This is a genomic window from Vibrio sp. RC586 (assembly GCF_000176715.1).
In the GTDB taxonomy this organism is placed as follows: domain Bacteria; phylum Pseudomonadota; class Gammaproteobacteria; order Enterobacterales; family Vibrionaceae; genus Vibrio.
In genome coordinates this window covers 1-115,343 of the sequence record NZ_ADBD01000010.1, presented here as the reverse complement: position 1 = coordinate 115,343, position 115,343 = coordinate 1, and the positions used below count along the sequence as shown (strand labels likewise).

Annotated in this window: 124 protein-coding genes and 14 pseudogenes (1 of these 138 running past the window's edge); 26 read left to right on the top strand and 112 right to left on the bottom strand. The window is 42.7% G+C overall.

Going from position 1 to position 115,343, the window contains the following annotated elements:
- From VOA_RS0118225 to VOA_RS0118205, 10 genes and pseudogenes are all read right to left on the bottom strand, one after another.
- On the bottom strand, positions 1-373 hold the 5' portion of the coding sequence (locus tag VOA_RS0118225; RefSeq protein ID WP_000422935.1) for a GNAT family N-acetyltransferase. It extends 110 nt beyond the left edge of the window; 373 of the gene's 483 nt are visible here — the first part of the coding sequence; it begins with the start codon at positions 371-373; the stop codon falls past the left edge of the window.
- Positions 374-521: 148 nt separating this feature from the next.
- The gene (locus VOA_RS20240) at positions 522-644 is read right to left on the bottom strand and encodes a cell shape-determining protein MreC (RefSeq protein WP_232202793.1); all 123 of its coding nucleotides are present in this window, start codon (positions 642-644) and stop codon (positions 522-524) included.
- A pseudogene (locus tag VOA_RS0118220) lies at positions 631-792 on the bottom strand (DUF645 family protein); the annotation flags it as partial. The pseudogene VOA_RS0118220 and the gene VOA_RS20240, both read right to left, overlap by 14 nt.
- Before the next feature lie 341 nt (positions 793-1,133).
- Complete coding sequence (locus VOA_RS0118215; protein WP_000996042.1) at positions 1,134-1,460, bottom strand: hypothetical protein; 327 nt, start codon at positions 1,458-1,460, stop codon at positions 1,134-1,136.
- A gap of 180 nt (positions 1,461-1,640) precedes the next feature.
- On the bottom strand, positions 1,641-1,982 hold the full coding sequence (locus tag VOA_RS20415; RefSeq protein WP_081017935.1) for a GFA family protein: 342 nt from the start codon (positions 1,980-1,982) through the stop codon (positions 1,641-1,643).
- A 660-nt stretch (positions 1,983-2,642) separates the two neighbouring features.
- A complete protein-coding gene (locus VOA_RS07430; protein ID WP_001201524.1) occupies positions 2,643-3,158 on the bottom strand; it encodes a lipocalin family protein in 516 nt (171 codons plus the stop codon).
- A 139-nt stretch (positions 3,159-3,297) separates the two neighbouring features.
- Positions 3,298-3,945: a GIY-YIG nuclease family protein gene (locus VOA_RS07435; RefSeq protein ID WP_000376693.1), complete on the bottom strand. Its 648-nt coding sequence runs from the start codon at positions 3,943-3,945 to the stop codon at positions 3,298-3,300.
- A gap of 199 nt (positions 3,946-4,144) precedes the next feature.
- Positions 4,145-4,327: a DUF645 family protein gene (locus VOA_RS19430; protein WP_198006595.1), complete on the bottom strand. Its 183-nt coding sequence runs from the start codon at positions 4,325-4,327 to the stop codon at positions 4,145-4,147.
- Positions 4,328-4,631: 304 nt separating this feature from the next.
- On the bottom strand, positions 4,632-5,021 hold the full coding sequence (locus VOA_RS0118210; RefSeq protein ID WP_000491266.1) for a VOC family protein: 390 nt from the start codon (positions 5,019-5,021) through the stop codon (positions 4,632-4,634).
- A 205-nt stretch (positions 5,022-5,226) separates the two neighbouring features.
- Positions 5,227-5,652 (bottom strand): GNAT family N-acetyltransferase, encoded by a 426-nt coding sequence (locus VOA_RS0118205; RefSeq protein WP_000403007.1) that lies wholly within the window; start codon positions 5,650-5,652, stop codon positions 5,227-5,229.
- 219 nt (positions 5,653-5,871) lie between these two features.
- On the opposite strand from VOA_RS0118205, the gene parS reads away from it, so the two are divergent.
- Positions 5,872-6,324: a type II RES/Xre toxin-antitoxin system antitoxin gene (gene parS / locus VOA_RS0118200; protein ID WP_000024295.1), complete on the top strand. Its 453-nt coding sequence runs from the start codon at positions 5,872-5,874 to the stop codon at positions 6,322-6,324.
- Positions 6,324-6,794, top strand: coding sequence for an RES family NAD+ phosphorylase (locus VOA_RS0118195; RefSeq protein WP_000784954.1), 471 nt, complete (start codon positions 6,324-6,326; stop codon positions 6,792-6,794). The genes parS and VOA_RS0118195 overlap by 1 nt, the downstream gene beginning before the upstream one ends.
- 276 nt (positions 6,795-7,070) lie before the next feature.
- Here VOA_RS0118195 and VOA_RS19410 read toward each other — a convergent pair.
- From VOA_RS19410 to VOA_RS20190, 36 genes and pseudogenes are all read right to left on the bottom strand, one after another.
- Positions 7,071-7,277, bottom strand: a pseudogene (locus VOA_RS19410) (DUF3709 domain-containing protein).
- A 285-nt stretch (positions 7,278-7,562) separates the two neighbouring features.
- Positions 7,563-7,964: a hypothetical protein gene (locus VOA_RS19850; protein WP_001185671.1), complete on the bottom strand. Its 402-nt coding sequence runs from the start codon at positions 7,962-7,964 to the stop codon at positions 7,563-7,565.
- Positions 7,965-8,102: 138 nt separating this feature from the next.
- Entirely contained in the window at positions 8,103-9,917 is a 1,815-nt protein-coding gene (locus tag VOA_RS07445; protein WP_000430102.1) for a hypothetical protein, read from the bottom strand.
- 285 nt (positions 9,918-10,202) lie between these two features.
- Entirely contained in the window at positions 10,203-10,682 is a 480-nt protein-coding gene (locus VOA_RS0118185) for a hypothetical protein (RefSeq protein ID WP_000791822.1), read from the bottom strand.
- A gap of 186 nt (positions 10,683-10,868) precedes the next feature.
- Positions 10,869-11,327 (bottom strand): hypothetical protein, encoded by a 459-nt coding sequence (locus VOA_RS07450; RefSeq protein ID WP_000559647.1) that lies wholly within the window; start codon positions 11,325-11,327, stop codon positions 10,869-10,871.
- A 201-nt stretch (positions 11,328-11,528) separates the two neighbouring features.
- Positions 11,529-11,645 carry a hypothetical protein gene (locus tag VOA_RS20235; RefSeq protein ID WP_001952129.1) on the bottom strand — a complete coding sequence of 39 codons (117 nt, stop codon included), beginning with the start codon at positions 11,643-11,645 and terminating at the stop codon, positions 11,529-11,531.
- Positions 11,611-11,736 (bottom strand): annotated as a pseudogene (locus VOA_RS0118180) (DUF645 family protein); the annotation flags it as partial. The gene VOA_RS20235 and the pseudogene VOA_RS0118180, both read right to left, overlap by 35 nt.
- A gap of 306 nt (positions 11,737-12,042) precedes the next feature.
- A complete protein-coding gene (locus VOA_RS07455; protein WP_000527985.1) occupies positions 12,043-13,197 on the bottom strand; it encodes a YaaC family protein in 1,155 nt (384 codons plus the stop codon).
- A 269-nt stretch (positions 13,198-13,466) separates the two neighbouring features.
- Complete coding sequence (locus VOA_RS0118170) at positions 13,467-13,745, bottom strand: DUF3709 domain-containing protein (protein ID WP_000280312.1); 279 nt, start codon at positions 13,743-13,745, stop codon at positions 13,467-13,469.
- Positions 13,746-13,982: 237 nt separating this feature from the next.
- Positions 13,983-14,396, bottom strand: coding sequence for a VOC family protein (locus tag VOA_RS07460; protein WP_000049411.1), 414 nt, complete (start codon positions 14,394-14,396; stop codon positions 13,983-13,985).
- Positions 14,397-14,580: 184 nt separating this feature from the next.
- Positions 14,581-15,297: a GIY-YIG nuclease family protein gene (locus VOA_RS07465; RefSeq protein WP_000555615.1), complete on the bottom strand. Its 717-nt coding sequence runs from the start codon at positions 15,295-15,297 to the stop codon at positions 14,581-14,583.
- A gap of 160 nt (positions 15,298-15,457) precedes the next feature.
- Entirely contained in the window at positions 15,458-15,745 is a 288-nt protein-coding gene (locus tag VOA_RS07470; protein ID WP_000869992.1) for a type II toxin-antitoxin system RelE/ParE family toxin, read from the bottom strand.
- The gene (locus VOA_RS07475) at positions 15,742-16,023 is read right to left on the bottom strand and encodes a type II toxin-antitoxin system Phd/YefM family antitoxin (RefSeq protein ID WP_000086649.1); all 282 of its coding nucleotides are present in this window, start codon (positions 16,021-16,023) and stop codon (positions 15,742-15,744) included. The genes VOA_RS07470 and VOA_RS07475 overlap by 4 nt, the downstream gene beginning before the upstream one ends.
- Before the next feature lie 259 nt (positions 16,024-16,282).
- Positions 16,283-16,465, bottom strand: coding sequence for a DUF645 family protein (locus tag VOA_RS07480; protein ID WP_009355997.1), 183 nt, complete (start codon positions 16,463-16,465; stop codon positions 16,283-16,285).
- 297 nt (positions 16,466-16,762) lie between these two features.
- Positions 16,763-17,515: a hypothetical protein gene (locus VOA_RS07485; RefSeq protein ID WP_001041990.1), complete on the bottom strand. Its 753-nt coding sequence runs from the start codon at positions 17,513-17,515 to the stop codon at positions 16,763-16,765.
- 233 nt (positions 17,516-17,748) lie between these two features.
- A pseudogene (locus VOA_RS19830) lies at positions 17,749-17,895 on the bottom strand (DUF645 family protein).
- Between the two features lie 292 nt (positions 17,896-18,187).
- A complete protein-coding gene (locus VOA_RS0118160; RefSeq protein WP_000933409.1) occupies positions 18,188-18,535 on the bottom strand; it encodes a hypothetical protein in 348 nt (115 codons plus the stop codon).
- A 256-nt stretch (positions 18,536-18,791) separates the two neighbouring features.
- Positions 18,792-19,052 (bottom strand): DUF3709 domain-containing protein, encoded by a 261-nt coding sequence (locus tag VOA_RS19355; RefSeq protein WP_161803469.1) that lies wholly within the window; start codon positions 19,050-19,052, stop codon positions 18,792-18,794.
- 253 nt (positions 19,053-19,305) lie between these two features.
- Positions 19,306-19,890 (bottom strand): HNH endonuclease, encoded by a 585-nt coding sequence (locus VOA_RS0118155; protein WP_232202792.1) that lies wholly within the window; start codon positions 19,888-19,890, stop codon positions 19,306-19,308.
- The gene (locus VOA_RS07490; protein WP_000273667.1) at positions 19,871-21,127 is read right to left on the bottom strand and encodes an AAA family ATPase; all 1,257 of its coding nucleotides are present in this window, start codon (positions 21,125-21,127) and stop codon (positions 19,871-19,873) included. Before VOA_RS07490 ends, VOA_RS0118155 begins: the two co-directional genes overlap by 20 nt.
- A 162-nt stretch (positions 21,128-21,289) precedes the next feature.
- A complete protein-coding gene (locus tag VOA_RS07495) occupies positions 21,290-22,183 on the bottom strand; it encodes an SIR2 family protein (protein WP_001206117.1) in 894 nt (297 codons plus the stop codon).
- Between the two features lie 194 nt (positions 22,184-22,377).
- Positions 22,378-22,560: a DUF645 family protein gene (locus VOA_RS07500; RefSeq protein WP_000923336.1), complete on the bottom strand. Its 183-nt coding sequence runs from the start codon at positions 22,558-22,560 to the stop codon at positions 22,378-22,380.
- Between the two features lie 293 nt (positions 22,561-22,853).
- Entirely contained in the window at positions 22,854-23,273 is a 420-nt protein-coding gene (locus VOA_RS19820) for a hypothetical protein (protein ID WP_000660946.1), read from the bottom strand.
- A 159-nt stretch (positions 23,274-23,432) separates the two neighbouring features.
- Positions 23,433-23,702, bottom strand: a complete 270-nt coding sequence (locus VOA_RS07505; RefSeq protein WP_000146943.1) for a hypothetical protein — start codon at positions 23,700-23,702, stop codon at positions 23,433-23,435.
- A gap of 146 nt (positions 23,703-23,848) precedes the next feature.
- A complete protein-coding gene (locus VOA_RS07510) occupies positions 23,849-24,562 on the bottom strand; it encodes an FMN-binding negative transcriptional regulator (protein WP_000338181.1) in 714 nt (237 codons plus the stop codon).
- 71 nt (positions 24,563-24,633) lie between these two features.
- Positions 24,634-24,879 (bottom strand): type II toxin-antitoxin system BrnA family antitoxin, encoded by a 246-nt coding sequence (gene brnA, locus VOA_RS0118140; protein WP_000643598.1) that lies wholly within the window; start codon positions 24,877-24,879, stop codon positions 24,634-24,636.
- Positions 24,866-25,132, bottom strand: coding sequence for a BrnT family toxin (locus tag VOA_RS0118135; protein ID WP_000589156.1), 267 nt, complete (start codon positions 25,130-25,132; stop codon positions 24,866-24,868). Before VOA_RS0118135 ends, brnA begins: the two co-directional genes overlap by 14 nt.
- A gap of 173 nt (positions 25,133-25,305) precedes the next feature.
- Positions 25,306-25,620, bottom strand: coding sequence for a helix-turn-helix domain-containing protein (locus VOA_RS07515; RefSeq protein ID WP_000071008.1), 315 nt, complete (start codon positions 25,618-25,620; stop codon positions 25,306-25,308).
- A complete protein-coding gene (locus VOA_RS0118130; RefSeq protein ID WP_000843587.1) occupies positions 25,607-25,939 on the bottom strand; it encodes a type II toxin-antitoxin system RelE family toxin in 333 nt (110 codons plus the stop codon). Before VOA_RS0118130 ends, VOA_RS07515 begins: the two co-directional genes overlap by 14 nt.
- 237 nt (positions 25,940-26,176) lie before the next feature.
- Positions 26,177-26,329: a DUF645 family protein gene (locus VOA_RS07520; protein ID WP_198006594.1), complete on the bottom strand. Its 153-nt coding sequence runs from the start codon at positions 26,327-26,329 to the stop codon at positions 26,177-26,179.
- Between the two features lie 322 nt (positions 26,330-26,651).
- Positions 26,652-27,386 (bottom strand): HNH endonuclease, encoded by a 735-nt coding sequence (locus VOA_RS07525; protein WP_000704590.1) that lies wholly within the window; start codon positions 27,384-27,386, stop codon positions 26,652-26,654.
- Between the two features lie 142 nt (positions 27,387-27,528).
- Complete coding sequence (locus VOA_RS19815) at positions 27,529-28,719, bottom strand: HEPN-associated N-terminal domain-containing protein (protein ID WP_156794473.1); 1,191 nt, start codon at positions 28,717-28,719, stop codon at positions 27,529-27,531.
- A gap of 160 nt (positions 28,720-28,879) precedes the next feature.
- A complete protein-coding gene (locus tag VOA_RS07535) occupies positions 28,880-29,584 on the bottom strand; it encodes an HNH endonuclease (protein ID WP_000087611.1) in 705 nt (234 codons plus the stop codon).
- 291 nt (positions 29,585-29,875) lie between these two features.
- On the bottom strand, positions 29,876-30,046 hold the full coding sequence (locus tag VOA_RS19325; RefSeq protein WP_232202804.1) for a DUF3709 domain-containing protein: 171 nt from the start codon (positions 30,044-30,046) through the stop codon (positions 29,876-29,878).
- 202 nt (positions 30,047-30,248) lie between these two features.
- A pseudogene (locus VOA_RS20195) lies at positions 30,249-30,350 on the bottom strand (Tfp pilus assembly protein).
- A pseudogene (locus VOA_RS20190) lies at positions 30,337-30,393 on the bottom strand (DUF645 family protein); the annotation flags it as partial. The pseudogenes VOA_RS20195 and VOA_RS20190, both read right to left, overlap by 14 nt.
- 488 nt (positions 30,394-30,881) lie before the next feature.
- Between VOA_RS20190 and VOA_RS07540 the strand changes: the two are divergent.
- Positions 30,882-32,249 carry a Fic family protein gene (locus VOA_RS07540; RefSeq protein ID WP_001036024.1) on the top strand — a complete coding sequence of 456 codons (1,368 nt, stop codon included), beginning with the start codon at positions 30,882-30,884 and terminating at the stop codon, positions 32,247-32,249.
- Between the two features lie 158 nt (positions 32,250-32,407).
- Here VOA_RS07540 and VOA_RS07545 read toward each other — a convergent pair whose 3' ends face one another.
- Positions 32,408-33,046, bottom strand: a complete 639-nt coding sequence (locus tag VOA_RS07545; protein WP_000230115.1) for an HD domain-containing protein — start codon at positions 33,044-33,046, stop codon at positions 32,408-32,410.
- 244 nt (positions 33,047-33,290) lie between these two features.
- On the opposite strand from VOA_RS07545, the gene VOA_RS07550 reads away from it, so the two are divergent.
- Together VOA_RS07550 and VOA_RS0118120 are read left to right on the top strand one after the other, a co-directional pair.
- Positions 33,291-33,533 (top strand): type II toxin-antitoxin system Phd/YefM family antitoxin, encoded by a 243-nt coding sequence (locus tag VOA_RS07550; protein WP_000557295.1) that lies wholly within the window; start codon positions 33,291-33,293, stop codon positions 33,531-33,533.
- 6 nt (positions 33,534-33,539) lie between these two features.
- Positions 33,540-33,836 carry a type II toxin-antitoxin system RelE/ParE family toxin gene (locus tag VOA_RS0118120; protein ID WP_001171366.1) on the top strand — a complete coding sequence of 99 codons (297 nt, stop codon included), beginning with the start codon at positions 33,540-33,542 and terminating at the stop codon, positions 33,834-33,836.
- A 295-nt stretch (positions 33,837-34,131) separates the two neighbouring features.
- Here VOA_RS0118120 and VOA_RS20180 read toward each other — a convergent pair.
- From VOA_RS20180 to VOA_RS07610, 31 genes and pseudogenes are all read right to left on the bottom strand, one after another.
- Positions 34,132-34,179: pseudogene (locus VOA_RS20180) on the bottom strand (DUF645 family protein); the annotation flags it as partial.
- A gap of 288 nt (positions 34,180-34,467) precedes the next feature.
- Entirely contained in the window at positions 34,468-35,166 is a 699-nt protein-coding gene (locus tag VOA_RS0118115; RefSeq protein WP_001061234.1) for a DUF5710 domain-containing protein, read from the bottom strand.
- 147 nt (positions 35,167-35,313) lie between these two features.
- Positions 35,314-35,904, bottom strand: coding sequence for a hypothetical protein (locus VOA_RS0118110; protein WP_000624164.1), 591 nt, complete (start codon positions 35,902-35,904; stop codon positions 35,314-35,316).
- A gap of 176 nt (positions 35,905-36,080) precedes the next feature.
- Positions 36,081-36,182 (bottom strand): annotated as a pseudogene (locus VOA_RS20175) (Tfp pilus assembly protein).
- Positions 36,169-36,225: pseudogene (locus VOA_RS20170) on the bottom strand (DUF645 family protein); the annotation flags it as partial. The pseudogenes VOA_RS20175 and VOA_RS20170, both read right to left, overlap by 14 nt.
- Positions 36,226-36,590: 365 nt before the next feature.
- Positions 36,591-37,169: a hypothetical protein gene (locus tag VOA_RS0118105; protein WP_000864968.1), complete on the bottom strand. Its 579-nt coding sequence runs from the start codon at positions 37,167-37,169 to the stop codon at positions 36,591-36,593.
- A 130-nt stretch (positions 37,170-37,299) separates the two neighbouring features.
- On the bottom strand, positions 37,300-37,704 hold the full coding sequence (locus tag VOA_RS0118100; RefSeq protein WP_001174437.1) for a hypothetical protein: 405 nt from the start codon (positions 37,702-37,704) through the stop codon (positions 37,300-37,302).
- Entirely contained in the window at positions 37,682-38,059 is a 378-nt protein-coding gene (locus tag VOA_RS0118095; RefSeq protein ID WP_000029900.1) for a polymorphic toxin type 44 domain-containing protein, read from the bottom strand. Before VOA_RS0118095 ends, VOA_RS0118100 begins: the two co-directional genes overlap by 23 nt.
- A gap of 271 nt (positions 38,060-38,330) precedes the next feature.
- Positions 38,331-38,609, bottom strand: coding sequence for a DUF3709 domain-containing protein (locus VOA_RS0118090; protein WP_000280312.1), 279 nt, complete (start codon positions 38,607-38,609; stop codon positions 38,331-38,333).
- 346 nt (positions 38,610-38,955) lie between these two features.
- Positions 38,956-39,075: pseudogene (locus VOA_RS20050) on the bottom strand (DUF645 family protein); the annotation flags it as partial.
- Between the two features lie 356 nt (positions 39,076-39,431).
- A complete protein-coding gene (locus VOA_RS19810; RefSeq protein WP_095461443.1) occupies positions 39,432-39,578 on the bottom strand; it encodes a DUF645 family protein in 147 nt (48 codons plus the stop codon).
- A 327-nt stretch (positions 39,579-39,905) separates the two neighbouring features.
- A complete protein-coding gene (locus VOA_RS0118080) occupies positions 39,906-40,523 on the bottom strand; it encodes a hypothetical protein (protein ID WP_000676400.1) in 618 nt (205 codons plus the stop codon).
- 160 nt (positions 40,524-40,683) lie between these two features.
- A complete protein-coding gene (locus VOA_RS0118075; protein ID WP_138040526.1) occupies positions 40,684-40,977 on the bottom strand; it encodes a hypothetical protein in 294 nt (97 codons plus the stop codon).
- A 160-nt stretch (positions 40,978-41,137) separates the two neighbouring features.
- Positions 41,138-41,563, bottom strand: a complete 426-nt coding sequence (locus VOA_RS07555) for a hypothetical protein (RefSeq protein ID WP_009355989.1) — start codon at positions 41,561-41,563, stop codon at positions 41,138-41,140.
- Between the two features lie 227 nt (positions 41,564-41,790).
- The gene (locus VOA_RS07560; protein WP_000542253.1) at positions 41,791-42,684 is read right to left on the bottom strand and encodes a CBS domain-containing protein; all 894 of its coding nucleotides are present in this window, start codon (positions 42,682-42,684) and stop codon (positions 41,791-41,793) included.
- 201 nt (positions 42,685-42,885) lie between these two features.
- Positions 42,886-43,024: pseudogene (locus VOA_RS19245) on the bottom strand (DUF645 family protein).
- Positions 43,024-44,052: a trypsin-like serine protease gene (locus tag VOA_RS07565; RefSeq protein ID WP_001269350.1), complete on the bottom strand. Its 1,029-nt coding sequence runs from the start codon at positions 44,050-44,052 to the stop codon at positions 43,024-43,026. The pseudogene VOA_RS19245 and the gene VOA_RS07565 overlap by 1 nt, the downstream one beginning before the upstream one ends.
- Positions 44,053-44,559: 507 nt before the next feature.
- Complete coding sequence (locus VOA_RS19235) at positions 44,560-44,820, bottom strand: DUF3709 domain-containing protein (protein ID WP_001886440.1); 261 nt, start codon at positions 44,818-44,820, stop codon at positions 44,560-44,562.
- Positions 44,821-45,065: 245 nt separating this feature from the next.
- On the bottom strand, positions 45,066-45,452 hold the full coding sequence (locus tag VOA_RS07570; RefSeq protein ID WP_001015088.1) for an MmcQ/YjbR family DNA-binding protein: 387 nt from the start codon (positions 45,450-45,452) through the stop codon (positions 45,066-45,068).
- Positions 45,453-45,602: 150 nt separating this feature from the next.
- The gene (locus VOA_RS07575) at positions 45,603-46,265 is read right to left on the bottom strand and encodes a hypothetical protein (protein ID WP_000701382.1); all 663 of its coding nucleotides are present in this window, start codon (positions 46,263-46,265) and stop codon (positions 45,603-45,605) included.
- 293 nt (positions 46,266-46,558) lie between these two features.
- A complete protein-coding gene (locus VOA_RS19230) occupies positions 46,559-46,807 on the bottom strand; it encodes a DUF3709 domain-containing protein (RefSeq protein ID WP_001886430.1) in 249 nt (82 codons plus the stop codon).
- Between the two features lie 251 nt (positions 46,808-47,058).
- Positions 47,059-47,922 carry a DUF2971 domain-containing protein gene (locus VOA_RS07580; RefSeq protein WP_000655294.1) on the bottom strand — a complete coding sequence of 288 codons (864 nt, stop codon included), beginning with the start codon at positions 47,920-47,922 and terminating at the stop codon, positions 47,059-47,061.
- 174 nt (positions 47,923-48,096) lie between these two features.
- Positions 48,097-48,240 (bottom strand): hypothetical protein, encoded by a 144-nt coding sequence (locus VOA_RS19795; protein WP_156794471.1) that lies wholly within the window; start codon positions 48,238-48,240, stop codon positions 48,097-48,099.
- Positions 48,233-48,970 (bottom strand): hypothetical protein, encoded by a 738-nt coding sequence (locus VOA_RS07585; RefSeq protein ID WP_001155793.1) that lies wholly within the window; start codon positions 48,968-48,970, stop codon positions 48,233-48,235. The genes VOA_RS19795 and VOA_RS07585 overlap by 8 nt, the downstream gene beginning before the upstream one ends.
- 593 nt (positions 48,971-49,563) lie before the next feature.
- A complete protein-coding gene (locus VOA_RS07590) occupies positions 49,564-50,496 on the bottom strand; it encodes a DUF4238 domain-containing protein (protein WP_000460237.1) in 933 nt (310 codons plus the stop codon).
- 583 nt (positions 50,497-51,079) lie between these two features.
- Entirely contained in the window at positions 51,080-51,784 is a 705-nt protein-coding gene (locus VOA_RS07595; protein WP_000087609.1) for an HNH endonuclease, read from the bottom strand.
- A 147-nt stretch (positions 51,785-51,931) separates the two neighbouring features.
- Positions 51,932-52,414, bottom strand: coding sequence for a GNAT family N-acetyltransferase (locus tag VOA_RS0118065; protein WP_000422935.1), 483 nt, complete (start codon positions 52,412-52,414; stop codon positions 51,932-51,934).
- A 195-nt stretch (positions 52,415-52,609) separates the two neighbouring features.
- Entirely contained in the window at positions 52,610-52,792 is a 183-nt protein-coding gene (locus VOA_RS19205) for a DUF645 family protein (protein WP_083806530.1), read from the bottom strand.
- Positions 52,793-53,097: 305 nt separating this feature from the next.
- A complete protein-coding gene (locus tag VOA_RS07600; RefSeq protein ID WP_000540561.1) occupies positions 53,098-53,412 on the bottom strand; it encodes a hypothetical protein in 315 nt (104 codons plus the stop codon).
- A 211-nt stretch (positions 53,413-53,623) separates the two neighbouring features.
- Entirely contained in the window at positions 53,624-54,715 is a 1,092-nt protein-coding gene (locus VOA_RS07605) for a DUF4238 domain-containing protein (RefSeq protein WP_000157875.1), read from the bottom strand.
- A 154-nt stretch (positions 54,716-54,869) separates the two neighbouring features.
- A complete protein-coding gene (locus tag VOA_RS07610) occupies positions 54,870-56,090 on the bottom strand; it encodes a hypothetical protein (RefSeq protein ID WP_001123630.1) in 1,221 nt (406 codons plus the stop codon).
- Positions 56,091-56,389: 299 nt separating this feature from the next.
- Here VOA_RS07610 and VOA_RS0118060 point away from each other — a divergent pair, with 299 nt between their 5' ends.
- A complete protein-coding gene (locus VOA_RS0118060) occupies positions 56,390-56,680 on the top strand; it encodes a hypothetical protein (RefSeq protein WP_001276349.1) in 291 nt (96 codons plus the stop codon).
- Between the two features lie 5 nt (positions 56,681-56,685).
- Positions 56,686-57,051 (top strand): hypothetical protein, encoded by a 366-nt coding sequence (locus tag VOA_RS0118055; protein ID WP_156794470.1) that lies wholly within the window; start codon positions 56,686-56,688, stop codon positions 57,049-57,051.
- A 135-nt stretch (positions 57,052-57,186) separates the two neighbouring features.
- Here the strand turns inward: VOA_RS0118055 and VOA_RS07615 are convergent, their stop codons facing one another.
- The 9 genes from VOA_RS07615 to VOA_RS07630 form a co-directional block, all read right to left on the bottom strand.
- Positions 57,187-58,014, bottom strand: a complete 828-nt coding sequence (locus VOA_RS07615) for a hypothetical protein (protein WP_000681390.1) — start codon at positions 58,012-58,014, stop codon at positions 57,187-57,189.
- Between the two features lie 3 nt (positions 58,015-58,017).
- Positions 58,018-58,584, bottom strand: a complete 567-nt coding sequence (locus VOA_RS0118050; protein ID WP_001100489.1) for a hypothetical protein — start codon at positions 58,582-58,584, stop codon at positions 58,018-58,020.
- A 317-nt stretch (positions 58,585-58,901) separates the two neighbouring features.
- The gene (locus tag VOA_RS0118045; protein ID WP_076008619.1) at positions 58,902-59,138 is read right to left on the bottom strand and encodes a DUF3709 domain-containing protein; all 237 of its coding nucleotides are present in this window, start codon (positions 59,136-59,138) and stop codon (positions 58,902-58,904) included.
- A gap of 286 nt (positions 59,139-59,424) precedes the next feature.
- Positions 59,425-59,802 (bottom strand): Rap1a/Tai family immunity protein, encoded by a 378-nt coding sequence (locus VOA_RS0118040; protein ID WP_000737637.1) that lies wholly within the window; start codon positions 59,800-59,802, stop codon positions 59,425-59,427.
- A 154-nt stretch (positions 59,803-59,956) separates the two neighbouring features.
- Positions 59,957-60,295, bottom strand: a complete 339-nt coding sequence (locus tag VOA_RS0118035) for a hypothetical protein (protein WP_000612321.1) — start codon at positions 60,293-60,295, stop codon at positions 59,957-59,959.
- A gap of 50 nt (positions 60,296-60,345) precedes the next feature.
- Positions 60,346-60,705, bottom strand: coding sequence for a hypothetical protein (locus tag VOA_RS0118030; protein ID WP_001001002.1), 360 nt, complete (start codon positions 60,703-60,705; stop codon positions 60,346-60,348).
- Between the two features lie 149 nt (positions 60,706-60,854).
- Positions 60,855-61,973 carry a hypothetical protein gene (locus tag VOA_RS07620; protein WP_001233056.1) on the bottom strand — a complete coding sequence of 373 codons (1,119 nt, stop codon included), beginning with the start codon at positions 61,971-61,973 and terminating at the stop codon, positions 60,855-60,857.
- A gap of 155 nt (positions 61,974-62,128) precedes the next feature.
- A complete protein-coding gene (locus VOA_RS07625; RefSeq protein ID WP_001933740.1) occupies positions 62,129-62,332 on the bottom strand; it encodes a hypothetical protein in 204 nt (67 codons plus the stop codon).
- 261 nt (positions 62,333-62,593) lie between these two features.
- On the bottom strand, positions 62,594-63,412 hold the full coding sequence (locus tag VOA_RS07630; RefSeq protein ID WP_000065247.1) for a hypothetical protein: 819 nt from the start codon (positions 63,410-63,412) through the stop codon (positions 62,594-62,596).
- A 717-nt stretch (positions 63,413-64,129) separates the two neighbouring features.
- Between VOA_RS07630 and intIA the strand changes: the two genes are divergently transcribed.
- Positions 64,130-65,092, top strand: a complete 963-nt coding sequence (gene intIA / locus VOA_RS07635; protein WP_000841989.1) for an integron integrase IntIA — start codon at positions 64,130-64,132, stop codon at positions 65,090-65,092.
- A gap of 80 nt (positions 65,093-65,172) precedes the next feature.
- On the opposite strand, the gene rplT is transcribed toward intIA, so the two are convergent.
- The 6 genes from rplT to VOA_RS07665 form a co-directional block, all read right to left on the bottom strand.
- On the bottom strand, positions 65,173-65,526 hold the full coding sequence (gene rplT, locus VOA_RS07640) for a 50S ribosomal protein L20 (protein WP_001138366.1): 354 nt from the start codon (positions 65,524-65,526) through the stop codon (positions 65,173-65,175).
- A 41-nt stretch (positions 65,527-65,567) separates the two neighbouring features.
- Positions 65,568-65,762, bottom strand: a complete 195-nt coding sequence (gene rpmI, locus VOA_RS07645) for a 50S ribosomal protein L35 (protein ID WP_001885060.1) — start codon at positions 65,760-65,762, stop codon at positions 65,568-65,570.
- A gap of 105 nt (positions 65,763-65,867) precedes the next feature.
- Entirely contained in the window at positions 65,868-66,419 is a 552-nt protein-coding gene (gene infC, locus VOA_RS07650; RefSeq protein WP_080478870.1) for a translation initiation factor IF-3, read from the bottom strand.
- Positions 66,420-66,422: 3 nt separating this feature from the next.
- Complete coding sequence (thrS, locus tag VOA_RS07655; protein WP_001121777.1) at positions 66,423-68,351, bottom strand: threonine--tRNA ligase; 1,929 nt, start codon at positions 68,349-68,351, stop codon at positions 66,423-66,425.
- 293 nt (positions 68,352-68,644) lie between these two features.
- Positions 68,645-69,775: a glycine cleavage system aminomethyltransferase GcvT gene (gene gcvT, locus VOA_RS07660; protein ID WP_000139221.1), complete on the bottom strand. Its 1,131-nt coding sequence runs from the start codon at positions 69,773-69,775 to the stop codon at positions 68,645-68,647.
- Positions 69,776-70,018: 243 nt separating this feature from the next.
- Positions 70,019-70,642, bottom strand: coding sequence for a helix-turn-helix domain-containing protein (locus VOA_RS07665; RefSeq protein WP_001287805.1), 624 nt, complete (start codon positions 70,640-70,642; stop codon positions 70,019-70,021).
- A gap of 516 nt (positions 70,643-71,158) precedes the next feature.
- Between VOA_RS07665 and VOA_RS07670 the strand changes: the two genes are divergently transcribed.
- The 3 genes from VOA_RS07670 to gcvP all read left to right on the top strand — a co-directional run bounded on the left by VOA_RS07670 (position 71,159) and on the right by gcvP (position 75,891).
- Complete coding sequence (locus VOA_RS07670) at positions 71,159-72,466, top strand: serine hydroxymethyltransferase (RefSeq protein ID WP_000993289.1); 1,308 nt, start codon at positions 71,159-71,161, stop codon at positions 72,464-72,466.
- A 36-nt stretch (positions 72,467-72,502) separates the two neighbouring features.
- Positions 72,503-72,883 carry a glycine cleavage system protein GcvH gene (gene gcvH, locus VOA_RS07675; protein ID WP_000361813.1) on the top strand — a complete coding sequence of 127 codons (381 nt, stop codon included), beginning with the start codon at positions 72,503-72,505 and terminating at the stop codon, positions 72,881-72,883.
- 143 nt (positions 72,884-73,026) lie between these two features.
- Positions 73,027-75,891, top strand: a complete 2,865-nt coding sequence (gcvP, locus tag VOA_RS07680; protein WP_000137688.1) for an aminomethyl-transferring glycine dehydrogenase — start codon at positions 73,027-73,029, stop codon at positions 75,889-75,891.
- A gap of 71 nt (positions 75,892-75,962) precedes the next feature.
- On the opposite strand, the gene VOA_RS07685 is transcribed toward gcvP, so the two are convergent.
- Positions 75,963-77,036: an SGNH/GDSL hydrolase family protein gene (locus tag VOA_RS07685; protein ID WP_000476634.1), complete on the bottom strand. Its 1,074-nt coding sequence runs from the start codon at positions 77,034-77,036 to the stop codon at positions 75,963-75,965.
- A gap of 504 nt (positions 77,037-77,540) precedes the next feature.
- Here VOA_RS07685 and VOA_RS07690 point away from each other — a divergent pair.
- On the top strand, positions 77,541-77,975 hold the full coding sequence (locus VOA_RS07690; protein ID WP_000439040.1) for a hypothetical protein: 435 nt from the start codon (positions 77,541-77,543) through the stop codon (positions 77,973-77,975).
- Positions 77,976-78,061: 86 nt separating this feature from the next.
- Here the strand turns inward: VOA_RS07690 and VOA_RS07695 are convergent, their stop codons facing one another.
- From VOA_RS07695 to VOA_RS07710, 4 genes are all read right to left on the bottom strand, one after another.
- A complete protein-coding gene (locus tag VOA_RS07695; RefSeq protein ID WP_000422465.1) occupies positions 78,062-78,409 on the bottom strand; it encodes a helix-turn-helix domain-containing protein in 348 nt (115 codons plus the stop codon).
- Positions 78,410-78,580: 171 nt separating this feature from the next.
- Entirely contained in the window at positions 78,581-79,750 is a 1,170-nt protein-coding gene (locus VOA_RS07700) for a D-alanyl-D-alanine carboxypeptidase family protein (protein ID WP_000185609.1), read from the bottom strand.
- A gap of 121 nt (positions 79,751-79,871) precedes the next feature.
- On the bottom strand, positions 79,872-81,545 hold the full coding sequence (locus VOA_RS07705) for a pyridoxal phosphate-dependent decarboxylase family protein (RefSeq protein ID WP_000017534.1): 1,674 nt from the start codon (positions 81,543-81,545) through the stop codon (positions 79,872-79,874).
- A 14-nt stretch (positions 81,546-81,559) separates the two neighbouring features.
- Positions 81,560-83,470: a methyl-accepting chemotaxis protein gene (locus VOA_RS07710; protein ID WP_000172110.1), complete on the bottom strand. Its 1,911-nt coding sequence runs from the start codon at positions 83,468-83,470 to the stop codon at positions 81,560-81,562.
- A 538-nt stretch (positions 83,471-84,008) separates the two neighbouring features.
- Between VOA_RS07710 and VOA_RS07715 the strand changes: the two genes are divergently transcribed.
- The gene (locus tag VOA_RS07715) at positions 84,009-86,129 is read left to right on the top strand and encodes a GGDEF domain-containing protein (RefSeq protein WP_001125636.1); all 2,121 of its coding nucleotides are present in this window, start codon (positions 84,009-84,011) and stop codon (positions 86,127-86,129) included.
- Between the two features lie 67 nt (positions 86,130-86,196).
- Here the strand turns inward: VOA_RS07715 and speB are convergent, their stop codons facing one another.
- The 3 genes from speB to VOA_RS07730 all read right to left on the bottom strand — a co-directional run bounded on the left by speB (position 86,197) and on the right by VOA_RS07730 (position 90,248).
- A complete protein-coding gene (speB, locus tag VOA_RS07720; protein WP_000998711.1) occupies positions 86,197-87,126 on the bottom strand; it encodes an agmatinase in 930 nt (309 codons plus the stop codon).
- A complete protein-coding gene (gene speA, locus VOA_RS07725; RefSeq protein ID WP_032468325.1) occupies positions 87,127-89,037 on the bottom strand; it encodes an arginine decarboxylase in 1,911 nt (636 codons plus the stop codon). It abuts the gene before it with no gap.
- 218 nt (positions 89,038-89,255) lie between these two features.
- Entirely contained in the window at positions 89,256-90,248 is a 993-nt protein-coding gene (locus VOA_RS07730; RefSeq protein WP_000273801.1) for an AraC family transcriptional regulator, read from the bottom strand.
- A 126-nt stretch (positions 90,249-90,374) separates the two neighbouring features.
- Here VOA_RS07730 and VOA_RS07735 point away from each other — a divergent pair, with 126 nt between their 5' ends.
- From VOA_RS07735 to VOA_RS07750, 4 genes and pseudogenes are all read left to right on the top strand, one after another.
- Positions 90,375-90,728 carry a hypothetical protein gene (locus VOA_RS07735; protein WP_000051921.1) on the top strand — a complete coding sequence of 118 codons (354 nt, stop codon included), beginning with the start codon at positions 90,375-90,377 and terminating at the stop codon, positions 90,726-90,728.
- Positions 90,725-91,947, top strand: a pseudogene (locus VOA_RS07740) (HlyD family secretion protein). The gene VOA_RS07735 and the pseudogene VOA_RS07740 overlap by 4 nt, the downstream one beginning before the upstream one ends.
- Before the next feature lie 142 nt (positions 91,948-92,089).
- Positions 92,090-92,650 (top strand): mechanosensitive ion channel domain-containing protein, encoded by a 561-nt coding sequence (locus tag VOA_RS07745; protein WP_000385039.1) that lies wholly within the window; start codon positions 92,090-92,092, stop codon positions 92,648-92,650.
- A 2-nt stretch (positions 92,651-92,652) separates the two neighbouring features.
- Positions 92,653-93,999 (top strand): magnesium transporter, encoded by a 1,347-nt coding sequence (locus tag VOA_RS07750; RefSeq protein WP_000141578.1) that lies wholly within the window; start codon positions 92,653-92,655, stop codon positions 93,997-93,999.
- A 379-nt stretch (positions 94,000-94,378) separates the two neighbouring features.
- Here VOA_RS07750 and VOA_RS07755 read toward each other — a convergent pair whose 3' ends face one another.
- Entirely contained in the window at positions 94,379-95,227 is an 849-nt protein-coding gene (locus VOA_RS07755) for an AraC family transcriptional regulator (RefSeq protein ID WP_009355979.1), read from the bottom strand.
- Positions 95,228-95,323: 96 nt separating this feature from the next.
- Between VOA_RS07755 and VOA_RS07760 the strand changes: the two genes are divergently transcribed.
- Positions 95,324-96,712 (top strand): MATE family efflux transporter, encoded by a 1,389-nt coding sequence (locus tag VOA_RS07760; RefSeq protein ID WP_000635280.1) that lies wholly within the window; start codon positions 95,324-95,326, stop codon positions 96,710-96,712.
- A gap of 78 nt (positions 96,713-96,790) precedes the next feature.
- On the opposite strand, the gene VOA_RS07765 is transcribed toward VOA_RS07760, so the two are convergent.
- From VOA_RS07765 to phhA, 3 genes are all read right to left on the bottom strand, one after another.
- Positions 96,791-97,324: an Ail/Lom family outer membrane beta-barrel protein gene (locus VOA_RS07765; RefSeq protein ID WP_000750822.1), complete on the bottom strand. Its 534-nt coding sequence runs from the start codon at positions 97,322-97,324 to the stop codon at positions 96,791-96,793.
- A gap of 236 nt (positions 97,325-97,560) precedes the next feature.
- A complete protein-coding gene (locus VOA_RS07770; protein WP_000883447.1) occupies positions 97,561-97,893 on the bottom strand; it encodes a 4a-hydroxytetrahydrobiopterin dehydratase in 333 nt (110 codons plus the stop codon).
- Positions 97,883-98,677: a phenylalanine 4-monooxygenase gene (gene phhA, locus VOA_RS07775; protein WP_000084922.1), complete on the bottom strand. Its 795-nt coding sequence runs from the start codon at positions 98,675-98,677 to the stop codon at positions 97,883-97,885. The genes VOA_RS07770 and phhA overlap by 11 nt, the downstream gene beginning before the upstream one ends.
- Positions 98,678-98,909: 232 nt before the next feature.
- Here phhA and VOA_RS07780 point away from each other — a divergent pair, with 232 nt between their 5' ends.
- From VOA_RS07780 to VOA_RS0118025, 3 genes and pseudogenes are all read left to right on the top strand, one after another.
- Complete coding sequence (locus VOA_RS07780; protein ID WP_001141359.1) at positions 98,910-100,889, top strand: acetoacetate--CoA ligase; 1,980 nt, start codon at positions 98,910-98,912, stop codon at positions 100,887-100,889.
- 109 nt (positions 100,890-100,998) lie between these two features.
- On the top strand, positions 100,999-101,916 hold the full coding sequence (locus VOA_RS07785) for a LysR family transcriptional regulator (protein WP_000384539.1): 918 nt from the start codon (positions 100,999-101,001) through the stop codon (positions 101,914-101,916).
- Positions 101,913-102,108 (top strand): annotated as a pseudogene (locus tag VOA_RS0118025) (hypothetical protein). The gene VOA_RS07785 and the pseudogene VOA_RS0118025 overlap by 4 nt, the downstream one beginning before the upstream one ends.
- Positions 102,109-102,314: 206 nt before the next feature.
- Here the strand turns inward: VOA_RS0118025 and VOA_RS07790 are convergent.
- From VOA_RS07790 to VOA_RS07810, 5 genes are all read right to left on the bottom strand, one after another.
- The gene (locus VOA_RS07790; RefSeq protein ID WP_000929776.1) at positions 102,315-102,899 is read right to left on the bottom strand and encodes a class I SAM-dependent DNA methyltransferase; all 585 of its coding nucleotides are present in this window, start codon (positions 102,897-102,899) and stop codon (positions 102,315-102,317) included.
- 238 nt (positions 102,900-103,137) lie between these two features.
- On the bottom strand, positions 103,138-104,079 hold the full coding sequence (gene yddG, locus VOA_RS07795) for an aromatic amino acid DMT transporter YddG (RefSeq protein WP_000813484.1): 942 nt from the start codon (positions 104,077-104,079) through the stop codon (positions 103,138-103,140).
- 35 nt (positions 104,080-104,114) lie between these two features.
- Complete coding sequence (locus VOA_RS07800) at positions 104,115-104,672, bottom strand: sugar O-acetyltransferase (RefSeq protein ID WP_001292103.1); 558 nt, start codon at positions 104,670-104,672, stop codon at positions 104,115-104,117.
- A gap of 85 nt (positions 104,673-104,757) precedes the next feature.
- Positions 104,758-106,080: a hemolysin family protein gene (locus tag VOA_RS07805; protein WP_000007483.1), complete on the bottom strand. Its 1,323-nt coding sequence runs from the start codon at positions 106,078-106,080 to the stop codon at positions 104,758-104,760.
- A gap of 182 nt (positions 106,081-106,262) precedes the next feature.
- On the bottom strand, positions 106,263-106,667 hold the full coding sequence (locus tag VOA_RS07810; protein ID WP_001148884.1) for an OsmC family protein: 405 nt from the start codon (positions 106,665-106,667) through the stop codon (positions 106,263-106,265).
- A gap of 885 nt (positions 106,668-107,552) precedes the next feature.
- On the opposite strand from VOA_RS07810, the gene VOA_RS07815 reads away from it, so the two are divergent.
- The 4 genes from VOA_RS07815 to VOA_RS07830 all read left to right on the top strand — a co-directional run bounded on the left by VOA_RS07815 (position 107,553) and on the right by VOA_RS07830 (position 112,609).
- Complete coding sequence (locus VOA_RS07815) at positions 107,553-108,035, top strand: dCMP deaminase family protein (RefSeq protein ID WP_000624156.1); 483 nt, start codon at positions 107,553-107,555, stop codon at positions 108,033-108,035.
- Between the two features lie 182 nt (positions 108,036-108,217).
- Positions 108,218-110,002, top strand: coding sequence for a putative bifunctional diguanylate cyclase/phosphodiesterase (locus tag VOA_RS07820; RefSeq protein ID WP_000202383.1), 1,785 nt, complete (start codon positions 108,218-108,220; stop codon positions 110,000-110,002).
- 633 nt (positions 110,003-110,635) lie between these two features.
- Positions 110,636-112,072, top strand: a complete 1,437-nt coding sequence (locus tag VOA_RS07825; RefSeq protein ID WP_000074413.1) for a glyceraldehyde-3-phosphate dehydrogenase — start codon at positions 110,636-110,638, stop codon at positions 112,070-112,072.
- 312 nt (positions 112,073-112,384) lie between these two features.
- Entirely contained in the window at positions 112,385-112,609 is a 225-nt protein-coding gene (locus VOA_RS07830) for a hypothetical protein (protein ID WP_001079009.1), read from the top strand.
- A gap of 51 nt (positions 112,610-112,660) precedes the next feature.
- Here the strand turns inward: VOA_RS07830 and VOA_RS07835 are convergent, their stop codons facing one another.
- Positions 112,661-113,275: a LysE family translocator gene (locus VOA_RS07835; protein ID WP_000176952.1), complete on the bottom strand. Its 615-nt coding sequence runs from the start codon at positions 113,273-113,275 to the stop codon at positions 112,661-112,663.
- A 186-nt stretch (positions 113,276-113,461) separates the two neighbouring features.
- Between VOA_RS07835 and yjeH the strand changes: the two genes are divergently transcribed.
- Positions 113,462-114,706: an L-methionine/branched-chain amino acid transporter gene (yjeH, locus tag VOA_RS07840; RefSeq protein WP_009355978.1), complete on the top strand. Its 1,245-nt coding sequence runs from the start codon at positions 113,462-113,464 to the stop codon at positions 114,704-114,706.
- 12 nt (positions 114,707-114,718) lie between these two features.
- On the opposite strand, the pseudogene VOA_RS07845 reads toward yjeH, so the two are convergent.
- A pseudogene (locus tag VOA_RS07845) lies at positions 114,719-115,018 on the bottom strand (GGDEF domain-containing protein); the annotation flags it as partial.
- Positions 115,019-115,343 lie beyond the last annotated feature (325 nt).

Sequence of the window (115,343 nt, the reverse complement as noted above, 5' to 3'; positions counted from 1 at the left end):
CGAGGTTCGCCGATGAAATCAAAGCCACAACACTTTCAATTGAATCCACATTAAACGCTAACTGACAAAGTTGATTGACTGCCAATTTTGCAAATCCTCGACCTTGTTTATAAGGCGAAACGTTGTATCCAATTTCAACTTCACTATCTTGAGGTTCATCTTTGAAGCCACAAAAACCAACGACATTATTGTCCACTGACATCATGTAAGGTAATGACCAAATTTCAGCTTTTGAGTTTTGGATATGCTTATAAGAACGAATAAGAACATGCCTTGGTGGCACAGCCCCTTCACAAAACGTCAATTCTGAGTCCAGGCAAACATGCTCGAGCAAGCATTTAAGATGGTGCTGATTTAACTGTTGTAGTTCCAATTTTCCACCCTGTGCCTAACGCTCGCCTAAGGGGATGGCAACGCATACCACTAAACCCAAACACAACAACTGCAACCACCGCGGCTCAATGGGACTGGAAACGCCGCGCGTTGACAGTCCCTCTTGAGGCGTTTGTTAGCTTCGTAGCCTATTGTTTCAAAATGACTTTTAACCACTTTTGCTTGAAATGCATTTTACGCAAAAGCATCACACAAACACACGTCCAGAGCCAAAAGCTGTGAAGTTGGCGGCCAAAACTCAAAACGATCAAGGTTTAGTTGACCACGGTTAAGAGTCCGCGACAAAGAAAAAACACTTTCAGCGATGATGTGGCCTTTGTGAAACCAAACTTTCCGAGTTGAGCATCCAACAACATTGAAGCATCGAGGTTTGATGGTTTTCAGCGACTTTGAAACCACTGAACTTTCAACACGTTCGACCAAATCAGCATCAGGCAAAACTAAAAAGCCAAATAGTGCTACTTGAACGCTTAAAGCTGAATTTTCACAACAAATGAGCTTAGATTTTGATGATTCTAGCCTTTAAGAAGCTAACGCCCGCCTAAGGGGCTGGCAACGCATAACACTAAACTCAAACACAACAACCGTAACCACCGTGGCTCATTAGGACTGGAAACGCTACGCGTTGACAGTCCCTCTTGAGGCGTTTGTTATGTGCGTCGCCGGCCAATAACAGCTCTCAGTATAACAACCATTTGTACATCAAATTTCTTCAAGTACTTTCAAAAAATTATCAGTTATCAACGGGAATCAACTCTATAATCAGCTGCAGAACTACGATAAAAAGCCCGAGTCAACTTATGGTATTTATTTGCTTTATATATGGAAAAAGTTGCTACCCCCATTAAACAAGCAACAATCCAATAACCACCTGATAGCATAAAGTTAATTAACACAAACCCTAACCAGCGAAATCCGAGTAGCCAGAGAAGCCCAGAAATAGTTCCAACTCCAATAATAAAAATAAATAGAATCATGCTCCAAAAACCAATTGCGAAGTAAATCATACCTTTCGTTCGAGCATGATTAACAATCCGCTGTAGAGCTTCACGTTTAGCATCGTTCATTTGTTTAACCTACAACCCCAAGTTACTTGTACTTATTTTCGCCTAGCACATAACGCCCGCCTAAGGGGCTGGCAACGCATTAACACTAAACTCAAACACAACAACCGAAACCACCGCGGCTCAATGGGACTGGAAACGCCACGCGTTGACAGTCCCTCTTGAGGCGTTTGTTGGGCAATTTTAATACGCTGCGCCATTGATTTTTCTAACTGGAATGGCAGAAAGAACTTCATTTTCTGCCATCCGCATATTCACCGCGAATATTCTTGAATCACATTTAGGCGTTGTTATGTAGTGCGTCACGCAACCACATATGTTACATCGATGGAATTCAACGTCTTTGTCTCCCCAACAGTAAAACTTCGAGTTTTCTTTGGTATACGTTACTAAAACTTGCTCGGGAGTGTAATAAGCCCACATTGCTGCATAACGTCGGCAAATCGAACAATTACATTCACCCACTTCTTTTGGCAGCTGAGCCAGTTTTAAGTGGATATTTCCACAATGACATGTCACGTCCATATGATGCCTCAATAAAATTGCCTAACGCCGCATTAAGGGGTGAACAACGCATTCCACCCAAACTAAACCATTGTGCCGTAAACACTAAAGCCAATTAAAATCAAAACTGCCAAGCGTTGTGAATCCCTCTTAAATGCTTTGTTATAACTCAGTTTCGTCAATGTACTCTATCTGCTTACTCACAGAAACTGCTAAAGCTATTGCGAAAATAATAGCAATAGAGATTCTAAGAAATGTAGATGGAATAAGAGATTGTGTAGAAATGACAAATGGGCCAGCAAAACCGCCGGATATAGCTCCTAGATAAGTTCGCCTCCTACTCCATTTCATCAGCGAACCACATTCAATACAACGATACTTCGTCCAATGAGAACTAAAGAAAAACCAGCTAAGTGCAACATTTTTCCGGCACTTGGGACATTGTCTAGACTTCATAATAGCCTCGTAAAATTAAACCAAGGCTGATATGAAACTACCCGGCCAAAGAAACATCAAATATACTGGCTAAACTTTCGAGCAAGTTCATGAGTTATAACGCCCGCCTAAGGGGCTGACAACGCATCACCACTAAACTCAAACACAGCAACTGCAACCACCGCGGCTCATTGGGACTGGAAACGCCGCGCGTTGACAGTCCCTCTTGAGGCGTTTGTTAGGTATTTATTGCTGCTGAACGTAAATGAGCCGATTTGTATCAAAACCACGCTCTTTCGACATTTCTATGAACTTGTCCAGAATGCCTCGTTCTACAGTCGGCGTTCTTGAAAGTAACCACAGATATTCTGTATTCGGCCCTGACACAAAAGCATAACTGTAGTTTTCACGGTCTAACTCAAACACTACGTAGGAGCCATAAAACGGACCCAAAAATGAAACTTTCATATAGCCGTCTGTTGAGCCATTCACAAAGTAAGCTTTGCCTTCGGCTTCCTTCCACTCACCTTTCTCTTCAGAATAACCACGATTAAGAACCGAAATACCACCATCATTTCGAACACGGTATTCCGCTGTAACCTGACTTAAACCTTTTTCAAAGGAGTGATCGAGTCGAGCGACTTCGTACCATTTACCTAAATAGTTGTTCAGTTCAAAATCCGACACTGGTTTTACTGATTCGGGCATGCCCAAGCAGCCATTCAATAAAACAGAGCAAAGAATCAAAAAGATAGCTCTCATGATATCTCCAAATACCTAACGCCCGCTTAAGGGGCAGCCAACGCTACTACCAAGCTTCCGCATAACACCATAATCACAAAAACCAACGCATAGTAAAAATGCCACGCGTTGGCTGTCCCTCTTGAAGCGTTTGTTAGCACTATTTTCCTGATTTGGCTAAAGAACTATAAACCAGATCTACAAAGAATGAACCGTGCCAGTCCTCTTCTAACGAAGGATTCACTGTATCTGGGGCTTTCCCGAGAATTTCTCTAACTTTTCGATAGGCAATTGAACGTTCACAAAGCATCAGAACTTTTTGTTGATGCTCTGGAGGCAACATTTTGTATTTTTTCCAAGTATCAAACATATGCTCAGCCAAAGATTGACTACACGAAAACCACTCGCCTTGACGACGTAAACTAGCAAATTGCTTATGAAGCTCAGCTTCTCTTTCACTACCTCCAGGTTCAAGGGCGTGAATAACCAAATCGCCATAAGTGCCCGTCTGTAAGTTTTTAAGACGTTGAATAACATTTTTAGAGCGACCAATTTTAACAAACAAGCCATGATATGGATGAGCGTCAACAGCTGGTCCAGCCCATGTGTCAGGAACTTGAATAATATAGTAAATGCTATCGACACCACCGTCGGCGACTCGGTTAGCCCAATTACACCAATCTTCAGCCCACTGCTCTGCTTTGGGTCGATAATCAAAATGTTCTGTCGTGAAGTAAAAGTCACCATCATCATGGTAAATATCTGCTACGAAACGACCACATTTACATTTTCGTACTTCTGAATCCATTTACTATCTCCGAATAGTGCTAACGCCCGCCTAAGGGGCTGGCAACGCATAACAACCAAACTCAAACACCACAACCGTAACCACCGCAGCTCAATGGGACTGGAAACGCCACGCGTTGACAGTCCCTCTTGAGGCGTTTGTTAGTTTCGTAGCCCATTGTTTAACAAAGATATTTAAAAACATTTCCTTGAAAGTCATTTTACGCAAAAGTATCAAGCAAACACACGTCCAACGCCAAAAGCTGTGAAGTTGGCTGCCAAAACTCAAAGCATTCAAGGTTAAGTTGGCCACGGTTAAGAGTCCGCGACAAAGAGAGCACACTTTCAGCGATGATGAAGCCATTTGTGAAACCAAACCTTCCGTGTGGAACATCCAACAATATTGAAGCATCGAGGCTTGTTGGCTTTCAGCAACTTTGAAATAGCTGAGCTTTCAACACTTTCTACCAAGTCAGAATCCGACAAACTCGAAAGCCAACTTGTGCAAGTTGAACGCTAAAAGCTGATTTTTCAGAACGATTGAGTTTGGATTTTGATGATTCCAGCCTTTAAGAAGCTAACGCCCGCTTAAGGGGCAGACAACGCTACTACTCACTTTCCGCATAACACCTTAATCACAAAAACCAACGCATAGTAAAAATACCACGCGTTGGCTGTCCCTCTTGAAGCGTTTGTTATAGCGGTGCTTTAGTTGCCCATAGAAATATGATGCGTTGCACACAGTTTATTTCCTGCTGGATCGCGTAAATAAGCTAGATACATTTTTCTTTCTCCGCTTACCCTGAGACCTGGAGGATCTTCGCAAGCTACACCGCCATTAGCTAAGCCTGCCGCATGCCATGAATCCACTAACTCTGGGCTACTGACTTTTAAGCCAATTGTCATTCCATTACCATGAGTCGCCATCTCTCCATTTATTGGCTTCGTAATTCCAAGCACACCATCTTTGTTTATGTAAAGACAGCGCCCTTTAGCATCGATAACACCCGATGGATAACCTAAAACAGACAATATGGCGTCATAAAAAACCTTAGATTTTTCAATATCATTGGAGCCAATCATAATATGACTAAACATACTTGTTCCTTTTGTTGAGCAAAAATCGGGATTTACTTTGAAGCATCGATTGAGCAATGTCTAGGTTGAAATGTGAGATAAGCTATAACGCCCGCCTAAGGGGCTGGCAACGCACTACCACAAAACTCAAACACAACAACCGAAACCACCGCGGCTCAATAGGACTGGAAACGCCGCGCGTTGACAGTCCCTCTTGAGGCGTTTGTTAGGTTTGTGCGCTGAAGCTCATGTAGTAATAACCACCCAATTCATCATCCACTTGCGACATAATTTCAAAAACTTGCGACAAATAAAAGTTGAGTGCTTTTTGATTTTGAACCATGCACTTAAGGCTTAAGTTGCCATATTTCATTTTTGCGCCGTTAAGCAGCATCGAGCCCACACCTTGCCCCTGATATTCAGTTGCGACATAGAGATGATGAATAAAATTGTCAGGCTCCCAAATGGAAATGAAGCCGGCAACATTCCCTAAAACCTCAGACAACCAAATTCGTTCACCTTGACTATCGCGGTCGAAGTCTTCTATCCGAAAACTATCCGCCTTGAGCCATGGGAAACTATCTCGTCTAGAGTCCAAGTAGAGCTTTCTCAACGATTCGAGATTACAGGCACTAAACTCTTTGATTTCCATGAACAACCTTAAACCTAACGCCCGCCTAAGGGGCTGACAACGCATTACCACTAAACTCCAACACAACAACCGAAACCACCGCGGCTCAATGGGACTGGAAACGCTACGCGTTGACAGTCCCTCTTGAGGCGTTTGTTAGGGCGCAAATTCTTTAAAGTTGACCCAAAGGACCAATTGAGCCAATATGTATAGACCATATGAACCAAAAGGATCACTATTATGGCTAATACTACACTCAAAAGCTTTAAGCCTAAGCCATCTTACCAACCTAACTTTTGGTATACACTTGGCATTGAAGATGAAGACACATCAAAGAATACCGCTATACATCAAGGTTTTAAGCCCATTGTCTATCGCAATATTGTTGAGAAAGCCAAATTGTCTCAGAGCGAGTTTCATAACGTTACTCTTATCCCAATAAGCACAATAAAGCGTAGACTCAAGAATGAAGAGCGGTTCAGCACTCAAGAGAGTGATGTTATGTATCGCCTTGCCATGCTTATCAAACTTGCCACTGACCTTTTTGGTAATGAACAGCGCGCATTAGAATGGATGCGTGAGAATGTCTATGGTCTTAACGGAAAGCGTCCACTAGATATGATTGCAACAACTGTCGACTTCGAAACCGTTAAAGAGCTCATTGGTCGTGTTGAGCATGGAGTCTTCTCTTAATGAAGATGTACAGGCTCACTCAGAAGAAATTTGCAGACACGCCTTTTAATCCCATGGGAGCAAAGCTATTCGGAGGACGATGGAATTCAAAAGGGATTGAAGCGCTTTATTTTGCTGAGTCGGAATCGTTGTGTGTTCTTGAGGTGTTTGTTCACATAAACAACGATCCGGAACTCATTCATAAATATGACCTTTATCGAATTGATGTGCCTGATGAGCTGATTGTGCAACTAGAAAATGAGGATCTACCAAACAACTGGAGAGCAATACCCGCCAGTGAACAAACCCAAGAGATTGGAGACCAGTTTTTAAAGGCAGAAAACCCTGAATTTGCAGCACTTCAAGTTCCATCAACGATCTCCCCCAGAGACCGCAACTATGTCGTTAATCCAAATCATCCACTTATGCCCGAGATATTTAACAAAGCCGAGAAACTGGATTTCAGCTTTGATCAACGGATCTTCAAGTAGAAGATTTGAGCCCTAACGCCCGCCTAAGGGGCTGGCAACGCAAACAACTAAACTCAAACACAACAACTGCAACCACCGCTGCTCATTGGGACTGGAAACGCCACGCGTTGACAGTCCCTCTTGAGGCGTTTGTTATGCTTAAGCTTCAACACTTTACATTTGAACCCAGTCAAGAATAACCCACTGAAATCATTCGACAAACCACAGTGTCGCTCAAATCGGAACTTACTCAAACTTTACCTGTGAACTAACCAATGCAGAGCTTCATCCTACAAATTAGCCAATGTGGAAACCCTCTCCGACAAACCCAGTCACCACACATGGGCACAACAACTCAATGAGGCAATGACACTAAAATTTACAGCGATAGAAACATTGCCGTCTCATTAGGCAGCGCTAAACAATGCTCAATTGCCGACTGACTTTCGGCCTGAAAATAAAGGCACCAAACCGCTCAAAGCGACTTGAGAGAGCAAAACTCACCTCGCGTGGACTAAAAAACCCAATGAGGCAATCACTCAGAATTTACAGCGCCAGATACATTGCCGCTTCATTAGGCAGCGAAAAACAATATTGAATTGCCGACAAAACCTGAACGAAATGCCTAAGAAATCGATAACACAACCAACTGATTTTTATGGATTAAGCATAACGCCCGCCTAAGGGGCTGGCAACGCATAACACTAAACCCAAACACAACAACTGCAACCACCGCGGCTCAATGGGACTGGAAACGCCACGCGTTGACAGTCCCTCTTGAGGCGTTTGTTATAAATCAAGCCAATAGATTCGCGCATTATCTTTGTCAACTTTCTTTAGCTCATAGCTAAAGAACTTTTCAACAATGTCATTCTCGGATCTAAACTGAATTTTAATACCACTTTTTTCACGAGCTTTTGCATCCTCAACTCGCTCAACACAAAATGATAGATTCAAAATATTTGAAGTGGCGGTTACTAAGGTAAATGGTGAGTTCATATTGTTTGCCCTACCTTTTTCAGCAGGAAACAACTCTGCTCTGAAATTTCGACTCTTTGAGCTTAAATTTTTACAAATAAGCCAAAATAAAGCCAACTCTTCCTCAGTTACTTTGCCACCTATTTTGTGAGTGTTTTGCTCAGAAACTGTCGACAACAAAGACGACAATGATTGCAGATCTAATAATGCCATATTCAGACACCCCTGATTTATAACGCCGCGTTAAGGGGTGAATGCCGCATAAACCAACCCTCCGCAGACCACTTTCACCACCAAAAATCACCGCAAACTAAAAATGCTACGCGGCATGAATCCCTCTTGAATGCTTTGTTATATTTTGTCGGCTAAGCCTATGATGTGAAAATCAGCGCCAGAGGATCTAATTGCATTCTCAGCACTTACCAACAATACATCTAGCTGAGTTTTGATTTTGCTGCCTACACTATTTCTATAAACACTTTCCTGAGTGTGAGGCTGAACGACTACAACACGAGTTTTAACATGCTTGTTGTCTTTTAAGCCCATAAGCGCATTAAAAAAGTCTTCAGCTTTTGCCATTTTCCCATTATGCCAACAACCCTTATGAGCTGCATTGTCATATCTTGCTTTAAGGTCTTCGACAAGGACTTTTCTGGCTGTATACCTGAGATTCTTAACCGCTTGGTTAAGCACAACATCGTGAGCACCTACAGATATTTTTCTTGATGTCTCACTAGACTTCGATGCTTTTACATGAATCAACGATATTAAATGAAGTGAACCATGCTGAACATAATGAATGAAGTCTGCTTTTTCGCCTGCACCATCATCACAATAAAGCCATCCTTTTGGCTTTTCTGTCGTATTAAACTCACTTGGTGTTAACCAATTTCCACTCCAACATTTTTGTACCCAACAAAATAATGACTTTTCTTTACCAATATCTTTCAATGAAGGCTTCTGTGCATTTAACCCCGGTTTTTCCTTAGTAATATCGTACTTTTCAAAGTCAGCCCATAAAAACTTATTATATTCCACATCTTGATAACCAGTTCTGAATACCATCCCATTTACAACGGCATGTCCTGATTCAAACCAACACTTAACAAGTTCAGGGTAGACAAATACTCGCTTATATAAATCGAAGTGTTTTTTAGTAATAGGTGTTTCGCTTTTCACTATAAATGTGACTTTATAGTCGTCGACTTTTACTTCAACGCATATATGCCCTACCTTTTTCCCTGAATAGAAAATGTCGAGTGAAATGTCACTTTCAATGAAGCTGTTCACCAGCTCAACATGAAAGTCATACTGCAGTTTTTTTAGCAGTTCTTTACGATGCTGCCCATCTTCCTCAGGCAAAAAGTCGTAATCTACGAGAGAAAAGTCATATGGAGTTTTTAAGTCATCAGGCTTAGATATTGGATAAGACAATATCCCTATAGGAGTCTCTGATTCGACACTATTGACAGACAGAATGTCTAAAATTTCTAGTACTCTGTTCTCGAAAGTCTTCCAATCTTTGCAAGGCCCACGCCATATTGACGATTTAAATGGATTAATTCCGACAGAACTTTTTGCCTTGGAACCCCAAACTTCAGTGCGTACTGCAGACATCATATACGATTGATCAATCAGAGGATCGAGGGTATCCGCCACACTCTTACCGCCTAAAACTTTAGAGTCTGCTTTAAAGTTATCTCGACCATGTATACCCGACAACCATAGCATTTTAATTTCATCTTCATTAATGAAATTACCGTTCAACTTGCTTATTGGAATTGGAAATAGATTTGGTAAGCGTTTTTTCCCAAAAAACTCTCGGATGGTGTCTTTCTTGCCTTTTTCAGAGAAATAAAAAGCCAAGTGATCTCTAACATTAAAGCTAACGAAAACATGGTGCTCTAAATCCTTCAGTTCCAACCCTTTAGCCCAACTAGGATTCTTTGAGATTGTATATGAAGTAATTTTTACTGTTCCTAGCTCTCCAACCTCATCATTGACAGTTGAGCCTACATTCATTTCATCTGAAGACTCTTCCTGTAATAGCTGGAGGATAACTTCGTGAACTGAGCACGATTCTTCTTTAGTTGATTTTGCTCCCAATAAAACAGACAAGTAGGGAGCAACATTATGCTTCTCAACTGTAATAGTATTATTTTCCACACAACCTCCTTATTACAGCAATGACTAACAAAGAAACGTATAAAGCGTGATTACTTATTTGGTTATTATGTCTACCACAAAGACCATGTTTTGGTTAAGAGAATTGAGCACAACGCTCAAAGATATGAATCAAGTCACATTTAAAGCAATGAATCTGAGGAAAATATAACGCCCGCCTAAGGGGCTGGCAACGCAATCCACTAAACTCAAACACAACAGCCATAACCACCGCTGCTCAATGGGACTGGAAACGCCACGCGTTGACAGTCCCTCTTGAGGCGTTTGTTATGTTCGTTCTATAAGTTCGATCCCTGCTAATTTATATCGACCAAATTTATCCTTATATAAGGGATCATCTGGAAGGTAATAACCTTTAGGCATTGAACTGTTCAATTTTAACGCTCTTAATTTTGCGTCCTCTTCCTTGGTTATCGTTGCAAAAAGCAAATTATCATCGATATATTTTTGAATCGAATCCAAAGAGACTTCTGCTTCAATAGCTAACTGTTTTAATTCTTGGACAATGACTTTCAGAGGAATAATGTGTTCTTTAGTAACCCTTTTTCTATCTTTTTCAATCATTGCAGCTTTAGAAACATGTCCATTCCATAGACATTTTTCCCAACTAGCTTTCCCTGTTGATGTAACAAAATTGTGTTTATAACAGTAATATTGATCGATAAAGTGCCTCATATGTTGAGATCTTTGATTATTAAGCTCTAATTGGATATGTAACAACTCAAGTCGTGCGTTTTTATTTTTCATTTAAAATCAATAAGCTAAGAAAAGTAGTCATTATAATTATATAGTGAATCTCAAGCACCGAGAACATAACGCCCGCCTAAGGGGCTGACAACGCATTACAACTAAACTCAAACACAACAACCGAAACCACTGCGGCTCATTGGGACTGGAAACGCCGCGCGTTGACAGTCCCTCTTGAGGCGTTTGTTATGTGATGATTTCAAACACAGTTCGTGCTTCAGATTTTACCTTTTTACTCACCGAGATATTCCATGCTTCCATACGACTATGCCATTTTTTATGAGTTAAGAATTGTTCCCATGTTAACTCATAAATTGCACGCACTTGGTAAGTGTCAGAAAACAAAACTACGAGTAAATAGTCGAATAATTTTTCTGGTATTTCTAATGAATCTTTATGCGGTAAGCCATAGAAAACACCCGTAAGGTTTCCTGTGATTGATTTAATCGCATATTTATTACCAAACTCACCTAAAGCATCGATGCTTTTTGTACTGGTTGGAGCATCATATAAAGACTCTAAACTAGGATTTTGTGTATAAAAATCAATAGCAAAACGTTCACCTAGATCACCGACAACATTCTTAGTACGGATAATCTCTCGTCTCTTTAACTCTGTGATCAAATCACCATACGCTGCTATCAAATCTGAGTCTTTTAATTCACTAAAGTTGATAATTCCACCTCATCACATAACGCCAGCCTAAGGGGCTGACAACGCATTACCACTAAACTCAAACACAACAGCCATAACCACCGCGGCTCAATGGGACTGGAAACGCCGCGCGTTGACAGTCCCTCTTGAGGCGCTTGTTAGCTTCGTAGCCTATTGTTTCACAATGGCTTTTTAACACATTTGCTTGAAAGGCATTTTACGCAAAAGCATCACACAAACACACGTCCAACGCCAAAAGCTGTGAGGTTGGCTACCAAAACTCAAAACGATCAAGGTTAAGTTGGCCACGGTTAAGAGTCCGCGACAAAGAAAACCAGATCACAGCGATGATGCAGCCTTTTATGAAACCAAACTTTCTGTGTGGAACATCCAACAACATTGAAGCATCGAGGTTTGATGATTTTCAGCGACTTTGAAACCATTGAACTTTCAACACGTTCGACCAAATCAGTATCAAGAAAATACGCAAAAGCCAACTTGTGCAATTTGAATGCTAAAAGCTGATTTTTCAGAACGATTGAGTTTGGATTTTGATGATTCCAGCCTTTAAGAAGCTAACGCCGCATTAAGGTGTGAGCAACGCTACCACCTAACCAAAACCATTGCACCGTAAACACAAAACCTAACCTTGAACTGAAAATGCCAAGCGTTGCGAATCACTCTTAAATGCTTTGTTATAAAACCGTTACACCAAACTCTGCATTGAGCCCGGTTGTGCTGTTCTATGTTTTTTTCCGGTGATTCGATCGAGCATCAATAACGGGATAACTTCTTCAAATGTCGTCAAATAATACTCGATCAGAGAACCGATATTATCATAAGAGCCCGCCTTAATTTCATGCCATACATCAGGTGTATACCTGACTAAAATGCTTAAGCCATAAAGCAAAAAGAAGTGGCGAACTACAATATCGTTTACTTTTCCAAACATTGGTTCAATGAACATAGAACCAGTAAAACTTGATTTATAGTGTTCAATCGCTGACCACCAAAGCTGGCCTGTTTCATGATTAAGTTTACCGTTAAAGATAGATCGCTCAGAACTGTCCTCATTCGTCTCCAGACGAATATCGTCTAGCGGAATCTTAGTATCAAGAATAAGCTCCAAGTTAATTGGGTTGTCCAAGTTTTCGTAAATACTTACAAATGTAAAGTCACGTTTAGGAAGAGAAAAGTTGAAGTTACCTTCCTCTCTATTTTTTCTACGGATTTCGTCTTCATATCGATGATTTTCAGATGAGTGTCCGATATGCAAACACTTAGATGGCTCTTGGATGAAGGAGTAGAGAACAGGCTCCAGTTCAGGAATGTGTTGAAACAAATCTTTTATAGAAACACTAGGGTGCATTTCTAGCTCAGAAATGTCTTTTGCACGTCTGTCTGCAGCCCACTCTTTTGGCTCAAGGCCTAAATACTTAGCATAGGAATAGAAATGCCCACCTTTCAACCCGTAAATATTGTAGTCCAAAGGACTATCAATGCCTTTTAGCCAAATAGCCAGTCCGTGACCTTGCTCGGTATGTTTTTGAATTGAAGCCAAGTCGCTCTGATTGTTTGGACTAGAAACCTGTTCAGCAATAGTTAACTGTAATAAAGCGTAATACCGAGAAAGAACCCAAGAATTAAGAGATGACGGTTTTTCTTGCCAGTACCCTAACGCTGAATCTATGGCAGAAGCTAGACCTATAGACTTTCGGTCAATAGTTTCTTCAGGTAATGAAAGGCTTTGTCTAGTGCACTTGTCTTTAATTAAATTTCTGCAAACCTCAACACTTGTTAGCTGCTTTAACCTTAACCAAACGAGTTTGTTTGGATCATTTGCTATTATTGGATTTCCCATGTCTCTCCCTTGGTTTTATAACGCCCGCCTAAGGGGCTGGCAACGCATAACACCAAACTCAAACACAACAACCGTAACCACCGCGGCTCAATGGGACTGGAAACGCTACGCGTTGACAGTCCCTCTTGAGGCGTTTGTTATGCTTAAGCTTCAACACTTTACATTTGAATCAAATCAATGATAACTAACTGAAATCATTGGCCAAACTCCGAGTTTCCTTGAATTAGAACTGGCTCAACTTTTACCTATGAACTGACCAATGCAGGCTTTCATTTAGCAACTAGGCCAATGTGGAAACCCTCTCCGACAAACTCACTCACCACGCATGGGCGCGACAACTCAATGAGGCAATAACACTGAAATTTACAGCGACAGACACATTGCTGTTTCATTAGACAGCGCAAAACAATATTCAATTGCCGACAGACTTTAAGCCTGTAAGTAAAGGCACCAAACGGCTCAAAGCGACTTGAGCCAACAACACTAACATCGCGCAGACTCAACAACACAATGAGGCAATCACCGCGATTTTTCAGCGCCAGATACACTGCTGCTTCATTAGGCAGCGAAAAACAATATTGAATTGCCGACAAAACCTGAACGAAATGCCAAGGGAATCGACAAACACAACCTACTGATTTTTATGGATTAAGCATAACGCCCGCCTAAGGGGCTGACAACGCATACCACCAAACTCAAACACAACAACTGCAACCACCGCGGCTCATTGGGACTGGAAACGCCACGCGTTGACAGTCCCTCTTGAGGCGTTTGTTATGTGCGTGCTATTGATGAGCCTTGTTCAGCTGCAATAAATCCCATTTGTTTCCATAAAGATCTTGGAACACAACCACTGTCCCATACTCTTCAACTCGTGGTTCTTCGTTGAAAACAACACCATTGGCCTTCATTAACTCATAATCTCGCCAGAAGTCATTCGTTTGTAGAAACAGAAAAACACGACCTCCAGTCTGATTACCTACGAATTGAGTTTGTTCTTCGTTACTTGCTTGAGCAAGAAGTAGATTCGTTCCATTCGAGTTTGGCGGCGAAACTTGAACCCAACGCTTACCACCACCTAAATCTGTATCTTCAACCAAACTGAACTGCAACTTTTTTGTATAGAACTCAATAGCATCATCGTAGTTTTCTACGACAAGTGCGATATTGCCGATTTGCTGTTGAACGACTTTAGACATACTGACTTCTCAAGATTTCAAAAACCGAATTCTACACTACTTCAAGATTTTTCGAGAAAGCACATAACGCCCGCCTAAGGGGCTGGCAACGCATTACTACTAAACTCAAACACAACAACCGAAACCACCGCGGCTCAATGGGACTGGAAACGCCACGCGTTGACAGTCCCTCTTGAGGCGTTTGTTATATGTTTTGGCTTGGTTCAGGTACAGAAAAATTCTTTTCTATTAAGTTAATAACTTCTGCAATGGTTGCTGTATCGACATTTAATACTTTTGTGTGCTCTTTATGGCTTTGTTCAACATCATATCCGTGGGACTCTAAGAACTCACTGAGCTCCTTATAGAAACCTTTACTGCGTCCTATTGCCAAATAATGCCTACCTGACTTTCGTGCATTCACATAATACGTTAGTGATTTATCCTCACTGAAGAACGTCGGGCCAGAAATTCTAGAACTAGAGCGTAAAGGGCTATCCAATAAGTTCGATATCTCACCAAGTAAAATATGGTCTGATTGTAACTTAGCCTCTTCCTCCCTTTTTAAAGCGCTGACTGTATATGAATCATTACTTTCTTCTAAGGCTATTACTTTCGCACCTAGCAACTCCATTAATGGTTGCATCCGTTCAACTAGGCTATCTTCTTTGTCCAAAAACCACTCACCTTCGATACGACTCTCCTGCATAAAATTATGTATAGCAGATTCGACTGATCGAGCATCTGCATGCTCCCACGCGGCAATACACTGAGCTTTGATCGGTGACTTGGTATTGCTTATCTGCTGTAACCTTTTGCTGAGAGTTGCATTTCCAGCACCAGTGATACCAACTTTCTTATATGGGATATCGATATGTCCACCTACATCAATATGACGCATCACGTAAATAATCGAATGCATGTTCTTTCCTTACTGTAAATTAAAAGCATATAACGCCCGCTTAAGGGGCAGCCAACGCCACTACCAACTTATTGCATAACACCGTAACCACAAAAACCAACGCATAGCAAAAATGCCACGCGTTGGCTGTCCCTCTTGAAGCGTTTGTTATAACACAGTTTCACACATCATGTTCCGTGAGCAATTGGCGACAGTTACGGAATGTTAGAACTCGTATTTCGAGGCCCAAACTATAAATAATGCGGTAATGACCAAAAATTATTTCACGGTAGTTTGTATGAGGCATTTCAGGAACCATGCGGCCCATTTCTGGCATTGAGCCGAGCAATTCCGTTTTATCGAACACATCATTCACCCACTTTTCTGCAGCTGATGGGTTATCCAAAGCAATAAACTCTGCGGCATCACCCAGTTTTTGTAACGCTAGAGGTGACCAAACTACTTTCATTTGATGATGCGCCCCAGAACTTGTGAACGAGCATCTTCGTTTGATATACCTAAACCTGCAGCCAATTGAGCTTCTGCAGTACGCATTTCTTCGAGTAATTCGATTTTCTCTTGCATTGCTTCATACTCCGCAACGTCAAGAACAACTGCTACACCTTTACCTCGTTGTGTAATAACCAATGGTCGACGAGTCTCATTGATCTGTTTGATAAATGATGCAACGCCAGCACGGAACTCAGACAAAGGCTGAATATCTTGATCAAGGTGAATACGGCTCATAATGAACTCCATTTAGTACAATTTAATGTACAAATAGTAGTTCAATTGAGATTTACGAGCAAGGAATTGATTCTGTGTTATAACGCCCGCCTAAGGGGCTGGCAACGCATTACCACTAAACTCAAACACAACAGCTGCAACCACCGCGGCTCATTGGGACTGGAAACGCCACGCGTTGACAGTCCCTCTTGAGGCGTTTGTTAGCTTCGTAGCCTATTGTTTAGCAATGATTTTTAAACACATTTGCTTGAAATGCATTTTACGCAAAAGCATCACACAAACACACGTCCAACGCCAAAAGCTGTGATGTTGGCTGCCAAAACTCAAAACGATCAAGGTTAAGTTGACCACGATTAAGAGTCCGCGACAAAGAAAGCACAATTTCAGCGATGGTGAAGCTATTTGTGAAACCAAACTTTGAGTGTTGAACATCCAACAACATTGAAGCATCGAAGTTTGATGGTTTTCAGCAACTTTGAAACTGCTGAAAATTCGACACTTTCTACCAAGTCAGCATCAGAAAAACTCGAAAGCCAAGTTGTGAAACTTGAACGCTAAAAGCTGAATTTTCACAGCAAATGAGTTGGGATTTTGATGATTCTAACCTTTAAGAAGCTAACGCCCTGTTAAGGTGTGAGCAACGCAATACCAATGCTCCCGCATACCACCTTAAACACCAAACACAACGCATACTAAAAATGCCACGCGTTGCGAATCACTCTTAAACAGATTGTTAGTTTTATTGCATACGCCAAACTTCACTTTCGTCTACATACTGCAAAACATCAATATCATTAGACTCAAAGTAGCTTTGAGTATTTACCAATACTCTGTCGGTAACTTTTTCAATAAAGCTTAATGGATATACCAGCTCAACTCTATGACCAGAAACTAGTTGTTCCTCTGAATTAGAGGCGATATTGACAACTTTATATCCGGGTTCATGGTAGATACCGTAACTTGCACCAGAACAGTTTTGGAAACTATGAATCAAATTATTTCGGAGCTCATATAACAAACTAAAGTGAGAAAATTGGTCTATGTACGCTTTATGTAACTTACCATTATCACTAGCATATTTATTCCATAAACTGATGATCTCATCAGACTTTTTATCGACTTGTGAGATAGCGGTAAAACCGGATACCGCTAGCGTTTTATCTGTCGGAAATAACCTATTTTTGACGAAGATAGACATTTCTTCAGTTGCTAAACACTTAAGCTCATCAATGTCTTTTACATCAGAGTGAATGAACGCATTGAGTTGTTGGATGCTAATTAACCCTCCATCCGTCCAATCACTGAACTTCTTCAGGGTGCTAATAAAGCGATTTCTATTTTGCTTTTCACTCGGCACTGAGAAGTTAGAAATACCATCAATCAGACACAGGTAAAGCGTAATTTTGTACTTATCATCACATTCCAATTTTTTGATATTGATGAAGTCATTTCTAAATGAACCAAAAACACATTCTATCGCTCGCTTGTTCATTTACACTCTCCATAAAACTAACGCCCGCCTAAGGGGCTGGCAACGCATAACACTAAACCCAATCACAACAACTGCAACCACCGCGGCTCAATGGGACTGGAAACGCCGCGCGTTGACAGTCCCTCTTGAGGCGCTTGTTAGTTTCGTAGCCCATTGTTTAACAATAACTTTTTAAACACATTTGCTTGAAAGTCATTTTACGCGAAAGCATCAAGCAAGCGCACGTCCAACGCCTAAAGCTGTGAGGTTGGCAGCCAAAACTTAAAACGATCAAGGTTAAGTTGACCACGGTTAAGAGTCCGCTACAAAGAAAGCCAGATCACAGCGATGATGCAGCCTTTTATGAAACCAAACTGACCGTGTTGAACAACCAAAAGCATTGAGGCATTGAGACTTGTTGGCTTTCAGCAACTTTGAAATAGCTGAACTTTCAACACTTTCTACCAAATCAGCATCAGGCAAAACTCAAAAGCCAAATAGTTCGACTTGAACGCTTAAAGCTGATTTTTCAGAGCGTTGAACCTGAGCTTTATGATTTTTCTAGATAGAAACTAACGCCCGCCTAAGGGGCTGGCAACGCATTACCACTAAACTCAAACACAACAACCGAAACCACCGCAGCTCATTGGGACTGGAAACGCTACGCGTTGACAGTCCCTCTTGAGGCGTTTGTTATGTTGCGGTGCTAACTATTATGCATGTTAGAAATGCAGGTAACCCTGAAACAAAAAGTTTGATACAAAGCATCGTGTTTGATGAAAAACGCTCACTGTCAATTTCATTAGCCACCGAACTATCCACCATTGAACCCGCTACACTTTCTGCTCTATCACCACCAAAACCGCCTTCTGGTGGGTACATAAAAAATAAGGCTGCTAACCCCCAAAGGATCACCACAACAAAGAATGCATAATCGGGCCAAGACCTCAGGCCAAAGAAACCCGTAGATTTCTCAAACATGACCACAACTGCTGATGCAGTGAGATTGCTTATGAGAAAAAACCTCAATAAATTTAGCATCTTATTCCAACGTCCATCCTTAGCAACATAACGCCCGCCTAAGGGGCTGGCAACGCATTACACCAAACTCAATCACAACAACCGAAACCACCGCGGCTCATTGGGACTGGAAACGCCACGCGTTGACAGTCCCTCTTGAGGCGTTTGTTATGCTTAAGCTTCAACACTTTACATTTGAACCAAACCAAGAATAACCCACTGAAATCATTGACCAAACTTCGAGTTTTCTTGAATTAGAACTGACCAATGCAGGCTTTCATTTAGCAACTCGGCCAATGTGGAAACCCTCTCCGACAAACCAACTCACCACGAATGGGCAAAATAACTCAATGAGGCAATCACGCCGAAACTTAAAGCGACAGACACATTGCTGTTTCATTAGGCAGCGCAAAACAATGCTCAATTGCCGACAAACTTTTAGCCTGTAAGTAAAGGCACCAGACTGCTCAAAGCGACTTGAGAAAGCCGTACTCACCTCGCGCAGACTCAAAAACCCAATGAGGCAATCACTCAGAATTTACAGCGCCAGATACATTGCTGCTTCGTTAGGCAGCGAAAAACAATATTGAATTGCCGACAAAACCTGAACGAAATGCCAAAGAAATCGACAACCACAACCTACTGATTTTTATGGATTAAGCATAACGCCCGCTTAAGGGGCAGCCAACGCTACTACCAACTTTCCGCATAACATCGTAATCACAAAAAACAACGCATGGTAAAAATGCCGCGCGTTGGCTGTCCCTCTTGAAGCGTTTGTTATGTCGTTTTTACGTTGCATGAGCGGCAATTAATGCTTTAACAAAAAATGAATATTCTTTATCTGACTCTGCTTCTCTTGTTAGCTCCTGCAACGCCTTGTCGCGCAGTGCTTTACTTCTTGTGCGAAAACAAGCTGTAATTGCATTTTGTATCTCAGTGACTTTTTCTAGTCGTTTCTCAAGTAATTCTGGTCTATTTAATTCAATATCTCTAATGGTTAAATCTGCTCTCTCAGAACCTTGTTTTACAAATAGCCAAGTACCATGTGCTAAAAAATATTCAGATGGTTCTTCTGAATATGGATCTATGTATGGGAAGTCTTCGTGAAATTTATCAGACTTATTGTTATTACACTTTGGACACGCGTAGCCAAGGTTCGTCCACTCAAACTCTAGTTCAGGGTATTTATCCTTAGCTTTTGGCTTAAAATGTTCAACGTGAGCAAAATCAATATGAGATATTTTACTTTCACAATACATACATTTATCAAAGTTAGCTTTTTTTAGCGCTTCTTTATTTAAATGGTGTTTGTAATTTCCATTATCTAGAGCGACTGGATGTGGGCAATCTGGTCTAGTTAGCTTGATCATCATATCGCTCCATAATACCTTGAATTGCGACAGGAACCATTCGCTCTAAACCCAATTCAGACAGCCTATTGCGCAAAGCAGTAAAATCTATTTGAGAAATACTTTTAGAACTAAATTCTTCAACAATATCAACCAGTTGATTTTCCACCCAAATTGGCATTGTGAAGGATACTCCTAGGACTTCATCAAGTATTTCCGTCGCCGTTTTGGCTTCATTCAATAAATCTAATTTTCTTGACTCTACTTTATTACTATCATTATAGGTTAAAGCATAAACACTGGAATTTTTGACTGATCCAACTACCAACGGGCTATGTGTTGACACTATAAATTTAGCGGTAGGAAATGCATCTAATAAATCGGGAAGAATTCTACGCTGCATAGTAGGATGAAGATGGTTTTCTATTTCATCTATTATTACAGTGTAACTTGGGTTATCTTGTGTCGCGTACATATAAATCTGCCACGCAATATCAATAAGCGCACTTATTCCGCCAGAGGCAGTTTCTAATAAAAACTCATCTTCTCCACCATTACATATGAAAACAATCTCCATATTCCTAATTTCGAATTCTTCAAATCCAATTGTCTTAGGAAGAACCTTTCTTAAAACATTTTGAAAACCCTCGTAATATGAAATCTGTTCTTTGTCTTGAGGCATTATAGTTTTTTGGTTATTAGTCACTCCATAACCATTTATAGCCCAGCCAATTAATGTCGCTTTCATTAAGTAACTTGCTGGTTGACCTCGATAATTACCTTCGTGAGTTTGTTTTTTTAAATTAAAAACTTCATCAAATGCAGATTGCTTATCTTTCTTTGCTGTAGGAATATTTCCTAGCGCAGCGTATCTAAATGTAGTCCGATGAGACGGAATGTAAAAACTTTTTACTGCTTGCTGCCCTTGGATTTGAACATGGTAGTTAGCAGCTTGAGTTTGCTGAACAAGTAATTGGCTAGAGGTATTGTTTGAATAATCAATAGAGCCAACATTATTGCCATATTCTTCACTTTTACCTTTAAAAAAGCGTTGGACAAATTTAATCGCTCCTGTTTTCTTGTCTTTCTTAGGGGTAGAGAGTGAAACTTGAACCCACCCACAATGTCTTGCCAATAAACTCAATAGCGTAGTTTTACCACAACCATTTGACCCTGTGACAATAGTTATACGATCGTGTAGATCAATCTCGATTTCTTCAAACTGTTGCCATTTGCTTATTTTCAATTTTTTAAAATACACAATACTTCCTTATAGTTAGCTTCGTAATTGACGCTGATATCGACATAACGCCCGCTTAAGGGGCTGACAACGCGACTACCAAGTTTCCGCATAACACTGAAACCACCGAAATCAACGCATAATGAAAATGCTACGCGTTGGAAGTCCCTCTTGAAGCGTTTGTTAAGTGTATTTTGCGGAGATCTGATCTATTGCGCGGTTATAGTAACCAAGCTTATCTAGTTGGCTGTTGTCTATTTCTACGACCTGTACACCTACACTTTTGAGTAGATCCAATTTACTCTTCGAGCGATCAACGTAGGTTTTGGGGATATAGTAGTAAACTTGATTAAATATCAATAAACGCTTGGTGTGCATAGACTTTTGTCTGAAAGTAAGCAACCACCATAAGTCATTTTCGTTAAAATCCAAAGATAGACCAAGAATATGGACGTCTTTAGTGAAGAACATATCAACCCATGATAAGTGCTCAACTTTATCCTCTTTGAACCGTTTAGTTAGAGGCGAAAAAGAGCGACTTTTGTAAGTATCTTTAGTGCCAGTAACAACATAACTGCGCATATGCTGCAAATATCCACTGTAGTGCTCATAGCCTAATGTTATAGATTGATAAGCATTGGCAGAACCATGAATATGCCATATTTTTTTATGCCCAACTTCATGATAACGAAACAAATTATAAAGTGACTCTTTGATGTAACCATTATTTTTGAGTGACTTGGTGTTAGAGGACACGACAGACTCAAGGGACAAATCATAGTTAGTTGTGAGAATATTTTCACAGCTTAATTCCATTAAACGTTTATGGATAGTGCTTGATTGAATATCACTGACATGGCTAGCTACAAATTTTTTAACTACACGTTCGTCAAATGAACCACTAGTCCCTAAACCCTTGAAGTAGATTTCTTCATAAGCTAGGGGAAAAGGCTTATCTTTTGGAAAATCCACCGAAATTAACAGATGTTCTGTAAGGTCTTTAAGAAGATCCTCCCATGATTTTCCGGCAACAATATTATTGATATCATTACCAACTAGTACAACATAATCTCTCATACTTCCTCTATACACTTAACGCCCGCCTAAGGGGCTGGCAACGCATAACACTAAACTCAAACACAACAGCCGAAACCACCGCGGCTCAATGGGACTGGAAACGCCACGCGTTGACAGTCCCTCTTGAGGCGTTTGTTAGCTTCGTAGCCTATTGTTTAACAATGATTTTTTAACATGTTTTCGTGAAAGGTATTTTACGCAAAAGCATCACACAAACACACGTCCAACGCCAAAAGCTGTGAAGTTAGCGGCCAAAACTTAAAACGATCTAGGCTAAGTTGGCCACGATTAAGAGTCCGCGACAAAGAAAGCAAGATCACAGCGATGATGCAGCCTTTTGTGAAACTAAGTTGACCGTGTTGAACATCCAACAACATTGAAGCACCGAGACATGTTGGTTTTCAGCGGCTTTTAAACTACGGAACTTTCAACTTTTTCTACCAAGTCAGCATCAGAAAAACTCGAAAGCCAAGTTGTGGAATTTGAACGCTAAAAGCTGATTTTTTACAACAAATGGGCTTAGATTTTGATGATTCTAACCTTTTAGAAGCTAACGCCCGCCTAAGGGGCTGGCAACGCATAACACTAAACTCAACCACAACAACCGTAACCACCGCGACTCAGTGGGACTGGAAACGCCACGCGTTGACAGTCCCTCTTGAGGCGTTTGTTAGGTAGTTTTTTGGGGACCACTGACAAAAATCAACCAATAAACCCAAAGAATTAGTAGTCCGATGCAAAATATTAGGGCTACAACGACCAACTCTATGAAACTATTTGGTGTAGACATAGTAAATAGTGAAACTGTCATTTTGATTACAACTAAAATGATCATGGGAGCGAATATAATTTGAGACGCTCTTCGAACCCACTTTGGAGTCATTGGATGGTGTAAACGACTTAAACAATCTCCTTCTGCAACAGCAGATTCAACTGGGTCAACAGTATTATAAATCCTTCCCTTTATTTGACAGTGCTCAGGGCCAACTTCGATTGAAATATTTTGATGAGTAATGGTTAACTCCCGCTCGGCAGTCTGTAAATCAAGTCGTATACCTTTCGGCGGAACTAAAACATATTTTTCCTTCATAGCATACTCCTTGCTACCTAACGCCCGCCTAAGGGGCTGACAACGCATTACCACTAAACTCAAACACAACAACCGAAACCACCGCGGCTCAATGGGACTGGAAACGCCACGCGTTGACAGTCCCTCTTGAGGCGTTTGTTATAAGCGAGTTTAAGAGATTTACTTTCCTTTGGCCTGCGCATATGGATTTGGCCTCTCTGGCCCTAATAATGATTTTTTTGGTTTAAATTGAATATCTCGAACTGGCTCAATGTCAGTATCCCAAAGATTAAAGTCATTAAAAAAATTGCTGTTTGAGCCACTACGTTTAATTTTTTGAGAACGACCTCGCTCATAATCATCAAATTCAGAAGAATCTTCCGGATAAGGGTTTACATAATCAGAATATAGGCTCGAATTAAAACCTTCTTCATACGCCTTACTGGCCACTTTTTTCTCCTTTTCCACTTAGCTTATAACGCCCGCCTAAGGGGCTGGCAACGCATTACCACCAAACTCAAACACAACAGCCTTAACCACCACGGTTCATTGGGACTGGAAACACCACGCGTTGACAGTCCCTCTTGAGGCGATTGTTAGCATTCTTGCTGAAGATTAGTGCACATCATTGAAGCGATGGTTTGCGAATTGGTATCACTTTTCGACGATAGACCATCGACAACACCTTTTTGATTTATCTCTGATTGGTTCTGACTCAACTTCCATTTACCACTGAGGGAGTCTATGGCAATTTCAATACCAACCACCGCTGATAGCATATTCTGAATATATGATTCAGGAGCGTCCGACATCGACCACGGTACTACCTGCTCTCGCTCATGCTCGGAAGTTAACTGCTCAAGAACTCCAACTATCCACTGAGGATCATGAATGAACCGTATTTTTCCTTTCACATGTACAACAACATAATTCCACGTGGGAACAGCCTTACCATTTTCTTTCTTAGTCGGATAATTGCTCGGGGATATATAGGTGTTGGGGCCATTAAAAATCACTAGTGCTTCGGATAGTGGCTCCGTGGTTTGCCAAAGTGAGTTAGCCTTAGCTATATGCCCTTTTAAATATAATTCCCCATCCAATTCCATCAGACATAACGGAAGATGATTAGCATCAATCCCCGACTCAGATAAAGTAATGATTGTTGCGAATGGATATTCGCGTATCAACCCCGCGAGTTCTTCAATATTTTCCTGTTTAAACTTCCCTGGAATATGCAAATTTCTCTCTTTGAATGCTAACGCCGCATTAAGGGGCGAAAAACGCACAAAAGCACTTAATGCATAGCACATTCATCACAAAAACAAACGCATGGCAAAAATGCCACGCGTTGTGAGTCCCTCTTAAATGCTTTGTTAGCCGTTTATCTCACACTTGAATGATGAGACACGCTCTCTAACCTTTCTGCCAACCAAATTTTAATGATTGATTGACGTGTTACACCAATACGACTCGCTTCTCTGTCCAAGGACTCAAGCATCCAGGCTGGAAAATCCACATTGACTCGTTTTTGCTTATGCATCGGTCTTTTAGCTTGCGATAGATCCAAGTCCATTACGATATCATCGTCGTCACTTTCAAACTTGGCATCAAATTCATGCGCTTTCATAAAGGCTTACCTCCGCTTTCCGTGAACGCCGAACCGAGATGATCCTGATATTCGTACCTCGGTAGGTAATTACTCCTGACCAATGCTTACCGTTTAGTAAGCCGACAACCAAATATCTGGGCTCATCACTCGTGTTAGCAGGGATCTCGATAAGATCTGAATCATTCCACAACCCTTGAGCTGTATGAAAATCAATACCGTGCTTTTCGAGATTACTTCTGCTTTTGTTTTCATCAAATTCAAATTTAATCATGAGTAAAAACTACACCCTTTTTACTCATTAGGCAAACTTTGTTTATTAATGACGGCTAACGCCCGCTTAAGGGGCAGCCAACGCCACTACTGACTCTCCGCATAACATAATAAACACGAAAACCAACGCATAGTAAAAATGCCATGCGTTGGCTGTCCCTCTTGAAGCGTTTGTTATAGCTCGGCTATGTGTGACAACGTTTCTGGATGACGCTGTACTAACTTTAAAAGAGTGACCGCTTGACCATTTGGCACGCTACGACCTTGTTCCCAGTTTTCTAATGTGCGTGAAGACGTATGAAGTAACCGCGCGAAAACTCCGCGGGACATATTAAACTGCTCGCGAATACTCACGATTTCATCCGGTGAGATGTTCAACTCTCCCACGTCATTCACATGATGTGTTTTCAGCGTAAGCTTACCTTCTGAATGCTGTTTAGCCTCAACAAGAGCTGAGCTTAACTCTGCAAATAAATCACGATTGCTCATTGCGCCACGCCTCCATAAAAGCCATTAGTTGTTTCCTTTGATTTGCATTCAAATCGGACATTTCATTTTTGCCGTAAATGGTTAGCAAATAGAAACGCCTCTTTTCATCGAGAAAGTAATAGATAATCCGTGAACCACCACGCTTTCCCTTACCTTTACTCGCAACTCGAATTTTTCGCAAACCGCCAGTACCTTGAATCACATCACCCAGCTTGGGATTTAGCATTAGCTCTGCTTGAAAGAGCCTATACTCTTCATCACTGAGATACTCATCTCGGTACTTTTCAAAAATTGTTGATTCGACAAATACACTTTTCATACAGGAAGTGTACGTACCAAGCGTACAGATGGCAAGGATTAGTTCAGATAAGAGCTATAACGCCCGCCTAAGGGGTTGACAACGCATTACCACAAAACTCAAACACAACAACTGCAACCACCGCGGCTCATTGGGACTGGAAACGCCGCGCGTTGACAGTCCCTCTTGAGGCGTTTGTTAGTTTCGTAGCCCATTGTTTAGCAATAAATTTTTAAACACATTTGCTTGAAAGTGATTTTACGCAAATGCATCAAACAAACACACGTCCAACGCCAAAAGCTGTAAAGTTGGCAGCCAAAACTCAAAACGATCAAGGTTAAGTTGGCCACTTACCGAATCAACGACAAAGAAAGCACGCTCACAGCAATGATGCCGCTTTTGTGAAACCAAACTTCCAGTGTTGAGCATCCAACAATGTTGAAGCATCGAGGCTTGCTAGTTTTCAGCAACTTTGAGACTGCTGAACTTTCAACACGTTCTACCAAATCAGCATCAAGAAAAACGCAAAAGTCTAATTGTGCGGTTTGAAAACTAAAGGATTATTTTTCAGAGTCTTACGTTTGAATTTTTGATGACTTTTCCTGAGAGAAACTAACGCCCGCCTAAGGGGCTGGCAACGCATTACCACAAAACTCAAACACAACAACTGCAACCACCGCGGCTCAATGGGACTGGAAACGCCACGCGTTGACAGTCCCTCTTGAGGCGTTTGTTATGTGCGTTTTCGAGACGACACTAATTCCTTTAGCTTCTCAACTGACATTGCAGGTTTAGTTTTATGAAGCATAGCGTGGCAGTTGGGACATACAGGTTTGAGATCTTCTATTGGGTTAACAATGTAAGCTTCACCAACATGTGCCAAATCAACCTGATGGTGTACATGGATATAACCAGCACCAAGGTCTCCAAAATATTCGAAGAAATTGAAACTACATATGTAACAACTATTCCCATAGTGCTCAATACACTGAGCTCTTGCTCTATGGTTACGTTCATATGCATTTACCGTGATCTGCTTTCTCGCTCCTTCTATCAGTACATCCTCTGGAAGCTCATCTGGGTAGGAAATACTTTGAAAATTGGTTTGATACTTTTGCGAGAACTCATCAATAAGTACTTGTGTTTGTATTTGCTTGCCGTGCCCAAGAGAGTTGTAATACTCAACATGAGCCTCGACTATTTCGAGAGCCTGTTGGAACTTTTGGATACCAAAATCCTTGTAAATTTGCTCCAAGTAAATTCTTGTACCCTGTAGATTCATCGTGCGCTTATAGATAAAACCGTTCATGATGTAGTGAAAGTTTTGTATATAATCTTGCGCTGAGGCCTTCCCCATAATTCCATTATCAACAGCTAACTTAATCGCTTCTTTTCTTGTCAGTTTCCCTTGATAGGCATCACGAGCTAATTCATATATTTCAAATAGCGCTTTTTCGGTAATTTTCAACAGCTCCTCCTAGCACATAACGCCCGCCTAAGGGGCTGGCAACGCATAACGCTAAACTCAAACACAACAACCGTAACCACCGCGGCTCAATGGGACTGGAAACGCCACGCGTTGACAGTCCCTCTTGAGGCGTTTGTTATACCTATATATATTTATTAGGGTTAATTCTTTTAAGGCTAATAAGCCTCAAAAGACCATCCTTTGCATCACGCTCTACACAGTCTTTATCGTCACAAAACAATACTATTGCATTTCTTTTATTTAACTTTGAACTCGGATAAATAATACCGTCAACTTTCTTACCTTCTTTGGTTTTATGGATAAATCGAAAATGTTCGCTGACTACTTGCGTTGGAACATAATCAATATGCTCAAGACCGTCCTTTCGCACCGGAGCTGTAAAATCCGATAGAAAATCATAAACAAACGATAGTTGATGACGGTAATCTCGTTCACATCCAGATAACAATCCTTCATATGGTGGTAGTTTACTAAAGTCAATAACAACAAGTTCTCGATTTACCTCAAAAGTCCCGACGCTAGCAACCTTTGTTTGATTTGGCCCATCAAAGGTTTCGGCGATTGCAGTGCGTCGATCGAAAGCCCCATAGAACATTGATATTCCGGATGGACTCATTCTATTGGGATATACTGCAAACTCGACTGGGGGCGAACCAATCTCATGGGCTGAATTAAGTCTCACTTTTTTATCATGGACTCTTACACGGAGTAATCTCTCACCAACCAGAATATTCCGATACAAGTTTAGGCTGTCTACAACATTGCTCAAAGAGTCCATAAAAAATTTAGGTGGAATTTCGTCGAAACTACTAAACTCCCGGTCTTCTTCAGCGCGATAAAATGAGTATCGGGACTTGTGCTTCACTACATGTACAAACGACTTCCATCCATGTAAATATGCTTCCGAGGGAGATAAATTGTAAAAGTCCCTCTTGCACCATTGTTGGACATCTAGAGAAGATATGATGTCATTCTGAAGCTCCATGTTTTCTATCGGGATACTAAGTTTCGCTAACAGATCGTATGAATCCATTACGTATCCACACCATCCCTTGTCCCATGCGACACCAACGTTGTTGGGGTCACCATATTCCTGTTTTATACAACCCACTAAGAATTCCATAAGTTCATCAAAATGAATAATTCTTAGCCTTTTATTTCCGCAGTATGTACATTCTCCAATATCTCCTTGAGCACGCACATATCTACCTAAGTCTTCTTCACCAATACATCGAGAACATAAAAATTTATCACCAACAGAGTAGAAACCTCTTTCTTCTTGCTCCAACATAAACTCTTTAGCTCTACCCATATTTATTAGCTCCGAATGTTCCGATAGGTATAACGCCCGCCTAAGGGGCTGGCAACGCATAACACTAAACTCAAACGCAACAACTGCAACCACCGCGGCTCAATGGGACTGGAAACGCTACGCGTTGACAGTCCCTCTTGAGGCGTTTGTTATATGCGTGTTAGTTTCTAGAACGTAACAAGTTTATTAAAGAATCAACAGATATTGGAGGATGTGTCCTATGAATTATCCCATGACAGTTAGGGCACAATGGCTTTAGGTCTTTAATAGGATCAACGGAATACTCTTTTTTGATCTCAGCAAGCGAAACTTCATGATGCACATGAATAAAGCCTTTTCCTATGTCTCCATAAACTTCCTGAAAGTCAAATTTACAGACATAACATTTACATCCATAGTGCAATATACATTTGGCTCTAGCATCTGGGTTACGTTCGTAAGCATTTACCGAGATCTCTTTTGTTGCCCCTTCAATATACGTTTCTGGATGAATGACTTCTTCTATTGAAGTTATATCAACGCTTTCAGAGTAATTTAATTCATACCAAAGCCCATCGACTCCGGCTAAATGTTTCTCCTCAAGAATCCAATCAAAACTTTTAATTTTGGCTGTTCCTGTTTCAGTTTGGTCATACTGCATAGGAAAGGTTTTTAGGCGATAACCATTATTTTGAATCAGCGATATATGCTCTAGAGACTGCTTTCTTCCTGGCCCTTTCCAACTTTCATCAAAAATTAGGCCGTCTTTGTGGACATCCCAATGACCAAAAACCACAAACCTTTCTTCGTGATTAACGAACGACCAGCTCCAATTCCAGTTGCTGCAAGTAGCACCAACAGACTCCATAAATTTTTTTCTACTCATTTTGAACTACCTAATTGATGGAAGCATATAACGCCCGCCTAAGAGGCTGGCAACGCATTACCACTAAACTCAAACACAACAACTGCAACCACCGCGGCTCAATGGGACTGGAAACGCCACGCGTTGACAGTCCCTCTTGAGGCGTTTGTTATGCTTAAGCTTCAACACTTTACATCTGAACCAAGCCAAGAGTAACCCTCTGAAATCATTGACCAAACTTCGAATTTCCTTGAATTAGAACAGGCTCAACTTTTACTTTGATTTTACCTATGAACTGACCAATGCAGGCTTTCATTTAACAACTAGGCCAATGTGAAAACCCTCTCCGACAAACTCACTCACCACGCATGTGCACAATAACTCAATGAGGCAATCACGCTGAAACTTGAAGCGATAGACACATTGCTGTTTCATTAGGCAGCGAAAAACAATATTGAATTGCCGACAAAACCTGAACAACATGCCTAAGGGATCGACAATCACAACCTGCTGATTTTTATGGATTATGCATAACGCCCGCCTAAGGGGCTGACAACGCATAACACCAAACTCAAACACAACAACTGCAACCACCGCGGCTCAATGGGACTGGAAACGCCACGCGTTGACAGTCCCTCTTGAGGCGTTTGTTAGTTTCGTAGCTCATTGTTTAAAAATGACTTTTTTAACACATTTGCTTGAAAGTAATTTTACGCAAAAGCATCAAGCAAACACACGTCCAACGTCAAAAGCTGTGAAGTTGGCTGCCAAGATTTAAAACGATCAAGGTTAAGTTGACCACGGTTAAGAATCCGCGACAAAGAAAGCACACTTTCAGCGATGATGCAGCCTTTGTGAAACCAAACTTTCCGTGTGGAGCATCCAACAACATTGAAGCATCGAGATTTGATGGCTTAAAACGACTTTGAAACTGTTGAACTTTCAACGCTTTCTACCAAATCAGTATCAAGAAAAACTCAAAAGCCCAATTGTGCAATTTGAACGCTAAAAGCTGAATTTTCAGAACCTTGTGCGTGAATTTTTGATGATTTTTCTTGAGAGAAACTAACGCCCAATTAAGGTGTGAGGCACGCAATACCTACGCAACAGTATGCTACCTTAATCACTAAAACCAACGCATAGCAAAAATGCCACGCGTGCCGAATCACTCTTAAATTGTTTGTTATGTACGTTTTACACTCAAAAGCTCGACATATTTTAGATGAGAAATTTACTACACTCACCTCATTAACAGTGATAAAGTAGCACTAAAGAAAATTTTAAAAAATCTTTCTTTACTTGATAAGGTGAGGAAATTATGAATAAAAAACAGATACCTAAGACAAAAAGACAAAAAATAGCAGGTGTTGAAGTACCTCCTACATACAGCGAATCAAAAGACTATGGTGAAATGACTTTTGAGTTTGCTAGACAAGTAGATGCCAAAAAACATGGTTTTGACTCCAAAGGAAACTACCTGCATTGGGACGAGTTTATTGTTCGTTTCCCTGAGTTTAAGGATGTTAGAGTACATGCTTGGTGGGCACTCAAGTTTAGTAGAAGACTAGTTAATCATGCCAATTTGACTTATCGCGGAGCTCATTTTTCGTTTAGTGAACAGGCTTTGCTTGGGAAGTTAAACAAAATAGATAGACTTTCTAACTTGAAACATCTAGGACTTGATGAATCGAAGCGCAAACACTATTTAGCAGGCAATTTGATTATGGAAGAAGCGATCTCTAGTGCCCAACTAGAAGGAGCCACATCAACAAGACCTGTTGCAAAAGAGATGCTCGAGACAGGAAGAAAGCCAAGAGATTTTTCAGAAAAAATGATTCTGAATAATTTCCGTTTAATCCAATTTGCGCTGGAGAGTGTAGATCAGCCTCTTTCTGTCGAATTGATTAAAATTTTTAATAAAGTTGCTACGGAAGAAGTTTGCGAAAATGAGCATACGCCTGGTTTTTTGAGGCAAAGTCCAATAGAAGTTGCTGACAAGTTGACGCATGAAGTTATTCATAGAGCACCTGATCATAGTCTTGTTGAAACTATGCTAGAAGAACTATGTGAATATGCAAATACAGAGCACATCGATGGGCACTTCATTCACCCGATTGTAAAAGCTATTGTTATTCATTTTATGATTGGGTTTATCCATCCATTTTTGGATGGGAATGGTAGAACTGCTAGAGCTCTCTTTTACTGGTATGCAATAAAAAGTGGTTACGACAACTTCCAACATATTTCAATATCAGCACTATTGAAAAGTAAGCCTAAGAAGTACGCGAAGTCATATGTATATACAGAAACAGATGATTTAGACCTGACTCATTTCATTGACTTTAACCTAAATGTCGTTATAGAAGCCCTAGAGCGTTTTGGCAAATATATCGAAGACAAAGTCAATGAACTAAATAAGGCAATTGAAGAACTACATAAGTCTCCTTATTACTCATCATTTACACTACCTCATATGGAAATAATCAAGAAAAGCCTTAAAGACTCAGGTAGGACTTTTACGGTTCAGGAGATATCGTCTGATTTTAATGTATCTTCACCTGCAGCTAGGAGTTACCTAAATTCCTTATCAGACTTGGGTCTATTAATCAAATACAACATTAAAGGAAGACAAAAAGGATATATTGCACCTTCTGATTTGAGAAAAAGACTTAAAATTGATGACTAGATAATCCGTGCTCCCATCTTTATTCTAGGTGGGAGTACATAACGCCCGCCTAAGGGGCTGGCAACGCATAACACTAAACTCAAACGCAACAACTGTAACCACCGCGGCTCAATGGGACTGGAAACGCTACGCGTTGACAGTCCCTCTTGAGGCGTTTGTTAGCTGTATGGCTCGATTTCCATTCCCAACTGAATTAAGTAAGCTTTCATAAATTTCATTCTCTTTTCAGCCTCTACCTTTGCTGACGCTGTATGCATTATTTCAGGCAATTTAAATAGCTTAGTGTAGAAATGATCTACCGTATTCACTCGATCATTCGGCTCACGTGTACCGCAAAAGGGGTCAGTTGCATCATATAAACCCACGCCTAAATTTGTGCTCACCTGAATGCAACGAGCAATCCCAATTGCACCTAGAGCATCGAGTCTATCAGCGTCCTGTACAACCTTTGCTTCAAGCGTATCAGGTGGAATATTGGCGCTAAAACTATGAGCAATAATTGCGTGCTTTATAGCATCGTGATATTCCTTCGGATAACCAATCTCATCAAGAAACTCCAGTGCCTTATCTGCTGCAATACGAGAGCTTTCAGCTTTGTTAGGATGATTCTTGGGAAATGAAAAACAATCGTGGAGATACGCTGCAGGTAAAACTACCTCAAGCATCGCACCTTCAATTTTGCTCAGCAGTTTGGCCGTTTTGACAACACGAAATACATGGTTTAAGTCATGCGCCAAATCTTGCTCCATTTCAGACTCAATGAAAGTTACAAAGTGAGTCTCATAGTTTTCTACCACATTACTTCCTTGTTCATCGTATACAGCTAACGCCCAATTAAGGGGTGAACAACGCTACCACCCAACCTAAGGCATTGTGCCATCAACACAAAAATTGAAGTAGAAGCAAAAATGCCAAGCGTTGGGAATCCCTCTTAAATTGTTTGTTAGTTTACCTTTCGCACAAATCGCACGATTTAATCATATTGAACATTTCATGCGAATAACTATAATCTTACTGTGATTCCAGATTTGGAGAGTAATCATGCACACATTAACAGCAAATGATGCCAAACGTAACTTTGGTGAGTTACTTCTGAGCGCTCAACGTGAGCCAGTGAAAATTAGCAAAAATAGCAAAGATGCCGTAGTTGTTATGTCGATTAAAGACTATGAAGAGCTGGAGGCAATGAAAACTGATTACCTGAGACATTGTTTCGAGTCTGCTAAGCAAGATTTGGCACAAGGCAATGTAGTTGATGGTGAAGACTTTTTAAACGCCTTATAACCCATTATGCAAAAGAATAAATATAAGCTAAGTAAATTAGCACAGACTCATTTACAAAAAATCAGAAACTATACCGTCAACAATTTCTCTGAGATGCAATGGCGAAGCTACAAAGATACCTTACTAACAGGGTTTCAAATGCTTGCTGACAACCCAGCTGTTGGTCGCAGTTGCGATGAGATATACCCAAATGGTTTTTATTTCCCTGTAGGCAAGCACACCGCTTACTTTACAAAAGAAGATGGCTTCATTTTAGTTGTTGCTGTACTCGGTCAACCACAACTTCCGCAGAACCACCTGTAATTAAGATTTCACCCTAGGATTGGATTTAGGGTGATGATCTTCACTGGTAAACTAACGCCCGCCTAAGGGGCTGGCAACGCATTACCACTAAACTTAAACACACCAACTGCAACCGCCGCGGCTCAATGGGACTGGAAACGCCACGCGTTGACAGTCCCTCTTGAGGCGTTTGTTAGCTTCGTAGCCCATTGTTTGCTAATGACTTTTTAAACACATTTGCTTGAAATGTATTTTACGCAAATGCATCACACAAACACATGTCCAACGCCAAAAGCTGTGAAGTTGGCTGCCAAAACTTATAACGATCTAGGCTAAGTTGGCCACGGTTAAGAGTCCGCGACAAAGGAAACTCACTTTCAGCGATGATGCAGCCTCTGTGAAACCAAACTTTCCGTGTGGAGCATCCAACAACATTGAAGCATCGAGGTTTAATGGTTTTCAGCAACTTTCAAGCTGCCGAACATTCGGCACTTTCTATCGAGTCAGCATCCGAATGACTCGAAAGCCAAGTTGTGAAATTTGAACGCTAAAAGCTGAATTTTCAAAACGATTGAGTTTGGATTTTGATGATTCCAGCCTTTGAGAAGCTAACGCCGCGTTAAGGGGTGAAAAACGCACTGCGCCAAGTTAATTATTTTGACTTAAACACACTTGCTAGCTTTTGAATGAATAGCCCCGAGCGTTTTGAATCCCTCTTAAATGCTTTGTTATAGTGCTTTCTGGATGCATACTGTGAAATGAAGCAAGGATAACTTAAACCTTCATTTCCACTCAGTTGGTAATTGATTTCGCTCTCTGGCAACTCGACTAAATTTATGCTTTTACAATCAGATTGATTTACTGGGTGAAATGCTCCGCCTGGCTCACTATGCATAAAAAAGTCTCCCAACTTAGCGCCACAATGTTCACAATGATTCATGTAATATACGCCGCCTGCGGTTTTCGAATATGACGGTTTATATAAAGAGTAACTTTCCTCAACGAAAGTTAAGAGTTCTTTGCTGATATAGCTAACGTTTGAAAAAGTAACAAAGTCACTTAGATTCATTTCGTCATCTCGAAACCCATTAGAAGCAATACATACAACCCTACTACTTTGGCTGCACTTCCAACAAGAACTCTTAGACTCAACAATATAAACTGGGGGGTACAGTTTCTGGTAGTTTTCATCTGTTTCCAAAGATTCAGAAAGCATCCATCGGGCAAATTTTTGTTTTGATACACCTTGAGGAATATACCAAGACTTTTCTTTAGGGTCCCATTTAGCACCAAGGCTCTTTGCTTGATCTTTTTCTGAAAATGGAACACTTATGTATATTAAGTTATTCACGATATACTCCTTGCACTATAACGCCCGGCTAAGGGGTTGACAACGCATAGCCGAACTCAAAAAACACACTGTAAACGCTGAACTTCAATTTTGAACTAAAGCCGCCACGCGTTGGCAATCCCTCTTGAGCCGTTTGTTAGAATAAATTTATTTGCAGCACTTCTTTCGCTGTTTAGCTGAACCACAAAAGCACTGATCATTTTTTGAAGTTACTTCCTGCGCTAGCTTTTCAAGATTTGAATACGCTAAAGCACGTCTAAAGTCGAACTCATTAGCCACCTGTGCAGTCATTACTCCAGTACCAGAAAGATGCCAACTCTCAATTTCTGCCTCAATATCCAATACTTTTTTAACAAGTTCATGCTCTTTTATTACAATATGTTTGATGGGCATACGACCGTTTTTGATCAACGCAGAGATTCCAGAGTCTGGTATGAACTTTACTTTTTTAGCATTTAACACCGATGGAGATACACAGACTAATTTTCCGTCAGGCTTCTGGACAGCTACGTGTGCAGTCAGTCTTAGAATAAGATTCCCCCAAACAGAAGTTATCCAACCAAACACCATCTTGCCAGCATTGTTTTCTAAATACCTTTGAACATTGTTATAGCAATAATTCAATTGAGAGTACGATTCTGGTTGGACTGGCACATCTAACACACTTGATAAGCCTAACTTAGCAAGAGCACTTTTAGGAATTACTTTTGGTTCGAACGATTTGTATTTAGATATCATCTCTGAAGTTTCCAATTTATTCTAACGCCCGCCTAAGGGGCTGACAACGCATAACACCAAACTCAAACACAACAACTGCAACCACCGCGGCTCAATGGGACTGGAAACGCCACGCGTTGACAGTCCCTCTTGAGGCGTTTGTTAGTTTCGTAGCTCATTGTTTAAAAATGACTTTTTTAACACATTTGCTTGAAAGTAATTTTACGCAAAAGCATCAAGCAAACACACGTCCAACGTCAAAAGCTGTGAAGTTGGCTGCCAAGATTTAAAACGATCAAGGTTAAGTTGACCACGGTTAAGAATCCGCGACAAAGAAAGCACACTTTCAGCGATGATGCAGCCTTTGTGAAACCAAACTTTCCGTGTGGAGCATCCAACAACATTGAAGCATCGAGATTTGATGGCTTAAAACGACTTTGAAACTGTTGAACTTTCAACGCTTTCTACCAAATCAGTATCAAGAAAAACTCAAAAGCCCAATTGTGCAATTTGAACGCTAAAAGCTGAATTTTCAGAACCTTGTGCGTGAATTTTTGATGATTTTTCTTGAGAGAAACTAACGCCCGCCTAAGGGGCTGGCAACGCATTAACACTAAACTCAAACATAACAACCGTAACCACCGCGACTCAATGGGACTGGAAACGCCGCGCGTTGACAGTCCCTCTTGAGGCGTTTGTTAGGCTTATTATGAACATATATCCTCAAAGTATTTTGAGCCGGTTTTTTCATCAATATATTTTATGGCGCTATGGATGGTTTCTAGGCTATCTGAAGCCCCTATCCCCAAATTTTTATTTAGATCATTGTGAAATTCAGAAGCTAAATACAACTGACTCAGTTTATATTTTTTACTTTTGAAATGCACAAGCTGATTGCGCAATGAGAAAAGCTTTTCAACACGTTGATAAATGTCATCTTGAGTATCTACTTCTATTTTGTCTACTGCTCTCAAATAATGTACAAATTTATCCTTAGCTGATAATTTCTTAGACAAAAAGCTTTTACTTTGAGAGTGTACAGCATAGTCATATAAAAAAGCTTCTAAGCACATAGCTGAAAAAGTAATAGACTTAATGGCCGAAATTTCTCGGTTTTCATAAAGTTGACAAACAATTTCCCACTGCTTATCCAAATCACTGTCAGTGCAATATGATTGCTCTTGAAGCTCAAGATCATTAGAAGACGTTATGAACTCATTAAAGCTTTCCTTTGCTACTTTGTAATAAAGCTTATGAATACTTATTGTGTAATCCTTCACCTTCATCCGATGCTCCATTTATAAGCCTAACGCCCGGCTAAGGGGCTGACAACGCATAACAACCAAACTCAAACACAACAACTGCAACCACCGCGGCTCAATGGAACTGGAAACGCCGCGCGTTGACAGTCCCTCTTTAGCCGTTTGTTAGGCGATTTTTGGCTATAAATTCAAAAGCTATCGGTATTAACTTGCCTTGCTCGTTAACCCAAACGTTATTTGTGAATTGGTAAACTTTACCATCTACGTGCAACGAAAAAACGCCCTGCTCTTTTAGCTGGAATGTTACGTCTGGAGTATCAGTAATGAGGAATGCACTAGGCAACTTCTCTGATTTATTCGACTTTACGTAAAAATAGTAACTAAATCCTGTAGTAGCACCACCTGCATTGTTTCTATAGCCGATCAAAGTCTGCGTATCAGACAACGGTACTTTTATAACCTCTTTATCAAGCTCAACTCTAGGCTCAAGCAAGTAGCCAACTAATATTGTGACCAGAACACCAATCAATATTAGGCTAATAGCCTTTACTTTTTGCATATTCAATACCTAGTGCTATGTAACGTTGATCGTTTGGATCATCTCCAAATGGTTGGTCGCTCCAACAACTACCCCAGCTATCAGCTGAAGTTCCCGCCTTCATTTGAGCACAACCAGCAGCCCTTAACAAAACTTCTTCTGGAATACCACCTGCATAACCAACTGCCCCGTAATGAAAATTACCGAAATTTTCAAATGGTCCACTTTGTTTATAATCCCACGGGCCTTTATTTCTAACCTGTTCGTAGAACCAATAGAAATCTGTTGGACCTACGATGCGGCCAAATTTTTGCTTTATCATTTTCATATTGGCATCAACTGACACACCTTGGGGTGCAGTTGGATAAATTGACATTCTAACCTCCCATTTTCGCCTAACGCCCGCCTAAGGGGCTGGCAACGCATAACACCAAACTCAAACACAACAACCGTAACCACCGCGGCTCAATGGGACTGGAAACGCTACGCGTTGACAGTCCCTCTTGAGGCGTTTGTTATGCTTAAGCTTCAACACTTTACATTTGAATCAAATCAATGATAACTAACTGAAATCATTGGCCAAACTCCGAGTTTCCTTGAATTAGAACTGGCTCAACTTTTACCTATGAACTGACCAATGCAGGCTTTCATTTAGCAACTAGGCCAATGTGGAAACCCTCTCCGACAAACTCACTCACCACGCATGGGCGCGACAACTCAATGAGGCAATAACACTGAAATTTACAGCGACAGACACATTGCTGTTTCATTAGACAGCGCAAAACAATATTCAATTGCCGACAGACTTTAAGCCTGTAAGTAAAGGCACCAAACGGCTCAAAGCGACTTGAGCCAACAACACTAACATCGCGCAGACTCAACAACACAATGAGGCAATCACCGCGATTTTTCAGCGCCAGATACACTGCTGCTTCATTAGGCAGCGAAAAACAATATTGAATTGCCGACAAAACCTGAACGAAATGCCAAGGGAATCGACAAACACAACCTACTGATTTTTATGGATTAAGCATAACGCCCGCCTAAGGGGCTGGCAACGCATAACACTAAACTCAAACACAACAGCCGAAACCACCACGGCTCAATGGGACTGGAAACGCCACGCGTTGACAGTCCCTCTTGAGGCGTTTGTTAGTTTCGTAGCCTATTGTTTACCAATGACTTTTTAAACACATTTGCTTGAGAATCATTTTACGCAAATGCATCGAACAAGCACACGTCCAACGCCAAAAGCTGTGAAGTTGACGACTAAAACTCAAAACGATCAAGGTTAAGCTGGCCACGGTTAAGAGTCCGCGACAAAGAAAGCATAATTTCAGCGGTGATGAAGCCCTTTGTTAAACTAAGCTGAGCGTGTTGAACATCCAACAACGTTGAAGCTTCGAGGCTTGTTGGTTTTCAGCGACTTTGAAATAGCTGAACTTTCAACACTTTCTACCAAATCAACATCAGGCAAAACTCAAAAGCCAAATAGTGCAACTTGAACGCTTAAAGCTGATTTTTCAGGGCATTGAATCTGAGCTTTTGATGATTTTTTCTAGATAGAAACTAACGCCCGCCTAAGGGGCTGGCAACGCATAACACCAAACTCAAACACAACAACCGTAACCACCGCGGTTCATTAGGACTGGAAACGCCACGCGTTGACAGTCCCTTTGAGGCGTTTGTTAGCTTCGTAGCCTATTGTTTACCAATGACCTTTTTAACTCTTTTAGTTGAAAAGCATTTTACGAAAATGCATCGGACAAGCACATGTCCAACGCCAAAAGCTGTGAAGTTGGCAGCCAAAACTTAAAATGATCAAGGTTAAGTTGACCACGGTTAAGAGTCCGCGACAAAGAAAGCCAGATCACAGCGATGATGCAGCCTTTTATAAGGCCAAGTTGACCGTGTTAAGTATCCAACAACCTTGAAGCATCGGGTTTAATGGCTTTCTGCAACTTTGAAATTCCTAACATTCAACACCTTCGACCAAATCAGCATCAGAAAAACTCGAAAGCCAACTTGTGAAACTTGAACGCTAAAAGCTGATTCTTCACAACAAATGAGCTTAGATTTTGATGATTCTAGCCTTTAAGAAGCTAACGCCCGCCTAAGGGGCTGGCAACGCATAACACTAAACTCAAACACAACAACCGTAATCACCGCTGCTCATTGGGACTGGAAACGCCACGCGTTGACAGTCCCTCTTGAGGCGTTTGTTAGCGCGAAGTTACTACGCTATCCACAAAATTCTTCCACACCACTTCATCATCATGATTTTTTCCGACAAATGTAATAATGATGGTGTTGGTTTCTATATTTGTTCCTACATATATCAATCGAGCCTTAGTGTTATTTTCCCTTGTGGCCTCAACGACAAGAACAGGGAATCCTAAGGGGTCAAACCTCTCTACCGTAACATCTTTCATACCACTTTGAGCCATACGTTCTTTAAAGAGCTTTATTGTATTCTGTTCTTTCCCGCCTCGAGAAAACTGAAACCCATTAAATTCAGCATTGAAAATTACTGATGTCGACAGTTTCGTTATGAAATACGAGTGATTGGGTTCTTTGGGTGGCTGTGAGTTGACTCTTTCAACGTCAGAATGATCAACCCAAGACGATGCGACTAATCCCCCACTAGGTATAGAGCTGACTAATTTAGATGGGATAAGTACATCTATTGGCAAAATATCCTTTTTGAATACTCGTCCATTAAAATCGTAAAACGAAACCACTTGGTTACTATTGTCATCAATAGCTATCTGTTCTTTAGGAGTAGAGTTACAAGCGGCCAACGCTAATATACTCACTAAAATTGCTACGATTCCTTTCATTAATTTCTCCTTTTAAGCGCTAACGCCCGCCTAAGGGGCTGGCAACGCATAACACTAAACTCAAACGCAACAACTGCAACCACCGCGGCTCAATGGGACTGGAAACGCTACGCGTTGACAGTCCCTCTTGAGGCGTTTGTTATAAAGCAGAAAATTACATTCAAATATCTTTAATAAATTCCTTAAGGAGTGCATTGCCTAAACTATCTCCAAACCTAGATAAATTCTTCCAATCTAGTGGATATAATTTTGATGCCAATTCATATTCGCCAAGGAGTGTTAATACACAAGCGATCTGATATTTTCTTGATGGATGCTTTTCAAGATTATTTCTACTGCATAAAACATAACTATCATCTGATTCATTTTTTACTATATTTTCAAGAATATGATCTTGACCATGTTTTTTTAAAAACTCTTGAATTTCTATGAAACTTGCCATTCTATTTTCCATTTAGACCTCACTAAACATTAGCTTTATAACGCCCGCCTAAGGGGCTGGCAACGCATTAACACTAAACTCAAATACAACCACTGCAACCACCGCGGCTCATTGGGACTGGAAACGCCACGCGTTGACAGTCCCTCTTGAGGCGTTTGTTAGCACGCACTGGCTACATAACGCACTCTTTCGCCGTTTTAGCTTGTGCCACGCCTTTTTCGATAATTGCTAACACTTGATCGTTCTTTACTAATGATACGATTTTATCTAGCAAGTTTTCCGCTGTTGCTTCCGAAGAAACGTCAACTAAACAACTGTAGGAATTAGAAATTTTCTCTGTAGCGGCAACAACTGCTTGATAATCGGTAAAGTCAGTCTTAACCAACGAATCTATTGATTGAGTAAACTCTTGTGCTTTTTGAGTCGCGTCACCAAGAACGTCAAGATTAAGAGCTTGCAAATTTAGTGAGTCCGCTTTCTGCTGCAAGCTATCTACGGCTTTATTTGCTGCTGCTTGAGCCTCATCAATCGCTTTAGTTGCATCATCGCAACCCACTAAAGCAATCATTACAGTCAGTACCATTAACGATTTTTTCATTTTTCAGCCTCTCAAATAAAGGTTACGTCTCGATACTAAACCAAGGCAAAAGGCCATTGAACAGAAATACCGTAACAGAATACAAGCTCCAGTTTATGAGATGTGTGTGCTAACGCCCTGTTAAGGTGTGAGCAACGCAATACCAATGCTACCGCATACCACCTTAAACACTAAAACCAACGCATAGTAAAAATGCCACGCGTTGCGAATCACTCTTAAACAGTTTGTTATACAACAGTTACAGGAACCAAAACTGTCGATTCAAAGTCTTTAGCTTTCTCTTTGCCTTCAGCCTCAATTACGTCATCTGAAAGACTAACGAACTCTTCAGCCTTTGAGACCGTACGGGTAATATGTTCCCAACTTAATCGACCGATTATTGATGACTGACTATGTGCTATTTCGTTGCGAACAACTTCCAGTTTTTCCAAAAAGTTTTTAAAGTTTGTTTTACTAAAACCAAACCTAGCTAGAAATTCAGGAGTATTTCTAAGAATTTCTTTTTTGTCACAAAGCTGAGCACATTCAACCACAGCAAGGTAATCACTACTCCCTCGGCGAAGTTCTATAGTTTCTTGTACTTTAGCTTGCCTATCTTCGTTTAACGCTTGAAGCCAAGTGTCATTGGGATAGTAGTAATTAATCCAAAAATTTATATGTAACTCAACTAAAGAAACCACACCAAATAGATATGTCCTTGGAATTGGCTTATTCAGGTCTGAACGTGTGACAATACCCACTATTTGACCATCTCTAGTCACATACTTAAATTCAGTTGCCTCCAAAATCTGGAGCAGATGAACTAGGGAGGTATTTTCGTCTATTTTTTGCTCTTCTTCTACATCCTTTACATATTCAGCTACTAAACCTTGATTAAGAGCCTTTCTTTCTATTTGCCCAACAATAACACCATCATCATTAACAACACATGTCACATCAAAATCTCTCGATTTGAGAGCATGTTTTGCGTCGGATGCACTATCAGTATCTTTGCAGCAAAGGACTGGTTCGAGCAATGAAAGTAGCTTCGCATTTTCAAGGAAAATGCCGTGGAGGGACTCAAACCTAGTCCCCTGACGTCGATAACCAGTTTCTGGCGACATCCAAAGTTGGTAACCCATGTAGATAAATCCTAATTGTTGTATAACGCCCGCCTAAGGGGCTGGCAACGCATAACATAAAACTCAAACACAACAGCCGAAACCACCGCGGCTCAATGGGACTGGAAACGCCGCGCGTTGACAGTCCCTCTTGAGGCGTTTGTTAGCTTCGTAGCCTATTGTTTACAAATAACTTTCAAACACCTTTGCTTGAAAGTTATTTTACGCAAAAGCATCAAAGCAAACACACGTTCAACGCCAAAAGCTGTGACGTAAGCAGCCAAAACTTATAGCGTTCAAGGTTGAGTTGGCCGCATTTAAGGATCCACAGCAAAGAAAACTCAATGAGGCCATAGCCAATTAATTCCGAGAAAAAATAATCGGAGCGTCAAACACAACTGAAGAAGAAGCGTCAACCATTATGGGTTTGTTTTGGATAGTTTTTACTGTATCCACGATCCAATTGAACACTCCTGGTCTTGTAAATCCGGCATAAAATGTCGCCTGATTAAACAACGGGTCAAAACCACTAGCCCCTGTACTGACAACACCATAAATTTTGCCTTGATAGATAAGAGGGCCACCACTATCACCAGTGTAAGTTGAATATTTAGTTTCCACAGTGCCAAACTCATTGACTATTCTTCTTGAATCAGATTCATCTAATGGTGGATTCTCAATTGTAATGGAATAACGATTGGGCATATGAATGAATCGTTCTTGACTACGTTCATAACGTCTCTCAGTCAAATCGCAGGCTACTTGCTCTTCTTGAGGGTACATTTGTGTAAAGTATTGGTTTGAAAAATATTTAGAACTATGGCATCTGGCCATAGCGACTTCACGCGCATAATCAGGAGAATGCTCCTTTGCAACAACAATTGCTGGCACAGGCATCCGTTTTAGATTTGATGTTGAATAGCCGATGGGGAACACTTCAGCACCCAAAGGGATGTCATCACGTGCAACAGGCAAATATGTTACCCCATCTGGCATATTTTCAAGTTCTAGAATAGCCACATCATCGAAATTAGCTCGTTCAAATATACCATTTACCTTAATAATATGATCTGCTACATAAGTCTCGACAACCTTAACTTTAGTACCTAAATGTGGTATCCGACCATTGGCATCGAGCTCTTGCCCTCTTGAGTGAAGAAGGTATACATGGCTACCTTTAATCCCATTAACACAATGACTTGCTGTAAGTACTGTCTTTGGTGCAATCAGAGTTCCAGAACAATGAGTATCCTTCAAATAAACCATATATGAAGCATCATTCGGTAAGACATCAACACCACCTTCAACAGCAATGGAAAGATTTGAATATAAAAGCCCACTAAAAGTCAAACTGAGCAATATACCTTTTTCATTACTTATGTATCTCATTTAATTTTCCTTTTCAGATAGTTTATTTTGGAACTAATAAATTAAAAACTTTATGTCTATAACTACCAGCCCTGAATTTAAGCCTATAAGAATCGGGAAAATTTAAAAATTACAATTTGTTATAGCTGATATATCAATTATTCATGGAACCAAATGAAGAACAGGTAATGCATTAATTATTAATAATTTATAAAACCCTCCGGAAGCAACTTATTTATATCAACTAAAATTGATATAGCTATTTATATAAAGAAGCTAACGCCCGCCTAAGGGGCTGGCAACGCATACCACTAAACTCAAACACGACAACTGCAACCACCGCGGCTCATTGGGACTGGAAACGCCGCGCGTTGACAGTCCCTCTTGAGGCGTTTGTTATGCTTAAGCTTCAACACTTTACACTTGAACCAACTCAAGAATAACTCACTGAAATCATTGGCCAAACTTCGAATTTTCTTGAGTTAGAACTGACTCAAATTTTATCTATGAACTAGCCAATGCAGGCTTTCATTTAGCAACTAGGCCAATGTAGAAAACCTCTCCGACAAACTCACTCACCACGCATGGGCACGACAACTCAATGAGGCAATAACACTGAAATTTACAGCGACAGACACATTGCCGTTTCATGAGGCAACGCAAAACAATGCTCAATTGCCGACAAACTTTAAGCCTATAAGTAAAGGCACCAAACTGCTCAAAGCGACTTGAGAGAGCAAAAGTCACCTCGCGTGGACTCAAAAATCCAATGAGGCAATCACTCAGAATTTACAGCGCCAGATACATTGCCGCTTCATTAGGCAGCGAAAAACAATATTGAATTGCCGAAAAAACCTGAACGAAATGCCAAAGAAACCGACAAGCACAACCTACTGATTTTTATGGATTAAGCATAACGCCCGCCTAAGGGGCTGACAACGCATGACCACTAAACTCAAACACACCAACCATAACCACCGCGGCTCAATGGGACTGGAAACGCCACGCGTTGACAGTCCCTCTTGAGGCGTTTGTTATGAGGCGGATTCACCGTCTGCTTTTGGCGTAATTCCCAACTCTTTCTGTAACCTTTTACTAAGACCGAGCACAACAAGACGGTAGGACTCAGACAAGTAATACTTCAACTCTTCGTCTAATACACCTGAAGTCTCCGTTTGTTGGATCCATTTCATCCCTCTGTTGGCGAAGTAAGGGGCGGGAATATAACCATCGTGCTCACTCAGATACTCAAAGTTCAAATCCGATGTTTTGAAAGTAAAAACGGGTTGCTGCTCCTTGCCGATACTACCAATAGAAAACACTTTTCCAGCCACTTTCCAAACATGAGAGCCACCCCATTGCACTACGTATGTAGTAGCAGGAAAGGAACGACAAAATTGGTTGAACTCATCGTGATTCATCTTCGTTTTCCTATAGCCTCATAACGCCCGCCTAAGGGGCTGGCAACGCATTACCACTAAACTTAAACACAACAACTGCAACCACCGCGGCTCATTGGGACTGGAAACGCCACGCGTTGACAGTCCCTCTTGAGGCGTTTGTTAGCTGTTCTACACGGTTCTTGCTGAAGCAGTTAGTTCACTTGATAACTTCCACATAGCTTTCGTTGCTAACTCAATATAATCCATTGATATATCAAGCTGTTGCCCACTTACCGATACGCCAGTTATCAAATCAACATTCTTACTTGCCTTAGAAACCCCACCATTATGAACCCAATCATTGCGGATCAGCCGGACTTCATTTTCTAGCTTATCAAATGCCTCATTAAACTCAGCAGAAGGATTCTTTAACAATCCAAGCGCCTGAAAATTTTTCACAAGATGATTTAATTCACTACCGCTTTTCTTCTTTGGCAGTTCTGGAGAACGGCCCTTTTCCTCAGCAAGAATGCTATAGAATTTCTTAAGTTCACACTCGAATACCGCCCAGTTTGTAACTAGCATTGACTGCCGTTGATACATAGGCATTAGTTCACAAAATACAGCTTTAAAATCGTATTCATCCTCGCTTACACCAGCAATATGTTCTACCGCCACTTCGAATACTTCACCAGGATCATCAGCATACTGTTGATAAAATACTTCCCTTGTATATGTTTCTACATGCTCATGTATATTAGCAACAAAGGTATCTGTTAGTTCCGCCTGCTTTTTATTAAAAGCTTGAACTAAACGCAGTTCTTCAGAAGAAAAACAATACGGAATTTTCATTTATATATTCACCTATACTTTGTTACAGCTAACGCCCGCCTAAGGGGCTGACAACGCATTACCACTAAACTCAACCACAACAACTGCAACCACCGCGGCTCATTGGGACTGGAAACGCCACGCGTTGACAGTCCCTCTTGAGGCGTTTGTTATGCTTAAGCTTCAACACTTTACATTTGAACCAAACCAAGAATAACTCATTGAAATGATTAACCAAACCTCGAATTCTCTTGAGTTAGAACTGACTCAAACTTTACCTATAAACTGACCAATACAGGGTTTCATCCTGCAAATCAGCCAAAGTGGAAACCCTCTCCGACAAACCTACTCACCACGCATGAGCACAATAACTCAATGAGGCAATCACGCTGAAACTTGAAGCGATAGACACATTGCTGTTTCATTAGGCAGCGAAAAACAATGCTCAATTGCCGACTAACTTTCAGCCTGCAAGTAAAGGAACCAAACTGCTCAAAGCAACTTGAAAGAGCAAAACTCAACTCGCGCAGACTCAAGAACCCAATGAGGCAATCACTCAGAATTTACAACGCCAGATACATTGCCGTTTCATTAGGCAGCGAAAAACAATATTGAATTGCCGACAAAACCTGAACAACATGCCTAAGGGATCGACAATCACAACCTGCTGATTTTTATTGATTAAGCATAACGCCCGCCTAAGGGGCTGGCAACGCACTACCACCAAACTCAAACACAACAACCGTAACCCCCGCGGCTCATTGGGACTGGAAACGCCACGCGTTGACAGTCCCTCTTGAGGCGTTTGTTATGCCTATTTTCCAATGGTTGTCAAAAATCGCCTCTCCAAATCAAATGTTTCTAGGTCTATATATGTTTCGTAAACTTCACAACAAATCTCTGAATTACCATTTAAGATTGAAAGCAATGTATTCAACCTGCTTTTCGTCATTTTATATCCGACGGTAACTGAACATATTGAGCTTGCTCGAATTGGCACACAATTATCGCCTGTTGTAATTAATCTGTACTCATTTTCATATTCCCATTCAGACGATTTTAAATGCACTAAGGAACCAACACTAAAATATTCTCCACCTAAACTAGCTCTTTTGGCTGTACTCATCATTAAATCTTGAAAAGAAAAACGCCGTAGCTGACCATATTGCATAGAGGCCACATCAATTTCGTCACCAATTAGTTCAGAAATACCACTAATTAATTTCTCACGATCATATTCAATGCAAAATCCTCTGAGTCCATTAGCATAATGAGACCACATAAGCTTGTTCTTTATAGCTTTAGAGTTTTTATGATCTCTTGCAAAACATGTAGCTTTTGAATTTTCCACAAAGTACTTTAGGTCACTTAGTACACCCTTAAATGTTGAGTCCATCATACTTTGATACTTCTCCCTGAAAGTTCCGTCTATTTTTTGTTCAAGGAGCTGCCTCTCAAGCTGATGACTAGGAATCATATTTGCATGTAAAACTTTATAGAACTCTATAGCTTTGCGTTCATCAAAATCATATTTATCCATGCTTATGGCATTATTTATAAATACGTCTTCAAATGGATCATTAAAGTCATAATAATGACTAAACCAAAGGTAGTTATTTGCAAGTGCATCTAAATCGTGAGAGTTATAAGGAAAAAATTTAAATAAACTATCTTTCATGTTATCTCTTGATTATAAATTTGAATAAAGGCCTATGAATATAAATAGGCATAACGCCCTGTTAAGGTGTGAGCAACGCAATGCCGATGCCCCCGCATACAACCTTAAACACTAAACGCAACGCATAGCAAAAATGCCACGCGTTGCGAATCACTCTTAAACAGATTGTTATATTTATTTTTTCTTGTCTGTCCCTGCCGGTTTTCGGTTTCCTATTACAGGCTTCATTCTTGAAGCTCCATCAACACTACCTTTTACATTGCTAGTGTCATTGTAACCTTGTGGTTTTTGGTTAGAGCCAGAGTAGTTGTTAGCCATTACGTTTGTTCTCCACGTTCGGGGTTTTTGCTGTTGTATTTTGTGCGGATTGATTTGGTTTTGATGGTTTCGGTTTCATTGAAGATAAACCAGAGAAGCTTTCATTCAACTTTGACATCCCCGCAAAACTATCGTTGATTTGCACTCTAGTGGTTTGACTAGTTTTATTTTTATCTGACATTTCCTGCCCTTTTAATTGTGATTGAACCGAGGTAGATATACCTAGCACGAAGGATAATAATATACCCAAATAAAATGAGTAAATTGCTCTTTTATCATGTTTTCGAAGCTGCACTTCAAGTTCACTAGCCTTGTCTGAATCAGTAGTGACTTCGATGATATACAATGCATTTTTTTCAAAAATGGTTATGACGTTAAATACACAAAATAGATAAGCTAACGCAGCTAGGATAAATGCCACATAAGCAAACGTACCCAACTTTTCAGCAAAGTTAGTAAAGGTAATCAAAAAGCCTAGCCCAGCAACAGACAGAGTTAAGATACTTTTGTCTTTTTCAAGTTTAGTATTATAAAACGACGCATAAGATTGACTATTGAACTCAACATACTTTGCAACTTCGATTTTATCTGTTTCTAGCTGAACATAGTCATCTTCAATTTTCGATTTCTGTTGTTCTAGCTGCTGTAGTTGCTGATCAAGCTCTCTTCGAATACGAAGTAACTCGGACTTGCTCCGAGATTCTCTAAGTTGTTCAATTATCTCTTGCACTATTAACTCTTACCTCGATACTCAACTAGAAATATAACGCCGCGTTAAGGGGCGCAGGCACGCAATACAAAAGCTACCGCATAGTGCCGTAACCACTAAACCCAACGCAAACTGAAAATGCCACGCGTGCCAAGTCCCTCTTTAACGCTTTGTTATGCTTAAGCTTCAATGGCTTACGTTTTACCCAAACCAAGATTAACTCAGCTTTGATTCACAAACAAAAACCAAAACATAGAAAACAGAAATGACTCATAATTTTGAAAATCAGACTTTGAACTTTGGCTGTCAAAACTCAAAAACCTAAGATCAAATTGCTGATTGAGCCAACCGCCCTAACCTCGCGCTTGCCCGAAAATTGACTGAGGCAATTCTGCGAGTTTCCAGCGCCAAAGAATAGGTGTCCGGAAAACAGCGCCCACTGAAGCAAACTTGCCGACAAACTCGAAACCAACCAGCCGAGGGAGCAAAGAAAAACCATAAACCACTGTTTTAAAATGATTAAGCATAACGCCGCATTAAGGTGTGAGCGGCGCTTGGCTATACTTGAGCGAAGCGAAACTGCCAAGCGTTGCGAATCACTCTTAAATGCTTTGTTATGTCTCTAGTTCAACATGCAAAGACTTCAACTGAGTTTCGGAAGAAGCATAGACCTGTTCATGCGAGGCACTAAGCGTAATTTGGTTGAACTGTTCAACAGATGCATTATCAAAGCTCATTTCTAACACTGAACCAAATATATCCTTTTCTACTAAAAATACAGCCAATTCAGGAGATAGAGGATAATATAGACCAAATTCCTCTGTTTGTTGGTTCTGGTCTTTTTTGGTATCTAAGAAATTAACCACTGGTTGATCGCTAGTAATAAATGGCGTATCGCTAATGTTTCTTGCTATCACCAATTTATAATTTGCTCGCTTAACATACAAATTTGCCGCTAACTTCGTTGAAAACACAATACGAATTAAATTTGCACACTTTATTATTTGTTCTCGGTTAACCCCCGTAAAACCAGAGACCAATGCATTATGGTGTTTTTTTGTACGCAAATACTGCATACATAAATAGTTTAGAAAGTGTGCGGCACTTTCATCATTTTCAAAGAAACTTACATCTCCCGATAAAAGTTTCGTCAGGCAGGGATCACCTTGTGACTCAATTTCCGACTGAATTTCCTCTTCTAGGTTATTAGCGTAGTGCTGTTTTAGTTTCTCAATACCAGAATCGCTGCCGTCAGATTCTAACTTTTCAACTTGTTCAACATAGCGAAAAAGAGAGAACAATCGCTCGTAAATTGAGCTCACCGTTTCATCCACATCAGATAAAAACATATTTCTAACAAAGCTAATATCTTGTTCAGATAGGCTATTAACTTTATAAAAATAGCTCTGCTGCCCAACATTCATCAAATCTTTAGTTGAAAATACATTTTGCTTGTTTCTCATACATGCAAGTTTATCATCGACAAGCCAAGACTTTAGGTATCGTCTCCAAACGTAATGCTGTCTTTGCTTTTTCTGATCGAACATCTATATTTTCCTCCGGAGACATAACGCCCGCTTAAGGGGCAGCCAACGCTACTAACAACTTACCGCATAATACCGCAATCACAGAAACCAACGCATAGTAAAAATGCCGTGCGTTGGCTGTCCCTCTTGAAGCGTTTGTTATGCAATTGTCCGCTTAATGGATGATTCGTAATTGACTAATATACGGGAGATGAAGATTTATAGAGGTAATGAAAACAGAATACGGGAACGGACCACTGGGCAGTTGCCCAGTATTAAGCTCCACCCATATAAGGGCTCTTGCTTAATGCATCAGCTCGACTCTTTTAAGAAGCGAGCAAGTAGCGCGGTCCTAGATAAAATGAAAAACACTCTACTAATCATTTTACCCTCCTTAGTTTTCCAAAAAGAAAGTGGAAAACTAGGTAATAATAACTTCTATAAACTTTTCGTCAATCTAATATTGTTGTTGCATAACGCCCGCCTAAGGGGCTGGCAACGCATAACACTAAACTCAAACGCAACAACTGCAACCACCGCGGCTCAATGGGACTGGAAACGCTACGCGTTGACAGTCCCTCTTGAGGCGTTTGTTATATGCGTGTTAGTTTCTAGAACGTAACAAGTTTATTAAAGAATCAACAGATATTGGAGGATGTGTCCTATGAATTATCCCATGACAGTTAGGGCACAATGGCTTTAGGTCTTTAATAGGATCAACGGAATACTCTTTTTTGATCTCAGCAAGCGAAACTTCATGATGCACATGAATAAAGCCTTTTCCTATGTCTCCATAAACTTCCTGAAAGTCAAATTTACAGACATAACATTTACATCCATAGTGCAATATACATTTGGCTCTAGCATCTGGGTTACGTTCGTAAGCATTTACCGAGATCTCTTTTGTTGCCCCTTCAATATACGTTTCTGGATGAATGACTTCTTCTATTGAAGTTATATCAACGCTTTCAGAGTAATTTAATGCATACCAAAGCCCATCGACTCCGGCTAAATGTTTCTCCTCAAGAATCCAATCAAAACTTTTAATTTTGGCTGTTCCTGTTTCAGTTTGGTCATACTGCATAGGAAAGGTTTTTAGGCGATAACCATTATTTTGAATCAGCGATATATGCTCTAGAGACTGCTTTCTTCCTGGCCCTTTCCAACTTTCATCAAAAATTAGGCCGTCTTTGTGGACATCCCAATGACCAAAAACCACAAACCTTTCTTCGTGATTAACGAACGACCAGCTCCAATTCCAGTTGCTGCAAGTAGCACCAACAGACTCCATAAATTTTTTTCTACTCATTTTGAACTACCTAATTGATGGAAGCATATAACGCCCGCCTAAGGGGCTGGCAACGCATAACACCAAACTCAAACACAACAGCCGTAACCACCGTGGCTCATTGGGACTGGAAACGCCGCGCGTTGACAGTCCCTCTTGAGGCGTTTGTTAGGCACAGGATGCCCTCTTTAGTACCCATTTTTCCAATTTTTCATTGTCGCTATCAACCACAAAACCAATGAAAACAAAGTTGTTGGCTCGTACGACATTCAACGAAGCGAGGTTCGCCGATGAAATCAAAGCCACAACACTTTCAATTGAATCCACATTAAACGCTAACTGACAAAGTTGATTGACTGCCAATTTTGCAAATCCTCGACCTTGTTTATAAGGCGAAACGTTGTATCCAATTTCAACTTCACTATCTTGAGGTTCATCTTTGAAGCCACAAAAACCAACGACATTATTGTCCACTGACATCATGTAAGGTAATGACCAAATTTCAGCTTTTGAGTTTTGGATATGCTTATAAGAACGAATAAGAACATGCCTTGGTGGCACAGCCCCTTCACAAAACGTCAATTCTGAGTCCAGGCAAACATGCTCGAGCAAGCATTTAAGATGGTGCTGATTTAACTGTTGTAGTTCCAATTTTCCACCCTGTGCCTAACGCCCGCCTAAGGGGCTGGCAACGCATCACCACTAAACTCAAACACAACAACTGCAACCACCGCGGCTCATTGGGACTGGAAACGCCACGCGTTGACAGTCCCTCTTGAGGCGTTTGTTAGTTTCGTAGCCTATTGTTTGCCAATGACTTTTTACCACATTGGTTTAAAAGTCATTTTACGCAAAAGCATCACACAAACACACGTCCAGAGCCAAAAGCTGTGAAGTTGGCTGCCAAACCTCAAAACGATCAAGGTTAAGTTGGCCACGGTTAAGAGTCCGAGACAAAGAAAGCAAGCTCACAGCGATGATGCTGCCTTTTGTGAAACCAAACCTTCCGTGTGGAATATCCAACAATATTGAAGCATCGAGGCTTGTTGGCTTTCAGCGACTTTGAAATAGCTAAGCTTTCAACGCTTTCTACCAAATATCAGCATCAGGCAAAACTCAAAAGCCAAATTGTGCAACTTGAAAGCTTAAGGCTGATTTTGCAGGGTATTGAATCTGAGCTTTTGATGCTTTTTTCTAGATAGAAACTAACGCCCTGTTAAGGTGTGAGCAACGCAATACCTATGCTTCCGCATACCACCTTAAACACTAAACGCAACGCATAGCAAAAATGCCACGCGTTGCGAATCACTCTTAAACAGTTTGTTATACCAAGCCTATTCGTCGTCTTCACATTCTTGGAATTCAAAATCTACGGAAGATTCTTCTTGATACTCCTCTGGCACTCCCTCAACATCTACATTTTGAACTTCGAGACCACTCATACCGGAAGTGTATTGAACGCGGGCGGTAATAGTATTGCCGTCTAAATCAGCTTGAAAAGTTGCTTGTCTAGTTTCGTCATCTTCTTTGAATGAAGGCTTAGAAATAACTTCATGTTCGCCTACTTCTTGGAAGTCATCCAATTCGATAAACTCACCATCTTTATCAACCAATTGAAGACTTGTTGTGTTTTGAAGAATGTAACCCATGAAAACCTCATTTATTGTTAATATTCAGAATATTAAATTGTGCTTATAGCAACCAATTTCAATAGGGAGAGTGAAATTTTCTCGGTTGGTATAACGCCCAATTAAGGGGTGAACAACGCCTCCACCCAAACCTAAAGCATTGTGCCATAAACACTAAAACTGAAGTAGAAGCAAAAGTGCCAAGCGTTGTGAATCCCTCTTAAATTGTTTGTTAGGCCTCGCGGGATGGTAATTTATAGAAGTCTCGTGTGCCCATTTCTAGGACCCTAGATAACCTGATAAATCCGACACCTGTTCCATTCGTGACAACAAAACCTTTATTTTTCCACTTAATTGCCCTTGGCCACGTAGGTGGTGCAACATAGATAGGTTGGCAGTGAACTAATGCCTCTTCATGTTCTTCAACATCCGGAGATTCAACTAACTTATACCTTTTAGCACCATCACTCACCTCATCCAAAATCGCATAATTGATTTTGTGTCTTTGCTTTGGCTTAATATCTATCACTTTGTCATGTAAACGCACAAAGTATTTCTCTATGTCTGTTTTACAACCGTACAAATTAGCCCGGCAATTTAATACTTGTAAGTAATTGAAAGAATCGACATCAAATTTGCTCTTAAGGCGCAACCACCCTTTGCTCTTTGGGAGACTATATACGTCACCATCATATGCAACCATTAACACCTTGGGGGACAAAGGCAAAATTAGTAAACAGCCAGCAGAGCCTAAACCAAATGACTGCAATTCTGCTCTTTTATCAAGCAAATGCCACCAATTCGTAAGTACAGCGGGGTCATCCGAAGTAATAAAATCTGTGCTTGTATTATTTTTAACCAAACAAACTTTCAGGTCACTAACTATATATTTAACATCAAAAAACGAGCGCATTGATTGTTGAACAGCATCCTTAATTTCTAACTTAAAATCAGTTGCTCCTGTGACCTTACTCATCCCTTCAGCTAACTCAACATTTCGGCGTGATGCAGCTTCCGTTCTTAGGTATTGAAGTAGCCAAAACTGTTTTAAGAAAGCCTCGTCTTTTTCGCTGAGAATATAGTTTGGCTCTTCGATGGTACGAACCATTGCAGAAAATCGTCCCTCAATAGGTTGTAATGCTTTTTCTAAAACTAGGTCTTCACCATAAAAATAGTTTTTCGAGCACTGATTCTTGATTGGAGCAGTCTTTACTAGTTTTTTCCTATCCAGATTGTAGAGGCAGATCGACGCTTTTGAATCATCTGTTGAGAAATTTTTTAGATAACATTGCGGAACATAATGTTGATTTTTGTTTGAAGCCATAATTACCTTATTGATATATTCCAAACGATGAAGAGAGGCCTAACGCCGCATTAAGGTGTGAGCGGCGCTTGGCTATACTTGAGCGAAGCGAAAACGCCAAGCGTTGTGAATCACACTTAAATGCTTTGTTAGTTGCCTAACCCCACATGTTCCACTATTTAGCTTTCTGAGATTCTCCGGTCTTCATGAGACCTATAATATCTTTGAGCTTATCGAGAGTTTGTGGCTGAAAATCAACTTGCTGAATTTCTTTAAATGCACTTTGACTTTCCATGTTCCAGTTTTCAAAGATAGACTTCATATCTTCTTTGCTTACATCGTTACCATATATTTCTAGGTACAGTTTACCGAAACTAATAGCGTGTGTGCGTTCAGTGCGCTTAAGTGCTTCATGCATATAAGCATTTGATTGGTTGTATGCGTGCTTTGCCCACGCACAAAAAAGGCCAATGACAATTAACCCCTTGAGCATGAGATAGCCGAAGAACAACCAACTTATATCAGCTTTGTCTGTGTTGCTGAACTCATAAGCACCGTAAGCTAGGGCCAGTAATGAAGCAACTACCGCACAAGCCAATGCTACATTACCGTTAAAACTCCAGTCGTGAGCTTTTGTTTTGTACTCCGTTTCTTTGGCCTCTAGGGCAGACAGAGCATTTGACACATATTCTGGTACTTTTATGTCAATTCTGTTCTGTATTTGCTTTTCGTGTTCTTCTTTTAGTTGCAGCAATTTAGTAGACAAGTCATTTTCGCGCTTTTTGAGAGTCTCATGCTCTTTTTGAGCTCGAATCTGCTGATCATGTAATTGCTTTTCTGATTGGGCAATCTGTTGTTGTATCAACGATAACTTGTGTTCAGACTGTTGGATGCGAGCCTCTGCCTGCTCTTGTCTTAATTGAGCTTGCTGTTCTAACGATCGGATGCGGTCTATTGCTTCTTTTTCTAATGAGTTGTCAATTCGGCTTGCTGTAATGTGACTAAGCTCTCTATCTAGAAGAGTTTCTTCGTTAATTAAACGCTTCCACTCTTCACGGGCTTTTACCGGTAATGTATTTAACAACTTAGTTCGAAGGCTTGACGATGAACTAGAAAGAACCCTAAATTTAGCTTCATTCGACAAGCTAGAAACAATTTTCCGGATGTTAGCTTCTGAAGCTAGCAACAAGTACTTATTAATTCGATTTTCAGGAATTCGCTCAAATATTGCGTTAAGCGATTTTGGGGATTGCGACGAAAACAGGTCATTTAGATTACGCTCACTCATATGCGATAGAAATCTGTTGAGCTCTTGCCCACTACTTTTTACAAGTAGCGCATCAAGCTCACTAGTTTCCATAGAATGATAAAGGTTTATCAATTTATCTTTAGGCATATTGCCTATTCTTACGTCTTCCAAATTATCCACCTATTATAAATATGTACCAATTGGGCAACTAACGCCCAATTAAGGTGTGAAGTACGCGGCCACGAGACTTAATTTGACCACCGTAAACACTGAACTTAACTCAAACCAAAAATGCCAAGCGTACTGAATCACTCTTAAATTGTTTGTTATACGCCGGGCTTAGAGATAAAAGTCATTATGACTACAAAAATAATCAATATGAACAATTACTTACTAATTTACTGACAGTATAATGTACAAAAAACTACCCAATAAAGGAACCATATATGTCAGCGTCATTTATATCTAGTGCTGTAGAGCAAATTTACGGGCAAATCTCAGGCAAACAGAAAGCAAATGAGTGGTATAAACTACTTGTTCCGGAGCTCCATGAAGCACTTGAACGAGGCACTCCTATGTCAGACCCTCAACTAAAAAAGCTAGTAGAGGCAATAACCAACCTTGCTCCTGTAGGAGCAAAGCGCAATAATTTTAAAAGACGTTACATGGAAGATCGTGAATCAATGTTATCATTGCCTAGAGATCCAAATAGCATAATGTATGGATATTGGTGGTAATGATAATGAAACGTGCATTTTTAAGCCTCTACATAGCAATAACATCACTTGTTGTATTACGAGCACTGCTCAATGGCCAAGATTTGATTAGCTATTTTGATTTTACAAGTCTGTCTTTGGTTTTGGCTCCATGTACTCTGGTTTTCTTATTGACTAAGAAACAAAAAAACTGTTTCAAATTCGTCATTTTAACATCTATTTTAGCTGGTTTTTTTGGACTAGTTCTAGGCGTGATACTTACGTTTTCAAATGGCCATCTTGATATAGAAGGTGCTTTCATGGGGCTTAGCATAGCTCTGTTACCAATGCTTTATGCTCTACTTGTAAGCCTTTTGATCTTCCCTCTCCACCTAGTCTCGGACGATAAATAGAAACAAGCCCACGACTATGTGGGCTAAATTATCTAGGCGTATAACGCCGCATTAAGGTGTGAGCAACGCTTGGCTACACTTGAGCGAAGCGAAAATGCCAAGCGTTGCGAATCACTCTTAAATGCTTTGTTAGGTTTATGAAGCCATCGGTATCACAGAGTTTGCAAGACGCTTCTCGTTTCCAAGCTTAGTCGTATAATAACGCTCGTCGATACCAAATAGGACGTACTTCAGATCATCTTCTGATGATATTGAAAACTTCCCATCATTGAAGGTTACATTTGGACAATATTCATGAATGTAGTCAAAAATTTCCTGTTTTTGCTCTGCGGAATAATCAGATATCCGGTCGACCGCAATTGCAATACGTTTACGATTAGGCACTTTTACACTTGCTACATCGTAACCTTCAGTTAACTCGATAAAGTCTTGTTGAAGAAACTCTGTTACTTCCTCTTGGGTTGCTTCCCTGTATAGTTCTTCGATGCCCTTAAAGATTGCTTTTACCTTCGCGATATCGCGAAAGTAAAGTTCGTTTGATACGGAGTCATATATAGCATCAGGAGTGTTCGAAAATGAAATGATTTTTTTATTGTTTTCCAATACTGGCGCGTCAGAAACTGAGAACCATTTTTTAGAAATCAACTGCGAAGGTAGCAGTTTTTGAAAGTACTTTTTCGTACCATCTTCGTAACATAGATATTTGATTTTTTCAAACTTCTCGACAGGCAACTGGTTGAGAGTAGTTGTATTGATAGGACTCGGTTTTGCTACAAAGTCATTCTCATAGCCTTTTTCTGAGAATTGCTCAATGTAGAACCATTCATCATCATCCAAATTGGTCGATGGTGAATATGCTACTCGATTCGTCAAATCTTGCTGAGCAAAGATTTCACCTGTAGTAGATAAAACTTTATGCAAACCACCTGAACGCGCGCCTGCAAAAGCGATTAAGTGCTTCATTAACTATTGCTCCGATGTAATAAACGTATAGTTATTTATTCTTTTTAACTTACAAAACTCAACTTCACATGGCACTTTTAGTTCTTTCTTTGTTATGACAACGATTTTCAAACCTGAATTATCAGTCAAATGAAAAAACTTGTACCCGAATATCAAGAAGACTGGGTTGAAATAGGATATTTTTGAGAAAAATATGAAGATAAATATCATGCTAAACACATAGATAAATGTACCAGAATCCCCCACGCTTAGCGCCACAAAAAAATACCCTAAATAACTTGGCAAAAAGGCATCATTTGCCGTTTCAACAGTTGCTATACTACCTACAGAAATCTGGTCTTCACTCAACCAACGAGCAAGAACCATACTCAGTCCAGTACAACATACCACCGCCACGAAGTATACGATACAAGATGCGTATTTGGGTAGAGAAATTAATAGCTGCTTAACACCTTCATGTTCAACATAGATACTTAGTGAATTAAGGAGTACATCCTCTTTGACCAAGTACACTGTCATAGTTAACAACAATGAACAAAAAGTCAGCCAAAGCTTATAGAATACGTTCATTTGCAACTCCCACACAGAATTACTGTATATTACAACAGTATACTACAAGTTACACCAATTTAAACCTAACGCCCGCCTAAGGGGCTGACAACGCATTAACACTAAACTCAAACACAACAACCGAAACCACCGCGGCTCAATGGGACTGGAAACGCTACGCGTTGACAGTCCCTCTTGAGGCGTTTGTTATGCTTAAGCTTCAACACTTTACATTTGAACCAAATCAAGAATAACCCACTGAAATCATTAACCAAACTTCGAATTCCTTGAGTTAGAACTGACTCAAATTTTACCTATGAACTAACCAATGCAGGCTTTCATTTAGCAACTAGGCCAATGTAGAAAACCTCTCCGACAAACTCACTCACCACGCATGGGCACGACAAATCAATGAGGCAATAACACTGAAATTTACAGCGACAGACACATTGCCGTTTCATTAGGCAGCGAAAAACAATGCCCAATTGCTGACAGACTTTAAGCCCATAAGTAAAGGCACCAAACTGCTCAAAACGACTTGAGCCAGCAACATTCACCACACGCAGACTCAACATTCCAATGAGGCAATCACTCAGAATTTACAGCGCCAGATACATTGCTGCTTCATTAGGCAGCGAAAAACAATATTGAATTGCCGACCAAATCTGAACGAAATGCCAAAGGAATCGACAATCACAGCCTGCTGATTTTTATGGATTAAGCATAACGCCCGCCTAAGGGGCTGGCAACGCATAACACTAAACTCAACCACAACAACCGAAACCACCGCGGCTCAATGGGACTGGAAACGCCACGCGTTGACAGTCCCTCTTGAGGCGTTTGTTAGCCTAATAACTAAAGCTATTTGCATGGATACTCAGCTTGTAGCGATTTCATTGCCAAAGCGAAATCTGGTTCATCGAGGCGGCCTGGGTTATCAGTAAGGAATTTCACTACAGAGTTAATCGCTTCGCCTGTTGGAATAAATCGACCCGAGCCATCAGATAGACATACACCTATCAATTTTGCAGTCTGCGAATCAGTTGAATTGGCAGTAATTACCATAGCAGCAACTAAACCATTTAACATACCTATACAGTACATACCTTTGCTTTTATCCCCCAGTGCACCATTCCATAGTTTTTGTGCTTCCCTGCAATTTTCTAATAAATAGCGTCCATCGCCAGCTGCAGCGTTAGTAGAGAATAATATCAGGAATACTAAGACTAATTTTTTCATAATTTCTACCTAGTCAATTCTAATTTAGGCTTAGGCTAACGCCCTGTTAAGGTGTGAGCAACGCAATACCAAAGCCTCCGCAGAACACCTTAAACACAAAAACGCAACGCATAGTAAAAATGCCACGCGTTGCGAATCACTCTTAAACAGTTTGTTATGCATTAACCTCGACGTTAACAGTAATCGATTTTGATGCAACAATACTTTGTTGAGCTACTTTATCTAAAAACTCGGTGTTACAAGGATTGTTAATCTTTACAATTGTACCGCTAGATTTGGTTATGTATTTGTCGCTCGTAGTTAAAATTGCATCAAAAGCATCCGATGCAGATGTAAATTGACCTATCGGTTGGTATGCACTGTACAAGTTGTTATGAAGTGGGTCATAAATACTTATTTCAGCGCTTACTTGACTACTGTTTGGGACAATTATATGTGCCGATATTTTAATATTATTATCTGAATAGATATCTATTTCTTGAATTGGAATCATTGTCTTCTCTTTATTTTAACACCGCATAAGGTGCTCTCATGAATAACTCTCTATGCATTTGCACGCAATAAGAGGTCTATATCTTTAGCTAGTTTATCCGACTTACAATGTTCTTTTATGAACCCCATCAGAAAAACATTCGATGCGATAGAATCTAGTGTTTCCTTGCGTTCCTCTCCTTGCCATCCTTCTATCTCTTTTACATAATTAGTTCCATCTAAAAATGCTTCATTTAAAAGTTCTTCTGCGGAAAACTTAACTGTAAAAAAGAGAGGAAATGGTAAACAACTACCATCGCTTTTAAAACCTTGTAGTTGGGCTTGTTGCTTTTCTACATCGGCAACCACATCTAGCACTAGATATGCTCTAGTTCCATTACTCTCAAATGAACAAACTTTGTAATCATTCATACCTTTTTTCTCCTTTAAAACGACTGGATGCATAACGCCATGTTAAGGTGTGAGCAACGCAATACCGTTGCTTCCGCACACCACCTTAAACACCAAACACAACGCATAGCAAAAGTGCCACGCGTTGCGAATCACTCTTAAACAGATTGTTAGCTTACATTATTCACAGCATTCGCTAGTCCTATTAGGTGATTTTTGATAATTTCATTTTCACCTCGAGATGCAAATACAGGGATCACTCTTGAATTATGTTCATACATTTCAAGAATCGTACGTTTTGCCCTTAACGAGGTAATGTCTCTTTCCTGCCACTTTTTTAAATTAACACTTGAAGCAGCCAATAGGAAAATTGTCCTGAAAGCCAGTTCCTCGTTTGAATCTTTATGTTCAAAGGAAAGTAGAAATGCAACTGGAAACCATGCCATAAAGAAACTAATATTCTCATAGCTATTATCTTGCTCACCAGCATGAGCTAAAGCATGGCGCGCATCTTTTAAATCCTCCAGATATTGTTCAATATTCACTCTTATCTGTTCTTTCTTTTCAAGAACATGTTCAGAATAAAATACGGATATGTCTTGATTATCACCTTTATTCTTTTGTACGAAATCTATCGCTACTTCAATAAAGCTTTGTGTAACTTTAGGTAGTTTCCATTCTAATTTTTTCGCTAGTTTTTCGACCGCTATTCTTGCAAACAGAACTCTATCTAAGAAATCAAAGCTTGTGTACAAATTCCTTGTTTTATTAAAGATGGTAATTATCATTAAATCATCATCTGAAATAGGCAACTGCTTAATAATTTGGTAACACTTAAGATTAAAATCGGAAACAGACACACAACCAAAACTACCACTTAATGCCTTAGAGTTAAAATACTTATCGAGAGGCATTAAATATGAATCAACACCATTACTAAATCTAACCTTGTGCTCGAATGAAGGATTTTTGCTGTTTTCAATAACTCGTAAAACTTCAAATGTATCGTTAGAAACAAAGTCAAAGTGATTCGAAACAGAAGCAAAAAAATATGAAAATTTTATCAGTTCTAGCTCCCTATAAATTGACTCATCTACATCTGAAGAAAAACTATCTCCTGTAGAAAAATCACCTACTTCAATTAAAGTTCCATTGATATCACCAAATACGTTAGGATCAATTAAAGTATCTTTATCCTCAAAAGTACTCGCCTTAATGAGCCTAAATTCCCCTAAATTAATGTTACTCTCCAAATGTAAATTTGGAAGGTAATAAGCTACTTTCCTCACTTTGTATCCTTATTTGCTAGTTTTGATATGTAAGCTAACGCCCGCCTAAGGGGCTGGCAACGCATTACCACTAAACTCAAACACAACAACCATAACCACCGCAGCTCAATGGGACTGGAAACGCCACGCGTTGACAGTCCCGCTTGAGGCGTTTGTTAGGCATTTGCCAACGGTTGTAATCGTTCTGCTGGAATGTTCCAACGCTCACCATTTGCTGTTGACACCGATACTGACTTCTTATTGAACTTAACGACAACACATAGCTGAATAGTGCCTTTATCATCGACAAACTGCGCCGGCGAACCAAGTATGAACTCTTGCCTTTTGGCTTGAACTTCAAGTTCATCCAGATGCTCCAAACGAGCTACGATCCTATGATTTAACTCTATCAGTTCTTTTCGCGTTAACTTGCCTATGTCCATACTTAAAAACTCTACTACTTTGAATAATAAGGGCATTGTATCAGCTAAATTTGATAGTCGAACGATTAATGCCTAACGCCCGCTTAAGGGGCAGACAACGCTACTACTAACTTCCGGCATAACACCGTAATCACAAAAACCAACGCATAGTAAAAATGCCGCGCGTTGGCTGTCCCACTTGAAGCGTTTGTTAAATGGTTATTCCTCGTCAGGGTCAAATGTGTATTCAGGGTAATAGTTGAGGACATTGTACATTTTAGGCTTACCTCTTACGGTTTGAACCTCAACATCAACGACAAATGCAAGCTCTTGCCAAGGTTTACCTAAAGATGGATCAGGGTGCAACATAGCTTCTTTTAATGCGTTGTTTTCAAAGATAACTTTTAAAGCTGACTTTGATATATCATCGATAATAGCTTTGTTACCAGTGTCTGAATTAGGGTCAAATTTGGTTTGATACCAATACATTACCTTTTTAAGGTGCTTATTCTCTTGTGGAGTATCCATATCTTCAACCAAGCGACAAATACGATTTTGAATTGCAGCTGCTTCAGTGGAATTGAGTATGAACTGATTGATAACCTGACCACCATCTGAAACATTAATGTTCATTTGCGAACCATGGTCTTTAGCGATTGGCTCTACAATTTTGTTCCACTCTTGCAAATCTTGTTTGGTCATATCTTTGGGGGGGTGATTAGTTTTACCTAATAACCAGTTACAAGTGCTCTGAACTACACTTGCCCATTGAGCTAACGAGCCACCCTCCCAAATTAATGGAACTATAGGCGCCGCCTGTGAAACTAGCTCTACAATAATTGAACCTTTTCTTACTTCTTTAATCAGTAATTCCGAACCAACATCTGTTAACGCATCGGTCTCGGACTCCACGAATTTATGGAACTGCCTGTTGAACGATAACAAAGACATGGAAAGATCTTCTAGCCCGACTGGAAGCTTATTATCAATTGTTATCTCTAACTTTTTTGAAAAATCTATTTCTATTATATTCGACATTGTTTCCTAACCATTTAACGCTGCGTTAAGGGGTGAATGCCGCATAAACCAACTTTCTGCAAACAACTTTCACCACCAAAAACCACCGCATACCAAAAATGCCACGCGGCATGAATCCCTCTTAAACGCCTTGTTATGTTTAAGACTCGAACGGTTAAGTTTTACGATACCAAGAGCTTAACTCGACTTATCTTTGAAAACCAAAACTAGAAGCTAAAAAGCTGAATTAACTCATAAATTTGATTGTACTGACATTGAGATTTTAGCGTGAGAAACCGAAAGCTGGTGCTCAAACGTTGAAACTAACATCGCTTCATTCGACTCACAAACGCACTGAACTTTAATGAGGCAACTCTCTGAATTTTTAGCGCCCACGAATTGGAGTCCAGAAAACAGCGACCACTAAACGTAACTTGCCGACAAGACCAAAATTAGAAAGCTGAGAAAGCAAAGAAAAGATGCAACCAACTGATTTTACGTGACTAAACATAACGCTTTCTAGGCAGCTTCTCACCTTATCAGCAAGCAGGCTACCGCTATCTAATTAATAGACCACTGGACGCATACTATCATAACAACCTTCTAAATCAGTATGTTGAGCATCACACCATTCAAAAATCTCAGCTTATAGATTGCTGATGTCTGTATAGCCTCTTGACATAAAAACAACCAACAAATACTGTATAAATAACCAGATGAATATTCAGTGAGAACTATATGAAATCCCAGTTTTTGTTAAGTGTTCGCGAATTTATGCAAACTCGATACTATGCCAAAAAAACCATAGAAGCTTACCTTCATTGGATCACTCGTTACATCCATTTTCATAATAAAAAGCACCCTAGCTTAATGGGAGATAAAGAGGTCGAAGAATTTTTAACCGACTTAGCCGTGCAAGGTAAAGTAGCCACAAAGACTCAATCACTGGCCTTGAACTCACTCAGTTTTCTATACAAAGAAATTCTGAAAACACCCCTTTCTCTTGAGATCCGCTTTCAACGATCACAACTAGAACGAAAATTACCTGTTGTTCTGACTAGGGATGAAATTCGATGCTTACTTGATGTCGTTGATCCTAAGTATCAGCTACCTGCAAAGTTGCTCTACGGTTCTGGCTTACGGTTGATGGAGTGTATTCGTTTAAGGGTCCAGGATATCGATTTTGATTATGGTGCTATCAGAATATGGCAAGGCAAAGGTGGAAAAAATCGTACTGTCACTTTAGCGAAAGAACTCTATCCCCATCTTAAAGAGCAAATTGCTTTGGCAAAGCGCTATTACGATAGAGATCTGCACCAGAAAAATTACGGCGGGGTTTGGTTGCCAACAGCCTTAAAAGAAAAATACCCAAATGCACCTTATGAATTTCGTTGGCACTATCTTTTTCCGTCCTTTCAGTTATCTCTAGATCCGGAATCCGATGTGATGCGCCGACATCATATGAATGAAACGGTACTACAAAAAACGGTAAGAAGATCTGCGCAAGAGGCTGGCATTGAGAAAACCGTCACTTGCCATACTCTTAGACATTCATTTGCGACCCATTTGCTTGAAGTGGGGGCTGATATACGTACCGTACAAGAACAATTGGGTCATACCGATGTGAAAACAACGCAGATTTATACGCACGTTCTTGATAGAGGTGCAAGCGGTGTATTAAGCCCATTATCACGCCTGTAGCATAAGTACCTTGAGAAATACTTAAATTTCAGATAGAAAAAAGGGAGCATAAATGCTCCCCTTTCTTACATAACACGCTATTACAGAGCGCCTTTCGCCTTTTCAACTAGAACAGCGAACGCTGCTTTGTCGAATACTGCGATATCAGCAAGGATCTTACGATCGATCTCGATAGATGCTTTCTTCAGACCGTTGATGAAACGGCTGTAAGACAGACCATTTTGACGAGCCGCTGCATTGATACGTGCAATCCACAGTTGACGGAATTGACGTTTCTTAGCGCGACGGTCACGGTAAGCGTATTGACCAGCTTTAATAACTGCTTGGAACGCTACACGATAAACACGTGAACGTGCACCGTAGTAACCTTTAGCTTGTTTTAAAACTTTCTTATGACGTGCACGAGCTTGTACACCACGTTTTACGCGAGGCATTATGTCTCTCCTAAACTAAACGAATATTAAACTAAAAAGAATTAAGCGTATGGAAGCATACGTGCTACAGCAGCCAGTTCGCACTTAGGCAGAATGGCGTTTGGACGCAGCTGACGCTTGTTCTTAGTAGTACGCTTAGTCAGAATGTGACGTTTAGTAGCGTGCTTGTACTTAATACCACCAGCAGTTTTCTTGAAACGCTTAGCAGCACCTTTGTTGTTTTTCATCTTAGGCATGATGAATAACTCCGCATTGTAGTAGTTAAATAACAGTGTAATTAGGGCGAATAAAACCCAGAGCCGCCTTTCAACGGCTAGGTTCATTACTTGTAATGCCGTTAATTACTTCTTTTTAGGGGCTAACACCATGATCATCTGGCGTGCTTCAATTTTGGTCGGGAAAGATTCAACCACTGCGAATTCGTCAGTGTCTTCTTTCAGTCGATTCAAAACGTCTACACCGATGTCTTGGTGAGCCATCTCTCGGCCACGGAAGCGAATAGTTACTTTCACTTTGTTGCCTTCTTCAAGGAAACGGATCAGGTTGCGTAGTTTTACCTGATAGTCTCCGATATCAGTTCCAGGACGGAATTTAAGTTCCTTAATCTGGATCTGCTTTTGCTTCTTCTTCTGCTCTTTTGTAGCCTTGCTCTTCTCAAAGAGGAACTTGCCATAGTCCATCACACGACAGACTGGTGGCTCGGCGTTAGGGCTAATCTCAACGAGATCCAAACCAGATTCTTCTGCTGTAGCCAGTGCTTCTTGGATCGAAACGACACCTACAGACTCACCGTCTGCGCCAGTTAAACGAACTTCACGAACGCCACGAATTTCACCGTTTAAACGATGCTGGTTTTGCTTGACCGGAACTTGGCCACGTCTTCCGCCTTTAATAGTTTATTCCTCCAGATTAAGCTTACGGCTTACAATCTCAGCTTGGATATGTTTAATAAAATCATCCAATTTAAATTTACCAAGATCTTTACCTTTACGTGTACGTACTGCGATTTCGCCTGCTTCCATTTCTTGGTCGCCACAAACCAACATGTACGGCACACGCTTCAAAGTGTGTTCGCGGATTTTAAAGCCTATTTTCTCATTTCTCAAGTCTGCTTTTGCTCGAATTCCACATTTTTGTAGCTTTTGAGCGACTTCATGAGCATAGTCGGCTTGTTTATCCGTGATATTTACAACAACAGCCTGCTCTGGTGCCAACCACGTTGGGAAAAATCCTGCGTATTCTTCAATAAGAATACCGATGAAGCGTTCAAGTGAACCCAAAATCGCACGGTGGATCATCACCGGAATTAAGCGTTCATTGCTTTCACCAACATAAGTGGCACCTAAACGTGTAGGCAAGTTGAAATCGAGCTGCACTGTACCACATTGCCACGCACGATCTAAACAGTCATAGAGTGTAAACTCAATTTTCGGACCATAGAACGCACCTTCGCCTTCCTGAATTTCAAATGGAATTTCCATTGCCTTCAGAGAATCGATCAGCGCTTGTTCTGATTTATCCCAAATTTCATCGCTACCTACGCGCTTTTCTGGGCGAGTAGACAGCTTCACCACGATGTTTTGGAAACCAAAAGTCGTGTAGGTGTCATACACCATCTTGATGCACGATGTTACTTCTTGCTGAATTTGGTCTTCAGTACAGAAGATATGAGCGTCATCTTGAGTAAATCCACGCACACGCATGATGCCGTGTAGTGAACCTGATGGCTCGTTACGATGACATGAACCAAACTCTGCCATGCGCAGTGGAAGATCACGGTAAGATTTCAGACCTTGGTTGAAAATCTGGATGTGACCAGGGCAGTTCATCGGCTTGATCGCGTATTCACGGTTTTCAGATGAAGTGGTGAACATCGCATCAGCGTATTTATCCCAGTGACCTGAACGTTCCCAAAGCACGCGATCCATCATTAATGGACCTTTTACTTCTTGGTAACCGTATTCGTTCAATTTTTGGCGAATAAAGATTTCCAGATCACGGAAGACTGACCAACCGTTGTGGTGCCAGAATACCATGCCCGGCGCTTCTTGCTGCATATGGAACAGATCAAGTTGCTTACCGATTTTACGGTGGTCACGCTTTGCAGCTTCTTCAAGGCGAGTTAAATGCGCTTGCAGAGCTTTCTTATCATGGAATGCTGTACCGTAGATACGTTGCAGCATTTTGTTATCGCTGTTACCGCGCCAGTATGCACCCGCAATGTTCAGCAATTTGAAGTTTTGACAAAAGCCCATGTGCGGTACGTGTGGACCACGACACATGTCGATGTATTCTTCGTGATGGTAAAGACCTGGACGATCATCACGCGCCACGTTTTCATCAAGAATTTCGATTTTGTAGCTTTCGCCACGCGATTCAAAGGTATCGCGCGCTTCCTGCCAGCTCACTTTCTTTTTGACAACCGCGTATTTGGTTTTTGCTAACTCAACCATGCGAGCTTCGATTTTCTCAAGATCGTCTTGAGAGAGAGACTGCTCAAGATCGATGTCGTAGTAAAAACCGCTGTCGATGGTTGGACCGATCGCCATTTTCGCATTCGGGTAAAGTTGCTTCAGGGCATGACCAAGCAAGTGCGCACATGAGTGACGTACGATTTCCAAACCATCGACTTCATCTTTAGTCGTGATAATTTCTAGGCTGGCATCGTGTTCAATCAGATCGCAAGCATCAACGCGAGCACCATTCACACGACCAGCAATAGTGGCTTTCGCAAGACCAGGGCCGATAGATTGGGCAACTTCGAGAGTAGATACTGGGTTGTCAAAATGACGCTGACTACCGTCAGGAAGAGTAATAATAGGCATGTATTATCCTTACAGTGGTGTTGCACACCAAGCAACACTTGTGTGAAAAAATTACGCTTTAAATTCATTCTGTAATAAATAGCGGCGTAACGAGTTCAAAAAATTCGGTACAAATTTTGGCGCAAATACGGATGCACCAGCTTAAGTACGTTGCAGCATCATAAACCAATAAGCTGAAATGACAACCGCTTTCTCGGTTAGCTCAGGCTGTAAACCTAGGTTTCAAAAAGCACAAAGGAAGGTTTCCCTTCCTTTGTTAATAAGCGCTATTCATAGGAACGACACTGATTAGATTATGCTCCGCGATAATAACGCTGAGGCACAAAAGGCATTTTTTCGACAGTCATTGGCAGCATCTTCCCGCGCACGTCAGCAAACACTTCACCGCCTAAAGCGGCATGTTCAGTGCTGACATAAGCCATTGAAACTGGTTTGTCGGCCGTTGGGCCTGCAGTTCCACTGGTCACAACACCAATTTTGTTGCCCTGCGCATCAAACAGTTCAGTGCCCTCGCGTACTGGCGCTTTGGTTTGTCCTACCAAACCCACGCGTTTACGGCTGACTTGTTTGGTTTCAATCTGGCTGAGAATGATCTCTGCACCGGGGAAGCCGCCCTCACGCGTGCCACCTTTGCGGCGAACTGGCTGAATAGCCCACAGCAAGCTTGCTTCGACTGGCGTTGTGGTTGGGTCGAGATCGTGTCCATAGAGACACAAACCACACTCCAAACGCAGTGAGTCGCGCGCACCAAGGCCTATCCACTCCACTTCTTCAAAATCCGTCAGTTTACGAGCCAGTGCCGCCGCTTTATCTGCAGGCACTGAGATTTCGTAGCCATCTTCACCGGTGTAGCCACTGCGACTGACAATGCATTCTGCACCATCGATCTCAAGGAGTTGAACATCCATAAACAGCATCTTGGCAACGGCAGGTTGCAAACGTGCGAGCACTTGCGCGGCTTTCGGACCTTGCAGCGCTAGCAGAGCGCGATCTTCAATCACTTCCATCTCAACATCCGCAGGCAGATGCGCTTTTAGATGCGCAATGTCTTGCGCTTTACACGCCGCGTTCACCACCACAAACAGATGATCCCCCATATTGGCCACCATCAAATCATCCATAATGCCACCTTGGGCATTGGTGAAAAACGCATAACGCTGTTTGCCAGCAGGGAGATCAATAATATCAACCGGAACCAAGCTTTCTAATGCGGCAGCCGCTTGAGCACCGTACAAACGCAGTTGCCCCATGTGGGAAACATCAAACAGACCGGCTGCTTCACGGGTGTGTATATGCTCTTTTTTCACCCCAAGGGCGTATTGAACTGGCATATCGTAGCCCGCAAAAGGCACCATCTTTGCGCCAACTTCAATGTGTAGCGCATGTAGCGGTGTCGTCAGTAAGGTTTCGTGTTGTTCAGTCATTCTTGTTCTCCATATAAGCCAAAGCTGCGCTTTTGGCGCAATCTACCGTGGCAAGATTCCTTTAGTGAGGAAACTATGTTTCCGATAATAAACAAGCCGAGCCCGTTTTAGAGGATTCACCAAATTAAAACAGTGCTCACCATCACAGTTAACAACATTGTTAAGGAATGGTTATCCAAAACCACCACCAATACACTCCACGTCTTGGGTTGTTATACGCGGATGTTTCGGATAGGAAACTCACTATCTTGCGGTGACCCAGAGGATCAGCGCATCTTCTTCACTCACCGAAACCAGCATGTGTCCCATGTTGGCGTCGTAATACACACTGTCCCCTTCCACCAGATTTACCGGCTCATAAAATTCGCTGTAGAACATCACTTCACCTTCGAGGATCAGCAGAAACTCTTCACCATCGTGACGCACCCAGTCGCTGTACTCTTCAAACGCTCTAGCCCGCACACGGCTTTTGAACGGCATCATCTTTTTGTTAGAAAGCTGAGTCGCGAGCAATTCATGTTCATAGGTTTGGGTTGGGTGCGGTTTTCCTGCTTCTTTACGGGTAATATCACGCCGCCCTGTCGCCACAATTTTCTTTGGTGGCTCAAAGAGTTGTGGCATGTCAATCTGCAAGCCATGCGCCAATTTTTGCATAGCCTGAAAGGTGGGCGAAATCTGCTCGTTTTCAATTTTGCTCAGTGTAGAGCGAGCGAGTCCAGTACGCTGACTCGCCTTTTCAAGCGTGATGCCTAATCGCGTGCGAATGTCTTTGATCCGCTGACCCAGCTTGAGAGGCTCGATGCCTTGCTCGCCCGATTCGCGCGCCAAAGTAATGGATGGGTACTCATCATAAATGTCTTCTGACATGCTTTCCCTCTGGTTATAAAACTTCCTGTCTACCAAGCATTGTGGCATGAAGCGATTTGTTGATTAAAGAGTACACAGAGAAATAAAAGTACTTTTGTTAAGCAGATCAGAAACCGTGTTTCCTATAGGAAATTTTTGATTGATTGTTCTGCAAGCAAAGAGTATGTTACCGACTTGTTAGATGAAGAGATGCAATCACTCGCTGCTTTAGGCTGAATGACCAGTCAATTTCCGCGAGTTTTCGATCCCGCGCATTGGGGTTATACCCAAACTACTTGGAATTGCAGCTAGGCGGCAAGTGAGTGAATCCCCATGAACATAGATAGACTATGTGATTGGGGTGAAAGAATGCAGCCAACACCGCTGCAGATTCAAGTAGGAAGGGGATAGATTGCCAAGGTTTAGGGCAATCTAGATTAGGAATGACTCAGCCGATCGCGATGAGTATCGCGATCAGAAAAAGGAGCGATAACCCACCCATATTCGTGCGGTTATCAGATTGGAAGGCCATCTACTATGAATGCAAATCTAAACAAAGCTTATCCCAACGTTAGCCTTGAGAACTTCTTCTCTACTCCGCTGGCGGCAACCAATGATGCGGTATTTGCCGCCATTCAAGCTGAATACACCCGCCAAAATGAACAGATCGAACTGATTGCCTCTGAAAACATCGTCTCTAAAGCCGTAATGCAGGCGCAAGGCACTTGCCTGACTAACAAATACGCCGAAGGTTATCCGGGCCGTCGTTACTACGGCGGTTGTGAGCATGTTGACAGCGTTGAGCAGATTGCTATCGAACGCGCCAAAATGCTTTTTCAGTGTCAATACGCAAACGTTCAACCACACTCAGGCGCTCAAGCCAATGGCGCTGTGATGCTTGCTCTGCTGCAACCGGGCGATACCATTATGGGTATGTCGCTAGATGCAGGCGGTCATCTCACCCATGGTGCGCGCCCTGCTCTTTCAGGTAAATGGTTCAATGCGGTGCAATACGGAGTGGATCGTCAAACTCTCGAAATTAACTACGATGCGGTTCGCGCACTGGCGTTAGAACACAAACCCAAAATGATCATCGCAGGCGGCAGTGCGATTCCTCGCACTATCGATTTTGCTCAATTTCGCGCGATTGCTGACGAAGTTGGCGCGCTGTTAATGGTCGATATGGCGCACATTGCTGGTCTGGTGGCTACCGGTGCACATCCAAGCCCGCTGCCGCATGCTCATGTCGTCACCACTACCACACACAAAACTCTACGTGGCCCGCGCGGCGGCATGATTTTAACCAACCACGAAGAGATCAACAAAAAGATTAATTCTGCTGTGTTCCCCGGTTTACAAGGTGGTCCACTGATGCACGTGATCGCCGCTAAAGCAGTGGCATTTGGTGAAGCGCTCGGCCCTGAATTCCGCACTTATATTGATTCGGTGATCGATAACGCAAAAGTGCTGGCCGAAGTATTGCAAACTCGCGGATGTGACATTGTGACTGGCGGAACGGATACGCATCTCATGTTGGTCGATCTTAGACCTAAAGGTTTGAAAGGCAACCAAGTTGAACAAGCCTTAGAGCGTGCCGGGATCACGTGTAACAAAAATGGCATCCCATTTGACGAAGAGAAGCCTATGATTACATCGGGCATTCGTTTAGGTACGCCTGCTGGAACCAGCCGTGGTTTCGGTCGTGAAGAATTCAAACTCATCGGTGAGTGGATTGGGGACGTTCTGGATGGTTTGGTGGCCAGCCCAGAAGGCAACCCAGACGTTGAGCAACAAGTGCGTAAACAAGTGAAAGCACTGTGCCAACGCTTCCCGCTCTATCAATAGCTTTTTATCAGTACGATATTTTTTGGAGAATACGCAATGGACAAGACACTGAAGTTCACAGAAAGCCATGAATGGGTTCGCGACAACGGTGACGGTACAGTAACCATCGGCATCTCTGAGCACGCCCAAGAAATGCTCGGTGACGTAGTGTTTGTAGAGTTACCTGAAATCGATGCCGAAATTGATGCGGGTGACAGCTTTTCACTGGTTGAGTCGGTGAAAGCCGCTTCTGACATCTACGCCCCAGTGACTGGCGTGGTGATTGAAGTCAACGAAGAGCTGCAAAACAGCCCAGAGCTGATTAATGAAGAGCCTTACGATGGCGGTTGGATCGTCAAAGTGAAAATGTCAGATCCTGATGAACTCAAAGATCTAAAAGACGCGGAAGAGTACCTAGCTTCAATCGAAGAAGACTAAGCACAATATGCATGAGAAAGCTGCCCTTCAGGGCGGCTTTTTTTCAAAGTCACTCACCGCAAATGAGTGATGTTTGATCGCCAAGTGAGTGGTGATTCCACCAAGGTTGTTCGCATGCTCACATGGAAAGAAGGTAAAGGACAATGACAGAATTACTTCACAGCCTAAGCACACAAAATGAGTTCGTTGCACGCCACAACGGGCCGGATAAACAAGAACAAGCCACCATGCTTAAAACGGTGAATGCGGAAAGTTTGGATGCGCTGATCGCCCAAACCGTGCCTGCACAAATCCGTTTAGAAGCGCCAATGCAGCTCGCGCCCGCTCAAAGCGAAGCTGATATGCTGGCAACGATGAAATCGTTCGCCAAACTTAACCAGATTAAACGTACTTTCATCGGTCAGGGTTACTACAACACCTTCACGCCCAACGTCATTTTACGTAACGTGATGGAGAACCCGGGCTGGTACACCGCTTACACCCCTTATCAGCCAGAAATCTCGCAAGGCCGTCTTGAATCGCTGCTTAACTATCAGCAGATGGTGATGGATTTAAACGCGATGGAAATTGCTAACGCGTCACTGCTCGATGAAGCGACAGCAGCGGCAGAAGCGATGGCACTGTGTCAACGCGCAGGCAAGAGCAAAAGCAACCTGTTCTTTGTTGCCGATGACGTGCATCCACAAACCATTGAAGTGGTGAAAACACGCGCCGCATTCCTTGGCTTTGAGGTGAAAGTCGATTCGATTGACAACATCACTCAACAAGAAGCTTTTGGCGCACTGCTGCAATACCCGGGTACAACCGGTGAAGTGCGCGATCTGACTGACATCATCGCCAAAGCACAAGCCAACAAAACCTTAGTCACCGTGGCGACCGATTTACTTGCCAGCGTGCTGCTCAAACCTGCGGGTGAAATGGGCGCAGATGTCGTAATTGGTTCTGCTCAGCGCTTTGGTGTACCTATGGGTTATGGCGGCCCACACGCGGCTTTCATGGCAACACGTGATGCGCACAAACGCACCATGCCGGGACGTGTGATCGGTGTTTCGATTGATGCGAAAGGCAATCAAGCCTTACGTATGGCAATGCAAACCCGTGAGCAACACATTCGCCGTGAAAAAGCGACCTCCAACATCTGTACCGCACAAGCGCTGCTGGCCAACATGGCTGCGTTTTATGCGGTGTACCATGGTCCACAAGGTCTGCGTACCATTGCGCGCCGCACTCATCACCTCACTGCGATTCTTGCAGCTGGCTTAACCAAAGCGGGTTACGAGCTGGCGCATCAGCATTTCTTTGATACGCTAGCGATCAATACTGGTGCAAAAACCGATGCTCTGTACCAAGCTGCGCAACAAGCAGATATCAACCTGCGTAAGCTACCTAATCAGCTTGGCGTGAGCTTTGATGAAACCACGACAGTGGCAGACGTTGAAGCACTATTTGCCATCTTTGGCATTAAAGAAGATGTTTATGCGCTTTCAAACAGCATTGCTGCCAATGAGCTCGCAGCGATTCCAGAAAGTTGCCGTCGCCAAAGCGCGTTTTTGACTCACCCTGTGTTTAACACGCACCACAGTGAAACTCAGATGCTGCGTTATATGAAGCATCTGGAAAACAAAGATTTTTCTCTGACTCACGGCATGATCCCACTGGGCAGTTGCACCATGAAGCTCAACGCCACGGCGGAGATGATCCCTGTCACTTGGCCTGAGTTTGGCGCACTGCATCCGTTTGTACCAAAAGCACAAGCTGCGGGCTATGCGGCATTGGCTGAAGACCTGAAACAAAAACTGTGTGAAATCACAGGGTACGATGCTTTTTCATTGCAACCCAACTCAGGAGCTTCCGGCGAATATGCTGGTTTGATTGCGATTCAGCGTTATCACCAAAGCCGTGGCGAAGGCCACCGCAATGTTTGCCTAATTCCAAGCTCGGCACACGGCACTAACCCAGCCACAGCGGCAATGGTGTCGATGAAAGTCGTGGTGGTGAAATGCGATGAAAACGGCAACATTGATATGGTTGACCTTGCAGACAAGATTGAAAAGCACAAAGACCATCTTTCCAGCATCATGATCACCTACCCTTCAACGCATGGCGTGTATGAACAGCAAGTGCGTGAAGTGTGTGAAATGGTGCATGCAGCAGGTGGGCAAGTTTACCTCGATGGTGCGAACATGAACGCGCAAGTGGGGCTGACCTCGCCGGGCTTTATCGGCTCAGACGTATCACACCTGAACTTGCACAAAACCTTCTGTATTCCACACGGCGGCGGCGGCCCAGGCATGGGACCTATCGGTGTGAAATCGCACCTAGCGCCTTTCCTGCCAGGACACATTGAAGGTGGCGTAGAGGGTTCTGATTTCGCGGTTTCCGCAGCCGATCTTGGCAGCGCATCCATTCTGCCGATCTCTTGGGCTTACATTGCGATGATGGGTGCAGAAGGTCTGGCTGAAGCCACCAAGATCGCGATTTTGAATGCCAACTATGTGATGGAGCGTCTGCGTCCGCACTACCCAATTCTTTACCGTGGTGCGAATGGTCGAGTGGCGCACGAGTGCATCATCGATATTCGTCCTCTGAAAGAAGAAACAGGGATCAGCGAAGAAGATATTGCCAAACGCTTGATGGACTACGGCTTCCACGCGCCAACTATGTCATTCCCAGTCGCGGGCACCTTAATGGTTGAGCCAACAGAATCGGAAGATTTGGCGGAGCTGGATCGCTTCTGTGATGCATTGATTGCGATTCGTGGCGAGATCGACAAAGTGAAAAATGGCGAATGGCCGCTTGAAAGCAACCCTCTAGTGCATGCGCCGCATACCCAAGCGGATCTGCGCGAAGAGAAGTGGGAGCGTCCATACTCACGTGAAATCGCCTGCTTCCCATCGGCACACACCAAAGCCAGCAAATACTGGCCAACGGTGAACCGTGTCGATAACGTGTACGGCGACCGTAACCTCGTCTGTTCATGCCCAAGCATTGACAGCTATCAAGACTAATCGCTAATCCGTTTAGTAAAGGCGAGCCAGAGTGCTCGCCTTTTTATTTATTTCCTCAACAAACTTTTGAATCAAAGTAGCTGATTTTCAGTAATGAAGTTGGCCAGTTGATCAGCAATGGCTTGATGCTCTGTTGCCGTCGGGTGCCAAATACATCCTTCAAATGGAGAGACAAAGTTCATGCTGTACACTCCCTTTTGCCCTGCTTGGTTTAGCAATGCAATTGCCTCTGCGGTGGCTGGATTTATTTGGTAATAAGGGTAGTCCGGTCTTGGCATGAGTACGATATTAGTCGTACCGTAACGATGACGAAGTGCAGTCACGACATCGACCATTTTATTCACCCACGCGTTTTTCACTTCTTCCACCGTCGTCCACGGTTCATGAGGCTGAGGAGGCGTACTGAAATCATTGGTACCCACTTCAATCACAATCAGATCCGGATGTTTATCTTCAAAATCCGCAGACAATCCGTAAATAGCGGCTGGTTTGTCAAGATAATTCGCAAGGGAATGGTAAGACTGATTACCATTCCAGTTACGCACCAAGCCTAACCCAGAAAAGGAAATTTGAGTCATGCTCGCTTGTAGTGCTTGGCTAGTTTTGTAGGGGAAGGCCAGTCGAGCATTGGAAGTCGCTACAATTTCATCATAAGTACAGTCGCGCTTGTTGGATTCACTGGCAAACCCAGCACTGATCGAGTCACCAATAAACAAAATGTGCGGTTCGCTATTCCAATCACCTTCGAGGTAACCTTGATAATCAAAAGAAATAAATTGGCTGAGTTCTGTGTAATTTTCTGTGCGTTTCACCAATTCGATAACCACAGGATTGGGCTGTGCCTGTTGATAAAGCGTAAAGGTTTGGGGTGTATTCCCTACATTCGTCACTATGGTTTGATGTAGTTGACCATCCACCAACACATCAAATCGGTCACCCTTACCAAGTAAAGAAACGGAGAGTTCAGTCCCCACTAAACGGGTTTTAACACTGCTGCCAGGCCAGTTCATTTTTACCGTTCCGGCTGCGTAATCATTGATATGCCGCCCTTCATACTGCAATGCGTAATGGGTTGCAGGAACCGTATCGGCCATACTCGTGGCACTGACCAGCAGTGCACCAAGACAACTAAGTCGCTTAAACATAAATCTTCCTTTATTGTGTTTTATCTACAGAGGCTCGCCTCGTTGCCCAATTAGGCAGGTGATTTTTGGTTGCTGAACAAGGTTGTTCAACAACACATCAATAAAGACTGATCATTGAAATGATTGTGGGAGTGAAATAGGAAATTTGGGTCAGACTTCTCAAGAAACCACGCTGTGAATACAGTTCCATTGCAGGATTTTTGGCTCTACTTCATCGTTAATCAGTGAACATTTTCAAAAATTGGCATCATAAAAGCGCAGAAAAATCGACATGAATCCGTCAAGAATTGGCGTTAGTGTTGTTCATGCACTAATGCGTAAACACATGTGCATGTTTAACTTCCTCATCCTATTTTTTACTCTCTATACCTTATTTCGCGCCCAATCTAGGGCGCATTTTTTCATTCAGAAGTCTTCATCAGCGCAAGCATTTCAAGATTGACTGGCACTCACGCCAAAACGCATTACAATATTGTTTCCTGTTGATTAACAAAGAGCAACTCCATGGAGCGAGACTACACCTATCAATGCATTCGTGCGATGGATAAAGAAGAACTGACCGAATACAGTTTACGTATTCTACATCGCCTGATTAGCGAAGATATTCTGCGCGATTTATACCGCTATGATGACGAAGAGTTTGAAGGTGAAGAAAAAGCACACATGGCGCATATTGATGCGATGGTAAAAATGCATGCAATTGCGCTTGGGCAACTTCCCACGTTGTTTGAAGGTTCAGACCAAGCGATACAAAATACTCAGCGCATGACTCGCTTACTGATGTGGCATTTTTACGCGATTGCCTTTCACTTAGAACAAACGGTAGATTTGGAAATCCATTGTGCGGAAGTGGAAAAGATGATCGCAGCGCAACCGGAAAATGCGCTTGCGTGGTCGAATCAATTAACGGAACTGCTTTATCGTTACGCAGAAATCTAAAGTATTGATGATCAGCAGAGGCTTCTGCTCAAAAGTAAAATGCCTCTGCTCATCCACTGAATAGCCATCCAACTGATTTAACAAGCTTATTTGGCCAGGTGGGTATATTCAATAATGACCTGATTACCTTCCACATAAACGCGCTTTATATCACCATCCACGGTGATCCGATTTTGCAGATGCACCAATTTTTCGCCTGAACGAGTTTTATGCTTCAGTGTCGGTAGAACATTATGCGGTTCGACATGCAGATGCTGGCAAAAACGGCTAACAAAAGACATGGAGAGTGGTGCATCACCTCTGAGTAGATCAGAGAATTCAACCTGACTGACACCAAGACGCTTAGTCATCTCCATCTGAGTCATATGCATTTTGGCTTTTTTCGTCATCCAGACATCATACAATGCCTTACGGTCTTCTTGGTTTAGTTCCATTTCAGCATTCTTCCTCACCCAGTGTTGTGAATGGCCGATACCATGCCAGAATTTTTTAGGCTGCGTGTCAATCTGATGTGAGTTTGCGATACGGGTTGATCAACAAACCACAAACTGAGATCAATATCTCAATTTGTGGTGAGCCTTTTATCGATAAAAGTGAGGTTGGAGTTAAAACCAACCCGAGAATAACAGCTTGAACCAATCGAGCAGCCGTTTGAAAAAGCCACCTTGTTCTACCGATTCTTGGGCGACTAGTTTCGCTTCGCCCACTTTTTCTTCATCGATGTAATACAAGATCGCACCGACTGGATCCCCCTTAGCAATAGGCGCTTCTAAGGTTTTATCAAGCTGAATCACAGCATTGAGCTTTTTAACATCGCTGCGTGGTAAAGTGAGATAGATCGTATCAGCACTACCCAAAGCCACCTCATTTTTATCGCCATACCAAATCCGCTGATGTTGGATCACTGTCTCTTTTTGGTGTGGGCTGACGGTTTCAAAGAATCGAAAACCATAGCTAAGGAGTTGTTTACTTTCAGCTTCACGAATTTTGGTGCTTTTAGAACCCATTACCACTGAAATTAAACGCATGTCACCACTCGTAGCAGAGCTTGCCAAACTGTAGCCAGCCCCACTGGTGTAGCCCGTTTTCATTCCATCCACATTCATACTGCGATCACGCAATAAACCGTTACGGTTATGCTGAGTAATACCGTTGTAAGTGAATGAAAGCTCACTGTACAGAGGGTAAATTTCCGGTAAATCTCGGATAATGGCTTGCCCTAATAGCGCAATATCATAAGGTGTACTGTACAAATTCGGGTTATCTAGCCCATGTGGGTTGGCGAACGAGCTATTATTCATGCCCAATTGCTGTGCCCACGAGTTCATTAAGCTAACAAAAGCGCTTTCCGACCCCGCCACATGCTCGGCAATCGCGACACTCGCATCATTCCCTGATTGCACAATCAGGCCGCGATAGAGATCCATCAAATTGACGTAACTGCCAACTTCAATAAACATTTTCGATGAGTCAGGGAATTTCTTAGCCCATGCATTGTTGCTGATCCGCACTTGGTCTTGCGCATGGATATTGCCACGCTTCATCTCTTGCCCAGCAACATACGAGGTCATTAATTTGGTTAAGCTGGCAGGATTCAATTTTTGATGAGCATTATGTTCGACCAAAACTTTACCAGTGTGAAAATCGATTAATACATACCCATTGGCCGCCAATTGTGGTGGCTCAGGAATAACGCTCAGTGCGGAAAAACCCAACGTTGGCACAAATGCCATACAAGCCATTGAAAATTTGACGAGAAACTTGGTGTTGGTCATAACGTATCCCCCTATAAATGCTAAGCAAGCAGTATAACCAACCCAAAATTTAGCACAGCGTCTCTTTACCAACTCTTACAGTTGTCACTTCAGGCTTACATTGTGTTACATGCTTTATCACCTAAGTGCGGCTTATTTCGCCAATAAATGCGTCAAGATGGCTGCGTGTCGTATGTGGATTCATCAACACCACTTTTTCACCCGGCAAATGTAAGCACTGCCCATTTCGGTCATAGTGGGTACGGCTCAAGGATTCAACCCAGCTACTGTTCAGTGTTTGACCCTTGCGCCCTAAAAAATGGCTACGATGGTACAAGGTGTGAGTGACAAGTTTTTCGATATAGTCAGGGTGCTGGCTTAGATCCATCTCTAACGCAAAAGCATCACGTGCCGATTTCACACTGTTCGGGTAAAGACGAAAAGCCACACTTGGGCCACGATTATGCTCGGCAATCAATTTGCAATGCGGCAAAGTGGCCAATTGTGCACGTAAGTAGTTGGCGTTTTGTAAGCAATGTGCCAAGAGAATTTGATACCCTTCAATCCCCATCATCTGCAAAGCGGAATACGCGGAGAATACACCTACGGCGCTGCGAGAGCATTCAATCGTAGCTTGCAAATGTGTTTCTTGCTGTCGCGCAGTTTCAAAATAAGAGTAGTAACTCGGATCCGATTTAAGCACTTGTAAATCATGGCTGTTCTTTATCATTACCAAACTTGAGGTATAGGGAACATAGCCCCACTTTTGAAAATCAACAGTGAACGAATCCGCCCACTGCAACGCTCGAATTTTAGGTAACCACTCCGCTATCGCTGCCAGAGTGGCAGAATTGATCGCTAACGGGTTGGCTTGTAGATCGTAGCTAGAAAAGAACAATATGCTCCACCCTACTGCAGCATCAACATGAATGTGGGGCTTACGAGCGATGCCATACTGATGACAAAGCGATTCTCGAATATCGTAAACCGCTTTGACATCATCCAAAGCAAAAGTGTCTGTAGTACCGAATGTCAGCATAATCGTGGGCACCAGTTGCTGCTGTTCAAAGCACTGACTGAGCTGGCGATGTAGATCGATCAGGTCAATCTCATTATTGTCAGCCACTCGCACACGAATAACTTGTGACTGCACATTCACCCCTAATAGAGCCAAGTTAGTCATATTCGAATAGTGACCAGCCTCCGAGTTCAACATTTTAAACGAGCGTGTACCGAAGCCTTGGGAAATCGATTCGGGTATGGCTTTACGCAAACCGAGAAGGTAGCCATATAAGTTGCAGAAAGTTCCTCCTTGCGTAAAAATCCCCGTTGCTTGCTCAGTTGAATATCCCACCAGCGAAGCCATCTGACGAACCACAAGCTTCTCTAACTCTGCGGCAACGCCAGCGTATTCCGCATACACCAGGTTGGGGTTGGCAATCATTGCCAATAACGCGCCGTGAATCGCCGGATCACAGGGTGTGGAGATCACATTTTCCACTGCGCGCGGATCATCCCAGTTTTTCGAATGCTGCGCCGCATACAGTGCCAATTCATCAAATGGTTGGTTCTGACAACGTGAAAAACGGGGGATTTCATCCCTCGTGGTCAGTTGTTTGAACAAATGATGATCATAAGCCGATGGTGCCCGACGTGATTGCAACAGCGGTTGAATTTCTAATGAGCGATACAACGGCCAAAGATCTGGATCACGAGTGAAAAACTTGGCTTTCACGGCGTTATAATGCTGTTCGAAGCAGGAATGAAGCGGATTGTCCTGCAAGGACAATCCGCGAGCAGATAATGCATGGCTCATGATCAACACCCTAATTAACGCAGTTTAAACTTGCCAACTAGCCGCTCTAATTCATTGTTGGACATCGAAAGTGATTCCGTTGCGCCGACCGTTTGGCGACCGCTAACCACCAGAGACTCCACAATCTCTCGAATTGACAACATGTTACGGCTCAATTCTGCTGCCACGGTGCTTTGTTGTTCGGTAGCTGCCGCAATTTGAGTGCTGAGATCATCAATATCACGCACTGATGCGCTCATCATATTCAAGCTGCCTGACACTTCTGAGGTTTTGTCTGCTGTGGTTTGACATTGCTGCTTGGTACGCCCCATAGCCACCACTACGCCATCGGTTCCCTCAAGCAATTTACTCAACATATCAGAGATTTCTGTGGTGCTGTTTTGCGTTCTTGCGGCCAAAGCTCGTACTTCATCGGCGACCACAGCAAAACCACGCCCTTGCTCCCCTGCTCTTGCCGCTTCAATCGCCGCATTCAAGGCAAGAAGATTGGTTTGTTCTGAAATCGCACCAATCACACTCAGCACTTCACTGATTTTGTTGGCATCTCGGTTCATGCTAGTGATGCTTTCTGACATTTTTTCAACGTCATTGACCAAGGAAGTGACTGTGGATACCGCGTTGTTGACGATGACTAAAGATTGCTGAGCTTCTTTACTTGCTCCTTCAGTGATCTGGTTCGATTGAGTCACACTTTCCGCTACCGTACGCGCACTTTCACTCATCTGAGTGATCGCGGTAACCACCTGATCCGTTTCTGATGAGTGCGTCATCAACATTTGTTCATTCTCTTTTGCGGTATGGCTTAGCTGCTCGATACTGCTTGAAATCACCTGAGTTGCATCGGAAATTTGCAGCATCATATCTTGTAAATTGCCAGAGAAACGGTTAAACCCAGCACCGATTTGTGCCAAATCATCATTTCCATTAACCTCAAGTCGTCGGGTTAAGTCGCCACTTCCTTGTGCTAAGTCGAGTACGGCCGCTTTCAAACGTAACAAAGGCTTGTAGATTTGGTTGATGATTAAAATGATCGCCCCAATACTGATCGCAATTAATACAAGGCCTGTGGTAAATGCATCTCTCACGGCAATATCCACATCGGCTAACGCTGTGGCTTTATCCACAAACACCATCAGGGTCCAATACATGTCATCGGTCAAGTTAACGCGCTTATAGTAACCATCAAACTCAATTCCCAAGTAAGGAAAGGAGAGATGGCCGCTCTCTTGGCGATGAAAGCCTTCTTCCATCTCACGAAATGAAGGGCTCACTTGAGAAGGTGTTCGTCCAATATCCGTGGGATCATCGCTCGCAAAAAATACGGCATGTTTATCCGTGAGTGTTGCTGCGCCACCAGCAAAACGCATGTTACTCACCTGACTGATGATGTCATCGAGTTGAAAATCCCCCAACAAAGCGCCGACAAACTGCCCTTGGACCAATAATGGGCTGACCGCACTGATCACTTTTTTGCCAGTCACTTGATCTTGGTAGATTTCCGTTAAGAATGGGGTTTGGCGGTTTTTAGCCTGTTGATACCAATCCCGATCCGTAAATGTAAACCGCCCTGTAGTAATGCCTCCATCCTTATCCAAAGACATGTAGGAACGACCATCTTCATACGCTACGATCACATTCGTTATTTGTGCAGCTTCGCCTAATAAACGTACTTGATTAAGATTATCGGCATCTGAAAGTTCAGGGTTAAACAGTTTTGCACCACGAGATACGGCCTCATATCGGCTTTTAACCCAAAACTCTAATTCAGAGACGTGGTAGTTAAGCTTGTTTTGTGTTTCGTTGGTTAACGAATCAATCATCTCTCGTTTGAGAGATAACATATTGATCGTACCCAGAATAACCAGTGATAGCGTTACCAATATCACTACGCTGGTGTAGATTCTTGCTTTAAATCCTAGAGTCATAACTCCCCCTGCCTTTTCAAGCATTCAATCGCGAATCGCGGTTCCTCTTCAGGTGGAGTCGTGTTTTAGACTTAGAATAAAAATGGATAACACGAAGAGCCACCTAGCCAACCTTTAAAAATTGGTGCATAGATTGGAGATATGCAAGTGCTATCACAAAAATGTCAAAATTCGCTGAGACAAGGTATGCCGCCAATCAGTCAGCATCTGTTCGGCAATCCATTCATTTTTCAGTCAAATTCACTTCTAGCTCTAAATGCCTAACCGAATGAAAATAAATCAACCAAAAGATGCATTACTTCTTGCCTGATAATTATTCCGTAAGGCATCAATAGCATTCAGGCTTATTAATGAGTCGAGTCACATTTTTTACACTGACTTTCTACAATAAACTACTTGTACAACCTAGCTCTGTGGTAGTTGTGTGCAGCTTAAGTGTGTTAAATCGGTTTCATGTATGAGTAACTAGGCTACCTTTAACTTATGTAGGAGTTCTTTTTTCTCTGCGCCAATTGCTATTAATAGGTCACTTACTGAGATGCCCAAGAATCTGGCCCAAGCTGCGGCCTCACTACTTCAACTAGAACACATAGGGATCAGCCAATACGACCTCTCACAACTCTTATGTCAGCATTTGAGTACCATCTTACCGATCGACGGTATACAGTTTTGCCACCCAGCTGAAATGATACTGTGTGTGCACCATGAGGGGGCTTGCCTCAATGAGCATGATTTTCACGACAAACTTGACCGAACATGGTGGCAATGGCTCTCAACACTGAGACGAGACTCGGGGTTTGTTGCTATTCCTAACCACTTACTGGTAAGTGACCAATTTGCTTTAGCGTGTCGCCTATCATTTGAAGAAGAACACTCTAAGGTTCTGATTTTGTTGCTAGGTAATAGCCAACATTTCCAAACCTACTCAGATGAATGGCATATGTTAGCCACCGTTTTACAACAATTTTGGTTAACTCAATCCATTAAACTTCTGGCGGCCGAGAAGCGCCGTGCTGTTGATCATCAGTATGGATTGATCCTTAACAAGCTACAGACACAGACGCGCCGCCATCAAGCGATGAGTAAGGTGGCCTTAGGGGTTGCTGCACTAACCGCAACGCGAACGGAATTTGATCTGCTAAAAGAAAGTGTCAAACTTTTGCGCGAAGAACTCGGCATCGATCGAGTTGGCACCTTCTTAATTGAGCATAAAGCGAGCCGTTATCATGGCATTTTTGGTACGGATGATCAGGGGTGCTATCGTGATGAATCAAATGATTACTACCCTTACACCCAGCTTGACCCCCGCTTTTTATCAGTGCTCAGCAATCCCAACAGTTGGTTTCACTTAGTCACGGATATTACTTTGTACCATTTGCAACAGCCGATTGGCCATGGTTGGAACGCCATGGTGGTTCTGCGCAATGAGTCACTTGAACCCCTTGGCTGGATAGCCATGGATAATTTGCTCACCCAAAAACCTTTTGATAACGATATTCAAGAAGCTTTGGAAGTCTTTGCCAAAACCGTTTCTCGAATTTTGGTTGAGATCCGACATAACAATCGGGTACGCATGATCAGCCAAGCACTTCAGCTTATGTCTCAAGCCAGAAATTCGTTAGAAATTTGTCGGCAAGCAGTCGAAATATCAGTATCCCAACTCGATATTGATCGAATTGGGATCTTTTTGCCCTGTGACACAGACCCAGATCTACTACTAGGGACTTATGGGGTGGATACCGATGGCGTAATCCGTGAAGAAAGCTATTTCTCCATGCCTTATCCAAAAACCCCTTTGTTTGACCAAGCCTATGCAAATCCGAATACTTTGGTGCTCATGAACGATGTTCCTTTGTGGCATGATAGGAAAATTGTCGGTCACGGTTGGAATGCCGCCATTGCTTTATCGGTTGATAATCAGCTGATTGCACTCATTTGTGCCGATAATTTGCTACGCCAACGCCTACTCTCAGAGCATCAACATGAGCTCATACAGCTTTTTACTCGTAATTTCGGTGAAATGTTGGCAAGGCTGCGCGGGCAAGAAAAACTCGAAAAACTGAATAAAACCCTCGAAGAACGCATAACCGAACGCACCAAAGAGCTACAAAGCCTCAATCAAAGATTGGCACAAGCGGCTCGTACCGATAGCTTAACGCAACTCTACAACCGACGTGCTTATGAGGAGTTCATTCAAGAATGTTGGCAAACCCACCAAGGGCAACTGCCCATCACCCTCGCCGTTATGGATTTAGATGGTTTTAAAGCAGTTAACGACCAGTTAGGACACCAAGTTGGAGATGAAGTTTTAAGACTCTTTTCCAATCTACTCCGTGAAACCTTTCATCACCCTTCGGTTCGAATTGCTCGTTTAGGCGGCGATGAATTTGCCGTGATTATGTCGGATCGCGAACCACCGTCGCACTTGGCTTTGTTAGCTCAAATTATTACTGAGTTTGAGCTCAAAACAGCGCAGCGTTTTCAGGATCTTTCCGTTTCAATTGGCGCCGCTAGTGTTGTTCCAAATGCAGAGATGAATACGGACAGTTTCTTTAGCCTTGCTGATCAAGCACTTTATCAAGCAAAGGCGAGTGGCAAGAAGCAATTGGTTGTCTATCCTCTAGCTCAAAATGATCCTGCTTGGATGATTAACCTATAGGGCATACAAAAAAGCCTGACATTCGTCAGGCTTTTCTTATTGATGCTTCGCGTAAGCGAAAAGCGCGTTACTCTTCGTCTTTCTTGTTGGATGCCCAAACGTAAAGCAATTCCAGAGCAATCGTTGCACCTGCCAGTGAAGTCAGGTCGCTTTGATCGTAAGGAGGAGACACTTCTACCACATCCATACCGATCAGGTTGATACCTTTCAGCGCGCGAATGATTTTCAGGATCTTGTCTGAGCTCAAGCCGCCACAGACTGGTGTACCCGTACCCGGTGCGAAAGCGGGATCCAGACAGTCAATGTCGAATGTCAGGTAAACCGGCTTGTCTCCTACGATGTGGCGAATTTGCGCCACAATCTCTTCGACAGACATGTCGTTGGCTTGCATCGCGTTAATCACGTTGAAGCCGTGGCCTTCTTGTTTGTATTCAGTACGAATACCCACTTGCACAGAGTGCTTAGCCGAGATCAGACCTTCTTTTGGCGCATGGTAGAACATGGTGCCGTGATCATACGCACTGCCGTTCGCGTAAGTGTCGGTGTGTGCATCGAAGTGGATCAGCGCCATTTCACCGTAGTGCTTTGCATAAGCACGCAGGATTGGCAAAGTGATGAAGTGATCACCACCCAGTGCCAGCATCGTTTTGCCACTTTTCAGAATTTCGTTGGTCGCCGCTTCTAAGCGGTAAGTGAAATCTTCTGCATCACCGCAATCAAAAACCAAATCGCCCGCATCAACCACGTTGATCTTTTTGAACAGGTTGAAATCCCAAGGGAACTTCTTACCTTCCCATGCTAGGTTCACTGAAGCACGACGAATCGCATCAGGTCCCATACGTGCACCCGGACGACCTGAAGTCGCCATATCCAAAGGCACGCCAAGTACCACGACATCAGCATTAGTATCTACTGGGTTACGCACATAAGGACGACGTACAAACGTCATCGCGTTTGAGTAGAGTGAATAATCAGTTTTAGTAAACAAATCATTCATTTAGAAATCCTCTAAGTAAGTATAGCCGCTTAGGCCTAATTCAAGTTCCGCCAATACGGTTTCTTGTTCTTCTTTGGCAACACGTTGAGAAACCAGTTGACGATAGTTGGTGCGAATTTTATCTACGTCGATGTGAACATAGCGCATCATATCTTCAACCGTGTCGCCTTCATTGATAAAGGCAATTTCAGAATCACCATTATCGTTAATGTTTACCACTACGCTGTGCGTATCACCAAACAGGTTATGCATATCACCCAAGATTTCTTGGTATGCACCGACTAGGAAAAAGCCCATCAGGTAAGGCTTGTCGCTTGTCCAAGCTGGCACAGGCAGTGTGCTTTCAATGCCTTGGCCTTCCACGTACTGTTCAACCGCACCGTCTGAGTCACAAGTGATGTCGAGCATCACTGCGCGGCGATCGTTCATCTCTTCCAAACCAGAAAGCGGCAGCACTGGGAACACTTGATCGATACCCCAAGCATCCGGCAGCGACTGGAACAGTGAGAAGTTCACGAAGAACTTGTCTGCTAAACGCTCTTGCAGCTCATCCAGAATTGGACGATGGAAGCGGTTTTTGTTGCTCATCTTCTGACGCAGCTCATGGTAAATACGCAGTGACAGCTGCTCTGCCCATGCACGGTGCTCAAGGTTTAATACACCCGTTGCAAACTGGCTGTGTGCTTCAGAAAGATCGCTTTGCGTGTCGTTGTAAATTTCAATCAGTGCGCGGTCATCGGTACCATGCTGCACTTCTTCAAATCCACGCCACATGTTTTTAATCAGCATTGGCGATTCTGCATCTGGTGCAGGAATATCTTCTGGTGAATACGCTTCTGTACCGATGACGTTGGTGATCAACACCGCGTGATGCGCCGTGATCGAACGACCGGATTCAGAAATGATCACCGGACGAGGTTGACCGTACAGGTTACATACATCGCTGACTGTGCTAACGATATTACGCGCATATTCGTGCAGACCGTAGTTCATCGAGTTGGATGATTGGCTACGAGTGCCATCGTAATCCACGGCCAAGCCGCCACCCACGTCGAAGAAATCGATGTGCGCACCCAGCTCACGCAGTTCACAGTAGAAACGCACCGCTTCGTTCACACCATTACGCACGTCACGAATGTTCGCCATTTGCGAACCAAGGTGGAAATGCACCAACTGCAGCGCTTCCAGTTGATTTTCCGCTTTCAAGCGGTTAATCACGGTGAGCACTTGTGATGCAGCTAGGCCGAACTTCGATTTTTCACCACCGCTCGATTGCCATTTACCCGCACCTTGAGAAGCCAGACGAATACGCAGACCCAGACGTGGTTTCACGCCAAGGCTTTTCGCTTCTTTCAGGACCAGATCCAGCTCTGACAGTTTTTCCAGAACGATAAAGACTTTATGACCCAGTTTTTCACCGATCAGTGCCAGACGAATGTACTCTCTGTCTTTATAACCATTACATACAATCACTGAACTGGCTTGCTGAGCCATTGCCAACACCGCCAGAAGCTCAGGCTTACTGCCCGCTTCCAAGCCGAGTTGTTTGTGTTCTAATTCGGCCTGACTGGCCAGAATTTCGTCTACTACCTCTCTTTGTTGGTTCACTTTGATGGGATAAACTAGCAGGTATTTATTCGGGTAGTCGTACTCTTCAATCGCCTGATTGAAAGCGTCACAAATGTTGTGCACGCGTTGATGCAGGATCTGCGGGAAGCGTACAAGCACAGGCAAATTTAAATCACGCGCTTCGAGCTGTTTAACAATTGAGCTTAATTGCGTTTGATGAGCTTTGTCTTTTCTCGGCGATACATACACTTCGCCTTGATCGTCAATGCCAAAAAAACCTTGGCTCCAGTAATGCACATTGTAGTCAGCGCGAACGCGGTCTAATTTGGATGGTTGTTCCACATCGTATCTCACAAAAACAGAGAGGATTACAATGATTTCATCGGTTGAAATCACACCTGACACCCTAGATGTCACGCGCTTTATCGGTGAAAAGCAAGGGTGTGTCTAATGATAATAATTTATCGTTATGACAACTGTTAGTTATCACACATAAACTTGCATAAATGTCTTCATTTCATTCATTTTTTCAGGCGGACTCTTGATGCCACTGAACAAAGTCACACTTCAAAGCGTTGGCAATATTGGCTCGGCGTTACACCGCGCTGTTTTTTAAACATGCGATTAAAACTGGCGACATGTTGATAACCCAATCGACGGGCAACTTCGTCAATCGGTACTTTACGACTGAGTAAATTCACCGCGATATTACTTAATACATAACCCAGCACAATTGAGTAACTCATCCCTAAACCATGTAAACGCCGTTGACACTGTTGAGTAGAAAGACCAAGCAACTCTGACACTCGTTCTAGGCTAGGGTAACCATAATGACAAGCATAGTTGATGGTTTCATACACCACTTTGTGCTCATCGGTCGGATCAGGCATGTTGAGAAAATCATCTAATTCTTGGTAGCTCATCGCTAAAGATTTCGCTTTAGGACGATGCAGCATCTGAGTCGCTAGACGATGATTAGCATGGAACCAAATCTCGACCCTCGGTTGGTTCCATTCCACTTCGCAGCCAAAATAGTCCCGATACAAATTTCGGTTATCTCTCTTACCAGGAAGATTTACGCGCATGGGGGCAAAACTTTCCCCTAAATATTCTCGCAATACCTTCAACATAAACGTCGCCATGCGAATTCCATCATGCACTTTCATCTCAGTTTGGATCTGCGGGTTGCGGTAAATCCATTTTAAAATCGGTCCAACCTGTGCCCCAACCATGGAGCATCCTGATTGAACCGTACTGAAACCGTAGTTAATACGTCGAATTGTCGAAGCGAGATCCTCTCCAGAAAAAAACCAACGATGAGCAGGCAATGTCATATCCAGCACCGTATCTTGGGCGGCCTTAAGCAAAAAATCCGGATCTTTTGTCGCTTGCTCCATACGCTGATACCACAGATTCACTTCATTAGCGGGGATCAAAGTCATCGGCAGACGAAAAACAGATTCCGGTAAACCACTACAGCCGTCCGGTAACAGATACCTTTGCTTGAGTTTCAAATGCAGATAGGAAAAACCTATCGCTCGTAAGAAGTACATACTCAACACACCAAACGAAATACAAATCACATCAAATACTAACGTATTTTGATCTCTTTGGTTACTTTAACCAGCGCTTGATTTGTAATATGCACAATGCGCGCTCCCTTGGTTATGGAGCATGATATGAGTCTTTTTAGCGTTCCTTTTGTCGATACTGGTAGTGATACTGCCCTACATTTTGTTGCAGGTTTTGTCTTGATCGCCTCTGTTGCGGCTGGCGTCTATGGTTTTTGGAAACTGCACGAAATCCCTATCAATAAAGCTCATAGTAAAGACCACCATCAAATCGGTTTAATCACTGCCTTAACCTGGATTGGCTTTCTTTGGCATTGGGTTTGGGTTGTCGCCGTTATTCTTGCTTTTGTGGATATGGACAAAGCCATCTTGCATCTAAGGGAAACTTGGCGTCATGGCAGCCTCGATGAAAAGCAAGATGAAACAACATCACAATCCCCAACCAAGGAGCATTCAGCATGATCGAAGGCTTAGCCGTTTGGGCACTGTTTATCTACCTGTTGCGTTTGGTCGGTATGCCATGGAACAAAGTCACCAAAAGTTTTGCCTACTTAGGGGGCATTGGCTGGCTGATGTTTGTGTGGGTTGGTCTTATCAACTACACGCCAATGGATATTTCTGGCGGTTCAGTGGTGCAATCACCTCATATTCAGCTTCGTCCTGATTCACCGAATGTCACGGGCAAAGTGAGTAAAATTTACATTGAGCCAAACCAAACCATTCAAAAAGGGCAGTTGATCTATGAGATTGATGCAACACCTTACCAAATTGCGTTCAATCAAGCCAAAATTGCCGAAAACGCCGCCAGTGTGGCTTTGGATAGTGCCAGTGGCGATGTTGAGATCGCGAAAGCCAGTTATCAATCCATGCTGAAAGACATCACGGTTTCGCAAAGCCAATTGGCTTCTGCCCGTGAAGATTACTTGCTACAAAAGAAGATGCTGGAGCGTTATCGCGAGCAAAACCGCGTTGTGAAAAACACCATCACTCAAGCGGATATAGATAAACAAAGCACTACCGTGCAAGTAGCAAAGCAGAATTTGACCACTATCGAATCACAACTGGCGAAAAAACAAGTCGATGCAGATAAAGCAAAACTTGCGATTACTCAGGCGCAACTGACCATCACCCAGCGTGAAAACGATCTGAGCAATGCCCGCGAAACCGTGGCTAAGGCACAGTGGGATTTAAACAACACTCAGGTTTACGCCCCTGCCGATGGCTTTGTGACCAACTTCATTCTGCGCGAAGGACAGCGAGTCGCCATGATGCCGCGTTTGCAAATGTACACTAACGAGAAGTACGTGCTGATGCGCGTGAACCATCAAGCGATTCGTAACATTAAAGCTGGGCAACTCGCCGAATTTGCTTCCTCGGTTTATCCGGGCAAGATTTTTTCAGCGACGGTGGAAGGCATTGTTGAAGCGACAGGAGAAGCACAAAGCAACTTGATGGGCTTTGATCAAAACGTTACCGCGACAACCGCGCAAAACCTACGCAATAAACATCATTTTGTTCGCTTAAAAATAGCAGAACCAGAAGGCTATGATGTCCCAGTTGGCTCTGTTGGCCTGCTTGGGTCAGCGGTGAAAAGCCCATTTCATTTCTCGCTTTCCTTGATGTGATCCGCGGCATCATCATCCGCATGAAATCACAGCTGTATTTCTTTTACTCCATCTAACATCGCTCATTAATTTGCCATCTCAATCAAAGAGGTGGCAAATTCACCACTTCGCCACTGATTCACCTCTTTTCACTTGGCTACGCATTGTAATTACATACAATTCCGTTATGGTAATTTCTCCACTTAAGTGAGAAGCAAAATGGATTACTTAGCCTTACTACAAGAAAACTATAAATGGTTGATGACGATGATCATCATCCTTTTTTATCCGCCCATTTCGCGGGTTACTTTACGCTTATTTGAAAGCATGATTACCGGAAGAGTGGATATTCACCGCCTTAAACGTGCTCGCTGGTTGATTCGTACTTTACTGTTTTTGGTGATGCTGTTTACCACCTTAATTCTATGGGGAGTGGAGTTACGCGGCCTACTTGTCGTGGGTTCATCACTGTTTGCTTTACTTGGGGTCGGTTTATTTGCAGGCTGGTCACTACTGAGCAACGTAACGGCATTTTTGATTTTGTTCGTCCAAAACCATTGCCGAATTGGCAGTTGGGTGCGAGTCATCGATGGCGGAAACTTTATCGAAGGAAAAATCATCGATATGGCGCTACTCAACGTTGAGTTAGAAACTCTCGATGGCAACCGTGTGCTTTACCCCAACAACTTATTTATTGTTCGCCCTGTGATTGTCTTGAAGAAGGCACCCGAGAAAGCGGCCAAAAAGCCAGAAAGAAAACAGCTACCTAAGGGATTGTAAATTTGACCGAATACCAAGACTTATCTCAACAAATCGAACTGATCGCCACCGCAGAAGAATCCGAACAGCCTCATCTGCTGGGTGATATGGTGGAAAATGGTTTAGATGAAGGCTCCATTGCCCTGATTCTAGAAGCGTTTCCCGTTGAACAACGGGTGCGTTTATGGCGTAGTTTGCCGTTAGAAATGCACATTGATGTGCTAACCGAAATGCGTGCCGAAGTACGTATCTCCGTTATCAAGGCGCTGTCGGAAATTGAGTTAAAACTCACGCTGGCAAAACTGGATAACCTCTCACTGATCGAGTGGGAAGACTCTCTCCCCGATGACATCATCAGTGAAGCATTAAGCCTCATCAACCGCGATGAATTAGAGCTGTATGACCAAGCCAACGAGTTTGCGGATGACGAAATTGGTCACTGGGCGGATCGAAAAGTTTATACCTTACCTTTTAGCATCAGTGTTCGCCGGGCCAAAGTCCTGTTAGACAAATATCATTATGAATCCCCCCAATACATCTACCTGATCAACAAAGCCAAGAAATTCCGTGGTTTAGTGAGCTTTAGTGACGTATTGCAAGCCGAAGAAAACACGCAACTTAAGAGTCTGTACCGAGAAGAAGTGGTGACTCTCAATGCTCAGCAAACATTATCGGATGCTGTAGACGCCCTTGAGCACACCACTTTACCTATCGTCCCTGTACTGAGTGATGATGAGACCTTGATCGGTGAAATTGACTGGCATTTTGCACTTAGCGTGCAACGTGAACTGTATGAAGCACGCTTGATGGCCGGTACAGGTATGGATGAAGGTGATGACCTGTTCGCGCCTGTACTCAAGAGCTCAAAAAAGCGTGGGCTTTGGTTGGGCATTAACTTACTGACCGCGATTCTTGCCTCCATCACCATTGGCCTGTTTGAAGACGTCATTTCGCAAGTCGTGGCCTTAGCGGTACTGATGCCGATTGTGGCTTCCATGGGCGGCATTGCGGGTAGCCAAACCTTAACCTTGATGGTGCGTGCGATGGCGCTCAATCAGATCACCGTCGGTAACCGTTTTGCTTTGCTGAAAAATGAACTGGGAATTGGTTCGATCAATGGCTTAGTGTGGGCACTGATCATCGGTGGTATGGCCGCACTTTGGTTCCAAGAGCCCGTTATTGGAGCCACGATTGCTCTAGCGATTGTGGTCAACATTATTACTGCAGCATTATTTGGTGTGCTGATCCCAATCATTTTGGATAAGTTCAAACTCGATCCTGCTCTCGCAGGTTCCGTTATCCTCACTACCGTGACAGATGTGGTTGGCTTTTTTGCTTTCCTCGGCACCGCCAGTTTGGTGATGTTGTAGCATTCCATAGGCATAGCGTGAGGGCTATGCCTCTCTTTCCTCACTTTGTCGCCCTGTCTTGCCTCTTTTTTATGTCCTTTGCTTGAAGCGCCTCCCATTTCCCATCTTCCGTTTTGCAACATTTGCAATTTGCAATCGCAAAATGCAACCGAATGAACAGCAACTCGGTAAAAACGTACGAAATTCACATAAAACAACGCATGCAAAAGTTGGCACAGATACTGCATTATTAGTAATGACCCTTAATTAAGCCGAGGGTCACCTAGCCAACTGACGTTGTTAGTGAATGAGATTGTTCACATTGATTTATCAGCCAATCGTACCTTTTGCGATTGGCTTTTTCTTTTCAGATTATCCTCAAATTAATCGTTGTTCCCATTCACGAATCCTTAGAATAGCTCGTGCGATAGGCTCTTGGCGTCACGCGACTCCATGCTTTAAAACGCGTACTGAAATTCGCAGCATTCGGATAGCCCACCATTTCACCAATCTGCTGAATAGGCCAATCCGAGCGTGCCAACTGACGTGCGGCGTATTCCATGCGAAGTCGGGTGAGATGAGCGGTAGGGCTGCGACCTAAATAATGCAGACAAAGGCGGTGTAAATGCGCGACAGAGCAAGGCACCAAGGCTGCCATGGCACTGACAGTCCATTCTTTGTGAAGCTGTTTTTGTACTCGCTCAAACATACGATTAAGCCGAATCTGCGCACGAGGCATCTGCCGCTCTCCTGGTGTCGCCAGTAACAGTTCAATTTGCTCAACTGCACGTTGTGCAACGGGTTGGCCGATCTCATCGGGCAGGATTTGCGATCGCAGCAAGGTTTGAATGCAGGTGTACATCACATCCGCTGCGGGCGTGAATCCATAGTGGATCTGCTCGCCAAGATGATTCGGCCACTCTCGTTGTGCAGAAAGAAAAAGCCAAGCTAACTGCCAGTTTTCCTCTTCAATGCCAAAGCCATTCTCCACTCCGGCAGGGATAACCATCAGTGAGCCAGGTTCAAGAAGATAACGATGATCTTGGCTGTTCAACCAGCCTTTACCGCGAATCGTAAACAGCAGCATATGCTGTTTAGGAGATTTTCGATAAACATTGAAGGATTCGCGACAGGTTGCAATACCACACTGCACTATGCCGCTGTGCTCTAGCTTAAGCACATGCTCTTGATCGATGACCTCATGCTGGGTTTTCTCTGAGATCAGATAACTTTCTTGCTTTTCATGCATGATGAGATTTTGGCAATAGTTTTGGAGTTTTTTACACAATACTGCGATGACGTAGAGATCTACACTACTCACATTCATTCCAAGGAGTCAGATCACATGATTGTTCACTTTCGCCAACTCGACCGACCATTCTGGCAAAAATTACTCCAAATCGGCTTACCGGTATCCATGCAGTCCATGTTGTTCTCGCTATTGGGCGTGGTCGATATTTTTATGGTCAGTCAGTTGGGGGAATCCGCCACCGCAGCCGTAGGTGTGGGCAATCGCATTTTCTTCTTCAATTTGATCGTGATTGTCGGTGCAAGTGGTGCGGTCAGTGTGCTCGCAGCCCAATACTTTGGTGCGGGCAATCTTGATGGCGTTCGGCGCACTCTTGCTCAATCGTGGATGATGGCGATTGTGCTGACCTTGCCCTTCGCCTTGATTTACACCTTGATGCCAGAAACCATTGTGGCTTTGGTTGCCGATGAGCCTCAATACGTTGCTCAAGCCACTGACTATTTGTGGGTCACGGGCATCAGTCTGTTCTGTACTGCGTTAGTCGTACCGTTGGAAGGGGCACTACGCAGTATCGGGGAAGCGAAATTACCTACTCGTGTAAGCATTTTTGCCATCATCGTTAACGCTATCCTTAATGCTTTGCTCATCTTTGGCCTATTCGGATTTCCAGAACTCAGTGTATTAGGGGCGGGTTTAGGCACCACATTATCGCGCCTGTTTCAAACCGCATTGCTGTTTGTGCTGGTAAAACGCCGTTATGCCCACCTACTCCCCAATCGAAATCATTGGCAAGAGAGTGTGCAACGCCGCCACCGCCAGCGCTATTTAACGGTGGCTTGGCCAATGCTGATCCATGACAGCGCTTGGGCTGCTGGGCTTTTAGTTTATAACGTGATTGTTGGCCAATTAGGTGTGTCGGAGTTAGCCATCATTTCGCTGCTCGCGCCCATCGAGAGTGTGTTGATCTCCGCTTTCCTTGGCTTTGCTGTGGCAGCATCGATCATTTTGGGCAATGAGATCGGCGCGCAAAACTATCAACGTGTCGAGAACACCGCGTGGTGGTATGTGATCACCAGTTGTAGCTTGGCCTTGCTGCTCGCCTTGCTGTGTATGGCGGCCAAGCCTTTGTTGGCGTGGATTATCAGCCATAGTCCATTGGAAAACCATCAGTTGGCACTGAATGTTTGCCTTGTCATGGCCTTTGGCATGGTCTTTAAAGTGTTCAATATGGTTGGGATTGGTGGCGTGCTGAAAAGTGGTGGAGATATTCGTTACAGCATCTTTATTGACCTGTTTGGCCAGTGGGCGGTGGGTATCCCGCTCGCTTACTTGACGGGCATCATATGGGGATGGCCATTGCATTGGGTATTAATGATCATTTGGCTTGAGGAATTGGTTAAAATGGGGCTGACCGCGCAGCGTATCAGTTCAAAACGTTGGATTAATAACCTCGTTAGTGAACCCACACCCGAAGTCGTTGCTTAAAAATAAAAAAGAGCGAGTTAATTATCCCTAAACTCGCTCTTACTCTTTCATTTTGGTATTGCCTAATAAGTAAAAAACTTAGAAACGGTAGCCTAGACCTACTGTGTAAGTCATTGCCTTTGAATCAAACAGATGTTCGCTGTATTCAACACCACCATTAAGAGCAATACTCTGAGTTAAATTCAGCTCAATACCAGCACCAGCCGCGAAACTACTATCTTCAAAGCCTGATGTAACAGTACTACCTGATTTACGTTCTGCTTTATAAGTGGCATAACCCAGGGTTGCATAGCCACTCATTACATCATTAAAACGATATGTTGGGCCAATATGAATACTGCCATAAGTACGATCAAAGGTATTAATTTGTACCTGGTTATTCACAATCGTTGCTGTCGTTGATTCATTTAACGTTGTACCAGTTAAACCCACCAACAACCCCAAACGACCGGGTTCATAACGATATTTCAGCGCAAGACCTGTTAGATCGTCATTTAAACCTTTGATATCTGTCTGTGCATATCCAACACTAAAAGTATGGTCTGCTGCATTAACATTAACAGCGTGAAACATGGCTGTTACAACGGCAGCAATAGCAATAGTTTTTTTCATTGTTATTTCTTCTTAAAAGATAAATTTAAAATATAAAGATGAACTCAATGGTTCAGGCAAAACCTAAAGCAATACATTCACAATGTCAATACCTCAATATATTTCAATTTATTTAATTAAGATAATATCCTTTATTTACAAAAAGTTAAAACAACAAAAAAAAACAAAATGAAACCCATACAATATCAATTGTATGGATATGAAATTTTGAAATTAACGTTTAAATATCAAACAAATTACAAAATGAAACCATCGCACTTTGCCGCACAAATAAAATCATTTTTGTGTAAACCTTTAATTGAATGACTCCACCACCTCACCGTCACTTTTCCCCACTCTAATAAGATGGCAGGGTGATGAAATTCCTGCTCAGCTAATTCGGCAATTTGATTAGAAAACGCCCAAGCTTGTTTAAAGTTTTTGAAGCGATATATCTTTTCTAACTGACCAATTCCCTCGCGGTGAACGAGTGACCAGCCATCTAGCTCACTCAATAATTGTTGTTGCTCTTCAGCGGTGAGTGTGACAGCGTCTACACTGCACGCCTCACAACGTAATTCATCCAACATGTTGTTGTTCCTTTGGTTGAAAAAGAGGTGGGAGTAACCCGTCCTTCATAGCTTGAGCAACCAACGCCATTAAATCGCGTTGGCTGAGTTGATAAAGTTGACCAAGATCGGGCAACACGTAATAAATCGGCTGCATGATGTCGATGCGATAAGGTGTGCGTAAAACTTGCATCACATCAAACGGTTCTCGCACCGGAAGCATACTTTCTGAAGCATAAAGTGTTTCTCCCGGTGATGAGAGAATTCCCCCTCCATAGATTTTGGTTTTACCTTTCTCTTGCACTAAACCAAACTCCACGGTGAACCAGTATAACCTTGCTAAAAAGCTGCGCTCTTTAGCAGATGCACAAGCGCCTAATTGACCATAGATCTGAGTAAATGCGGCAAAATCTGGATGAGTAAGCATCGCGCAGTGACCGTAAACCTCATGGAAAAAATCAGGCTCTTGCAAATAGTCAAACTCTTCTCGGCAGCGCAAAAATGTTGCTACTGGAAATTTTCTATTCGCCAGCAGGGCAAAGAAACGATCAAAGCTAATCAATGCGGGAACCGGTTCAACTTGCCACCCCGTTTCACGCTGGAGCACCTGATTAATTTCGGGCAATTGTGGTAGGCGATCCGTGGGCAGATTCAGCATTTGCAAGCCATCTAAGTACGCTTGACAGGCTCTAGATTTCACAACCTCTTGCTGGCGAGTAATTAAATCATGCCAAATCTCATGTTCATTTTTATCCCAGTCAATGTGTCCATGTGGATCAACGGGTTTAGAGTGGTATTGACTCATCGCCCTACTCCTTAACAACTTAATTACATTAAGCCTAACTAGCCCAACTCCGACTGCCAATGGGATCGGATGCAATACCACCACAACCAGTGTAACAATATTTTTACAACTGTACTGTTTTTAGTTATTTTTCATGGGTCTGTTCTAACGCTGGCAAGTTGACTTTCCTATGCTCGAGGACAAAACTTGTTCACAACGTTTAGAGCCGTACCTTCACAAATTAGGGAACGATATGCCATCAACCACACCACTTTGGATACCAAGCCAAGAACGCATATCCACCTCAAACCTGCAGCAGTTTATTCAGCATGTGAACCAGCAAGGAGAAACGTTTGATAGCTATCAAGCTCTGCATCAGTGGTCTATTACTGAAAGCTCGCGATTTTGGTTAGAAGTTTGGCAATTTTGCGATGTTATTGGGCATCGAGGAGATTCCCTGATGAGTGAAGGGCTTCCTCGTTTTGGTAACGAAATATACCCAGCACGGGATTCTATTTGGTTTCCACAGGCAGAACTTAACTACGCGGAAAACCTGCTCTCTTACGCGTTTCAATATCCCGATGTAACGGCTATTTGGTTTAAAAATGAAAGTGGGCAAACCAAACAGCTAACGTGGCAACAGTTGTGTGATCACGTTTCTCTGATTCAGCAATGGCTTATTCAAAATGGAATTGGTCAAGGAGATGTGGTGGCAGGCTATCTTCCCCACTTACCGGAAACAGTTATCGCAATGCTGGCGACAACGAGTCTTGGTGCAATTTGGACGTCAACATCGCCAGATTTTGGCATAGAGAGCGTCATTGAACGTTTTGGGCAGGTACAACCTAAAATCCTTTTTTGCTGCAATGGTTACACCTTTAATGGCAAGCCATTCTTGATGCAAGAAAGAAATACCCACATCGTTTGCGCGCTACCGAGCCTAGTGAATACTTGTCAAATAGAGTATCTGCAAGAGCCTCAGTTCAGCCCGAATTTGGGTAGCAGTTTCTCGACTTGGTATTCAATCTTGGCAAGCTACCAGCCAAAAGAGCTAAACTATCAACGGATTGGGTTTAACGACCCGCTCTTTATACTGCACTCCTCAGGCACAACGGGCAAACCAAAATGCATTACTCACTCCGTAGGTGGCACTCTGCTCAATCATTTGAAAGAACATCAGCTGCACTGCGACATCCAACCGCGAGATCGTGTTTTCTATTACACCACGACAGGCTGGATGATGTGGAATTGGCAAGTTTCAGCATTAGCAAGTGGGGCAACACTAGTCATTTATGATGGCCATCCGCTCTACCCGCAAGCAAAAGCACTTTGGTCTCTGGCCGATGAAGCCAAAATCACCTTGTTTGGCACTTCTGCCAAGTACCTTGAAACCCTGCAAAAATGCCCTTTTTCGCCTAGTGATGACTATCCACTACCGGATCTGAAAACCTTATGCTCTACGGGTTCCGTACTCTATCCCGAACAATTTGATTTTGTGTATGAACACATCAAGGCCGATCTGCATTTAGCTTCGATATCCGGCGGGACTGACATCTGCGGCTGTTTTGCATTGGGAAACCCGCTCTCTCCTGTCTATCGAGGTGAATGCCAGGGCGCGGGGTTAGGTCTAGATATCCTAGCCTTTGATGAACAAGGTGACATCGTCACGGAAAGGCGTGGCGAATTGGTTTGCCGTAATAGCTTTCCTAATCAACCGATCGGCTTTTGGCATGACGATGGCTCTCGCTACCAACAAGCTTATTGGGATAAATTTTCGGGTGTTTGGCACCATGGTGACGAAATTGAAATCACAACACACGGCGGTATCATATTCTTCGGACGCAGTGATACAGTCCTAAACCCAGGTGGGATCCGTATCGGAACGGCTGAGATTTATCAACAAATCAATGCCCTACCTGAAATCCAAGACTCAATTGCGATTGGCCGAAGATTAGAACGAGATGAGGAAATCATCCTCTTCGTTCAACTGACTCAAGGCGTCACACTTGATGATTCGCTCCAACAGAAAATTCGCACACTCTTACGTGAACGCTGTTCACCACGCCATGTCCCTGCGCACATTTTTGCTCTCAGTGACATTCCTCGAACCAAATCAGGAAAACTGGTTGAACTGGCCGTTAAGCAAGTTTGCCATGGAGAGAACGTGAAAAATCTCGGCGCGATCGCTAACCCAGAAGTGCTAAGTGAAATAGAAAACTTACTTTCGGCATGATTGAAAACAACAAAAAAGCCATTTACGTAGATAAATCAAGGCAATTAACGGTTTGTTTTTCGTGCCACAATGCTATTCTTGAGCCAATGATTCAATGCATCGGCTTTTTATGGATTATATTCATCTCTCTCGCTTTAGCTTAAAACACCTCACCGCACTGCATGTTATGCTCAACACTCGCAGTGTTACACAAACCGCAGTCAGGCTTTGTGTCAGCCCTTCAAGTATCAGTAAAATTCTTGCTCAGCTACGTGAGCTGCTCAATGATGATCTTTTCTACCGCGATGGTAATCAGCTGATTCCAACCCCCTATGTGCAACAAATGGGGCCGACCGTACACCATATTTTGTCAAGCATGAATGGCCTACTGCATTGTACTGAGTTTAACCCGCAGGACTACCAAGGCCACTATCGCTTAGCGATGCGTGAAAGCACATTGGAGCTATTTGCCCCCAGAGTCACTGCCGTGTTATCAGCCTGCTCACCAGAATTGTCGATGACAGTGCACTCCAAAGAACATTATGGTTTTGAAGCATTACAAAGTGGTCTCATCGATGTCATTCTCTTGCCACACGACATCAGTCAACCGCCAACGTTCGCGCAAGATCTGGTTTGGCAGATCATTGAATCCGATGAGTTGATCTGCTTGATGAGCCCTGATCACCCACTCGCCCACTCAGAACTCACGGTGCAAGATTATCTCGCTTATAAACACATTGGCATTCTCGATAATGAGCTAAGCGAACCCTATTTTGAAAAGTATTTAACTCAACAGCATGAGACTCGACGCATCGCAGTGGCAACGCCAGATTTTGGGGCAGCCGCAATTTTGTGTCGACAGACTTCATTCCTTTTCACCTGTTCAAAAATGTGGGCAGACCACGCGATGCAAGCTCAAGGCCTAATTCAGAAAGTTCTGCCTTTTGAATATGGCAAAGTCGCATACAGCTTAGTTTGGAATAAACCGAGCATGAATGATCGAGCAATTCATTGGCTTTGCCATCAGTTGACATCTCATTCGATTTGAAAAAATACGCAAAAGGAAAGGGTCGGCATAAGCCGACCCTTTCCTTCTCTACTCTGTTTTTGATTTTTGTTAATAACCCTAGCCATGAGTTGTCAGTCAATAAACAGAAATCTGAGACATAAACTCGGGGAACTGAGTCTTGTCCTTGATTATTCAATCATTAGTTTAGGCGCAAGATCTATTTTTTGTTAGTGAAAATAAGTAAATAGTCAATTTACTATTTGGAAAAGATATGCGAATCACATTCATAACGAAATCAATATGCAATGAGCAGCAAATGTAAAACAAGCAAGCATTATTGCCATTTTGCTACTAGCAAAATAAAGCCGCTACATTATGCAGCGGCCAAAATTACGGTGAGAAACGGATAACTTATAGATTAAAAACCGAACAATAAACTATTTCCGAGCAACCCCAACAACGACAGGCAACGTTCCTTGCTCGGTAGTGACCTCAAAAGCCACTTGCACATCGATTGAAGCAAACCCTGCATTGCGCAAGACAGTTTCAATCTCATTGACAGTTAAGCTCATATCCGTGTTGCCTGCCCCATCAGCCAGCCAATCAAAATGCACAAAATAACCACCCTCATCCACAAGGGTGAAAATGATATCTGCAGCATCTTGGAAATTAGGTAAGAAAGCACAGACCGATGAAGCAACAACCAGATCAAATTGCTTACGAAATGCAGGGTGCTGGGCCACTAAGCCACGAGTGAGTGCGTCCACCACAGGTTCAACATTGCGTAATTCTTTGCGGTCAAGCTCTTCAATCATGGCTTCAGATGAGTCGAGAGCAACAATATCGCGAGCGAGTGGTGACATCAGCTGACTCAACAATCCTGTGCCACAGCCAAAATCCAATACATGCTTACCTTGAAGAGAAAGGATTTTTGTCAGTTGTTGAAATACGCTTTGCGCAAAAATATGAGTGGCGGGATTGCTTTCCCAGCTTGCTGCATATTCATCCCAGTCGTGTGCCATCATGGCCTCCGTATTACTTCTTGTATTCGGGCAATGCTGCCAAGAGTAAACCAAAATGAAGTCGAGTTCATAGCGTTACAACGCATTCTTTACCAAGAATATCCATTTTTGACTTATCTGCTGAGAATTTATACAGACAAGCATTAGTTGACATTCTTTATGAAGTCAACATCTTGAACGGGTTGAGTTTATTACAGTTATCTCACTCATCGAATAGCCAAATTTTGCAAACTCAGAATCAACCTTGTTTGCTGGGTACAGACTCTGCCGTTGTCTCTGATATCGAATGAGGCTGACGAGTCACCCACCAACAAATCAGTGAGCCGGCCGTTACCATCACAACGCCTTGCCAGAAGCTAATGCCTAACACGACTCCCAAAATCAAGGAAGAAAACAGCGTTGAAATCACAGGCGTGAAATAGGAGATTGTCGCTAATAACAGCATGTTGCCGCGCAAAATCGCCACATTCCATAGAGCGTAGCCACTCCCCATTACTCCCCCCGTCAAAAGCAAAGTGCTTACGTTGGACCACGAATATGAGAGTGAGGGTTCATCACTCAGGATGTACTGAACCCACAACGTGCTCGCCGTTGCCGCGAAAAAGAGCACAATTGCATTTTGCCCCTCCGCTAAACGCTGTGTGACATTACAGTAAATCGCCCAGATAAAAGCGCCAATAAATGCCATCGCATAGACCGTTGGGTTAGAGCTAATTCGCCCAGTGAAATCTGCAAGAGAAAAGCCTTGTTCAGCAACGATCGTCCACGCGACACCGATAAAGGCTAATCCAACACTAGGATAAACCCAAAAACAGACCGAGCGTTTACTCAACAATACCGCAATCAATACCGTGAGTGCAGGCCAAAGATAGTTGATTACTGACATTTCAATGGCTTGGAGACGATCGTTTGCCATTCCAAGCGCTAATGCCAAACAAATCTCGTAACTCACAAACAGGGCTCCACCTATTAATAGATAACGCAATGACCCTGGTTTTAACTTGGGTAAACCCATTGTAAAGAGTAAAAACAGCGTACTCGCGGTATAGATCAACGCGGCTCCACCAATCGGTGAAAACTCTTCGGCAACCCGACGAGTTAATGCCATCAAGCTGCCCCAGAGCAAAATTGCAGCAATGCCATATAAGGTATATTTGTACGTGTTGAATCGCTGTTTCAAGGTTCCACCAAGGAGATTAAGCCGTCATGGGCACACTATTCGACGCTTGTTAGAGAGCGCAATATTCTCGCAGGTGTGCCACCCACTAAGGTATCGGGGGGAACATCATGGTTCACCACTGAGTTAGCCGCCACCACAGAGCGAGCACCAATCGTGACACCTTGATTAATCACCACATTGCCGCCAATCCATACATCATTTTCCACCACGATTGGCTTACACACAGTTTCCCATGACTGTCGGCAACGGTAATCCAGGGAGTGTGATGCAGTATAGAATTGCGAACTAGGACCAATAAGAACGTTATTGCCGATGGTAATTGGTGCGCCATCAAGCATGACGACATTCATATTGATGAAGGAGTGTTCACCAATACGAATCGTTTTCCCAAACTCACAATGGAATGGCGGCTGAACTTGACTCAGCTCGCCGAGATAACCAAACAATTCTCTTTGTAAAGCATGGCGTTCGGCGTCATCTAGGCTTTGGTTAATGGCAAGTTTTAGCCTACCCGCTTGGCTACGTAGCGCTTCAACTTCTACAGATGCGCCATCAAAATGTTCGCCATTGAGCATTTTTTCCAATTCACTCATCGATTTTCCCCTATCGTTTATGAACGCTCAAGGTTAACCGCCAATGAGCAAATGAAAAGTGCAAACAATGACGAATCCGTTTCCTCTATTTTTTGTCACTATCTTGAGCTGCAACCTCTAATGGCTCCACGCGGGTGACTAACAACTGGTCAACTTTGTAGTTATCGATATCCACCACTTCAAACTTGTAGCCTGCATACACGACAGAATCGGTACGACGTGGAATTTTACGCAGCATGTACATCATAAAGCCGGCAATGGTTTCGTAATTTTGCTGCTGTGGGAACTCTTCGATACCAAAAGAGCGCATCACATCGGTAATCGGGGTTACACCATCGACCAACCAAGAGTTACCGTCACGAGCCACGATCTGCTCTTCACCTTCTGCAAGAACCCAAGTTCCCATGACCGCACTTTGCAAATCATTGAACGTTACCACACCGACCACCAGCGCATATTCGTTCATCACCACCGCAAAATCGACACGGTTAATTTTGAAATACTCCAATGCCTCAGAAAGGCTTAACGTATCAGGAATAATGGGGCAACCAATGACCACATTGCTCTCTTTTAGGTTCATGCTTTGGCCATTAATCACTCGTAACAACAAGGCTTTTGAATCAACATAACCTTTGATCAGATCCAGCTGACCATCGCAGACCAAAAATTTATTATGCGGATGCTGCGAAATTTTCTGTTTGATCTCTTCTTCACTATCGCTGAGGTTAAGAAACACCAGACTTTCACGTGCTGTCATTGCCGACGTCACAGGAATGCTCTGCATCTCAAACACGCTTTCCATCATCTGTTGTTCACCTTTATCCAGCACTCCGGCCTCTGCACCTGCATCCATCACCGCATAAATATCATCTGACGTGATTTCATCATTGCGCTCCATAGGCACACTCAAGGCACGGAATAAAAGGGTCGCTAGGCCATTGAAAAACCAGACGATCGGTTTAAGTAAAGTGATACACAACTGCATACCGCCCACCAAGTTGGTCGCGATACGCTCCGGCATTGCCATTGCAATACGCTTGGGCATCAGATCAGCAATTAAAATGAACATGCTAGTCACTAGCATAAACGACAAAATAAAGCTGGCTTGTGCCAACCAATTACTCGGAATCCACCCTTCAAGCATCGCTTTGATGTAAGGCGTAAATGCTGACTCACCGACAATACCACCCATGATGGCAACAGCATTGAGACCAATTTGCACTACAGTGAAAAAATTACCCGGGTGAGCTTGCAGCTCTAGCACTCGCTCTGCTCGCTCATCACCTTCATCCGCCATTTGGCGTAAACGAATTTTCCGCGCCGCAGCCAAGGAGATTTCCGACATAGAGAAAAAACAACTGGCAGCGATCAGCGCCATAATAATCGAGATGTTTTCGAAAAAACTCATAGGTATACACCCAAATTCAATAAAACAAGAGAGCTAAAAACAACATCAAAGGGCAGATAGACCAATAGATAAACGCATCTTTATCCGCCTCGGTTGAGCATAGATGAGCGAGACGGATAAAGAGATGATTACAGCAGACATCTCTGCAACTTCAAGTTAAACCGTAGGATTATAAAAGTAAGTTACTCAGCACGAATTTCCCATGAATGGCTCATTTCAACGCCCTTACCGAGCATCAAACACACCGAGCAGTACTTCTCTAGTGAGTCAGCGGTTACTTGCGCCACAATGTTTTGATCCAGATTTTCGCCACTAAGTACAAAGTGGATATTGACTTGAGTAAACAGCTTAGGCGCAGTGTCACGACGTTCAGCGCTGAGTTTGGCCTCACAACTGTGAATTTTTTGCCCTGCCTTTTTCATGCCATCAACGACATCGACTGAGCTGCACCCACCCGCCGCCATCAACACCATTTCCATTGGGCTTGGTGCGCTAGCGCCGCCACTGCCATCCATTACAATTGAATGACCTGAATTCGACAGCCCGATAAAGCGAAAATCTTCAACCCATTTTACTTGCGCTTGCATAACAGAAACTCACTAAAGTTAATGAACGGCTGTATGTTAGCACAATGGCATACGGAAAGATGCTCAGATTCTCTTCCTAGACCACTCAGCGATGATTCAGTGAGCCAAAAAGAAAACCCCACTAAGCTTTCGCTTAGTGGGGTTCAGTTCTTACTCGCAGCAATCCCGCTACTAATAGGTGCTCCCTGCATCTATTCCTTGATAGTTTGCTGTGTCCTTCAGCGCAATCCGTTTCATCGCCTTCCTAGCGGTGTCCCTTACTCTATCATCCTGATAGATATCACCTCAGTCCTTTAAGTTGTCCATTAACTCTCCGTTTATAACCATCCTAGTTACTAAGCGTCCAGCTAACGTCCTTTGCTTTCCATGCCGACCATTCATCCTGAATAATCGAAATCTTCGTCCTGAAGATGACCAATCCTTGGGTCTTTCCTGTTCCGTGTCCGCTTCCTGCTGACGGATAGACTTTACGATATGCGCTTTTTTCAGCAACCCTTATATTTCACCCTACCAAACAACCCTGAGCAAAAAACACAAAACAATCAATAAAAATCAACAGGTTAACTTGAAGCAGGGTTAAACACATGCACCTTAACACTAGAATCTCCTACAGAACCTGTAAGAGATCTCGCACAAGAATAATCCTAAATTGAGAAAAATAGCTTTTCGCCATCTCACATCTCCCCGTGATATTAATCTCAAAAATCTCTATAGGTATTGTTGAAAGAGGGAAGATCGTTATCGTGTGATAGGCAAAGCAACATACTGGACTTATAGGAAGGGATACTCTTATAACAAAAACCAAGATAGTATTAGCAGCACTGATGCACTTAAGGTACAAACTCAATTGCTAAACAATGTCGCGAATGAATGAGGAATAACGACATGATTTCAAAATGGGCGCAACGTTTTTTCCAAATGGCAGAATTAGTCGGATCGTGGAGTAAGGATCCTTCCACGCAGGTAGGCGCTGTGATCACCAAACAAAACCGAATTGTTTCGGTAGGTTTCAATGGCTATCCGCACGGCATTTCCGACAGTGCCAGTACCGATGACCGTGATATGAAGTATTTGAAAACTCTGCATGCGGAAGAAAATGCGATTCTTTTTGCTAAACGCGATCTGGATGGCTGCGAAATTTATGTTACGCATTTCCCATGCCCTAACTGCGCAGCCAAAATCATTCAAACGGGTATTGCAGCGGTTTATTGCCCTGAGCAGTCTGATGATTTTCTCTCACGTTGGGGAGATAAGATCAAAGTCAGCCAAGATATGTTTTTGCAAGCTGGTGTCAAAGTCAACTGGCTGCCTCTGGCCGAGTTAAAGCATATCAATACCATTACCTTACCTACCGACAACCATTGTTGATCCTGTGCCCTCCATTTTGTGAGGGCATCCAAATCAATTTTGAGACTCGCGATAAACCTCGCACAAATTCCGCATCCCTGCCTTTTATTCCATGCCAAATCGCAGTAAACCTACATATGATGAGGCTAAAATCAAACAAGATAATTAGTCTGACAGTATTAATTTTGCACTATGGATAGTGAATGACGTCTCTAATTGCAATTCCCAGTGGTAAGTTAACTTCGCCCTTATGGGCTAATTTATTTTTCCACTTTGGGCTTATCGTTGTGAGCTATACCCTCGTTGCTGAACATCCAACGATGGCACGACTCTACCTATTATTCCCCCTTTTGATGCTCATCGCTTTTTGGGTACCAAATCGCAATGCACGTGGATTATCGGCGCTAAGCGCTCTATTACTGATTGTGATTGGTAGCTTGTTTACTCCGCTAAGTGTGGATGCTATTGAGGAAACGTTTCTTCTACTCCCCTTAATTTACCTTGTACTGTTGCCAGCAACCTTGTGGCCAATGGTGGTCGCCATCATTCTGGTCATGTGCTACCTCACGTCGATTGAAAGTAGTCTGTTTAGTGAAGTAGCGGAAGATGCAACAGAATTGTTGGCCATTACTGCATTTGCTACTTTTGGCACTTACTATCGCCTATCTTTATTAAAGCAAATCAAGCGTTACCGAAAAGACAGTTTGACGGATTACCTGACATCATTAGGTAACCGCAAAGCATTTCACCTTCAATTGCACCAAATCCAGCAGCTGAATCAACCAAGCCAATACGCCTTATTGCAAGTGGATTTGGATGACTTCAAGCAGATAAATGACAGTTTAGGGCATCAGCAAGGCGATAAGCTCTTAGAAGAATTGGGCTTACGTTTACGTTCACTAAAAAACTCATCTTGCCAAATCTATCGCTTAAGCAGTGACGAATTTGCCCTTATCCTTCATCACGAAGAGCAGTTAATACCGGCGATCAAACGGACTGTAGAGCAGCTCCATGCAACTTTACACCAAGGGTATAAACTGGGTAATCGACTCTACTCAGTGACGACTAGCCTCGGTATCGCATTACTGGAAGATGCGCTCAATGACACTGATATTTGGTGTCGCAATGCGGACATTGCAATTCTCAAAGCAAAAAGGAGCGGTAAGAATTGTATTCGCTGGTTTGATAACGAGCTTCACAGTGAAACCATCCGCCAATACCAGATCGAGCGTGAGTTGAATATTGCTATAGAAAAGAATCAGTTATTACTGCACTACCAACCAAAAGTGGACATACGCTCAGGCCGTATTGTGGGGACGGAGGCTTTAGTTCGCTGGCAACACTCAGAGTTAGGTATGATCAATCCGGGGGATTTCATTTCGGTTGCAGAAAAAACCCAGCAGATTATTCCGATAGGTCGCTGGGTAATTAATGAAGCGTGCCGACAATTGAGCGAGTGGCACCACTCATTTCCTGATTTATCAGTATCCGTCAATGTCTCTAACATTCAGTTTCTATATGACGATATCTATCAGGTGGTATACAACGCCTTACAAACCTACCCAATACCACCACACACTTTACAATTAGAAATCACCGAAACAACCTTAATGCGTTATCCCAACAATGTCATCCATACATGTCATCAATTGCGTGAACTCGGCATTCAAATTGCGCTTGATGATTTTGGTGTCGCCTACTCCTCTTTGAACTATTTAAAGCAGCTTCCGATCGATGTAATAAAAATCGATCGTTCGTTTGTCGACAGCTGCAATGACGATAGTGCAGGGAAAATGATCGTACGCACTATCATTCAACTAGGGCACAATTTAGGGAAAATGGTCACTGCTGAAGGCGTTGATTCTGAAGAGAAATTGGCCGTTTTAACAAAAGAAGGATGCGATAAGTATCAGGGATTTCTTTTTTCTCGTCCCCTCCCAGCAGAGGAATTGGAAGCATTAATGCAGCTCCAAGTAGGAAAAGGCTAGTTTAAAACGCGAAAGTCTGAGTTGAGATGACCTTCGCATTTTCTAAGTAGAAATAGCCAAAGAGAGCCAAGGCCCCAATGTCCTATCGCTAATTTTTGATTACATTTTTATTTTTCTTAGATCGCCATAAGAAAAATCATCAAACAACGCTTAAATTCGACTTTAATTACAAAGATTTGCAATTCCAATTTTTATTCACTTTTATTCTTTGATCTCGGTCGATATAGTCACGAAATAAGTCTGCTGTTCTTTTTTTGTCAAGGCACAGATCAAGCCGCATCGAACCCGATAATGAACGCCAATCCATCCAATTTCCCGTTGATTATTTCATCATTATTTTTCCTAGCAGAATAACACCTCTGACTTTACAATCCGGCCACATAAAAACAACAATCCGACTCACCCCCCTACAGACGTGAGTTTTCTAAAGTTTCTCAGCCGATTTGAAATGATTATTTCTGTACCCAAACGAATTGGAGTTGCAGGTAAGCGGCAAGTAGGTGAACACCCATAAACATTGACAGATAATGTGATTGGGATACACGAATCTAGCCCACACCAAAGTAGCTTTAAATCGCAAGGGGATCTTGTAGGGAAACTAAACATAACGTGAAATAAGGCCCAGATTTATCCATGAGTCCAGAGAAACATCTCCAAGACTGGCAAACGAGCCAAACGATTGCTGAAACTATGTCGCCACTCATCGGTCAACTTTATCGCCAAAAAGGTGTTGAAGTTGTTTTGTTTGGTAAAACTTTAATCAATGCCGCAACCATCGACATTATTAAAACCCACCGTATTGCGAAACGTTACTTAGACCACCCTCTGTCACTAGAACAAACAATGCCAGTGTTGCAGCAGATCACGCAGTTGGAGCTAGCACCTTGTCGTATCGATTTGGGTCAGCTAACACATCTGTTTTGGCAACATCATAGCAACCTCCAAGGATTAAACGATTTTCTGCTTACCGCACTGGATGGTGCGTTAGGCAGCACAGCCATATCTCAACCTAAAGACGTTGTTTTGTACGGATTCGGCCGTATCGGGCGCTTACTGGCTCGCCTTTTGATTGAAAAAAGTGGTGCCGGCTATCCATTGCGCCTGCGTGCGATTGTGGTACGTGGAGGCAAAGAGGGCGACCTAGAAAAACGCGCTAGTTTATTACGTCGTGATTCTGTTCATGGCCAATTCAACGGTAGCATTACGATTGATAAAGAACGTAAAGCCTTGATCGCAAATGGCAATTTTATCCAGGTCATCTACGCTAATTCTCCGCAAGAGATTAACTACACGCGTTACGGCATTCACAACGCACTGATCGTAGACAACACCGGAGTGTGGCGTGATAGTGAAGGACTAAGCCAGCACCTTGCTTCTCTAGGCGCAAGTAAAGTGCTGCTTACGGCTCCAGGTAAAGGTGACATCAAAAATGTCGTATTTGGTGTTAATGAATCGGTTATCCAGCCAGAAGACACCATCATTTCAGCCGCAAGTTGTACAACCAATGCCATCACTCCAGTGTTAAAAGCAGTCAACGATCGCTACGGCATTATCTCCGGCCATATTGAGACGGTTCATTCATTCACCAATGACCAGAACTTGATCGATAATTTCCACAAGGGTGAACGTCGTGGCCGAGCAGCATCACTCAACATGGTATTAACTGAGACGGGTGCAGCAAAAGCCGTGGCGAAAGCGCTACCAGAGTTAACCGGTAAACTCAGCGGCAATTCGATTCGCGTCCCCACACCAAATGTGTCCATGGCGATAGCGAATCTCAACTTAACTCACTCCACGACTAAGGAAGAATTGAACGCCTATCTGCGTGACATCGCGCTCAACTCACCTTTGTCAGGGCAAATTGACTACACCGAATCGACCGAAATTGTCTCAAGTGATCTGGTTGGTTCACGCTATGCAGGTGTGGTTGATGCAACAGCAACTATTGCGCAAGAAAATCGTTGTGTTCTGTATGTGTGGTATGACAACGAGTTTGGTTATAGCTGCCAAGTGGTGCATTGCATGGAACAAATGATGGGGGTTCGTTACCCCACTTATCCAGCAAAATAACGGATTCATCTCCACAACAAACCCAAACTGCCGAATGTAGGCTGATCGCGTCTGCAACCAATCTAGCTGAACGTAGAATGGGTCATAACTATAACAACCATAAGTCGTGCTACGCTGATCGCTTCGGTGATAAGCAACAACGGCCTCTCCCTCAAGCTTGCCGCCTCACGATGTAGGCGGCTTTTTTTTGGACATGGACAATAACAGGTCAGAGATACGTCAACTTTGTCCATTTATAGTGAAAATGAACATTGTTCATTTTCGATTAATCTTATTCAGGGTATGGTAAGTCTGTTACTTGGAGGAACCATTATGAACCGATTCCTGATCACTTTACTGTCAATGATTACTGGCGTGTTTGCTCTGATTTTCAGCTTATTGCTCGCGATCCCTCTCGCAATTATCGCGCTGATCACTGGCAAACGTCTGGAAAAGCAGCTTAAAGCACGTGCTTTTCAATTCAGCCAACAAGCCGCTTATCAATCTCATTCTGATGTGATTGAAGGTGAGTGTGAAGAGGTCTCATCACACCGTTAGTATGGCGAGAGAGTTGGGCTTGAGAGTGTCTCAAACCCACAAAAAAATGACTTAAACCGTCAGAAACACTCGAATGGCTAACGCAATCAGCACAATACCTGAAAGTCGATCAATCAATACTGCACGTGCACGCAATTTGTCGAGCAATCGCGGTGAGGACAAGATCAGCGTGATAAAACTGTACCAAAGGCCATCCACAACCCAAGGTGTGATCACAATGGCGGCTTTGCTCGTAAAATCCGATCCCACGGCAACGTATTGACTAAAAAGTGCGATAAAAAACAGTGCAATTTTCGGACTGAGCAGAGAAATCAACAGACCTTCTCGGGCAGATTGCCAAACACTCACGGTTTCCCCCGACTCCAGCTTTGCGGCTACGCCCCCTTTTGAGCGCAATGCGTTCCAACCCAAATAGGCAAGATAAGCAGCACCGGCATAACTGATCGTTTTAAACAGCAACGGTGACTGATGCAGTACAACAGCCAATCCAATTAAGGTGATAAAAGCATAAACACCAATACCAAAGGCGTGCGCCCACGCGGCTGCAAAGCCGTTCTTCCGTCCGCCAGCGAGACTATGCTTTGCTACCATCGCCAAACTGGGTCCCGGTGACATGGCCCCCAAGATACAAATCGTAAACAGCGATAACCAGACTGTCAGTGTCATGCAAACTCCTTAACTTATTCACTCTGCGAGCAACAATATAAGTAAACGGCTGGAAAATATAGCGAAAAGAGTGAGAAATATCGCGCCTAACTTTTGATTGAATGATATACGAGTGAATTTTTATTCAGTGAAAGCCGTTATGAAAGGGAGTATGCTAAAACTCAAACTCAGCGCAGGATGCTTAACGTGAATCAACTGAAGAAGGATATTTCTCTTGGAGCAGGGGTTGCCCAACTCTCGACCACGCTCATGGGAACAGGGCTATTTATGGTCCCAGCCATTGCCGCCGGTATTGCAGGTGCGTTTTCACTGTGGGCATGGCTGATCCTGTTCATCGCAATATGCCCGATTGCGCTAACCTTTGCCCAGCTTGGTAAACGTTATCCCAATGCAGGTGGCACCGCCTATTTTGTTCGTCAGGCGTTTAATTCTCGCCTTGAGCGTGCTGTAGCTTGGTTGTTTCTGAGTGTCATTCCTGTTGGTGTTCCTGCTGCGGTAGCCTTAGCGGCAAGCTTCCTGCAAGCCTTGTTACCTACTCCTCTGGCTAATCCGCTGTTCACGCAAACGCTCACCATTCTTCTACTGATTGGGGTTAATCTTGCAGGCACTAAATCTTCTGGCCGTTTACAAACTTTGATCGCATTAGCCATCTTTAGCTTGGTGATTGCCTTTTTATGGCGAGGTCATGTCTCCACTCAAGATTTGGTCATGCCCGCTTTGACGCATGAAGGCTTGATGTCGATTGGTGCAGCGCTAGCGGTGATGTTCTGGTGTTTTGTGGGCATTGAAGCTTTTGCCCATATGGGCGAAGAGTTTCGCAATCCTCAGCGTGATTTTCCTTTGGCCATTTTGATTGGTAGCTTAGTTGCAGGGCTCACCTACTGGGCTTGTTCAGTCGTGGTGCTGAAATTTGGCGCATTTGGCAGCAGTCAGTTTGATAGTGGCGCAATTCCCTGGCTTAGTGACAAACTGTTTGGGGCACGTTGGGCAATTATGATCAGCATAATTGGCTTTCTGGCCTGCTTTGCTAGCCTGAATCTTTATACACAGAGCTTAGCGCGCATGGTGTGGGCACAGGCTCGAGAATACCGCCCTGAAAGTGCCATTTCCCGAGTTTCTATTCGTGGTGTACCGACCCATGCCACTCTCTTGGTGGGAGGTGTGCTGTTTATTTCTTGCTTGATTGGCAATCTTACAGGGCTTGATCTGGAGTTTTTCTTGAAGCTAGCTAACGGCATTTTTGTTTTAGTGTACTTACTCGCCATGCTTGCCGCTTATAAGTTACTCATGGGTTGGGGGAAATACTTAGCTGGGCTTGCATTGGTGCTGTGTACGGGGGTATTTCTCTGTTTGGGTTGGTCAATGCTTTATGCACTCACCGTATTTATTTTACTGATCCGCCCTTGGCAAACATCGCCTCAGATGACTTGAAATGAGTCAGCATTAAAACAGCTCAACATCATCCGCAGCTGTATTTGGGGTAGTGGCTATTTTTCCATCATCACAAAGCTGCTCATAGCTGTGTACCTGATTACGCCCATGTTCTTTGGCGTAATAAAGCGCTTTGTCTGCTTGGTCAAGAATAGTAGGAAGATAGTCCCCAGGACTTAGTGAACAGAAACCGGCGCTAAAGCTTAGCTGACCAATTCTGGGAAAATCATGGCTACGGATGTGCTGCCGAAATCCATCCAAGTGTTGGCGAATTTGATCTTCATCTCCAGTGGAGAAAATAAATAGTAATTTGTATCGCTGGAAAATCTGATTCAGGAAACTATCCAAAACGCGGAAAAGCTACGTCCTTCCTACTTTGGTGAATCGAAAACAGAAACTTTGGCCGGCATCAACCAAAACCGGCGGGAAGCCCGTGAGCAGGAACGCCAGAAACGTCGAGCAGATAGCAAGCCTACTGAGTCAAAACCTAAAGCAGATGTCAGGTATTTGACTGATCAATCCGAAGACGGGGCTTTCCCTGATTTTCTGGATGACCTGTTTGGAGATGATGAATGACACTACCCAAAGGCATGGTACAGGCGATTTATAATGATACCGGGATCAGTCAGTATCAGGG

Coding starts and splice junctions, on each gene's coding strand:
- VOA_RS07830 (WP_001079009.1), top strand. CDS start 112,385: ATGAACCGATTCCTGATCACTTTACTGTCAATGATTACTGGCGTGTTT.
- VOA_RS0118080 (WP_000676400.1), bottom strand. CDS start 40,523: ATGAAAGGAATCGTAGCAATTTTAGTGAGTATATTAGCGTTGGCCGCT.
- VOA_RS19795 (WP_156794471.1), bottom strand. CDS start 48,240: ATGGCTAACAACTACTCTGGCTCTAACCAAAAACCACAAGGTTACAAT.
- VOA_RS07765 (WP_000750822.1), bottom strand. CDS start 97,324: ATGAAAAAAACTATTGCTATTGCTGCCGTTGTAACAGCCATGTTTCAC.
- VOA_RS0118205 (WP_000403007.1), bottom strand. CDS start 5,652: ATGGAAATCAAAGAGTTTAGTGCCTGTAATCTCGAATCGTTGAGAAAG.
- VOA_RS07605 (WP_000157875.1), bottom strand. CDS start 54,715: ATGGCTTCAAACAAAAATCAACATTATGTTCCGCAATGTTATCTAAAA.
- VOA_RS07705 (WP_000017534.1), bottom strand. CDS start 81,545: ATGAGCCATGCATTATCTGCTCGCGGATTGTCCTTGCAGGACAATCCG.
- VOA_RS0118055 (WP_156794470.1), top strand. CDS start 56,686: ATGAAACGTGCATTTTTAAGCCTCTACATAGCAATAACATCACTTGTT.
- VOA_RS07715 (WP_001125636.1), top strand. CDS start 84,009: ATGCCCAAGAATCTGGCCCAAGCTGCGGCCTCACTACTTCAACTAGAA.
- VOA_RS19850 (WP_001185671.1), bottom strand. CDS start 7,964: ATGGCATTATTAGATCTGCAATCATTGTCGTCTTTGTTGTCGACAGTT.
- VOA_RS07590 (WP_000460237.1), bottom strand. CDS start 50,496: ATGTTCGATCAGAAAAAGCAAAGACAGCATTACGTTTGGAGACGATAC.
- VOA_RS0118110 (WP_000624164.1), bottom strand. CDS start 35,904: ATGATATCTAAATACAAATCGTTCGAACCAAAAGTAATTCCTAAAAGT.
- VOA_RS19815 (WP_156794473.1), bottom strand. CDS start 28,719: ATGGGTAGAGCTAAAGAGTTTATGTTGGAGCAAGAAGAAAGAGGTTTC.
- VOA_RS0118215 (WP_000996042.1), bottom strand. CDS start 1,460: ATGAACGATGCTAAACGTGAAGCTCTACAGCGGATTGTTAATCATGCT.
- VOA_RS0118060 (WP_001276349.1), top strand. CDS start 56,390: ATGTCAGCGTCATTTATATCTAGTGCTGTAGAGCAAATTTACGGGCAA.
- intIA (WP_000841989.1), top strand. CDS start 64,130: ATGAAATCCCAGTTTTTGTTAAGTGTTCGCGAATTTATGCAAACTCGA.
- VOA_RS07430 (WP_001201524.1), bottom strand. CDS start 3,158: ATGAGAGCTATCTTTTTGATTCTTTGCTCTGTTTTATTGAATGGCTGC.
- gcvT (WP_000139221.1), bottom strand. CDS start 69,775: ATGACTGAACAACACGAAACCTTACTGACGACACCGCTACATGCGCTA.
- phhA (WP_000084922.1), bottom strand. CDS start 98,677: ATGAGTCAATACCACTCTAAACCCGTTGATCCACATGGACACATTGAC.
- VOA_RS07495 (WP_001206117.1), bottom strand. CDS start 22,183: ATGAGAGATTATGTTGTACTAGTTGGTAATGATATCAATAATATTGTT.
- VOA_RS07735 (WP_000051921.1), top strand. CDS start 90,375: ATGAGTCTTTTTAGCGTTCCTTTTGTCGATACTGGTAGTGATACTGCC.
- VOA_RS07770 (WP_000883447.1), bottom strand. CDS start 97,893: ATGTTGGATGAATTACGTTGTGAGGCGTGCAGTGTAGACGCTGTCACA.
- VOA_RS07690 (WP_000439040.1), top strand. CDS start 77,541: ATGGAGCGAGACTACACCTATCAATGCATTCGTGCGATGGATAAAGAA.
- VOA_RS07685 (WP_000476634.1), bottom strand. CDS start 77,036: ATGTTTAAGCGACTTAGTTGTCTTGGTGCACTGCTGGTCAGTGCCACG.
- VOA_RS07790 (WP_000929776.1), bottom strand. CDS start 102,899: ATGGCACACGACTGGGATGAATATGCAGCAAGCTGGGAAAGCAATCCC.
- VOA_RS07480 (WP_009355997.1), bottom strand. CDS start 16,465: ATGTTGTTGGATGTTCAACACTCAAAGTTTGGTTTCACAAATAGCTTC.
- VOA_RS07785 (WP_000384539.1), top strand. CDS start 100,999: ATGGATTATATTCATCTCTCTCGCTTTAGCTTAAAACACCTCACCGCA.
- VOA_RS07835 (WP_000176952.1), bottom strand. CDS start 113,275: ATGACACTGACAGTCTGGTTATCGCTGTTTACGATTTGTATCTTGGGG.
- VOA_RS07500 (WP_000923336.1), bottom strand. CDS start 22,560: ATGTTGTTGGATGTTCAACACGGTCAACTTAGTTTCACAAAAGGCTGC.
- VOA_RS07510 (WP_000338181.1), bottom strand. CDS start 24,562: ATGTGCTATGCATTAAGTGCTTTTGTGCGTTTTTCGCCCCTTAATGCG.
- VOA_RS07565 (WP_001269350.1), bottom strand. CDS start 44,052: ATGAGATACATAAGTAATGAAAAAGGTATATTGCTCAGTTTGACTTTT.
- brnA (WP_000643598.1), bottom strand. CDS start 24,879: ATGAAAGCGCATGAATTTGATGCCAAGTTTGAAAGTGACGACGATGAT.
- VOA_RS07575 (WP_000701382.1), bottom strand. CDS start 46,265: ATGAAAATTCCGTATTGTTTTTCTTCTGAAGAACTGCGTTTAGTTCAA.
- VOA_RS07755 (WP_009355979.1), bottom strand. CDS start 95,227: ATGCATGAAAAGCAAGAAAGTTATCTGATCTCAGAGAAAACCCAGCAT.
- thrS (WP_001121777.1), bottom strand. CDS start 68,351: ATGCCTATTATTACTCTTCCTGACGGTAGTCAGCGTCATTTTGACAAC.
- VOA_RS07535 (WP_000087611.1), bottom strand. CDS start 29,584: ATGAGTAGAAAAAAATTTATGGAGTCTGTTGGTGCTACTTGCAGCAAC.
- VOA_RS07815 (WP_000624156.1), top strand. CDS start 107,553: ATGATTTCAAAATGGGCGCAACGTTTTTTCCAAATGGCAGAATTAGTC.
- rplT (WP_001138366.1), bottom strand. CDS start 65,526: ATGCCTCGCGTAAAACGTGGTGTACAAGCTCGTGCACGTCATAAGAAA.
- VOA_RS07700 (WP_000185609.1), bottom strand. CDS start 79,750: ATGACCAACACCAAGTTTCTCGTCAAATTTTCAATGGCTTGTATGGCA.
- VOA_RS07485 (WP_001041990.1), bottom strand. CDS start 17,515: ATGAACAAGCGAGCGATAGAATGTGTTTTTGGTTCATTTAGAAATGAC.
- VOA_RS0118160 (WP_000933409.1), bottom strand. CDS start 18,535: ATGCTAAATTTATTGAGGTTTTTTCTCATAAGCAATCTCACTGCATCA.
- VOA_RS07455 (WP_000527985.1), bottom strand. CDS start 13,197: ATGGGAAATCCAATAATAGCAAATGATCCAAACAAACTCGTTTGGTTA.
- VOA_RS0118050 (WP_001100489.1), bottom strand. CDS start 58,584: ATGAACGTATTCTATAAGCTTTGGCTGACTTTTTGTTCATTGTTGTTA.
- VOA_RS07460 (WP_000049411.1), bottom strand. CDS start 14,396: ATGTCTAAAGTCGTTCAACAGCAAATCGGCAATATCGCACTTGTCGTA.
- VOA_RS07555 (WP_009355989.1), bottom strand. CDS start 41,563: ATGAAAAAATCGTTAATGGTACTGACTGTAATGATTGCTTTAGTGGGT.
- speB (WP_000998711.1), bottom strand. CDS start 87,126: ATGAATGATTTGTTTACTAAAACTGATTATTCACTCTACTCAAACGCG.
- VOA_RS07465 (WP_000555615.1), bottom strand. CDS start 15,297: ATGCATTCGATTATTTACGTGATGCGTCATATTGATGTAGGTGGACAT.
- VOA_RS07760 (WP_000635280.1), top strand. CDS start 95,324: ATGATTGTTCACTTTCGCCAACTCGACCGACCATTCTGGCAAAAATTA.
- VOA_RS0118210 (WP_000491266.1), bottom strand. CDS start 5,021: ATGTTTAGTCATATTATGATTGGCTCCAATGATATTGAAAAATCTAAG.
- VOA_RS07595 (WP_000087609.1), bottom strand. CDS start 51,784: ATGAGTAGAAAAAAATTTATGGAGTCTGTTGGTGCTACTTGCAGCAAC.
- VOA_RS07580 (WP_000655294.1), bottom strand. CDS start 47,922: ATGAAAGATAGTTTATTTAAATTTTTTCCTTATAACTCTCACGATTTA.
- VOA_RS0118105 (WP_000864968.1), bottom strand. CDS start 37,169: ATGAAGGTGAAGGATTACACAATAAGTATTCATAAGCTTTATTACAAA.
- VOA_RS0118155 (WP_232202792.1), bottom strand. CDS start 19,890: ATGATGATCAAGCTAACTAGACCAGATTGCCCACATCCAGTCGCTCTA.
- VOA_RS07570 (WP_001015088.1), bottom strand. CDS start 45,452: ATGAATCACGATGAGTTCAACCAATTTTGTCGTTCCTTTCCTGCTACT.
- VOA_RS07560 (WP_000542253.1), bottom strand. CDS start 42,684: ATGGGTTACCAACTTTGGATGTCGCCAGAAACTGGTTATCGACGTCAG.
- VOA_RS07745 (WP_000385039.1), top strand. CDS start 92,090: ATGGATTACTTAGCCTTACTACAAGAAAACTATAAATGGTTGATGACG.
- VOA_RS07710 (WP_000172110.1), bottom strand. CDS start 83,470: ATGACTCTAGGATTTAAAGCAAGAATCTACACCAGCGTAGTGATATTG.
- VOA_RS07435 (WP_000376693.1), bottom strand. CDS start 3,945: ATGGATTCAGAAGTACGAAAATGTAAATGTGGTCGTTTCGTAGCAGAT.
- VOA_RS07550 (WP_000557295.1), top strand. CDS start 33,291: ATGCACACATTAACAGCAAATGATGCCAAACGTAACTTTGGTGAGTTA.
- VOA_RS07600 (WP_000540561.1), bottom strand. CDS start 53,412: ATGGGTTACATTCTTCAAAACACAACAAGTCTTCAATTGGTTGATAAA.
- VOA_RS07825 (WP_000074413.1), top strand. CDS start 110,636: ATGAGTCCAGAGAAACATCTCCAAGACTGGCAAACGAGCCAAACGATT.
- VOA_RS07470 (WP_000869992.1), bottom strand. CDS start 15,745: ATGAAAGTAGTTTGGTCACCTCTAGCGTTACAAAAACTGGGTGATGCC.
- VOA_RS0118130 (WP_000843587.1), bottom strand. CDS start 25,939: ATGAAAAGTGTATTTGTCGAATCAACAATTTTTGAAAAGTACCGAGAT.
- VOA_RS0118075 (WP_138040526.1), bottom strand. CDS start 40,977: ATGGAAAATAGAATGGCAAGTTTCATAGAAATTCAAGAGTTTTTAAAA.
- VOA_RS0118195 (WP_000784954.1), top strand. CDS start 6,324: ATGAAGATGTACAGGCTCACTCAGAAGAAATTTGCAGACACGCCTTTT.
- VOA_RS07615 (WP_000681390.1), bottom strand. CDS start 58,014: ATGAAGCACTTAATCGCTTTTGCAGGCGCGCGTTCAGGTGGTTTGCAT.
- rpmI (WP_001885060.1), bottom strand. CDS start 65,762: ATGCCTAAGATGAAAAACAACAAAGGTGCTGCTAAGCGTTTCAAGAAA.
- parS (WP_000024295.1), top strand. CDS start 5,872: ATGGCTAATACTACACTCAAAAGCTTTAAGCCTAAGCCATCTTACCAA.
- VOA_RS0118185 (WP_000791822.1), bottom strand. CDS start 10,682: ATGAAAAATAAAAACGCACGACTTGAGTTGTTACATATCCAATTAGAG.
- VOA_RS0118135 (WP_000589156.1), bottom strand. CDS start 25,132: ATGATTAAATTTGAATTTGATGAAAACAAAAGCAGAAGTAATCTCGAA.
- VOA_RS07515 (WP_000071008.1), bottom strand. CDS start 25,620: ATGAGCAATCGTGATTTATTTGCAGAGTTAAGCTCAGCTCTTGTTGAG.
- VOA_RS19820 (WP_000660946.1), bottom strand. CDS start 23,273: ATGAAGGAAAAATATGTTTTAGTTCCGCCGAAAGGTATACGACTTGAT.
- VOA_RS07810 (WP_001148884.1), bottom strand. CDS start 106,667: ATGCAAGCGCAAGTAAAATGGGTTGAAGATTTTCGCTTTATCGGGCTG.
- VOA_RS0118120 (WP_001171366.1), top strand. CDS start 33,540: ATGCAAAAGAATAAATATAAGCTAAGTAAATTAGCACAGACTCATTTA.
- VOA_RS07780 (WP_001141359.1), top strand. CDS start 98,910: ATGCCATCAACCACACCACTTTGGATACCAAGCCAAGAACGCATATCC.
- gcvP (WP_000137688.1), top strand. CDS start 73,027: ATGACAGAATTACTTCACAGCCTAAGCACACAAAATGAGTTCGTTGCA.
- VOA_RS07730 (WP_000273801.1), bottom strand. CDS start 90,248: ATGTACTTCTTACGAGCGATAGGTTTTTCCTATCTGCATTTGAAACTC.
- VOA_RS0118030 (WP_001001002.1), bottom strand. CDS start 60,705: ATGAATGATTACAAAGTTTGTTCATTTGAGAGTAATGGAACTAGAGCA.
- VOA_RS0118095 (WP_000029900.1), bottom strand. CDS start 38,059: ATGTCAATTTATCCAACTGCACCCCAAGGTGTGTCAGTTGATGCCAAT.
- VOA_RS07800 (WP_001292103.1), bottom strand. CDS start 104,672: ATGAGTGAATTGGAAAAAATGCTCAATGGCGAACATTTTGATGGCGCA.
- VOA_RS0118040 (WP_000737637.1), bottom strand. CDS start 59,802: ATGAAAAAATTAGTCTTAGTATTCCTGATATTATTCTCTACTAACGCT.
- VOA_RS07805 (WP_000007483.1), bottom strand. CDS start 106,080: ATGAGTTTTTTCGAAAACATCTCGATTATTATGGCGCTGATCGCTGCC.
- VOA_RS20415 (WP_081017935.1), bottom strand. CDS start 1,982: ATGGACGTGACATGTCATTGTGGAAATATCCACTTAAAACTGGCTCAG.
- VOA_RS07670 (WP_000993289.1), top strand. CDS start 71,159: ATGAATGCAAATCTAAACAAAGCTTATCCCAACGTTAGCCTTGAGAAC.
- VOA_RS07665 (WP_001287805.1), bottom strand. CDS start 70,642: ATGTCAGAAGACATTTATGATGAGTACCCATCCATTACTTTGGCGCGC.
- VOA_RS07475 (WP_000086649.1), bottom strand. CDS start 16,023: ATGAGCCGTATTCACCTTGATCAAGATATTCAGCCTTTGTCTGAGTTC.
- VOA_RS0118045 (WP_076008619.1), bottom strand. CDS start 59,138: ATGTTGAGTCTGCGTGTGGTGAATGTTGCTGGCTCAAGTCGTTTTGAG.
- gcvH (WP_000361813.1), top strand. CDS start 72,503: ATGGACAAGACACTGAAGTTCACAGAAAGCCATGAATGGGTTCGCGAC.
- VOA_RS0118100 (WP_001174437.1), bottom strand. CDS start 37,704: ATGCAAAAAGTAAAGGCTATTAGCCTAATATTGATTGGTGTTCTGGTC.
- VOA_RS07820 (WP_000202383.1), top strand. CDS start 108,218: ATGACGTCTCTAATTGCAATTCCCAGTGGTAAGTTAACTTCGCCCTTA.
- VOA_RS07695 (WP_000422465.1), bottom strand. CDS start 78,409: ATGGAACTAAACCAAGAAGACCGTAAGGCATTGTATGATGTCTGGATG.
- VOA_RS07540 (WP_001036024.1), top strand. CDS start 30,882: ATGAATAAAAAACAGATACCTAAGACAAAAAGACAAAAAATAGCAGGT.
- VOA_RS19325 (WP_232202804.1), bottom strand. CDS start 30,046: ATGTTGTTCAGGTTTTGTCGGCAATTCAATATTGTTTTTCGCTGCCTA.
- VOA_RS07630 (WP_000065247.1), bottom strand. CDS start 63,412: ATGTCGAATATAATAGAAATAGATTTTTCAAAAAAGTTAGAGATAACA.
- VOA_RS07610 (WP_001123630.1), bottom strand. CDS start 56,090: ATGCCTAAAGATAAATTGATAAACCTTTATCATTCTATGGAAACTAGT.
- VOA_RS0118035 (WP_000612321.1), bottom strand. CDS start 60,295: ATGATTCCAATTCAAGAAATAGATATCTATTCAGATAATAATATTAAA.